The 115,343-nt window shown below is 61.1% G+C and carries 105 protein-coding genes and 1 pseudogene (1 of these 106 running past the window's edge); 48 read left to right on the top strand and 58 right to left on the bottom strand.

What is annotated here, in order from left to right; translation table 11 throughout:
- The 4 genes from ptsP to ABR989_RS02025 all read right to left on the bottom strand — a co-directional run.
- On the bottom strand, positions 1–1,388 hold the 5' portion of the coding sequence (ptsP, locus tag ABR989_RS02040) for a phosphoenolpyruvate--protein phosphotransferase (protein WP_428125406.1). The gene continues 988 nt to the left of window position 1, outside the view; the window shows 1,388 of its 2,376 coding nt (coding positions 1–1,388); it begins with the start codon at positions 1,386–1,388; the stop codon falls past the left edge of the window.
- A 71-nt stretch (positions 1,389–1,459) separates the two neighbouring features.
- Positions 1,460–2,545, bottom strand: a complete 1,086-nt coding sequence (locus tag ABR989_RS02035; RefSeq protein WP_428125405.1) for a GSU2403 family nucleotidyltransferase fold protein — start codon at positions 2,543–2,545, stop codon at positions 1,460–1,462.
- Between the two features lie 167 nt (positions 2,546–2,712).
- Positions 2,713–3,453 (bottom strand): CehA/McbA family metallohydrolase, encoded by a 741-nt coding sequence (locus tag ABR989_RS02030; RefSeq protein ID WP_428125404.1) that lies wholly within the window; start codon positions 3,451–3,453, stop codon positions 2,713–2,715.
- Positions 3,454–3,469: 16 nt separating this feature from the next.
- Positions 3,470–3,937, bottom strand: coding sequence for a peptidylprolyl isomerase (locus ABR989_RS02025; protein WP_428125403.1), 468 nt, complete (start codon positions 3,935–3,937; stop codon positions 3,470–3,472).
- 306 nt (positions 3,938–4,243) lie between these two features.
- Here ABR989_RS02025 and ABR989_RS02020 point away from each other — a divergent pair, with 306 nt between their 5' ends.
- The gene (locus ABR989_RS02020; RefSeq protein ID WP_428125402.1) at positions 4,244–5,488 is read left to right on the top strand and encodes an alpha-L-fucosidase; all 1,245 of its coding nucleotides are present in this window, start codon (positions 4,244–4,246) and stop codon (positions 5,486–5,488) included.
- Between the two features lie 10 nt (positions 5,489–5,498).
- Here the strand turns inward: ABR989_RS02020 and ABR989_RS02015 are convergent, their stop codons facing one another.
- Positions 5,499–7,007 (bottom strand): FHA domain-containing protein, encoded by a 1,509-nt coding sequence (locus ABR989_RS02015; protein ID WP_428125401.1) that lies wholly within the window; start codon positions 7,005–7,007, stop codon positions 5,499–5,501.
- Between the two features lie 8 nt (positions 7,008–7,015).
- Positions 7,016–8,050, bottom strand: a complete 1,035-nt coding sequence (locus tag ABR989_RS02010; RefSeq protein WP_428125400.1) for a histone deacetylase family protein — start codon at positions 8,048–8,050, stop codon at positions 7,016–7,018.
- A gap of 124 nt (positions 8,051–8,174) precedes the next feature.
- Here ABR989_RS02010 and ABR989_RS02005 point away from each other — a divergent pair, with 124 nt between their 5' ends.
- A complete protein-coding gene (locus ABR989_RS02005) occupies positions 8,175–8,411 on the top strand; it encodes a Sec-independent protein translocase subunit TatA/TatB (protein ID WP_428125399.1) in 237 nt (78 codons plus the stop codon).
- A gap of 16 nt (positions 8,412–8,427) precedes the next feature.
- Positions 8,428–9,246 (top strand): twin-arginine translocase subunit TatC, encoded by an 819-nt coding sequence (tatC, locus tag ABR989_RS02000; RefSeq protein ID WP_428125398.1) that lies wholly within the window; start codon positions 8,428–8,430, stop codon positions 9,244–9,246.
- A gap of 610 nt (positions 9,247–9,856) precedes the next feature.
- Here tatC and ABR989_RS01995 read toward each other — a convergent pair.
- Positions 9,857–10,090 (bottom strand): hypothetical protein, encoded by a 234-nt coding sequence (locus tag ABR989_RS01995; RefSeq protein ID WP_428125397.1) that lies wholly within the window; start codon positions 10,088–10,090, stop codon positions 9,857–9,859.
- Positions 10,091–10,265: 175 nt separating this feature from the next.
- Between ABR989_RS01995 and ABR989_RS01990 the strand changes: the two genes are divergently transcribed.
- The 3 genes from ABR989_RS01990 (at position 10,266) to ABR989_RS01980 (ending at position 13,797) form a co-directional block, all read left to right on the top strand.
- Positions 10,266–12,665, top strand: a complete 2,400-nt coding sequence (locus ABR989_RS01990; RefSeq protein ID WP_428125396.1) for a glycoside hydrolase family 15 protein — start codon at positions 10,266–10,268, stop codon at positions 12,663–12,665.
- Positions 12,666–12,678: 13 nt separating this feature from the next.
- Positions 12,679–13,485 carry an endonuclease/exonuclease/phosphatase family protein gene (locus ABR989_RS01985; RefSeq protein WP_428125395.1) on the top strand — a complete coding sequence of 269 codons (807 nt, stop codon included), beginning with the start codon at positions 12,679–12,681 and terminating at the stop codon, positions 13,483–13,485.
- 87 nt (positions 13,486–13,572) lie between these two features.
- Positions 13,573–13,797 (top strand): hypothetical protein, encoded by a 225-nt coding sequence (locus tag ABR989_RS01980; protein ID WP_428125394.1) that lies wholly within the window; start codon positions 13,573–13,575, stop codon positions 13,795–13,797.
- Positions 13,798–13,882: 85 nt separating this feature from the next.
- Here ABR989_RS01980 and ABR989_RS01975 read toward each other — a convergent pair whose 3' ends face one another.
- A complete protein-coding gene (locus ABR989_RS01975) occupies positions 13,883–14,113 on the bottom strand; it encodes a DUF4911 domain-containing protein (RefSeq protein WP_428125393.1) in 231 nt (76 codons plus the stop codon).
- A gap of 60 nt (positions 14,114–14,173) precedes the next feature.
- Between ABR989_RS01975 and ABR989_RS01970 the strand changes: the two genes are divergently transcribed.
- Together ABR989_RS01970 and ABR989_RS01965 are read left to right on the top strand one after the other, a co-directional pair.
- Positions 14,174–15,058: an ArsA family ATPase gene (locus tag ABR989_RS01970; protein ID WP_428125392.1), complete on the top strand. Its 885-nt coding sequence runs from the start codon at positions 14,174–14,176 to the stop codon at positions 15,056–15,058.
- Entirely contained in the window at positions 15,055–16,218 is a 1,164-nt protein-coding gene (locus ABR989_RS01965) for an ArsA family ATPase (RefSeq protein ID WP_428125391.1), read from the top strand. The genes ABR989_RS01970 and ABR989_RS01965 overlap by 4 nt, the downstream gene beginning before the upstream one ends.
- On the opposite strand, the gene ABR989_RS01960 is transcribed toward ABR989_RS01965, so the two are convergent.
- Positions 16,219–16,563: a hypothetical protein gene (locus tag ABR989_RS01960; RefSeq protein ID WP_428125390.1), complete on the bottom strand. Its 345-nt coding sequence runs from the start codon at positions 16,561–16,563 to the stop codon at positions 16,219–16,221. It abuts the gene before it with no gap.
- A 40-nt stretch (positions 16,564–16,603) separates the two neighbouring features.
- On the opposite strand from ABR989_RS01960, the gene ABR989_RS01955 reads away from it, so the two are divergent.
- Positions 16,604–16,891: a hypothetical protein gene (locus ABR989_RS01955; protein WP_428125389.1), complete on the top strand. Its 288-nt coding sequence runs from the start codon at positions 16,604–16,606 to the stop codon at positions 16,889–16,891.
- Here ABR989_RS01955 and ABR989_RS01950 read toward each other — a convergent pair.
- The gene (locus ABR989_RS01950) at positions 16,872–18,020 is read right to left on the bottom strand and encodes an alpha/beta hydrolase (RefSeq protein WP_428125388.1); all 1,149 of its coding nucleotides are present in this window, start codon (positions 18,018–18,020) and stop codon (positions 16,872–16,874) included. The two genes, ABR989_RS01955 and ABR989_RS01950, sit on opposite strands and share 20 nt — an antisense overlap.
- A 141-nt stretch (positions 18,021–18,161) precedes the next feature.
- Between ABR989_RS01950 and ABR989_RS01945 the strand changes: the two genes are divergently transcribed.
- From ABR989_RS01945 to ABR989_RS01925, 5 genes are all read left to right on the top strand, one after another.
- On the top strand, positions 18,162–19,082 hold the full coding sequence (locus ABR989_RS01945; protein WP_428125387.1) for a TIGR03560 family F420-dependent LLM class oxidoreductase: 921 nt from the start codon (positions 18,162–18,164) through the stop codon (positions 19,080–19,082).
- Entirely contained in the window at positions 19,075–19,815 is a 741-nt protein-coding gene (locus ABR989_RS01940) for an MlaD family protein (protein ID WP_428125386.1), read from the top strand. The genes ABR989_RS01945 and ABR989_RS01940 overlap by 8 nt, the downstream gene beginning before the upstream one ends.
- Positions 19,816–19,837: 22 nt before the next feature.
- On the top strand, positions 19,838–20,842 hold the full coding sequence (locus ABR989_RS01935; protein ID WP_428125385.1) for a phosphotransferase family protein: 1,005 nt from the start codon (positions 19,838–19,840) through the stop codon (positions 20,840–20,842).
- 9 nt (positions 20,843–20,851) lie between these two features.
- Complete coding sequence (locus tag ABR989_RS01930) at positions 20,852–21,304, top strand: hypothetical protein (RefSeq protein WP_428125384.1); 453 nt, start codon at positions 20,852–20,854, stop codon at positions 21,302–21,304.
- Between the two features lie 782 nt (positions 21,305–22,086).
- Complete coding sequence (locus tag ABR989_RS01925) at positions 22,087–23,631, top strand: acetolactate synthase large subunit (RefSeq protein ID WP_428125383.1); 1,545 nt, start codon at positions 22,087–22,089, stop codon at positions 23,629–23,631.
- 16 nt (positions 23,632–23,647) lie between these two features.
- Here ABR989_RS01925 and ABR989_RS01920 read toward each other — a convergent pair whose 3' ends face one another.
- Positions 23,648–24,271, bottom strand: a complete 624-nt coding sequence (locus tag ABR989_RS01920; protein WP_428125382.1) for an HAD family hydrolase — start codon at positions 24,269–24,271, stop codon at positions 23,648–23,650.
- 64 nt (positions 24,272–24,335) lie between these two features.
- Positions 24,336–24,836, bottom strand: a complete 501-nt coding sequence (locus tag ABR989_RS01915) for a winged helix-turn-helix transcriptional regulator (protein ID WP_428125381.1) — start codon at positions 24,834–24,836, stop codon at positions 24,336–24,338.
- A 390-nt stretch (positions 24,837–25,226) separates the two neighbouring features.
- On the opposite strand from ABR989_RS01915, the gene ABR989_RS01910 reads away from it, so the two are divergent.
- The 5 genes from ABR989_RS01910 to ABR989_RS01890 all read left to right on the top strand — a co-directional run bounded on the left by ABR989_RS01910 (position 25,227) and on the right by ABR989_RS01890 (position 29,725).
- Positions 25,227–26,258, top strand: coding sequence for a methyltransferase (locus tag ABR989_RS01910; RefSeq protein ID WP_428125380.1), 1,032 nt, complete (start codon positions 25,227–25,229; stop codon positions 26,256–26,258).
- Positions 26,255–26,863 carry a hypothetical protein gene (locus ABR989_RS01905; RefSeq protein WP_428125379.1) on the top strand — a complete coding sequence of 203 codons (609 nt, stop codon included), beginning with the start codon at positions 26,255–26,257 and terminating at the stop codon, positions 26,861–26,863. Before ABR989_RS01910 ends, ABR989_RS01905 begins: the two co-directional genes overlap by 4 nt.
- Positions 26,860–27,828, top strand: coding sequence for an MBL fold metallo-hydrolase (locus ABR989_RS01900; RefSeq protein ID WP_428125378.1), 969 nt, complete (start codon positions 26,860–26,862; stop codon positions 27,826–27,828). Before ABR989_RS01905 ends, ABR989_RS01900 begins: the two co-directional genes overlap by 4 nt.
- A 103-nt stretch (positions 27,829–27,931) precedes the next feature.
- Positions 27,932–28,825 (top strand): DNA adenine methylase, encoded by an 894-nt coding sequence (locus ABR989_RS01895; protein WP_428125377.1) that lies wholly within the window; start codon positions 27,932–27,934, stop codon positions 28,823–28,825.
- 18 nt (positions 28,826–28,843) lie between these two features.
- Positions 28,844–29,725 (top strand): DUF7226 domain-containing protein, encoded by an 882-nt coding sequence (locus ABR989_RS01890; protein ID WP_428125376.1) that lies wholly within the window; start codon positions 28,844–28,846, stop codon positions 29,723–29,725.
- Positions 29,726–29,752: 27 nt separating this feature from the next.
- On the opposite strand, the gene ABR989_RS01885 is transcribed toward ABR989_RS01890, so the two are convergent.
- The 10 genes from ABR989_RS01885 to pheA all read right to left on the bottom strand — a co-directional run bounded on the left by ABR989_RS01885 (position 29,753) and on the right by pheA (position 39,805).
- Entirely contained in the window at positions 29,753–31,351 is a 1,599-nt protein-coding gene (locus ABR989_RS01885) for a VWA domain-containing protein (protein ID WP_428125375.1), read from the bottom strand.
- 11 nt (positions 31,352–31,362) lie between these two features.
- Positions 31,363–32,772: a magnesium chelatase ATPase subunit I gene (locus ABR989_RS01880; RefSeq protein WP_428125373.1), complete on the bottom strand. Its 1,410-nt coding sequence runs from the start codon at positions 32,770–32,772 to the stop codon at positions 31,363–31,365.
- 29 nt (positions 32,773–32,801) lie between these two features.
- Positions 32,802–33,365, bottom strand: a complete 564-nt coding sequence (locus tag ABR989_RS01875) for an HIT family protein (protein ID WP_428125372.1) — start codon at positions 33,363–33,365, stop codon at positions 32,802–32,804.
- On the bottom strand, positions 33,340–33,636 hold the full coding sequence (locus tag ABR989_RS01870) for an integration host factor subunit beta (RefSeq protein ID WP_428125371.1): 297 nt from the start codon (positions 33,634–33,636) through the stop codon (positions 33,340–33,342). Before ABR989_RS01870 ends, ABR989_RS01875 begins: the two co-directional genes overlap by 26 nt.
- 48 nt (positions 33,637–33,684) lie before the next feature.
- On the bottom strand, positions 33,685–35,370 hold the full coding sequence (locus ABR989_RS01865) for a 30S ribosomal protein S1 (protein ID WP_428125370.1): 1,686 nt from the start codon (positions 35,368–35,370) through the stop codon (positions 33,685–33,687).
- Positions 35,371–35,476: 106 nt separating this feature from the next.
- Complete coding sequence (gene cmk / locus ABR989_RS01860) at positions 35,477–36,175, bottom strand: (d)CMP kinase (RefSeq protein ID WP_428125369.1); 699 nt, start codon at positions 36,173–36,175, stop codon at positions 35,477–35,479.
- On the bottom strand, positions 36,172–37,035 hold the full coding sequence (locus ABR989_RS01855) for a prephenate dehydrogenase (RefSeq protein WP_428125368.1): 864 nt from the start codon (positions 37,033–37,035) through the stop codon (positions 36,172–36,174). The genes cmk and ABR989_RS01855 overlap by 4 nt, the downstream gene beginning before the upstream one ends.
- Positions 37,035–37,496: a DUF1648 domain-containing protein gene (locus ABR989_RS01850; protein ID WP_428125367.1), complete on the bottom strand. Its 462-nt coding sequence runs from the start codon at positions 37,494–37,496 to the stop codon at positions 37,035–37,037. The genes ABR989_RS01855 and ABR989_RS01850 overlap by 1 nt, the downstream gene beginning before the upstream one ends.
- Positions 37,493–38,599 (bottom strand): histidinol-phosphate transaminase, encoded by a 1,107-nt coding sequence (hisC, locus tag ABR989_RS01845; protein ID WP_428125366.1) that lies wholly within the window; start codon positions 38,597–38,599, stop codon positions 37,493–37,495. Before hisC ends, ABR989_RS01850 begins: the two co-directional genes overlap by 4 nt.
- Positions 38,600–38,665: 66 nt before the next feature.
- On the bottom strand, positions 38,666–39,805 hold the full coding sequence (gene pheA / locus ABR989_RS01840) for a prephenate dehydratase (protein ID WP_428125365.1): 1,140 nt from the start codon (positions 39,803–39,805) through the stop codon (positions 38,666–38,668).
- 234 nt (positions 39,806–40,039) lie between these two features.
- On the opposite strand from pheA, the gene ABR989_RS01835 reads away from it, so the two are divergent.
- A complete protein-coding gene (locus ABR989_RS01835; protein ID WP_428125364.1) occupies positions 40,040–40,447 on the top strand; it encodes a toll/interleukin-1 receptor domain-containing protein in 408 nt (135 codons plus the stop codon).
- Here ABR989_RS01835 and ABR989_RS01830 read toward each other — a convergent pair.
- Complete coding sequence (locus ABR989_RS01830) at positions 40,371–41,228, bottom strand: prephenate dehydratase (RefSeq protein WP_428125363.1); 858 nt, start codon at positions 41,226–41,228, stop codon at positions 40,371–40,373. The genes ABR989_RS01835 and ABR989_RS01830 overlap by 77 nt on opposite strands.
- Positions 41,203–41,517 (bottom strand): hypothetical protein, encoded by a 315-nt coding sequence (locus ABR989_RS01825; protein ID WP_428125361.1) that lies wholly within the window; start codon positions 41,515–41,517, stop codon positions 41,203–41,205. The genes ABR989_RS01830 and ABR989_RS01825 overlap by 26 nt, the downstream gene beginning before the upstream one ends.
- Positions 41,518–42,281: 764 nt before the next feature.
- Here ABR989_RS01825 and ABR989_RS01820 point away from each other — a divergent pair.
- The gene (locus ABR989_RS01820) at positions 42,282–43,508 is read left to right on the top strand and encodes a hypothetical protein (RefSeq protein WP_428125360.1); all 1,227 of its coding nucleotides are present in this window, start codon (positions 42,282–42,284) and stop codon (positions 43,506–43,508) included.
- Between the two features lie 129 nt (positions 43,509–43,637).
- Positions 43,638–45,107: a catalase gene (locus ABR989_RS01815; protein WP_428125359.1), complete on the top strand. Its 1,470-nt coding sequence runs from the start codon at positions 43,638–43,640 to the stop codon at positions 45,105–45,107.
- A gap of 74 nt (positions 45,108–45,181) precedes the next feature.
- Here the strand turns inward: ABR989_RS01815 and ABR989_RS01810 are convergent, their stop codons facing one another.
- The 4 genes from ABR989_RS01810 to mutL all read right to left on the bottom strand — a co-directional run bounded on the left by ABR989_RS01810 (position 45,182) and on the right by mutL (position 49,480).
- Positions 45,182–45,610: a VOC family protein gene (locus ABR989_RS01810; RefSeq protein WP_428125358.1), complete on the bottom strand. Its 429-nt coding sequence runs from the start codon at positions 45,608–45,610 to the stop codon at positions 45,182–45,184.
- A gap of 73 nt (positions 45,611–45,683) precedes the next feature.
- Complete coding sequence (locus tag ABR989_RS01805) at positions 45,684–46,610, bottom strand: acetyl-CoA carboxylase carboxyltransferase subunit alpha (RefSeq protein WP_428125357.1); 927 nt, start codon at positions 46,608–46,610, stop codon at positions 45,684–45,686.
- Positions 46,611–46,616: 6 nt separating this feature from the next.
- Complete coding sequence (gene miaA, locus ABR989_RS01800; RefSeq protein WP_428125356.1) at positions 46,617–47,603, bottom strand: tRNA (adenosine(37)-N6)-dimethylallyltransferase MiaA; 987 nt, start codon at positions 47,601–47,603, stop codon at positions 46,617–46,619.
- Positions 47,600–49,480, bottom strand: coding sequence for a DNA mismatch repair endonuclease MutL (gene mutL, locus ABR989_RS01795; protein ID WP_428125355.1), 1,881 nt, complete (start codon positions 49,478–49,480; stop codon positions 47,600–47,602). Before mutL ends, miaA begins: the two co-directional genes overlap by 4 nt.
- A gap of 205 nt (positions 49,481–49,685) precedes the next feature.
- On the opposite strand from mutL, the gene ABR989_RS01790 reads away from it, so the two are divergent.
- The 4 genes from ABR989_RS01790 to ABR989_RS01775 are packed head-to-tail and all read left to right on the top strand — an operon-like array spanning position 49,686 to position 53,033.
- Entirely contained in the window at positions 49,686–50,921 is a 1,236-nt protein-coding gene (locus ABR989_RS01790; protein ID WP_428125354.1) for a hypothetical protein, read from the top strand.
- Between the two features lie 30 nt (positions 50,922–50,951).
- Positions 50,952–51,140 (top strand): 50S ribosomal protein L28, encoded by a 189-nt coding sequence (rpmB, locus tag ABR989_RS01785; RefSeq protein ID WP_428125353.1) that lies wholly within the window; start codon positions 50,952–50,954, stop codon positions 51,138–51,140.
- 51 nt (positions 51,141–51,191) lie between these two features.
- Positions 51,192–51,791 (top strand): hypothetical protein, encoded by a 600-nt coding sequence (locus ABR989_RS01780; protein WP_428125352.1) that lies wholly within the window; start codon positions 51,192–51,194, stop codon positions 51,789–51,791.
- A 45-nt stretch (positions 51,792–51,836) separates the two neighbouring features.
- Positions 51,837–53,033, top strand: a complete 1,197-nt coding sequence (locus ABR989_RS01775) for a lipid-transfer protein (RefSeq protein ID WP_428125351.1) — start codon at positions 51,837–51,839, stop codon at positions 53,031–53,033.
- A 142-nt stretch (positions 53,034–53,175) separates the two neighbouring features.
- On the opposite strand, the gene ABR989_RS01770 is transcribed toward ABR989_RS01775, so the two are convergent.
- The gene (locus tag ABR989_RS01770; protein ID WP_428125349.1) at positions 53,176–55,008 is read right to left on the bottom strand and encodes a hypothetical protein; all 1,833 of its coding nucleotides are present in this window, start codon (positions 55,006–55,008) and stop codon (positions 53,176–53,178) included.
- A 397-nt stretch (positions 55,009–55,405) separates the two neighbouring features.
- Between ABR989_RS01770 and gspD the strand changes: the two genes are divergently transcribed.
- Complete coding sequence (gene gspD / locus ABR989_RS01765; RefSeq protein WP_428125348.1) at positions 55,406–58,108, top strand: type II secretion system secretin GspD; 2,703 nt, start codon at positions 55,406–55,408, stop codon at positions 58,106–58,108.
- Positions 58,109–58,606: 498 nt separating this feature from the next.
- On the opposite strand, the gene ABR989_RS01760 is transcribed toward gspD, so the two are convergent.
- On the bottom strand, positions 58,607–60,397 hold the full coding sequence (locus ABR989_RS01760) for a hypothetical protein (protein WP_428125346.1): 1,791 nt from the start codon (positions 60,395–60,397) through the stop codon (positions 58,607–58,609).
- Positions 60,398–60,534: 137 nt separating this feature from the next.
- On the bottom strand, positions 60,535–62,043 hold the full coding sequence (locus tag ABR989_RS01755) for a hypothetical protein (protein WP_428125345.1): 1,509 nt from the start codon (positions 62,041–62,043) through the stop codon (positions 60,535–60,537).
- A 489-nt stretch (positions 62,044–62,532) separates the two neighbouring features.
- Here ABR989_RS01755 and ABR989_RS01750 point away from each other — a divergent pair, with 489 nt between their 5' ends.
- From ABR989_RS01750 to ABR989_RS01735, 4 genes are all read left to right on the top strand, one after another.
- Entirely contained in the window at positions 62,533–62,670 is a 138-nt protein-coding gene (locus ABR989_RS01750; RefSeq protein WP_423947155.1) for a hypothetical protein, read from the top strand.
- Between the two features lie 75 nt (positions 62,671–62,745).
- The gene (locus ABR989_RS01745) at positions 62,746–64,059 is read left to right on the top strand and encodes a hypothetical protein (RefSeq protein WP_428125343.1); all 1,314 of its coding nucleotides are present in this window, start codon (positions 62,746–62,748) and stop codon (positions 64,057–64,059) included.
- Positions 64,060–64,167: 108 nt separating this feature from the next.
- Complete coding sequence (efp, locus tag ABR989_RS01740) at positions 64,168–64,731, top strand: elongation factor P (protein WP_428125342.1); 564 nt, start codon at positions 64,168–64,170, stop codon at positions 64,729–64,731.
- 17 nt (positions 64,732–64,748) lie between these two features.
- On the top strand, positions 64,749–65,912 hold the full coding sequence (locus ABR989_RS01735; RefSeq protein WP_428125341.1) for a methyltransferase domain-containing protein: 1,164 nt from the start codon (positions 64,749–64,751) through the stop codon (positions 65,910–65,912).
- Positions 65,913–65,917: 5 nt separating this feature from the next.
- Here the strand turns inward: ABR989_RS01735 and ABR989_RS01730 are convergent, their stop codons facing one another.
- Positions 65,918–67,261: a TolB family protein gene (locus ABR989_RS01730; RefSeq protein ID WP_428125339.1), complete on the bottom strand. Its 1,344-nt coding sequence runs from the start codon at positions 67,259–67,261 to the stop codon at positions 65,918–65,920.
- 134 nt (positions 67,262–67,395) lie between these two features.
- Between ABR989_RS01730 and ABR989_RS01725 the strand changes: the two genes are divergently transcribed.
- The 6 genes from ABR989_RS01725 to ABR989_RS01700 all read left to right on the top strand — a co-directional run bounded on the left by ABR989_RS01725 (position 67,396) and on the right by ABR989_RS01700 (position 72,783).
- Positions 67,396–67,830, top strand: coding sequence for a hypothetical protein (locus ABR989_RS01725; RefSeq protein ID WP_428125338.1), 435 nt, complete (start codon positions 67,396–67,398; stop codon positions 67,828–67,830).
- A gap of 95 nt (positions 67,831–67,925) precedes the next feature.
- The gene (locus ABR989_RS01720) at positions 67,926–68,537 is read left to right on the top strand and encodes a QcrA and Rieske domain-containing protein (RefSeq protein ID WP_428125336.1); all 612 of its coding nucleotides are present in this window, start codon (positions 67,926–67,928) and stop codon (positions 68,535–68,537) included.
- A gap of 97 nt (positions 68,538–68,634) precedes the next feature.
- Positions 68,635–69,438: an alpha/beta fold hydrolase gene (locus tag ABR989_RS01715; RefSeq protein ID WP_428125335.1), complete on the top strand. Its 804-nt coding sequence runs from the start codon at positions 68,635–68,637 to the stop codon at positions 69,436–69,438.
- A 197-nt stretch (positions 69,439–69,635) separates the two neighbouring features.
- Positions 69,636–71,096, top strand: coding sequence for a phospholipid carrier-dependent glycosyltransferase (locus ABR989_RS01710; protein WP_428125334.1), 1,461 nt, complete (start codon positions 69,636–69,638; stop codon positions 71,094–71,096).
- A 16-nt stretch (positions 71,097–71,112) separates the two neighbouring features.
- Complete coding sequence (locus tag ABR989_RS01705; protein WP_428125332.1) at positions 71,113–71,811, top strand: hypothetical protein; 699 nt, start codon at positions 71,113–71,115, stop codon at positions 71,809–71,811.
- 39 nt (positions 71,812–71,850) lie between these two features.
- Entirely contained in the window at positions 71,851–72,783 is a 933-nt protein-coding gene (locus ABR989_RS01700) for a DUF5671 domain-containing protein (RefSeq protein ID WP_428125331.1), read from the top strand.
- A 72-nt stretch (positions 72,784–72,855) separates the two neighbouring features.
- On the opposite strand, the gene ABR989_RS01695 is transcribed toward ABR989_RS01700, so the two are convergent.
- The 4 genes from ABR989_RS01695 to ABR989_RS01680 form a co-directional block, all read right to left on the bottom strand.
- Positions 72,856–72,987 (bottom strand): hypothetical protein, encoded by a 132-nt coding sequence (locus tag ABR989_RS01695; RefSeq protein WP_428125330.1) that lies wholly within the window; start codon positions 72,985–72,987, stop codon positions 72,856–72,858.
- 257 nt (positions 72,988–73,244) lie between these two features.
- Positions 73,245–73,586 (bottom strand): hypothetical protein, encoded by a 342-nt coding sequence (locus ABR989_RS01690; protein ID WP_428125329.1) that lies wholly within the window; start codon positions 73,584–73,586, stop codon positions 73,245–73,247.
- Between the two features lie 62 nt (positions 73,587–73,648).
- Complete coding sequence (locus ABR989_RS01685) at positions 73,649–74,875, bottom strand: thiolase family protein (protein ID WP_428125328.1); 1,227 nt, start codon at positions 74,873–74,875, stop codon at positions 73,649–73,651.
- A gap of 107 nt (positions 74,876–74,982) precedes the next feature.
- Positions 74,983–76,323 carry an acyl-CoA dehydrogenase family protein gene (locus ABR989_RS01680; RefSeq protein ID WP_428125327.1) on the bottom strand — a complete coding sequence of 447 codons (1,341 nt, stop codon included), beginning with the start codon at positions 76,321–76,323 and terminating at the stop codon, positions 74,983–74,985.
- A gap of 138 nt (positions 76,324–76,461) precedes the next feature.
- Here ABR989_RS01680 and ABR989_RS01675 point away from each other — a divergent pair, with 138 nt between their 5' ends.
- From ABR989_RS01675 to ABR989_RS01625, 11 genes and pseudogenes are all read left to right on the top strand, one after another.
- On the top strand, positions 76,462–76,872 hold the full coding sequence (locus ABR989_RS01675; protein WP_428125325.1) for a GFA family protein: 411 nt from the start codon (positions 76,462–76,464) through the stop codon (positions 76,870–76,872).
- An 82-nt stretch (positions 76,873–76,954) separates the two neighbouring features.
- Positions 76,955–77,668, top strand: a complete 714-nt coding sequence (locus ABR989_RS01670) for an SDR family NAD(P)-dependent oxidoreductase (protein ID WP_428125324.1) — start codon at positions 76,955–76,957, stop codon at positions 77,666–77,668.
- 270 nt (positions 77,669–77,938) lie between these two features.
- On the top strand, positions 77,939–79,405 hold the full coding sequence (locus tag ABR989_RS01665) for a DUF1254 domain-containing protein (RefSeq protein ID WP_428125557.1): 1,467 nt from the start codon (positions 77,939–77,941) through the stop codon (positions 79,403–79,405).
- 47 nt (positions 79,406–79,452) lie between these two features.
- Entirely contained in the window at positions 79,453–80,040 is a 588-nt protein-coding gene (locus ABR989_RS01660) for a hypothetical protein (protein ID WP_428125323.1), read from the top strand.
- A gap of 66 nt (positions 80,041–80,106) precedes the next feature.
- Positions 80,107–80,277, top strand: a pseudogene (locus tag ABR989_RS01655) (GmrSD restriction endonuclease domain-containing protein); the annotation flags it as partial.
- Between the two features lie 123 nt (positions 80,278–80,400).
- Positions 80,401–82,164: a thiamine pyrophosphate-binding protein gene (locus tag ABR989_RS01650; RefSeq protein ID WP_428125322.1), complete on the top strand. Its 1,764-nt coding sequence runs from the start codon at positions 80,401–80,403 to the stop codon at positions 82,162–82,164.
- Positions 82,165–82,305: 141 nt separating this feature from the next.
- Positions 82,306–82,725 carry a DUF2784 domain-containing protein gene (locus ABR989_RS01645; RefSeq protein ID WP_428125321.1) on the top strand — a complete coding sequence of 140 codons (420 nt, stop codon included), beginning with the start codon at positions 82,306–82,308 and terminating at the stop codon, positions 82,723–82,725.
- Between the two features lie 182 nt (positions 82,726–82,907).
- Positions 82,908–84,047 (top strand): ABC transporter permease, encoded by a 1,140-nt coding sequence (locus tag ABR989_RS01640; RefSeq protein WP_428125320.1) that lies wholly within the window; start codon positions 82,908–82,910, stop codon positions 84,045–84,047.
- 1 nt (position 84,048) lies between these two features.
- Entirely contained in the window at positions 84,049–84,747 is a 699-nt protein-coding gene (locus ABR989_RS01635) for an ABC transporter ATP-binding protein (protein ID WP_428125319.1), read from the top strand.
- Positions 84,744–85,829: an HlyD family secretion protein gene (locus tag ABR989_RS01630; protein ID WP_428125318.1), complete on the top strand. Its 1,086-nt coding sequence runs from the start codon at positions 84,744–84,746 to the stop codon at positions 85,827–85,829. Before ABR989_RS01635 ends, ABR989_RS01630 begins: the two co-directional genes overlap by 4 nt.
- Positions 85,807–87,390, top strand: coding sequence for an efflux transporter outer membrane subunit (locus tag ABR989_RS01625; protein WP_428125317.1), 1,584 nt, complete (start codon positions 85,807–85,809; stop codon positions 87,388–87,390). The genes ABR989_RS01630 and ABR989_RS01625 overlap by 23 nt, the downstream gene beginning before the upstream one ends.
- On the opposite strand, the gene ABR989_RS01620 is transcribed toward ABR989_RS01625, so the two are convergent.
- From ABR989_RS01620 to ABR989_RS01515, 22 genes are all read right to left on the bottom strand, one after another.
- Positions 87,344–90,151 carry a glycoside hydrolase family 38 N-terminal domain-containing protein gene (locus ABR989_RS01620; RefSeq protein ID WP_428125315.1) on the bottom strand — a complete coding sequence of 936 codons (2,808 nt, stop codon included), beginning with the start codon at positions 90,149–90,151 and terminating at the stop codon, positions 87,344–87,346. The genes ABR989_RS01625 and ABR989_RS01620 overlap by 47 nt on opposite strands.
- Positions 90,152–90,168: 17 nt before the next feature.
- Positions 90,169–91,128, bottom strand: a complete 960-nt coding sequence (locus ABR989_RS01615; RefSeq protein WP_428125313.1) for an ROK family protein — start codon at positions 91,126–91,128, stop codon at positions 90,169–90,171.
- Positions 91,129–91,215: 87 nt separating this feature from the next.
- Positions 91,216–92,409: a radical SAM protein gene (locus ABR989_RS01610; protein WP_428125312.1), complete on the bottom strand. Its 1,194-nt coding sequence runs from the start codon at positions 92,407–92,409 to the stop codon at positions 91,216–91,218.
- A 46-nt stretch (positions 92,410–92,455) separates the two neighbouring features.
- Complete coding sequence (locus tag ABR989_RS01605; protein ID WP_428125311.1) at positions 92,456–92,899, bottom strand: nitrate reductase associated protein; 444 nt, start codon at positions 92,897–92,899, stop codon at positions 92,456–92,458.
- Between the two features lie 19 nt (positions 92,900–92,918).
- Complete coding sequence (locus ABR989_RS01600) at positions 92,919–94,235, bottom strand: DUF1329 domain-containing protein (protein WP_428125310.1); 1,317 nt, start codon at positions 94,233–94,235, stop codon at positions 92,919–92,921.
- Positions 94,236–94,258: 23 nt separating this feature from the next.
- The gene (gene moaA, locus ABR989_RS01595) at positions 94,259–95,281 is read right to left on the bottom strand and encodes a GTP 3',8-cyclase MoaA (RefSeq protein ID WP_428125556.1); all 1,023 of its coding nucleotides are present in this window, start codon (positions 95,279–95,281) and stop codon (positions 94,259–94,261) included.
- Positions 95,282–95,358: 77 nt separating this feature from the next.
- Positions 95,359–95,901, bottom strand: coding sequence for a hypothetical protein (locus ABR989_RS01590; RefSeq protein ID WP_428125308.1), 543 nt, complete (start codon positions 95,899–95,901; stop codon positions 95,359–95,361).
- Positions 95,898–97,001 (bottom strand): U32 family peptidase, encoded by a 1,104-nt coding sequence (locus ABR989_RS01585; protein ID WP_428125307.1) that lies wholly within the window; start codon positions 96,999–97,001, stop codon positions 95,898–95,900. Before ABR989_RS01585 ends, ABR989_RS01590 begins: the two co-directional genes overlap by 4 nt.
- Positions 97,002–97,012: 11 nt before the next feature.
- The gene (locus ABR989_RS01580; protein ID WP_428125306.1) at positions 97,013–98,305 is read right to left on the bottom strand and encodes a phenylacetate--CoA ligase family protein; all 1,293 of its coding nucleotides are present in this window, start codon (positions 98,303–98,305) and stop codon (positions 97,013–97,015) included.
- 6 nt (positions 98,306–98,311) lie between these two features.
- Positions 98,312–99,004 carry a hypothetical protein gene (locus ABR989_RS01575; protein ID WP_428125305.1) on the bottom strand — a complete coding sequence of 231 codons (693 nt, stop codon included), beginning with the start codon at positions 99,002–99,004 and terminating at the stop codon, positions 98,312–98,314.
- Positions 98,994–100,232 (bottom strand): AMP-binding protein, encoded by a 1,239-nt coding sequence (locus ABR989_RS01570; protein WP_428125304.1) that lies wholly within the window; start codon positions 100,230–100,232, stop codon positions 98,994–98,996. The genes ABR989_RS01575 and ABR989_RS01570 overlap by 11 nt, the downstream gene beginning before the upstream one ends.
- Positions 100,233–100,234: 2 nt before the next feature.
- On the bottom strand, positions 100,235–103,090 hold the full coding sequence (locus ABR989_RS01565) for a molybdopterin-dependent oxidoreductase (protein WP_428125303.1): 2,856 nt from the start codon (positions 103,088–103,090) through the stop codon (positions 100,235–100,237).
- 17 nt (positions 103,091–103,107) lie between these two features.
- Positions 103,108–105,966, bottom strand: coding sequence for a molybdopterin-dependent oxidoreductase (locus ABR989_RS01560; RefSeq protein ID WP_428125302.1), 2,859 nt, complete (start codon positions 105,964–105,966; stop codon positions 103,108–103,110).
- A complete protein-coding gene (locus ABR989_RS01555; RefSeq protein WP_428125300.1) occupies positions 105,963–107,066 on the bottom strand; it encodes a 4Fe-4S dicluster domain-containing protein in 1,104 nt (367 codons plus the stop codon). Before ABR989_RS01555 ends, ABR989_RS01560 begins: the two co-directional genes overlap by 4 nt.
- A gap of 704 nt (positions 107,067–107,770) precedes the next feature.
- On the bottom strand, positions 107,771–108,244 hold the full coding sequence (locus ABR989_RS01550; protein ID WP_428125299.1) for an SCP2 sterol-binding domain-containing protein: 474 nt from the start codon (positions 108,242–108,244) through the stop codon (positions 107,771–107,773).
- Between the two features lie 30 nt (positions 108,245–108,274).
- Positions 108,275–109,888 (bottom strand): phytoene desaturase family protein, encoded by a 1,614-nt coding sequence (locus ABR989_RS01545; protein WP_428125298.1) that lies wholly within the window; start codon positions 109,886–109,888, stop codon positions 108,275–108,277.
- Between the two features lie 9 nt (positions 109,889–109,897).
- Complete coding sequence (locus ABR989_RS01540; protein ID WP_428125297.1) at positions 109,898–110,305, bottom strand: SCP2 sterol-binding domain-containing protein; 408 nt, start codon at positions 110,303–110,305, stop codon at positions 109,898–109,900.
- On the bottom strand, positions 110,302–111,894 hold the full coding sequence (locus ABR989_RS01535; RefSeq protein ID WP_428125296.1) for a phytoene desaturase family protein: 1,593 nt from the start codon (positions 111,892–111,894) through the stop codon (positions 110,302–110,304). The genes ABR989_RS01540 and ABR989_RS01535 overlap by 4 nt, the downstream gene beginning before the upstream one ends.
- 172 nt (positions 111,895–112,066) lie before the next feature.
- A complete protein-coding gene (locus tag ABR989_RS01530; protein ID WP_428125295.1) occupies positions 112,067–112,744 on the bottom strand; it encodes a TetR/AcrR family transcriptional regulator in 678 nt (225 codons plus the stop codon).
- A gap of 518 nt (positions 112,745–113,262) precedes the next feature.
- The gene (locus ABR989_RS01525) at positions 113,263–113,724 is read right to left on the bottom strand and encodes a hypothetical protein (RefSeq protein WP_428125293.1); all 462 of its coding nucleotides are present in this window, start codon (positions 113,722–113,724) and stop codon (positions 113,263–113,265) included.
- A gap of 215 nt (positions 113,725–113,939) precedes the next feature.
- Positions 113,940–114,656, bottom strand: a complete 717-nt coding sequence (locus ABR989_RS01520; protein WP_428125292.1) for a PTS sugar transporter subunit IIA — start codon at positions 114,654–114,656, stop codon at positions 113,940–113,942.
- Between the two features lie 291 nt (positions 114,657–114,947).
- Entirely contained in the window at positions 114,948–115,169 is a 222-nt protein-coding gene (locus ABR989_RS01515) for a hypothetical protein (protein ID WP_428125290.1), read from the bottom strand.
- Positions 115,170–115,343: the final 174 nt, after the last annotated feature.

The following is a 115,343-nucleotide window of genomic DNA, read 5'->3' as shown; positions in this document are numbered from 1 at the left end:
ATAAGCTCGCGCTTGAATGCCTCGTAGCGCTTGGACAGGCTCACGTAGTCGCGCTCGATCTCGGCGGCGGGATTGACGTAAACGACGCCCGAGTTGCCGTCGAGCACGAGCTGATCGCCCTCGATGACCGATTCCATCAGATGTTCGACGCCGACTACGGTCGGGATTTCGAACGCCCGCGCCAGGATCGCCGCGTGCGAGGTGACGCCGCCCGATTGCAGCGCAATCCCCGCCAGATTGTCGTGGCTGACCAGCATCAGCTGCGAGAGCGTAAGCTCCTCGGCGACTATAATCGTAGGCTTGGTGAAGGGAGCCCTCTTTTCCTCCTGGCGCAGATGACGCAACACGCGATGGCCGACGTCGCGGAAGTCGGTCGCGCGCTCGCGCAAATAATTGTCTGCGACCGCAAGCATCGAGGTGCTGAGTTCCTCGATGACCCGGAACAGCGCGCTCTCGGCGGTGTAGCCGTCGGCAATTGCACCGCGGATGCGGCCGACGAACTCCTCGTCTTCGAGAATCATGCGATGGCCGTCGAAGATCTTGAGGTCCGACTCGGGCATCAGCGGCGCCATCCGTATCCGCAGCGTCGCCAGCTCGGCCAGCGAACGGGCCAGAGCGTCCTCGAAGCGCTTGACCTCGGCCTTGGGGTCGCGGGACTTCTGGTTACGATCGACGCTGCTTAGAAGTGTGCCGACGACGTGCGCGTTTCCCTGCGCAAATCCGGGTGACGCGGAAAGCCCTGCCAGCCGGGGGCGGCGAATCTTCGCCGGCGGGGCGTGGCGCGTCTTGCCACCGACTTTTTCGTAGTCCTTGAGCTGGCGGTTGGCCTCGATCATCCGGCGCCGATATTCGAGCCGCTCTTTTTCCTTGGTGACGAGCGATTCGCGCAGCCTGAAATGAGAAAGAATTTGCGCGACCTGGTTGGCGGCGGTGTTGAGCAGGCGGATTTCGCTCTTGTTGAATTTGCGCCGCTCGAGCGTCTGCGCGACCAGCACTCCGAGCGGCTTCTTGCGGCCGTCGCGAACCGGCACGCCCAGAAAAGTATGGAAGCGCTCCTCGCCGGTCTCGGGAAAGTACTTGTAGCGCGGATGGCTGATCGCGTCGGGCACGCAAACCGGTTCGTCTTTCTCCAGCACCAGCCCGACCAGTCCCTCGCTGAGGCGCATCGAAACCTTGCCGACCGATTCGCGATCGAGTCCCACCGTGGCGCGCAGCACGATTCGCTCGCGCTGCGGATCGAACAGGTAGAGCGAACAGACCTCGGCCTCCATGCCGGTGGCGATCGCCAGGGCAACCCGGTCCAGGGTCTCGCGAAGATCCTCGGAATGTTCGCCGCCGATCGAGGAGAGTTGCTCGATCAGGGCGAGGCGATCCTTGTTGGCACTCATCGGTAAAGTCTCAGCGGCGGCAACGAAATTTTATCGGATCGATCGCGTGGCGAACAATGCCGCCGAGCGATCTAATCCGCATGATCCTCGCCCTCCGGATCTTCGAAGCCCGGCGGAAGCGCCGTCGGCTCGCCTCGCGTCTTCGAGCTTCGCTCACCGAGCCGCTCGACCAAGCCCGCAATCATCGCGGTAAGCGCGGCCGGAAGCGCTTTTATCGCGGGATCATCGAACCTCAAGTTGAAGTAGTCGAGCGATAGTTGTGCAACTGCCTCTGCCTGGCGGAAATCGCGCTTGCGCTTGATTGGATCTCGCGTCGGCTGGAGCGAGACCCACAGCTTGTGCAATGCGAACACGCGCGGCTCAGGGACCACAAACCTGACCGGGAAGCCATTGTCGGCGATCACGATTTGGGTCATTCGCGGCGCCGCGCCAAGCCATTCGAGGCCGTGCAGGGGTTCCGCAATCAGATCCAGTCCGCTGCCAATGCTGCTGAGGCCGCCAGGGGAATCGATTGGCGCCCGGATCAAGTCGACCATGAAGCCCTTCGCGTTGACAGCGCGAAATGACCTTTTCCGTTGAGGCTTGAAGGTTCTGTCCACGCGCTGAAGGATTCCGAGGAGGCCTGAACTTCGTATCGAGCCGGCCAGTTCGATTTCAACCTTGGTGTTCAGCAGCGTGTCGAGATCTTCGGTTTGCAGAAGTCCGGCTTTGAGCTGTACGCCCGCCGCCATTTCGTAGGCATAGATCGCATGACTGCCGAGAATAATCAGATGGCTGCCCAGCAGCCCGCCGGCATCGAGCGACCTTACTATGTCGGCCGCAATCCGCGGAACTCGATTCACTCCCGCGGCGACGCAGAACCTGGCCTGGCGCGCGACTTCTTGATTGATCGATCGAATCCGCTCGTCGAGGTCGCGTTTAGTTTCGGTAAATTCGCGGTAAGCTTCCTCGGTCTTGGGCGAACGCGGGCCCAGAGAGCGATTGCCGCCATGGCGGTCAATCGTGCGCACGAGGTAGTCGCGGCCGGCAACTTTCTTCCAGTGCAATCCGCCGCGAAGTGCTTGGCGCTCGGCTTGAAGTTCGAGCAAATGTTCGTAAAGCTGCGCTGCATCCACCGCGATTCTGCGCTGCTCGATAGTGAGTTCTCTTAGCCTCAAGACATTTTCCTTTCAAATTGCTTGAATAGCGTTTTGAAAGGAAATTGTAGCATGAGCAAGGGCTTTATCCATAGCTTAGGTCGCAGTCGTAGGCTAATTTTCCTTTCAAATCTGGCAAAGCCGCAAAAGAAAGGAAAACGCTTCGACCTCGGAGCTTGCTTGCCGCGCTAGCCGGGGTTCGCCGACAGCTCGAAAGGCGCAAGCGCGCTCTTCAGCAGGCCGCGGCCCGCGCGGCATCGCCGGGATTGGATCGCATCGATAAGCTCGCGCTCGTCCTTGATTGGCCCGTCGAGCAGCGTCGTCACGCATCCCACCGAGCCCGCCGAATGCGAGTCCGAGCCCGCCACCTCCGCCAACCCAAGATGACGCGCGACCTTGAGCGCGAACACATTCTCGTCCTCGCCGCACGCGCCGTTGAGCACTTCGATCGCATCGACCATCTCGAAAATTTTGAGTTCGGCCGCGCGGTCCGGATAAGTCGGATCGATCAGTTCTGAGTCCGGGTTGATGAACGAAAAGCGCGGGTCGAGTTTGTAGCGGAACGGATGATTCGCGATCAGTATCCCGCCTTCGAGGTCCGCCACGCGCCGCAGTTCGGCGAGCTTGTAGATTCCTCCGACGTACCGCTCGAGCCCGAACGCGCCGACATGCCCCATGTCGGTCGTGACTTCCATCCCGCGGATAAAAATTACGCCAGAGTCGGCCGCCAGCGCCGCGATCTCGCGGGAATCCCACATGTTGTCGTGCTCGGTGATGCAGACCGCGCCGATTCCGATCGCACGCGCGCGATCGACCAGGTCTTTCGGCGCCAGGTTCGAATCCGCACTGCCGCGATTGGTGTGGAGATGCAGGTCAACGGTGAAGTAGGGCCCCGCCCGATCGGGGTGCCCGCTTCGTGAATCCGCCATGTGCGACGCGCCGCGGCTACTTGGGCGGCTCCTTCGCGAGCGTGATTTTCTTCATGTGGTCACCCTTCTGAATCTGATCGACCACGTCCATGCCCTTAATCACGCCGCCGAAGATGGTGTATTGGCCGTCGAGTCCCGGCTGCGGCTCCAGGCAGATGTAGAACTGGCTGCCGCTGGACGCGCGTTGCGGATTAACTTCGTCGCCCGTGCGCGCGGTGGCCAGGCTGCCGCGCAGGTGATGCTCATTCTTGTTGATTTCGCCCGGCACGGTGTAGCCCGGGCCACCGGCTCCCGTCCCGTCAGGATCTCCCCCCTGCACCACGAAGTCCGGAACAACGCGGTGCCAGGTCAGGCCGTTGTAAAAGCCCTTGTTCACCAGCGTCTCGAAATTCGCGACCGTCTTGGGTGCGACGGCGGGGTAGAGCTCGACGATTATGGCGCCGTGCTCGGTCTCGATGGTTGCGTAATGACCTGTGTTTCTCACTGGGAGTCCATCCGTTGCGCCTTTGCAAGCCGAGGCAAGCACCAGCACCGCCACGACGGCAAGACACGACAATCTAAAGGAGTTGCGTTTCATTTTATCCACTCGCATTCGCACGAACGATCAACCAACCGTCCATGCATAAGGTTATTCCAACAGTCCTACATGGAAGTATTCGAGGCGTCGCCAATCCGCAAGTGCCGATGCGACCCAATCCAGCCGTCGATCATCCAGCCGGACGAAGGCCACGGCGCCGCTGCCCGGCTCGGGATGGACACGCGCATCCGAGGAAGGCGACAATGCGCGCCTATGGAATCGTGGTTTAACAAGGCAAGATTCGGAATGTTCATCCATTGGGCGCCTTGCAGCCAGCGCGGGCTCGAGCTGTCGTGGCCGCTGGTCGGGGGCGTCGGCGCGCTGCCCGACTCGCAGAGCGTCGCGGTGGACGAATATCACTCAACCGCCAGGACTTTTAATCCGACAAAATGGGATGCGCGCGCGCTGGCGCGGATGGCAAAACGCGCCGGGATGCAATACGCAGTCCTGACCAGTAAGCATCACGACGGCTTCTCGATGTTCCATACGGCGCATTCTGACTATTCAATTGAGTATTCGCCATTCAAGCGCGATATAGTTCGTGAATATACGGATGCGTTCCGCGCCGAGGGCCTGAAGCTGGGACTGTATTACTCACTCATCGACTGGCATCATCCCGACTATCCGGCATTCGTCGAGTCGGACAAGCCTTACAAGTGGGGCAACTGGCGCCGCTCGACGCCTGAACAGTGGGATCGATTTATAAAATTCATGTTCTCCCAGATGCGCGAGCTGCTGACCAACTACGGCAAGATCGATCTGCTCTGGTTCGACGGCGGATGGGAACGCACGCCCGAGGAATGGAAGTCGCGCGAGTTCCTCGAGATGATCCGCTCGCTCCAGCCCGAGGTCGTCATCAATGATCGCATCCCGGGTTACGGCGACTATCAGACCCTCGAACAGGCCGTCCCGCCCAAGCCGCCAGATGGCCCGTGGGAAACCTGCCTGACGATTAACAACAGCTGGGGGTACAATCCGTCGGACAAGGACTTCAAATCGATCCGGTCGCTGATCCATACTCTGTGCGAAGTGGCCGGCAAGGGTGGAAATCTGCTGCTCAACGTGAGCCCGATGGGCGACGGCGCTATCCCACCCGAACACGTCGAGCGGCTCGAAGCGATTGGCAACTGGATGGACCGCAACGATGAGGCGATCGTCGGCACTGACCCTGGACTCGAGGCGTGGCAGTTCTACGGACCGTCAACGCGCCGCGGCAATCGGGTCTATCTGCACGTGCTGATGAAGCCGTACGAGTCCGTCTCGGTGCGCGGCGTCAAGGTGCGCCACATCGGCGACGTGCGTCCGCTGGCAAGTACGATTTCGCTCAAGGTGCGCAAGCGAATCTCTGCGGCCGATACGCTGTTCAACCGTGACCCGGTCGGCGAGCTCGTGATTGCGACGCCCGACAGCGCGCTCGATTCGATAGCGACGATCATCGCGGTCGATTTCCAGCGCTAGCCGATCCGCATCATGGACCGGTGGAGAAAGTCCAGTCGTACTGCTTTCCGTTCGCGCTCATCGACACCGCGTACTTCGCGCCCTTGGCCAGCGGCGCGCGCGGAATCACCACGAGCGTGCCGTAAGACTTCAGAACGTTTCGCCCCAGCTCTTGTGAGTATCCATCGGGATTCGAGTAGCTAGTCGAATCAAACCCGCATGCTTCGACTGCGGTGCGGCTGCCGTCGGCATTCTCTCGCGCGATTGAGTATTCGCCGAGATGAGTATCCAGCCAGGCGCCGAGCTGGAGTGTAATAGCCAGTCCGCTCGGTGGCTTGTAGCCGGGACAGTTGCTGCGCGGATCGGGCCATTCGTTGCCGAACGACCTTATCGTGACGGTCGCGCCGTCGGGAGGAAACTCGATCGGCCCGCTGTCCGCAACGCCCGCCGGCAATTTCCGCTGCGAGCCGTTCAATAAGTTGAGGCCCGCGGCGCATGCTCCCGACTCGCAGTAGATTCCGAACCCTGCGCTGGTCAGTCGCGGATTGAGTATCGGCATGCGATGGAACGGTATCGACATCCATCCGTCGATCGACCACGCCGGCGAGCCCGGTGTTCGCTGCGCCGACCATTCGTCCGGGTCGGACAAACCAGGCCGGTCGATCGCGTCGGCAGGCCGTTCCGGCATGAACCACACATCCATGTCGCTGGCCTTGGCCGCCTCGAGCCCTTCGGGCGTAAAGTTTGGGCTTCCCGGATCTTCCGTATGCATCTCGGCGCCGAGGCCGCGATGCGCGATCTCATCACGGTAGTTCTTGACGACGTAAATCGTATGCGCGCGATCGCCCTTGCTCAGCGCCGGATCCTCGACTATCGCCGGCAGCTTCACCATCGCGCGGTAGTAGTTCACTCGCCTTAGCCATTCGGGCTGGACTGCTGCTGGAATCGCCGGCGGCGCTGATGCTCGGCCTTCTGATGCCGCCGCATTGGCCGCTGCCGACTGAGTATTCGTCGCCGAAGGCGCGGCGCTGGACCGGCGTGACGAAACCCATGCGGCGATCGCCGACGCAGCGGGTCCGATCTCGCTTCGGTAACGAACTCCCGCGACGGAGAAAACTCCGAATGCGAAAAAAACCGCCAGCCCCCGTCCCAGCCGGCTCGGGGCGCGCGCCGCCCGCGTCGGCGCCGGCATCGGATCGCCCGCAGCGACGAAAGCAAAACGCGCAGAGCCGAATTTGATCTCGTCGCCGCGCTTCAGCGCGATCGGTTCGCGCACTCGGCCACCGTTGACAAACGTGCCGTTAGTCGAGCCGAGGTCCGCCAGCTCGAAGCTGCCCGGCTTGCGCGTTACCGTGGCATGACGGCGCGATACCGTCGCGTCGTCGAGCACTACGTCGTTCGACGGATGGCTGCCAATGGCTACTGTCTGCTTGTCTAGTGGGTATTCACGCGAATCGGAACTGCCTATTGAGACGAGACGACTGCGCGCGCTCCCGTTCTCACCCGGGACGTTGCCCGCAGAGCGTTGCTCCGGCAGCATCGATCGCCCTAGCCCAGATTCCAGAAGCGCCCGACGTTTTGCGCCGCCCGCTCGATCATCGGCATCGCCCGGTCGCCGCCATCATCCGCACGAATCGGCTCATCCGCGTCGCGTCCGAATTCGTCGATCACCGCGCGTCCCGACTCCGCGATTGCTTCGAGGTCGTAGCCGCCTTCGAGCGCCGCAACCATCTTGCCGCCGCAGCATTCCGCGGCCAGCCGCTTCATCCGCCGCGCCATCGCTGCAAATCCCGCCTCCGTCACGCGCATCTGCGCGAGCGGATCGCGGAAATGCGCGTCGAAGCCGCATGAGACGAGTATGAACTCGGGCTTGAAATGGCGGCCGATCGGCATGATCAGGCGATCGAACACGCGGATATACTCGGCGTCGCCGAATTCCGCCGGCATCGGCGCATTCACCGTGAATCCCAGTCCGGCGCCGTACCCGATCTCGTGGAGCGAGCCGGTGCCGGGGTATTGCGGGTACTGATGCGTCGATACGTAAAGCACTTCGGGCGATTCGTAAAATATATCCTGCGAGCCGTTGCCATGATGGACGTCCCAATCGACAATCATCACCCGCTTGAGGCCGCGTGTTTCGATTAGCCACTTCGCCACGATTGCAACATTGTTGAAGAAGCAGAATCCCATCGCGCGATTAGGCAGTGCGTGATGCCCCGGGGGCCGGACAATGGCAAATCCATTATCTATTGCTCCGTCCATCACGGCCTCGACTGCCGTAAGCACGCCGCCTGCGGCCAGTACCGCGGTCTCGTACGAAGCGCGCGAGCTATGCGTATCCGGATCGAAATCGAACCGATCCATCGACGCTGATCGCGCGACCGTCGCGATATACTCAGGGACATGACAGCTCGCGATTTCCTCGTGCGTCGCTTCGCGCGGCGCCATGAATCTCAGATCCGGCCGCGTGAGCGACTCCGCCATCTCGATCATGACCTCGGCGCGCTCCGGACGCTCGGGATGCGCCCGGCCGGCGAAGTGCTTCAGGTAGCGGCGATCCGCAACGACCCCGGTTTTAAGCATCGTTGACACCCCGGTCGGGTATGATGATTAACTGGCATGGAGCAGGCCAAGTTGCGCGGAATTTTCCCGCACCGCGCAAAGTCATCGAATTGCACTGGCCGGTGTGCCGGACGGTCATCGAAGTTTGGACCTTTTTGAAATAGTTTTGATCCTCGCGATCGCGCTGATTGTCGTCGGCCCCGAACGCCTGCCCGAGGTTATGCGCACGGTGGGAAAAGTCTTGCGCGAGCTGCGTCTGGCGAGCAATACCGTCCTCCGCGAACTGACCGACGTGCTCGACGAGCCGCCCAAGGTGCCACCGCCCGCGCCCATCGCGCCCAAGTCCGGGCCGCCTCCCGTAAAGCCGCCCGAGAATACATAGCCGGTCATCCCGCACCGTGCCTAGCGAGGATATCACACCGCCCGCGCCCATCGAGGAGACGCCGGAACAGGCGCGGATGTCGCTCATCGAGCATCTGCAGGAACTCCGCACCCGCCTGATTCGCGCCTTCATCGCCATCGGCGTCGGTTTCATCCTCGCGTACGCGATCAGAAATCCGCTGTTCCGCTTGCTGACCTGGCCGATTCGCGCGGTCTCGGGCGGCAAGGTGCTGCTGATCGGCACCGGCGTCGGCGAGGCGTTCTACACCGAGATCAAGGTCGCGCTCATCGCCGGTCTGTTCATCGCCAGCCCCGCGGTATTTTACGAGATCTGGAAATTTATCGCGCCGGGTTTGTACGAAACCGAACGCAGGATGGCCAAGCCGTTCGTCTTCTTTGCGACGATGTTTTTCGTGCTCGGCGGATATTTCTGCTGGGCTGTTGTCTTCAGAGTCGGCTACGCATTTTTCCTGGCTCAATACGCGAACATCGGAGTCACCCCGACCATCCGCATCAGCGAGTACCTGGCGTTCTCATCCAAGCTGCTGCTCGCGTTCGCGCTCACGTTCGAGATGCCGATTTTCGCGTTCTTTTTCACCAAGCTCGGGATGATCGACTACAAGATGATGTTCAGCTACTGGCGCTATGCGATCGTCGCCATCTTCATTGTCTCCGCGGCTCTGACTCCGCCCGACATGATCTCGATGTTCCTGCTCGCGATTCCGCTGGTGCTGCTCTACGCGATCAGCGTCGGCGTCGCCTGGATGTTTCGTCTTAAGCCCGCGGAAAAACCGGCCGTGACAACAACGAAACCTGAACAACCCGAAACCGTCTGACTCCCAATCAGCCTGACCCCTTAATCAGCAGGTCCGGAGTTCGAGTCTCCAACGGCCCACCACTTCAAGGCGTACGGGCAGAATGAGAATCTGAATCTGGCCGGTTTCCGGCGTAGCCCTGAATCGCCTCTTAGGCAACGCCTAGGCAACCGGGCGGCCTTTGTCGCCCCTGAAATGCCGCCGCTTTCAGAGTTTGGCGCCCGTGCGCGATCGCCGATTCCCGATGCGTCGCGCCATGCGCCGCCGCGCAAGGGGACGTGGATGCGCAAAAGATGGTCGATAAACTGTCAGGGTCCGGCCGGTGAGTATGGACGTGGCGAGCGGAAAGCTTGCGCGCCGCAGGCCGAGTCCGCGCGTTTCGCAAACCCTAAATGCCCGGTGCTACCGTTCGGCAGCGTGTCTGCCGCAATTCGATCGCGGGTTTAGGCTCGCCCGCGCCCTCGCCCAAATGGAGCGTGATGCTGAGCCCTTTTCCCTGCGGGGCCATCTCCGCCTGCCGCCCCCATCGCTCCGGGAATCGTCTCGCCAGCATATCGCGTGATGCTCGCCAGTCGCGTTCCGCCGCGTCGGACCAAATCCGGACTAGTAACATCAAATCTTTTCATAGCTGCTATCTTTCGTTCCGCCAGCCATTCCGTTCGGCCTCGGCGATGAGCCCCGACAGCTTCTTGCCGAGCGCTTGCGCGACAACGGAGCGCGTCTTAATACTGCGCTGCCGTCGGAGCGCCCACTGGCCACCCGTGCCCACGGGCGTCGCAACAACAAGCGAAAAATCCGCGCAAGACATCTTTTTCTCTGTCAGCGCTTGAGAGCGAAAGACCGTCTGCGGGATTTCGCGATTCACACTGCGCCGTCGCCGCCGCGACCAGTGAAAAACCCCGCGCGTAGCGGTCCTCATCATTTTCGCGAAAACCGCTCTTGCCCAACGCCGCGGTCACCCCACCCGTACCCACGGGTGGCTGGCTTGGGCTGGACTCGGGAGATACATTTCTCCTCTAAGCGAATCGAACCGAGGTCCTATGGCAATAATTCTGAAATCTCCGGTCGCCACCGGCGCACCCGGAATCCCGCCGCGATGGACCCGCAGCGCCAAGGATACGGTCTGCACCGCCTACTCCTCCGCGAGCCATCTATGGTTCACCACCTCCGTCGGCGTCGTCAACGAGATTTATTTCCCCACCATCGATCAGCCGCAGGTCCGCGACCTCCAGTTCCTGATCACCGACGGCGAGACCTTCTTCCACGAAGAACGCCGCCATCTCAATTCCACCACCGAGTACCTCGACGCCGCCGGCCTCGGCGTGCGAATCGTCGGCCATTCGCCCGACGGCCGCTATCATCTCTTCAAGGAAGTCATCACCGATCCGCATCAGTCGACCCTGCTCATCAACACCCGCCTCGAGGGCGACCCGGAGCTGCTCAAAAAACTCCACCTTTACGTCCTGCTCGCGCCGCATCTGGGTGTCGGCGGATGGGGCAACAACGGCCACAAAGCTGAAATCGCCGGGCATGAGTTCCTGGCTGCGAACAAGGACGATGTCTGGCTGGCTTTGGGAGCCACAGTGCCATTTCTCAGAACTTCATGCGGATACGTCGGAAATACCGACGGATGGCGGGACATCAGCACCAACTTCAAAATGGATTATCAGTTCGCCGCCGCGCCCGACGGTAATATCGCGCTCACCGCCGAGATCGATTTGCGCAAGGGCTACTCTTTCACCCTCGGCCTCGGCTTCGGCCGCAAGCTCAATCGCGCGGCGACTACTCTCTATCAGTCGCTCGCCGAACCCTTCCCCGAGCATCGCGCCCGCTTCCTCGAACAATGGGATCGCGCGTCGCGCCATTCCCTTCCGCTCGGGCAATTCTCCGGCGACGGCGGCGCGCTCTATCGCCGCAGCCGCGACCTTCTTCTCGCCCATGAAGACAAAAGCTATCCCGGCGCGCTCATCGCTTCGCTCAGCATCCCCTGGGGCGAGGCCAGGGGCGACGAGGACCTTGGCGGCTACCATCTGGTCTGGACCCGCGACATGGTCCACAGCGTGACCGGATTGGCCGCTACCGGCGCCTTCAGCACCGCGCTGCGCGCCTTGATCTATCTCGCATGTGCGCAGCGGCCCGACGGTGGCTTTCCGCAGAACTTCTGGGTCGACGGGAAGCCCTACTGGAACGGGATTCAGCTCGACGAAGTTTCGTTTCCGATCATGCTCGCGTGGCGGATGCACAAGTTTGGCGCGCTCAGGGATTTCGATCCGTATCCGATGGTGCTGCGGGCGGCCCGCTTTCTAATCGACAACGGATGCGCCACTCCGCAGGAGCGATGGGAGGAAAATGCCGGTTACTCGCCCTCGACGCTCGCCGCAAATGTAGCGGCGCTGATCTGCGCGGCCTGTTTCGCCCGCGATCGCGGCGACTTGGCGACGGCGCAATTCCTCGAGGAATACGCAGACTTCCTCGAGGCGCACATCGAAACCTGGACCGTCACCAACCAGGGCTTCCTCGTCCCCGGCGTCAAGCGGCACTACGTCAGGATCAATCCCATCGACATCGGCGATCCCGACGCCGACGAAAGCATCGAGGGCAAGCGCGTCTTCATCCACAATCGCGCACCCGGCGCGCAGGCTGAATTCCCCGTCGCGGAAATCGTTGACGGCGGATTTCTCGAGCTGGTCCGCTACGGCATTCGCAAAGCCGGCGATCCGCTGATCGAGGATTCGGTCCGCGTCATCGACGCCGTCCTGAAGACCGACTTCCCTGCGGGTCCGTGCTGGCGGCGCTATACGCATGACGGCTATGGACAGCTTGATGACGGCGGCCCGTTTCTCGGATGGGGCCGCGGACGGCCGTGGCCGCTGCTGACAGGTGAGCGCGGGCATTACGAACTCGCGGCGGGCCGTGACCCGCTTCCCTATCTGAGGGCGATGGAACGGTTTTCGAATTCGACGCAGTTGCTGCCCGAGCAGATCTGGGATCAACCCGACATCCCGCGCGAGCTGCTCAGGTATGGCTACCAGACCGGCAGCGCGACTCCCCTGATGTGGGCGCATGCCGAGTACATCAAGCTGCTGCGCTCGGCCTCGGACGCGCGGGTCTTCGACATGATCGACGAGGTCAAAGACCGCTACATGAAGCTCGGACGAAAGCCGAGCCGCCTTCGCGTCTGGAAATCCAACCGCCGCGTCAAGTCGGTTTCACCCGGCGACCGCCTGCGCATCCAGGCCACTCGGCCGTTCACGCTTCATTGGTCCAGCGACGGATGGCGGCACTTCAATGATACCGGGTCGATTTCAACGCCGATCGGCTTCGATTACGTTGACATCGACATCGGCGCAGACGACCGCGCCCCCGTTCGCTTTACGTTCAACTGGCGCGAGGCGCGCAATTGGGAAGGCCGCGACTACGCCGTCGCAATCGCGAAATAGCGTCTTGATCGCCATGCACGAAATCCGCCTCAACGTTCTGTCATGGAACCTGCACGCAATGACGTGGCCGTTATCCAAAGATCCCGGCGGCCGGATGGATCGGGTCAGCGCGAAAATGCGCGAACTGTCGCCGGAAATCGCGCTATTTCAGGAAGTCTGGTTCGGCTCGCAGGTCGATCGTCTCACCCGGGCGCTGCAACCCGATTGGATTCCAATCTGCATCAAGCGCCGGTGCGTCGGCCCCAAGGGCGGACTGCTCGCATTTGTCAGCGCCGCCGCGGGATGGCGCGCGCGCACAGCGCCGGAGTTTCACCCCTTCGCCGCGAGCGCGCCGGCATGGAGAGTGTGGGAGGGCGATGGACTTGGCGGGAAGGGCGTTCTGACCGTGGAGCTTGAGCGCGGCGAACAGCGCATCTGCGCTGTCAATACTCACCTCCAGGCGCAATATCGGGGGATCGACCATGCCGAAGTTCGCGAAGCGCAGCTCATCGAGCTTCGCAAGATCGTGTCGCATTCCCATCCATCGCTGCCCGCGATAGTTGCGGGAGATCTCAACACAGACTCGCGCGAGCCTCTCTATTCACACGTCGCTGCCCTCGGGACGGATCTGACTGCTGAGGCGCGCGAGCTGTGCAACCGCGGAACGACCGCGGACCCCCTTGACGGCCGCCCCGAATGGATTGACTACATCGTCGCAGCCAACTCACACCAGTGGACGGTTTTGGCCAACCTCGAGCTCATCGCGAATCAGCGGCCCGACGTCCCCTATTCCGACCACAGCGGTCTTTTCTGCACCCTCAGCCTGGCGCGGCGCCAATAGTGCGGAGCCGGCCCCTTCGCATGAACGATCGTTCAGCCTTCGTAACCCGCCCATCTCCCGATCCGTATTCAGATCAGGAGGACGCATATGAAACTCTACACAACCACGATAGCCGCGCTGTTTGGACTCCTCATGATGGCGATGCCGAGCGTTGCCGGCGCAGATGTCGTCGCTTGGCGTCCGCAGAATTTGCAACCGATGGTGATCCAGGAGACCGTCGCGCCTATGCCACTTACGACCGTGGCCTACTATCGGCCGTGGGTATGCACTGATCGCCACTTCCGCCGTCATCATCCGTGGCTCTGCCGGTAACCCGGCCACGCGATGGACGGGCGTCCGGCAAAACAGCGGCGCGGGCGGTGTCTCAACGGCATCCGCCCGTCTTCTCCTTACCCCGCTACGCGAGCCGCTCGATCTCGAACTGCGCCGCGAGCGACGTCATCATCGCCTCGACTTCGTCGCGCGAATCCGCCGAAAAGTAAATCCGCAGATGGTGCCGCGTGGGATCTTCGGTCCGCAGCGTTGCGATATTGTCGTAGGACTCGACGATCGACTTGATCAGCACGATCTGCTCAGGCGGTATCGCAATCAGCATCGAATCGATCGCCGGTGGTTTATTTTCGCTCAAACCCAACTCTCTTCCCGCGCAAGGTTTACTGCGCCCTCCGCGACCCTTACATTCTAGCCGATGACGCTGCCGCGGGTCTTGTTCGTAACCGGCAAAGGCGGCACCGGCAAGAGCACGGTCGCTGCCGCCCTTGCGATCGCGCTGTCGCACCGGCGTCCGACCACGCTCGCCGATCTCGACCGTCGCCTGTCGGCGGCCGCGGCGCTCGGCGCGATACCGGAAGTTTCGACCGCCGTCAAAATCACCGGCTCGCTCGACGTCATCACGCTCACGCCGCGCGCCGAGCTCGAAGCCTTCATCGAGCGCATCGTCCCCATTCGCGCCATCTCGCGCCGGATGCTGCGCAGCCGAACCTTCGGCTACGTAACCGCCGCGCTGCCGGGTCTCGAGGCTTTCCTGCTGCTGGAACGTCTCCGGATAATGGCGGGAGACGCGGCGCTCGAGGATCGTTATCTCGTGATCGACGCGCCCGCCTCGGGCAGCGCCGTCGAACTGCTCTCTGTCTCGTCGGGCATGAAGGGAATCGCGCCCGCCGGCACGCTGAACCGGCTTGCCGATTCAGTCCACAGATTCCTCGCCGACGCGACACGATTCGGCGCGATCGTCACATTGACGCCGGAGGACCTTGCGGTTCGCGAGGCGCTGGAAACCGCCGTGACGATGCGCGAGCGGCTCGGCATCGTCACTGTCGCAGCGATAATGAACTGCGTTCCCGATCTGCTCTTCGATGCTTCCGAACTCGCCGCGCTGGGTCCCTTCGGCGGCCACGCCCGCTTGGCCGTGCGCCGGAACGCCGCGCACGAACAGGCGGCTCTGGTCGCCCCGCGGTTCGCCGCCGCCGGCATCCCGACCTTCAGCCTCCCGATGATGTTCACGCCGGCCATGGGACCCGGTGAAGTCGAGAAACTTGGCCGCGTGCTGGATGCGGAGCTGCTCGACCGATGAAACCCAAGGCCGTACCGCTCAAGCCGTCTGCGCGTCTTAAGCAGCCCACCCATCCCGACTCGTTCGACTTGCGCTCGCCGAGCCTCGTGATCTGCCTGGGGGCCGGCGGCGTCGGCAAGACTACCATCAGCGCCGCGCTCGCCGTGCGCGCCGCCATCATCGGACGCGCCGTGGATGTGATGACCGTCGATCCCGCACCGCGCCTGCTCGACGCGCTCGGCCTTGGAGCGGATTCATCCGAGCCGGTCGAGGTCCAGCTCGAGGGCATTCGTCATGCACGCCGTGGCGGCGGGTCCGGCCGCGCGAGGCTGCGCGCGTTGCGCCTGGATCCAAAACGCACCTTCGATTCGATCGTCGCGCGTTACGCGCTGTCGGACGCGGCGCGCGACGCGATTCTTGAAAATCGAATCTATCGCAATCTCTCGGGCGCGCTTGCAGGAGTGGCGGACTACATGGCGATGGAAAAGCTGCTCGAACTGGCAGCCAATCCCTTAACCGACCTGCTGGTGCTCGACACTCCCCCCGCGGCCGAGGCGATCGACTTTCTGGACGCGCCACGGCGCCTGCTCGAACTGCTCAACTCGCGCGCCATCAGTCTGCTCGGTGCGCCCGGCGGATTGTTCAGGAGCCGGTTGCGGATGGTGGATATTGCCGCGCGCGCCGTGCTCGCGGCGTTCGATCGCGTGACCGGCCTGAATCTGCTGAGCGACGTCCAGTCCTTCGTTCGCAGTTTCGACGGCATGTACGAAGGCTTTTCCGCTCGTGCCGCGCGCGCCCAGGACAAGCTGCGCGCGCCGGACACGGCAATCGTGATCGTCACGACCGCGGAGTCGAGCCGAATCGCGCAGGCGCGCGAATTTATCGGCGCGCTCGAGCGCGCCGGCTTGCGCGTCGCCGCGATGGTCGTGAATCGTGTGATCGCGGAGCTGCCTGACGCCGCGGAACTATCGACGGCCCGGATCGCGCCGTCGCTCAAAAGAAAATTGAAGCGCAATCTCGCCGACTATGCCGCGCTTAAGACGCGCGAGGAGGTTTCGCTGAGCGTTCTGCGCAATTCGCTCCCCGGCGGTGCGGTGCTGATGGTTGCGCCTGACCTCGGCCGCGAGCCGCGCACCATCGCGGACCTCGCCGAGATCGGCAGTAGCTTGCGCGCCGGCTGATCAGCCGGGCTTCTTTGCGCGTCGAACCGCGGGTTTCGCTTTCGCGGGTTCGTCATGATCGAGAACGCGATCGAGCTTGATACTGAGGTTCAGCAGTTGCGAGCTCAGATGATCGAGCCGCGCTTTCAGGTCGCGAACGTCCCGCTTGGAAGGAATATTGACGAAGTCGAGCACCTGCTCGACGTTGCGGTCGAATGACTGCTTGTTCGCCATGAAGCGTTCACCCGCCCGCCCGAAACTGGATCGCATCCTGTCGTTTGACATGATCTCGTTGAAAAAGCCGGTGATGCCTTCTTCGCTCATCTGCCGAAGCTTGCTCATCAGGTTGTCGTCGCGGTGTGCCATGATTTTCAACTATATATAGAGTGTCGAGCCGCGCAAACCGATGAGCATTATCGCCAGCCTGCTAAGCATCGCGTCCGGATTCGCCCTGATGGGGTACCGCGAGCCGCCCGCGAATCTGATTGCAACCTCGATCGTCATCGATCTCTCGCTCGCCCCCTTAACCGCGATTATCGCATCGCGCCACGGCCGCTCGACCATTCGATGGGCCGTCGCCGGACTCGCGCTCGGCGCATGGGCGCTCGCCGCGGTTATGATTATTCCGCCGCGCCGCACCGCTCCACCGCGCCCCGACGCCCCTCAGTATCCGCCTACTTCTGATGCTGCTTGATCCACGCCGCGGCCGGCGCGAAGACTTTGCTCTCCGACTTCGTTCCGGCCAACACGTCAAGGTGGCCCCAACTATCAAGCTTTGTAAACGAGGGGTCGGGCGCGCCGGTCGATTTCGCCGCCTCTTCAACTTGACCGGGCCATTGGATCCCGAAGTTGGTGCTGGCGAACGCGATCACGGGAATTTTCGACGCCTTGAGCGCCGCGAGCAGTTCCGGGGAGAATGGATTCTCGCCGTCCTGTACCGCCGGCCAGTAGCGATCGTAGCCAATCAGCAGTTTTGCCAGCGCGACGGCGTCGGAAAAGCCGCCCTGCGGATTCGCGAGTCCGCCGTTGCCGCCGAAAAACCCGCCCGCGCCGTACACGACGTGTTCCAGGTTTTCGCGCGCAGTCTTGAACTTGGGAATCGGCGCAGGCTGATCGGGATTGTCAATCACCATCTGCATAAGCGTGTGCCGTTTGTCGTACGTCAGATGTTCGCCGCCGATGTCGTCAGCATAGTGGCCGGCCGGCGCCGGACGCATCGGATGGCGCGGGATGAATCCGTCGAGCGCAATGATTCCCGCGACACGCTCGGGATGCCTGGCGGCGTAAAGATACGCGAACTCGACGCCGCGGCTGAAGCCGGCGACGAACAGTTTGTCGCGGCCGGTTTTTTCGCTGACGAATTTCGCGGCGGCATCGATGTCCGATTCGAAAAGATCATTGGTCCAATTCGCCAGCTCGGAAAGATCGCTCTGGGGCGTCTGCGGCGGAATAAAATGCGTGCGATAGTCCATCGACCACACGTCCACGCCGTGCCCGGCCAGATAGACCTGGAACGAGTAGCGTGGATCCTCGAGCGCCACTTCGCCATTCATGTTGGTGCCGGGCAGATAGAGCACGACCGCATCGGGATGCGCCGGCGGATTCGGCCCCTTTGCGACGCGATGCAGCGCGATTTTATCGAACGGCGATTTGCCCACCGTCGATCCGAATTTCCATTCGTAAATTCCCGGCGCGCCTTTGAGTTCGCGGGCCGCGCCGACGGCGCTGAATTCGGTTTCGCCGGCTGACGGGACCGCGCCCAGCGCGACGAAAAAAAGCAGAACCGCCAACAAGCTAATGGCAATGCGCCGTCGAATCTTCATGGGCCTAATCCTCTCCACGATTTCGCGTCTTCGCACAAGTCCGCACCCGCGCCGGCTCATCGCTGGTTGACCCTTCGCGGTCCGCCGTGCGAAACAAAGTCGGCAGGTTCTCACGCCATTCACGCATGGGAGTAAATTTCAATGAGCAAGAAAGTGCAATTCGCCCTGTTCTCTCCGCAAGCCGGACAATCGTGGCATCAGCTCGAAGAGCGGGCGCATCGATGTGAGAAGCTGGGCTACCATTCGATCTGGCTGGTCGATCACATGTGGACGCGCGGGATGCCCGATCTCGACCATCATGAATGCCTGGCGTTGATGGCGGGGCTGTCGGCGAAGACCGAGAAAATCCGCATCGGCACGCTCGTGATATGCAACTCGTACCGCAATCCGGCGCTGCTGGCGAAGACGCTTGCGACGATCGATCATATCAGCAACGGCCGTCTCGAAATCGGCTACGGCGCGGGCTGGATGGACGAGGAGTACAAGGCTTACGGCTACCAGTTCCCCTCGATGGGCACGCGGCTCAAGATGTTCGAGGAAGGCCTGCACATCATGAAGGCGATGTTCACCGAGAAGCGCGCGACGTTTAAGGGGCGCCATTACTCGATAGAAGAAGCGAGCTGCAATCCCAAGCCCGTGCAGCAACCGCATCCTCCGATTACGATCGGCGGCAGCGGCGAAAAGATCATGTTGAAGCTGGTCGCCAGGTTCGCCGACCGATGGAATTGTCCGGCCGGCTATGAAAGCTTCGAGCACAAGTTCAACGTGCTCAAGCAGCACTGCAAAGACGTCGGGCGCGACGTAAACGCCATCGACGTGTCCGAGCAGTTGCTGGTGTGCATCGGCAAGACGGACGAGGAAGTCGAGCAGAAGTGGAAGATGGCGCAGATGCTCAAGCCGTTCATCACCACCGGAATCAAAGGCACGCCGAAGCAACTGGTCGAGGAACTCAGAAAACGCGTGGCGATGGGAATCACGACGTTTATGATTTTCTTCAGCGACTTCGCGCCACCGCCGACCCTCGAGTTGTTCGCGAACGAAGTGATGCCGGCATTTGCGTAAGACGATCGAAATTTGCACGCCCGCATCCCGGCGAATATCGACAGGCGGCGCGTTCATTCTTGGCCTGCTGGTCGCGGGATGCGCCGGTCAGCCGTCGTATTATTCGACGCAGCTTGACACCAGCGGCGGGCTGGGTCCGGGCGACCCGATAACTCACGCGTCGGCGACGATAGGGCACGTGACGGGAGTCTCGCCGATAAGCCACGGCGATTCGGAGATCGCGTTTGAAGTCGATGGGTCTCACGCCGCCGAAATGCACTATGATTCTATAATGACGCTGAACAGCCTCGGCGCGACGCCGTCGCTCGACGTGATGAACGTGGATGCGATGAGCCATAGCGCACCGTCGGGCACGCGGCTGGACGGCGCGTCGAGCATGAACGAGACGCAACTGTTTATCATGGCGCGCGGGCCCGGGAGTTACGCTCAGGCGCTGGGACGGGTCGTCGGTGGATCGACGGCGCCGCCGCCTTCGCCCGCGACCGTGCAGATGACGCAACTGCTGGCGCAAATTTCGCAGCAGACACTGGCGACCGCGGTTGCAATCTCGCCGCCAACTCGCGATCAGCTCGAGCAGGCCAGGCGCGAGGCGCTCGGCGTCGAAAGACAATTGATGCGCAACGGCAAGGTCGAGCAGGCGGAACGGCTGCGCGCACAGATGGGCAGCATGATGGGTGGAATCACGGCGCCGGTAAACCCGACGGCGCTTCCGGCGACCTCGCCGAATCCGTAGGGCAAGATGGAAGGTCACTAAATTGGATCAGCATCGACTGACCGAATATCTCAAACAGCGAATGCCGCATGCGCGCGAGCATCGCGTGGTGGGGCTCAAACGACTATCCGGCGGTTCGTCGCGCGAGACGTATGCCTTTGATCTGGAATGGAGCGAAGGCGGCGAGACGCGCACGCGCCCATTGATCGGGCGGCGCGATCCGACCGGCGGGTTGCTCAAAACCGAGCGCGAGCGCGAGTTCAAAGTAATCGCCGCGATGCATCGCGCGGGCCTCAAGGTTCCCGAACCCCTGTTCCTGGAGCTCGACGCCGGCGTGATGGATCGCCCGTTTTTCATCATGGATCGCGCGCCGGGGCGCACGGGCATGGGGGCGTTTCCGGCCGTAGAAGCCGAATCAACGCGTGCGAAGGTCGCAGATGACTTCCTGAGCGAGCTGGCGCGATTGCAGTCGCTCGACTACCGCGAATGCGGGCTCGACATTCTTGGGCCTCCGAAAAATCCCGAGGAGCCCGCCCGCGTTCAGGCAGCGCATTGGAGCGAAGTGTATGAACGCGATCGGATGGGCGAACACTATCCGATTCTCAGCGCGGCGCTCGCATGGCTCAAAGCCAACCCGGTCGTGACCGACCGCGTGGTGATCGTTCACGGCGATTATCGTTCTGGAAATTATCTTTACGACGACAACGGAATCATCGCGATGCTCGATTGGGAGCTGGCGCATCTGGGCGACCCGATGGAGGATCTCGGATGGGCGTCGATGATGTTCTGGGGGCGCGACGAACTGGCCGGCGGCCTGATGGAACGCGAAGCGTTCTACAGCACGTACGAGCAGAAGACCGGTCATCGCGTCGATCGGAAACGGCTGTTTTTCTACCAGGTGCTCGGCAACGCGAAGATGGCGGTGATTTGTCTGAGCGGAATCCGCGCTTTCGTCGAGGGACACACGTCCGACTCCGTGATGCCGTTTCTTGAACTGCTGCTGCCGCGGTTGTTCGAGGACCTGGCCAACCAACTTCGATTGGTCTGAGGTGGTTAGATGCTACGGCCAACGTTGAATGAAGTGATCAGCGGAATGCAGCGCACGATCATGGAGGCGCTGCTGCCTGAACTTACATCGCCCTACGCGCAAGGCCAGGCGATGTCGGCGATTCTGGTGCTCGCGCATACAGCCGCGGCGATCGAGTCGGCGCCCGCATACGACGCCGCCGAAATAAAAGACCTGCGCGCCACATTTGCCGCGCTCAAGCGGCTGGGCGACAAGCACATCTCGAAAAAAAGCGGGCTTCGCGGCGCGCTCGCTGGCGCGATTCGCGCCAGCGCGAAAAATCCGCCCGATCGGCGCGCGATGGAAGCCGCGATGGCCGCATTTGCCACCGCCGTCGCTCTTGGCGACGCCGACGAGGGCGTCACTCGACACGTCCGCGGCTACATCCGGCGCAACCTCGAGCGCTCGCGCAATCTGCTCGGCAATTCGTTGCCGACCGCCTGATTCATCAGCAGCCCGCCAATTCCGGCCGGTGCTGAAATTCTGTCGCTATCTTACGCAATAAGACGTTACCTCCGGCTCCATCGCCAGTTACCCCCAACTCGTCTAGGCCAAGACTGCTTGTTCATCAAATCAATTAGGGTAGATTAGTATGCATAAAGCTAAACTAAGCGTATGAAACATTACACTAGCTAAACATGCAGAAAAACCAATACTAAATGGCTTTGTGGCAAGCCTGCAATTTTTGTGTCGCAAGCTTGCTACAAAGAGGCAGGGGCTATATAGTCTAACCGTTGATGCAAAACTACAATAACTTCAGTGGCGGCAGAACAAAAGGATAAAACCATGAGCGTCATCACCATTGCCACGCCTGGAATGCCCGGTGGCCCATGCCGCGCGTCCTGCAATCATAGCAAGTGCCACACGTTGCGAGCGATGTCGGAGGAGCGATGCGCTCACTGCGGCGTCCGTTTTGGTTTCGGCGCCAAAATAACCGGCGAGCCTCCGATGCATCTAAGATGCGCGCAGACCATTGCCGCGCGAAGTGGAGCACCGGCAACGCATCCGATCAATGATCCCGCAGCGGGCCATCAGCCCACGGGCCATCGCGGCGACAGGCGCTAGCGCCGTCTCGTTTATATTTTTGATTTGACGCCGGCACGCTGATCGGGCGCGATCGGTGACCTGCGCTTGACACCTTTGTGTCGCGCGCGTTACCGCTCGTTTGACGCGCACGATTTCATGAAGATCGAGCGTCGCCCCGTCGCGCAGCCGAGGATTGGATCATGAATGGAGCTGAGAGCCTGATTCGCACCGCGATCGCAGCAGGGGTCGAAGTGTGTTTTGCAAATCCGGGGACAACCGAAATGCCGCTGGTGGCGGCGCTCGACTCCGCCGACGGGCTGCGGCCGATTCTCGGATTGTTCGAGGGCGTTTGCACCGGCGCCGCCGACGGCTACGGACGGATGGCGGAGAAGCCTGCCTTGACGCTGCTTCATCTTGGGCCCGGTTTCGCCAACGGCATCGCGAATCTCCACAACGCGCGGCGCGCCCGCTCGCCGATCGTGAATTTGATCGGCGACCATGCGACGTGGCACGTCGGCGCCGACGCACCGCTCACTTCCGACATCATTTCGCTCGCGACTCCCGTTTCGGGATGGATACGAAGCGTCCGCAATTCAGCATCACTCGCGGACGCGACCGCGGATGCGATTGCGGCGGCCGGCCGCGCGCCGGGGCAAATCGCGACGTTGATCATCCCGTCGGATTGCCAGTGGGGTCCCGCCGAGAGCCACGCTGCGCCAATCGAGCCGCCGGCGCCGCCGGCGGTGTCCTCTGATGCGGTCAAGCGGGCGGCCGAATCGATGCGCAAGGGCGATCGAGTCGCGCTTTTTCTCGGCGGCATCGCGCTTCGAGCACGCGGCCTGAAGGCGGCGGCGCGCATCGCCGCGAAATCGGGATGTCATCTGATCTGCGAAACTTTTCCCGCTCGACTCGAACGCGGCGCCGGTACCCCAACCGTAGATCGCCTGCCCTACTTTCCTGAACAAGCGATCGAGATGTTGAAGGCGTTCGACTCGATTGTCATCGCCGGCGCGAAAAAGCCCGTCGCGTTTTTTGGCTACCCCGATTTCCCAAGCCAGTTGATTCCTGAAGGCATCGACGCCGCGATTCTGGCCGAGCCGACCGATGACGTCCCGGCCGCTCTGGAAGCGCTCGCAAGCGAAATCGGGGCGCCGGTTTCGGCCGCGACGCCGGCGAGAATATCGCGCCCCGAACGTCCCGTCGGAAAACTCGACGCGATGACCGCGGGCGCCGCGATTGCGGCGGTGATGCCCGAGGGTGCGATCGTGATGGACGAAGCTGCCACCACCGGCCTGCTATTCCTGGCCGCGTCGGCGGCTGCGCCGCCGCATACATATCTTTCGCTCACGGGCGGCGCGATCGGGCAAGGATTGCCGTGCGCAACCGGCGCGGCCGTCGCGTGTCCCGATCGGCGCGTGATCGCTTTTCAGGCCGATGGCAGCGCGATGTACACGCTGCAGGCGCTGTGGACGCAGGCCCGCGAATCACTCAACGTCACGACGGTGCTGTGCAACAACCGCAGCTACCGAATTCTGCAGATTGAACTTGCGCGCGCGGGCGTGACCAGCCCCGGCCGTAAAGCGCGCTCGCTCACCGAGCTTTCCAATCCCGATATCGACTGGACCAGTCTGGCGCGGGGAATGGGTGTGGCGGGCGTGCGCGTCGATACGGCGGAGGCGCTCACGCGTGAACTGGAACGCTCGCTTGCGACGCCGGGTCCGACTCTGATCGAGATGATTCTCTAGACCAGCGCCCTACTCCTCACTCGCGTCCCAATAGTTCGAGAGCTTTCCCCAGGTCGGCAATCGTCGCAATCAGGCGATGATGCTCGATGCGGCTGCCGACGCCGATAAAATGCATGCCCGCGCTCTCGGCCGCCTCGCGATCTATCCCGCTGTCGCCCACGTACACGGCCCGCGTCGCATCGACACCCGCGCGTTGCAGGCACAGGCGCAGGATGTCGGGCGCTGGCTTGGGGCGAACCTTGTCGAGTGCGCTGGCAACCGCGTCGAATACACCGCCAAGACCAAGATGCTCGACCAACGCGGGCACCGTCGCCGATCGATTGGTCGCCAGCCCGAGCTTGTAGCGCCGCTTGAGGTCGAGCATGAACGGGCGCAACTCAATCGGTGGCCGCAGCATCTTGAAAAACGGCGTCTGATCCATATTGCGGGTCAAATCGTGCATCCTGCCAAGCTTGGCCGCGTCGCCACGCGCGCGCGCCGCAAACACCTCGCTCGCGGCGAACGAAATCGCCTCGATTTCCTCATCACGGTCCATTGGTACTTCGCCGACCCTCGCGAAAATCCAGTTGTAGTAGGCAACGTTCGATTCTTCGGAATCGAACAGCACGCCGTCCGCGTCGAACATCACCAATTCAATCATGTTGAACGAATATTGTGCGCGGCTGATGCGCGCGGCGCTAGACCGCCAAGCGCGCGAGTGACAGTCAGCGCACGGCGCGCTTGCGATCGGCCCGCTCGGCCCGCCGCGCGTGCGCAGGCGCCGGTCGGCGCGGAACCGCTACGACTTCGCGCGCCGCGAGATGCCCCCCGCAATGAGAACAGACCATGTCCGGCGCCATCTTCGCGCCGCAGACGCGATGTATCAGCGTCATCGGCGGCCCTGATTCGTCACTGAGCCACGTGTCGCCCCATCGCATCATTGCGATCAACACGGGATAGAGTTCGAGTCCCTTCCTGGTCAGCCGATACTCGACCCGGCCGTTGTCGCCCTCACTGCGCGTGCGATCGAGGATTCCGTCTCGCACCAGGTCACGCAGCCTCGAGCTTAAGATGTTGCGCGCGATTCCGGTCCCCTGCTGAAACTCGTCAAACCGATGGCGTCCGAGAAACGCCTCGCGCACTATCAGCATCGTCCACCGCTCGCCGATCACCGCCAGCGTTCGCGCCACCGAGCAGTTCATCTCCTTGACCGAATCCCATCGCATGGGCGTCTTGTCACTCCCCTCCCCGAGTTGAATTTCGTGTGCCGCGACGTTCCCCAACTCCGCTGCTTGGCGAAATCATCGTTGCACTTTGAAACTTACTTTGCCACCGGCCGCCAGGGCATTTGCCGATTCCGATCCGGCGCTCGCCCGCGTATCCAGGAAGCAAGGGATCGCGACTGACTGACGCAAGAATTGTTCGCGTTGACATCCGGTGGATGGCGCGATAGCTGGAAATTGAAGCGCGACGCGGCCCGGCGACCGATCGCGTCGCGCTCGGTGAAAGGAATGGCGCCTGCGAATGCCGGTGGTTCAAGTTCTGAGTTCAACGATGGATGCCACGCGTAACAACGTTACGCAAGACTTCCTGCGCTGAAAGGCGGGCGCGCAGCGATGGATTTCGCCGAACTCGCCGCGCTGGCCTCAGGTCACGCCGAAGCGCGCGCCATCCAGACCGCGCTCAAGCTGGGAATTTTCGACATCCTCGAGTCCGCGCCGCTCGACGACGCCGCTCTCGCCGCCGCCATCTCCGCCAATCGCCGCGCGACGGCTCTGATAGCCAACGCGATGGTGGCGCTCGGCTTGCTCGCCAAACGCGCCAATCGCTACGCGCTCACTGATACGTCGCGGCGCTACCTGCTCCGCTCATCCGCCGAATACCTTGGCGGCTTGATCCTGTTCGACGAAGCGATCTTTGAAACTTGGACGCATCTCGAACAAACCATTCGCACCGGCGTTCCCGCGCGCCCGACTGACATGTTTCAAAGCCGTCCCGAGGAGACCGAACGATTCATCCGCGCCATGGATAGCCTCACTCGCGCCCGCGGCGATCCGGCTTATGTCGCCGATCGGGTCGATCTCAGCCGCGTCTCGATGGTCGCCGACATCGGCGGCGGGCCGGGGACGTACGCCGCGGCGATGCTGCACCGATGGCCCCATCTGCGCGCTGCGATTTACGATCTGCCTGCCACTCTCGAAGTTGCGCGCAGAATCCTCGCCGAGCGCGAGCCCGCGGCGTTGGCGCGAATCGATATGGTCCGCGTCGATTACCTGTATGATGAGATTCCGGGCCCATGCGGAGCCCTGTTCATGTCGAATATAATTCACAATGAAGATGAAATGGCCAACGCTCAACTGTTCCGCAAATGCTTTCGCGCGCTCGAACCGGGCGGCATGATGATCATCAAGGATCACATCATGAATGCCGACCTCACCGAGCCGAGGGCGGGCGCGATTTTCGCCCTATACCTGTTGCTGGCCACGCGCGGGCGCGATTATTCATTCGAAGAAGTCTCCCGATGGCTCGGCGACGCCGGCTTCGTCGATATCAACCACCAGGCGCTGCCAAGCCCTCCGTTCACCTCTTCGATGGTGATCGCGCGCAAGCCGCGAACCATTGAAAAAGTTGGGAAAGCGAAAAAGTGAGCAACTTCATCGTGCGCAGGATCGCGTCCATCGCGATCGTAATCGCGCTCGCGGCTGCGTGCTCGGGATGCGCGGCGGGCGCCGCCAGCATGGTGAGCACGGTTGTCCCGATGGTCGCCGCCGGCAGTGCCCAGGTCATCGGCTCCCAGGTTGCGATGAGAGAGTCCGGCGGCACCGGAGCTTCCAAAGACGACAACGCCGACAAATGCGATCAACTGCTGCGCGTTCCGCCCGGCGTCGAGGAAGTCCGCAAGAACAAAGACGGGTTCATCGAGTCACGCCAGTGGAAGGTTTCTGAAAACTCCGGCGGTACGGCCTGGATGTTCGTTCGCACCAAAGAAGCGCCCAAGGACGGCTGGCAGCCCAAACCCGACATCGCCAAGCTGCTCTTCAATCCGCCGCTCTATCAGGTGCTCGAGCCCGACAAGCCGGAATATCTCGCCTACGCTCCCGCCGACGTTGTTAACGTTTCCGACAGCGAGCAGTTTGACTCGATGACCGGGGCGTTCGGCTCCGGCATCGGAACGTTCAAGTGGCGCGATCGTTCCTACAGTTACGTGCTGGTCAAGGAACTTCCCTGCTTCAAACCAGCGCCGGAGAAGTGAATTCGATTTCGTTCCATCCGTCGCGCCCGATGCGATCCCGGCTACGAGTGATCGCCGCCGTTGCCCTGTTTTCGCTGGCGCTGTTTGCCGCGAGGTCGTACTCTCTGGACATGAACGCCGCGCCCGGCCATTCGCATCCGCGTCTCGAGCCCGCGTCGTGGCGCGACAACTCGCTCACGATCGCAAACCTTGGCCACGCCGCCCTGCTCATGAATTTTTTCGGCACGCGCGTACTTTCCGACCCAACCCTGTTCTCGCGCGTCGGCATGTCGATCGACTCGATCCTCACGATCGGACCAAAACGATTCGTCGATCCTCCGTTGACTCCCGCGCAATTGCAGCACATCGACCTCATTCTGATCACGCACGCACACATGGATCATCTCGACCTGCCGTCGCTCGAGGCTCTGCCCAAGAGCGCGGTCGTGGTCGCATGCGATCAGTGCGCGAAGCTGATCGCGCCGCTCGGCTTCAACGATGTCCGCGAACTCAAGTGGGGCGAGACGACCATTGTCAAAGGACTCACCATCCGCGCGATGGGCGCGCGGCACTGGGGTCGGCGATGGCCTCCGTTCGGCGAAGGCTACGGCTTCAACAGTTACGTGCTGGAAAAAAACGGCCGCCGGATGCTGCTCGCCTGCGACAGCGCCCAGACCGATCTCTTCGCGAGCCTCGCATCGACGCCGCCCGACGTGGCGGCCTTCTCGATCGGCGCCTACGACCCGTGGATCTACAATCATGCAAACCCCGAACAGGTCTGGGCGATGTTCCAGCAGACGCGCGCCCGCTACCTCATTCCCATTCACTGGGGCACGTTCAGGCTGTCGAAGGAGCCGATGCAAGAACCGCTGCAACGACTAATCGCCGCCGCCGGCAGCCAGCAGGATCGAATCGTGATACGTCAAATCGGCGCAACCTGGACTATGCCCGCCTCGATCGAGATGCATCGGGCGGCCGGCCGCTGAAGGATTGTTCATAGCCGAGTGCGGCGGGACTATTCAAGAATAAAACTGTGTGTTAGCTTTTTAACTGCGAACGGTTCATGGCTGATAGCGGGGAGGAAGGTCGTTGATTGCGAAGCCTGAACTGGCGCCCTTTGCGTCCGATCTCGATGAGGGTGCTCCATTCCTCAAATGGGCAGGAGGCAAGACGCAACTCCTGTCTCAACTTGAGAGATTCCTGCCTGACGACTTCAACGCCTACGCAGAGCCGTTCGTCGGAAGCGGCGCACTCTTCTTTCATCTCCGTAGGACGCGCGGTTTTTTCCCCGCCATTCTCGCTGATTCCAACCCGGAACTAGTGAATGCCTATATCATCGTGCGAGATAAGTTGGAGCAACTGCTCCCGTTACTACAGGAGCACCAGCAATCGCACGGAAAGGAGCACTATTACCACGTTCGGCAACAGAAGCCCGGGGAATTGGGAGATGTCGAACGCGCTGCCCGTCTGATTTATCTCAACAAAACGTGTTTCAATGGCTTGTATCGGGTTAATTCGGAAGGTCAGTTCAACGTCCCGATCGGTTCGTATGTAAAGCCCCGGATCTTTGACGAAGAGAGCCTTCGCGCTGCGAGCGATTCGCTGCAACAGACAACTTTTCTTCAGTGCGACTTTGCTGAAATCGAAAGCCATGTCTCGTCGGCCGATTTTGTCTATTTCGATCCTCCGTATTACCCAGTGTCCGGAACTGCCAGCTTTACCGGCTACGCCATGCGCAATCCTATGTCTCAGCGCACCAGAGGAAATGTCTTTGGAGTAGATGATCAGCAGAGGCTCTCGGTCACCTTCGCGAAACTTGCCGCCAGAGGAAGCTCCGTGATGCTGAGCAACAGCGATACGCGTCGAATCCGCGTGCTGTATCGAGACTTCCAAATCGAAAAAGTCAAAGCGCGCCGCGCCATAAATTGCAACGGTGCGAAGAGAGGGGTCGTAGACGAAGTTGTAATCCTCAGCAAACAATAGCCAATAGGATCCAACCGTATGAAGATTTCATCGCTTGACGTGCCGCAGGCCGACACCCTTGATCTGGTCGTCAAGCTCCTCGCAGTACTGTGGAATGACGAATCGCAGAACAAAGAGAAAATTGCGAAAGAGTTAGGAATTGTCCGGCGCCAAGTCGATTACTACGAGCATGCCGCAAGAATACTCGGTCTAGCTGTGATAGGCGGTGGAACAGTCCAGTTTACAGACGCGGGAAAGGCCTTGATGGAAGCGACCCGTGTGCAGGACCGCAGACGACTCCTGAAAGAGGCTGTGTTGAACACGCCAATCATTAGGTCGCTATTGCGTGATCGACGCCCTGAGGAACTTAGCCAAGTGGTTGTATCGCAATTTCTGCGAGAGAAGTCGACGTCATCTGGAGCGACCATTCCGCGAAGAGCTCGGACGATACGTACTTGGATAAGAGATGTTTCAGATTTTGATCCACTGGATCCGTCATCTCTCGCTAGAAAGGCCGCTGCAGATGCAAATGAAGAATACGCGGCTTATCGCGGACGAGAGGAAGGACCCATACATAGAGGCCTCAAAATGGCCATCTCTCAAGATCCATTGCGTCACTTGGGCGAACGCTTGACCCTGATTCAGGTCGAGTATCCTTTTCCGACCAATGATAGAGCGGACGTTTTGTTTCTAGATGAGAAGAAACGATTCTATGTCGTGGAAGTAGAGGTCGACGTTGGACCCCACGATTTGCCAGGCCTTCTTCAGGCTGTCAAATACAAACATATGCTAGCTGTAATTCATGGCCTGTCGGCGGACGCGGTAAGAGGCGTGCTGGTTGCACGCAATATCGACCCAGCCATCGAGTTGCGCGCCAACCTCTATGATATCGAATGTAAGCGCGTTCCCACCATCATCTAAGCGAATCGGCACTCTCACCACCTATCGTCAGACACGCTTGCGCTTCTTGGCAAGATAATCGACCAGCATGTATTCGCCGAGACGGTCGGGACGGGTGAACAGCGCGCGGCCTCGATTGATCTGCGTCATCTTGTCCACGAATGCGCGCAGACTCGGCGAATCGTCAAGCATGAACGTGTTGATCGTGATTCCCTGGCGCGTGATCCGCTCGACTTCCTTCAGCGTCTCCTGCGCGGCGCGCATGCTGATGCCGCCGAACGACAGCGGCCATTCGCAGTACAGCCGCTTGTTCAGGAAGTACGCGGTCGGCTGCCCGTCGGTGATCACGATGATGTGCTGATTGCGTGACGGATGGCGCCCCAGCAAATCCGAAGCGAGCCGCAACCCGTCCTGCAGGTTGGTGAACGGATCGCCCATGTTCCACGACGCTTCGGCCAGATCCTTGAGCTTCAACTCAACCGCGCGCGTATAAAAACCGACGATCGCAAAAAAGTCGCGCGGGAACTTCGAACGAATCAGCGTCTCCATCGCCATCGCGACTTTCTTCGCCGCCGCAAATCGCCCTTCCCAGCTCATCGACCACGACATGTCCAGACACAGCACCGTCGACGAGGAACTGGCGTAATCGCTTTCGTAAATCTCGAAATCTTCCGGCCGCAGCTCCAGCGGAACGCCCGCCTTGCGCGCCAGCGCATGCTTCAGCGTCGCGACCAGGTTCAGATTCAGCGGATCGCCGAACGCGTACGGCTTGGTCTGCTCCGGACGCATCTCGGTGACGCCGCGATGGTCGGTCAGGTGGCCGCCCGAACGGTCCTTCAACAGGTTCTGGTAAATGTCGCGCAGCGCCAGTTGCCCGATTCGCCGCACGCCCCTGGGCGAGAGCTGGAAATGATCGCCCTTCGGCGCCATGTAGCCCGACTGCGTCAGCAGCACCATCACCTGCCTGAGATTTTGAAAATCTTTGCCGGCCTGCTGGCCTAAAATCTGCTGCAGGTCTTCCATCGAGATCGTGTCGAAGTTGCCCGACATCAGGTCCTGTTCGAGCTGGCGCATCCGCTCCATTTCGCGCATCAACCGGAGCGCGTCGTCATAGCCGAGACTCTTCGGACCGTGGAACATGTGCTGATTGCGATCGCGGAAATTCTCGAGGTCGCGGATATTTTCATATTCCTCGAGCAGCGCGTCGAAGTCCGCCTTCGCCTGCGCGTCCTCGAATTCGTGGCTCTCCAGCTTGCGCATCGCCTCCGACAGCCGCCGCGGCATGCGCGACAACTCGCGCTGTTTTTCCTCGACGCCGGGCTTTTGCCCTTTGAGCGATTCCAGCTTGGCCCGCTCGCGATTCAAAATGTCCTCGAGCTTCTGCTCCATCTCGGAGAGCGCGTTCTTCAGGTTGAAGTCGCGATAGCGCTGGCGCATCTCCTGCCGCAGTTGCTCGATAAACTCCTCCAGCCCCATCACCCGCACGCCGTCAAATTCCATTCCCTGCCGCATCATCCAGTCCATCGCCTGGCGCACGTCGTCGGTGAACGACAGATACTCCGCCAGCTTCTCGAACACCTTGTCGGCGTCGAGCTTGAGCCGCTGCGTCCCGTCCCACTGCGTGTAGCGGGTGCTGACCGTGCTCAATTCCCTGCGCGTCATGCGTGATAGGCGAAGCGCCCGCCCTGGCGATCCTTGTTGAGCTTCTGATGCAGATGCAGGCCCTCGAAAATAAACTCGCTCGCCGCCGCCATCAGCCCCGGCGTCTCGAACGGTCCCAGCAGCGCGATCACTTCGCGCAGTCCCGTCACTTCGCGCAGCGGCTCCATGTATTCCGACGACGGCGCGCTGTCCGAAACCTCGACCCCCCAGCCCTGCTCGAAGTAGCTCGAGACCTTCTTCAAGTCGTCGAGCTTCAAATACCTGTCGAAAACCTTCAGCACCGCGCGGTTGATCAGCCGCTCGATCAAATCGTCTTCCTTCTTGTCTTCGCCGACGTACTCGAGCTCGATCTTCCCGGCTGTCGACGCGTACAGCGAATGCAAATCCGAAATCCGCGGCACGATCTCGTTCTCCGCGTTTCGCACCGCGCGCTTCTCCGCGTTGGAAATCGCCGATTCGAAATTGTTGATCGTAACGCGCACCGACACCCCCGACGATTGGTTGATCTCGTTCGACGCCCTCGCCTCGAACGTAATCTGCGCCAGGATGTCCTTCATGAACTGCGGAATCCGCACCTCCACGCCCGTGCGCGGCAGATGCGCCGCTTCCTGCTCCATGATCGCTATCTCGTGCTCGATCGTCTTCGGATAATGGGTGCGAATCTGGACGTCGAAACGATCCTTGAGCGGCGTGATAATTCGCCCGCGCGATGTGTAGTCCTCCGGATTCGCGCTCGCCACGAACACCACATCGACCGCCAGCCGAATCTTGTAGCCCTTGATCTGGACGTCCTTCTCTTCCATCAGGTTGAACAGTCCGACTTGCACTTTCTCAGTCAGGTCGGGCAGCTCGTTGATGGCGAAGATGCCGCGATTGGTGCGCGGGATCAGTCCGTAATGGATCGTTTCCTCGTCGGCCAGGTAGCGCCCCTCGGCCACTTTGATCGGATCGATCTCTCCGATTAGGTCCGCCACCGAAACGTCGGGCGTCGCGAGCTTCTCCGCGTATCGGCTGTCGCGTCCGATCCATCCAATCTCGAGCGCGTCGCCTTTTTCTTCCTTCAGCTTCACGCATCGGCGGCATATCGGCGAATACGGATCGTCGCTGATTTCGCATCCCGCGACCACCGGCACATATTCGTCCAGCAATCCGACCAGCGATCTTATTATTCGCGACTTCGCCTGCCCGCGCTCGCCGAGAAAAATCATATGATGTCCCGCGAGCACGCCGTTCTCGATCTCCGGAATTACCGTCTCTTCATAGCCCACGATCCCCGGCAGGATTTGCTCCTTGCTGCGCAGCCGCTCGAGCAAATTCTTGCGCATCTCCATCCGCACCGGCATGGTCTGGTAGCCCGCGCTCTTGAGTTCGCCCAGCGTCCGGATTTTCAGCAGTCTTTCATTCATCGCGAATCCCGCAGGTTGATTACTGGGTCTTAAGATAATTCAGCGCCGAGATTTTTGAAAATCGGGCGCAATTGTCCATAACCGTCTTCCAAACTCTGTGATAGCACACGCGTCGAGGCAAGCACCGGCATAAAATTGTTGTCGCCGGCCCAGCGCGGAACGATATGCCAATGCATGTGCTCGGCGAATCCCGCCCCCGCGGCCAGGCCCAGGTTGGCGCCGACGTTAAACCCCGCCGGATGCAGACTCGCGCGCATCGCCTTTATCGACGCCGCAACCGCGTCGCCAAGCGCCGCTCGATCCGCTCGCGCCAGCAACTCCGGCGACGCGACATGGCTTCGCGGCGCCACCATGATATGTCCGTTGTTGTAGGGATATTTGTTGAGCATCACGAGCACGTCGCGATTCTCGAACAGAACCAGGCGTTCTCGTCGTTCAGCCTCGGACAGCTTGCCGAAACAGAAGATGCACGCCTGGTGGTCGGAGCGGATGCTGCGCAGATACTCGTACCGCCACGGCGCCCACAGCCGCAGACCTGCCGCGGAAGCCTCCGCCGCGTCGCGCCGCTTAGCGACCCGCTTCTTCGGCGCCATTAACTTCGATTCGGAGTTCCTTGCCCGCCCGGAAGAACGGAATCTGCTTGGCGTCAACTCTGACCAACTGTCCGGTCTTGGGATTGCGGCCTTGCCGCGCGCGACGCTGCTTCACCGCGAAACTGCCGAAGCCGCGGATTTCGATCCGCTCGCCGCGCGTCAGCGAGTTGGCCATCGCGTCGAACATCGCATTCACGATCGTCTCTGACTCGCGATGCGTAAACTTCTGCCGGCGCGCCAGTAGTTCCTGGATGATTTCCCGCTTGGTCATCGATCTCGCCGCCGTCCGCGCCACGCTCTGATCGAAGCCGCTCCCCGCCTAGCTGTTTTTGCCGCCGCGCGCCGCGCGCCGTTCGCCGTCATCGCGATCGAGCTTGAGCTCCTCGTTCAGGATATCTTCCATCGAGAACCGCGCCGCCTCATGCTCGCGCTTGAGGTAGGCCTGCATTTCCTCGCGCTCTTCGTGCTGCTTGAGCGCCTTGATAGACAGCCCTATCCGGCGCTCCTTCGGGTCGACTTGCACGACCAGCGCCTCCAGCTCGTCATCGACCTTGTACAGCGACGACGGCTTGTCCACTCGCTCGTTGCTGAGCTGCGAGATATGGATCAGCCCTTCGATTCCTTCCTCGATCTCCACGAACACGCCGAAGTCCGCCACCGAACTGACCTTGCCATGAATTCGCGTGTTCAGCGGGTAACGCTCCGCCACCGTATCCCACGGGTCGGTCGAAAGCTGCTTGACGCCCAGGCTCACGCGCTCGTTCTCGACGTCGATTCCGAGCACCGTCGCCTCCAGCTCGTCGCCCTTCTTGCACACTTCGCTCGGATGCCGAATCTTCTTGGTCCACGACAAGTCCGAAATGTGCACGAGCCCGTCGATCCCCGGCTCGATCTCGACGAACACTCCAAAGTCCGTGATCGACTTGACCTTGCCCTTGACCCGGCTGCCAATCGGATGCTTCTGCCCGAGTTCTTCCCACGGATTCGCCTCGGTCTGCTTGAGTCCGAGCGAAATTCTTCGATTCGCCTCGTCAACCCCGAGCACCTGCACTTCCACTAGGTCGCCTGAATTCACGACCTTCGACGGATGAACCGCACGCTTGCTCCAGCTCATCTCCGAGACGTGGATCAAACCCTCGACGCCCTTTTCGATCTCCACGAACGCGCCGTAGTCGGTCACGCTGACGACCTTGCCCTTGATTCGCGTGCCCGGCGGATACGCTTCCGCCACCTTGGTCCACGGGTCGGGCATGATCTGCTTCATTCCCAGCGACACCCGCTCGCGTTCGGCGTCGTATTTCAGTACGACGACCTTGACCTTGTCCCCGACCTTCAATACTTCCGACGGATGCTGCAATCGGCCCCATGCCATGTCCGTGATATGCAGCAGCCCGTCGATTCCGCCCAAGTCGATGAACGCGCCGTAGTCGGTAATATTCTTCACGGTGCCTTCGAGGATCACGCCCTCTTCGAGCACCTTGAGCGTCTGTTCCTTGAGCGATGCGCGCTCGCGCTCGAGCACGCTGCGCCGCGAGACCACCACGTTGCCGCGCGCGCGATTGAACTTCAGGATTCGGAAGCGGCCGCGCTGTCCCACGTATCTGTCCAGATTGCGCGCCGGACGAATATCGACATGCGATCCCGGCAGGAACGCCGGCACCCCGATATCGACTTTCAGTCCGCCTTTGACTTTGCCGAGCACCACGCCCTCGACCGGCGTCTCCGACTGAAACGCCTTGTCGAGTTCGCGCCAGACTTTGAACTTCTCGGCCTTCGCGTGCGAAAGCATCACCGTGCCGTTTTCGGTCTCGGCGCCTTCGAAATACACGTCAACCTCGTCGCCCTCCCTGACCGTCGGATGGCCCTCATGGTCAAGGAATTCGGCGAGGGGGACCTGCCCTTCGCACTTGTAGTTGATGTCGATGATGACGCTGTCGCGCGTGATCAGAAGCACTCTTCCAACCAGCACATCGCCGGGACGGGGAGCCTTTAAACTCTCTTCCATCAACGACTCAAAGTCATTTTCTCCTCCGCTCATCTGTTCAGGCAACGCTTTCTCCATTTAGTGGGACCTTCCGGGACTTCGGGGCTGTGCAATCCTTACAACCGGGCTACGCTCGTTTCAAGTCCTTGCCGGCGTTGATTCGAGCGTTAATCTGCGCCTTCATCGCCGCGACCACCGCGTCGATTGAAAGTTTCGTTGAATCGATCAGCATCGCATCGTCCGCGCGCTTGAGCGGCGCCAGCTCGCGCCCGCGGTCGCGGCGGTCGCGCTCGAGCAGCTGTTCGAGCACTTCAGGCTCCGTGATCGACGCGCCCTTGCCCTTGAGTTCTTCAAATCTGCGATGCGCTCGCGTCTTCACGTCCGCATCGAGAAAGAACTTGAACTCGGCGTCGGGAAAGATCGCCGTGCCGATATCGCGTCCTTCCATCACCACTGCCCCGTCCGCACCCGCCGCGCGCTGCAACTCGCGCATCCGCGCGCGCACCGCGCCGAGCGCCGAGAACCGCGACGCCAGGTCGCCGATTTCCGGCTCGCCTACCGACGCGCTCACGTCGCGGCCGTTGAGCATTATCTTGTCGCCATCGAACTTGATCTTTATCGCCACCAGCACCGGCCTGAGAAGCGCTTCGACGTTTGCGTCGTCCGGGCCGACTCCCGCCGCGCGCGCCGCTAAAGCGACCGCGCGATACATCGCGCCCGTGTTCAGGTACGAGAACCCAAGCTCGCGCGCGAGCGCGCGCGCCGCCACGGATTTTCCCGCTCCGACCGGCCCGTCGATCGCAATTATTGGCCGCTTCGGATTCACCTGATCTCTTCCCGCATCGCCCTGCCGCGATTGAAAATCTTCTCGACTCCTTCCATGTCGCCGGCCTCGACCAGAGCCTCAAACTCCGCGAACGTCCCGCCGTAGAGTTTCAGCGCCGCCGCGATCGCCTCGCGATTCGTCACAAAAATGTCGCGCCATACTTCCCACGACGACCCCGCCAGCCGCGTCGTATCGCGCAGTCCCCCCGCGCCGTATTCCGCCGCCAGCTTGTCCCCGACCTTCTCGCCCGCCAGCGAGGCCGCCAGCACGCTCGATACTATCTGCGGCAGATGACTCGAGCGCGCAAGGATCTCGTCGTGCGTCCGAGCGTCCATCATCTCGACGCACGCGCCGGTCTCGTCCCATAGCTGCTCGATTTTTTCGATCGCCGCGGGCGTGCTCTTCGCCGACGGCGTGATTATCACGCGCCGGTCCCTGAACAGTGCCGGGTCCGCCGCCGCCGCGCCCGTCGTTTCCTTGCCGGCCACCGGATGCGCCGCGACGAGCGATCTCTTTCCCGTGATCAGCGGCTCCAGCTCGCGCACCACGTATCCCTTCACGCTGCCGACGTCGGTCACCACCGCGTCCGGCGCCGTGTGTTCGATCATTTTTTCCAGCGTCGATCGCATCGTCAGTATCGGCACCGCCAGCACGATCAGGTCCGCACCGCGCGCCGCCTCGACCGGGTCCCTGCTCGCGACGTCGATCATCCCGCGCTCGACCGCAACGTCCAGGTTCGCCTGCGTCCGTCCCAGCCCGACCACTTTGCCCACCAGGCCCGCGTGCCGCGCGATCGACGCGAGCGAGCCTCCAATCAGGCCCACTCCGCACACGGTCATTTGCCGAAATAGCTGCGCCATCACGCTTGGACTCCGCCGCCCGGCGGCGCCGTCTTCGACATTTTGAGCCGGCTCAATTGCACCAGCAGGTTGGCGCTCGCGATCATCATAAGTGCGAGCACGGGAAGCATTACGTAATTCATGTTGAGATTCGCGCCGCGAGCATCGGCGACGATCACGCCGAAGGCTCCCGCCATCACGATCACATACGCGAGCCTGAACCACGATAGCGCACTCATCACCCGCCCTTCGAATTGCCCGGGCCGGACCACCGCCGTCAGCCCGATAAGCGCGTACCCCGCCAGCGCGACGATCGGCGTCAGCAGCAGCCCGACGAATTTCGACCCGTAGCCGTCGATCTGCCCCGCGAGGCTCCAGTGGATCGGAATCCGCGCCGGCGCCGTCGGCCACGACCATATCGCGGCCGCGAACATGGCGACAATCAACGCACGCGCGATCCAGTCTGGATTTAGATTCTTCACGACTGCCCGCCCATCACTTCGCCGAGCGCCGCCACCAGCCGCCGATTCTCCTCCGGCAGCCCAACGCTGATTCGCACGTGGCGCGGATACCCGTAACCATTCATCGCGCGCACGATCACGCCCTTGCGCAGCAGCTTTTCGTACACTGCGCGCCCGTCTCCCACCTCGACCAGGAAGAAATTCGCGTGACTCGGCACGAACGGCGCCTTGAGCCGCCGAAACTCGCCCTCCAGGTAATCCATCCCCTCCGCGTTGACTTGCAGCGTTCTGGCGATATGCGCCCGGTCGTCCATCCCCGCGATCGCCGCCACCTGCGCAAGCGACGTCACGTTGAACGGCTGGCGCACGTTATGCAACATCTGGATCATGTCGGGCCGCGCCACCGCGTATCCGACCCGGATTCCCGCCAGCCCGAAAATTTTCGAGAACGTCCGGAGCGTGATTATCAGCCGGTGATCGTCGTGGTTCTCCATCGAGTCGGGATAATGCGGGTCGCGCACGAATTCGAAGTACGCCTCGTCGGCGACGATCACCACGTTTTCCGGAACGCGCTCCAAAAACCGCTTCCATTCCGCGCGCCGGTAAATCGTGCCGGTCGGATTGTTCGGATTGCCGAGAAAAACTATTCGCGTGTTGCCGTCGATCGCCGCCGCCATCGCCTCGAGGTCGTGCGAGAATCCGTCGATGGTCCTGGCCACGCGATGCGCCCCGCCGGCGGCCGCCGTCGCCAGCGGATAAATAGCGAACGAATGCTCCGAGTAAACCGAGTTCAGTCCCGGCCGCAGATAAAGAAACGCGAGCAGGTTGAGCACCTCGACCGATCCCGACGCCGCGAATACCCGCTCCACTCCAATCTTGTGATACGCCGCGATTTTGCGCCGCAGCTCGTAGCTCGCGCCGTCGGGATAGCGATTCAGCTCCGGCAGCGCCGCCTTGATCGCCTCTATCGCGCGCGGCGACGGCCCCAGCGGATTCTCGTTCGACGCCAGCTTTACCGGATCGTCGATTCCGAGTTCGCGTTGCAGCTCCTCAATCGGCTTGCCCGGCTCGTAAGGAGCAAGCGCGGCGACCGATGGATGTACGAGATCTTGAGCTTTTATCAAAGTAGGTGAACGGCGGTGAAAAGATTGGAAAGTGAAAAAGTAAAAGCGCTTTCCCGGCTGCCCGGCTCAGGCAGCGGCCGACCTGCCTTCAGGATACGATCCTAAGACCTTCAAGAATAGGGCCTTGCGCTCCAGCGACTTGATCGCGCGGGCCAGCTTGGGGTCGTCACGATGCCCCATGACGTCAACGAAGAACAGGTACTCCCACGGCCGCGCCCGGATCGGACGCGATTCGATCTTCGATATATTGATCGCGTTGCGCGCAAACAGGTTCAGCGCCTGGTTGAGCGTGCCCACCCGGTCCGCAACCGCGAACAGCAGCGTCGTCTTGTCCGCACGCCCCGGCCCCGACCGCTCCACCGGCCGCGTCCCCATCACGATAAATCGCGTCATGTTGGTCGCAAGGTCCTGCACGTTCGACGCAATCGTCCTGAGCCCGTACGCCTCGCCCGCCGCCGCCGACGCGATCGCCGCGAGCGACCCGTCAGCCGCCGCGCGCTGGGCCGCCAGCCCGTTCGACGCGACCGCCTCGGTCTCGCAATTGGGGAAATTCGCGCTCAGGTAGCCGCGGCACTGCGCGAGCAACTGCTGATGCGCAATTATCCTGGTTACTGCTTCGCGCTTGCCGCTGAGCGACATTATTGAGGGCCGCACCGGCAGCAGGATTTCGCCGATTATCACCAGCGCCGTGTCGATCAGCAGATCGAGCGTCAGCGTCACCGATCCTTCGGTCGAGTTCTCCACCGGCACCACGCCGAAATCCGCGCGTCCGTTCTCGATCGCCTGGAACACCGCCGCGAACGACTCCAGCGGCATCAGCTCCACGCTCGATCCAAACCGCATCCGCGCCGCCTCGTGCGAGTAGGTATGCTCCGGGCCGAGGAAGGCCACCCGCGGCTCGTGCTCGAGCGCGCGGCAGGCCGAAATTATCTCGACATAAATTCGCTTGACCTGCTCGTCGGTGAGCGGCCCCTGGTTTTCGGCGATCATCTTTTCGATAATCGCGAGCTCGCGCACCGGCTGATAAACCTCGCCGCCGTTATTGTGCTTGAGCCGGCCGATCTCCACCGCGAGGCTGGCCCGCAACGACACCAGCCGCAGGATCTTGAGGTTTATCTCGTCCATCCGCGCGCGCAGAGTCTCTATGGACGGCGGCTCCGCGGCGGCGCCGGCCGCGGTCGGCTTCCTGGCTGTCCGTGACGACATCGAACCAGAATGGCTACCCTACTGCCCGCCCCTTTTCAACGCACAGGGGTGACCCCTGCACCCAGTGTTAAGGCCGCCCGCCGTTGGCGGGCGCGGCCCCTGCCAACGGCTTAATACTGCGCTGCCGTCGCCACGGCCAGGGGTCACCCCTGCCGCGCGATTCAGGATTCCGCGTCCGCATTCTTTACCTGCCTCGCCCTGACAGGGAGAGGCCGACGCCGCCCGGGGGGTTCCATGGCCGATCATCCTATCTTCATCTCATACGCGCGCAAGACGAGCCGAGTCTATGCCGAGGCGTTGCACGGGGAACTCTACGGGGCCGGTGTGCCAGCCTTTTTGGATCTGAATGACATTGAACCCCTCGATCAATTTCCCACCGAAATTGCCGAGGCGCTGCTAGCCGCGAATGTTGTGGTCGTCTTTGCCGACGAGACCTATTTCACGCGGCGCTACTGTGTGAGCGAATTCGATGCGGCACTGGCTCCCCGCGCGCTCGTTCGCGGCAACGCCCCGCCCGAAGAGGAGGACAAAGCGCTTTTGCACCTCGTGATAGCGCTACCAGAAATTATGACGTGTAGCTGGGATGAATCGGATATGTCCCGACAACCCGGATATACCGTGATACCTTGCCAGCGGAAGTAAGTGCCCGTTTTATAGTCGGATCGTTCACGGTGCCCGCAATGTCCACAAAAAAAACATACGTGTTCGGATGCCCGGCAACTGGACGAGACACGATCCTTGTGAGGTTGACGCCCGCCTTGGAGAACGGTTCTAAAAACGCGACCAGGCTACCAGGGGCGTTGCGCAGTGATGCAACAATACTTGTTTTTTTGCACAATCGCGGATCGACTGTCTTATGCCCCAACGAGAAGAATTGAGTGACGTTAGGTACATCTTCGGTTACTGGAAAATGCAGGATATCCAAATTGTACACATGCGCAGCATCGCGCGTCCCGAGGGCGGCGGCATTATTCTCGGATGAGGCAAGCTTTGCGGCTTCTGCTGTGCTTTTTGTTTCTCGACGCTCCACATCCGGGAAGTTTTCCTTGATCCATCCGTCGCAGTGATGAAAAGGCGCGAAGTGAGAATACAAAACCCGAACGCTCTCTCGTTTGTGGCCGAGCAGGGCAAGCCTGACCTTAATCGACAACTCCTCCTGAATGGACAGAGTGCACGACCGATCTATGAGGTGATCAACGGTCTCGTAAATCGTTCCTCCGGAAGAGTTCTCAATGGGGACAATTCCCTTTCGCCCAGGATCAGCTTGGACGTATCGGAACACATCATCGATCGAGTTTTGAGGAATCAGGGTCCGTCCTCGGTAACGTTTTTCGGCCACCAAATGAGCGAACGTCCCTTGAGGACCAAGATAGGCGATTTCAGTTGTGAGCATAATTTTATGACGTAAGGGTTGAAGGTCCATACCCTCCGTTGGCGTTGCTGAAATAATTCTGCGGGCATCCGCAGCAGGCCTGCATCGCCTGCTCGGTATTGAAGACGTAGATCATCGCGCAAGTTTCGCCCGCTATCGCGTAGGGGGCCGTGGCCGTTGGATCTCCCTCGAGGGGAGCAATGATATTGACGTAGGCCTGTCCGCCGGTGGTGTTGGCGTTGCTGAAATAATTCTGCAACTCCGTCCCGGCCTCTTCGGACTCTGCCGCCGCCATGCCTGACCACGCGAACGTCGCGATGGCTGCGGCCAGCAGAATCATCGTGCTTGTGCTCAGAACTCTCTTACCTAAAACCGCAGGGGCGCGTACACGCTCCATGATGGAATTTCCTTCCTAGTCTGGCTGAAAGCGGCGTAACCGTTAGTACCCGTCACCGGCGTTATAGTGACGTTGGCGCAACATATCATAAATACCGTTGGCGGTGTCAAGCCAACCCAATCTCTGATTTTAGCGGTTTCCAAGCGTGCCTGCCACCCAGCGTGCCAGCGCTGGCACAACCCTACCAGAATGGTAGCAGGATCGACACAGGCAGTAGTCTAACGGGCATTAGACACATTCTCTCCTCGACGTAGCGCTGGTGGATTTTGGCCCAGTCTGTGACATCACGTAAGGCTGAACTGCTCGGCCCTGAACTTTGCTGGCTATTCTGTGAATTCTTGCCTCGCCCTGACAGCGAGAGGCCGACGCGAGTCGTCGAGCGTCGGGTGAGGGTCCGAATTCCAAGTTCCTCTCGCGTCCCATCCCTCCTCGCCGTCATCCCGCGCGAAGCCGAGGACCCCCACTTTTTACCTCTCCCGTAACTGAACGGGCGAGGTATCTCGGACGGAGAACAACCTCTTCCCCCTTACCCTTCTAACAGGGCGAAGCCCGCATCTTCACTTTTCACTTTTCACTTTTCACTGGGTGCAGGGCTCACCCGCGCCCGCGGCAGGGGCCGCGCGCGACAACGGAGCGCGGTCTTAACATTGGGCGCAGGGGTCACCCCTGCCTTGACTCGTAGTTGCCGATTGCAAACTATCTGATGCATGAAACGTTATTCCCCAGCTCTTCTCCTTGTACTTGTGATGATCCCGGCGGCGGGATGCAACGGCAGCGGAGGATCGCAGGCAACGCCGGCAACGGCACCGGGAATCGTTCACTTTGTCCCCAATTCGCATGCGTTCTGGAGCAACCCCTCCAACTGGACGACCAGCTTCGGCCCCGCCTACGCCGACATCACTCTGGCGTCGAGCAATTTCGTGCCGTGCAGAGGGGGACCCTTCGCGCTCTGCTATTACTCGGGACCAAGCTCCGGTTCCGAAGACCTGTCCTGCACATTGACCGCCGACGGCAACTACGCCAACTGCCAATGCTTCGACATTCCCTACGGCGTGTACTTCGTGGACATCAACGCCATCCTGAACCACGCGGTATATGAGAACACCATCGCTCAATGCGGCGCCGACGGCAGCCTCTGCGCGACGCTCAACTCGGCCCCGGTATGCGCGAACGTCAATCAGGGGAATTTGATTCCCGGGTCGAGCATATACTCCACCTTCAGCTTCGATTGTGTCCCCGAGAACGGAATCGGCCAGACCAATTGCTCGAATGCGCCGTACGCCGGATGCATGACGGCGCCGTGTTTCACAACTGGCCAGGCGGGGATTGTCAAATGCTCTTGTCCGGTCTTCAACGGTCCTTATCAGGTCGGCCAGAATGACCAGGCGTGCACGCTCGGCGATGACCTCGTATGGTCGGCCGCTTATGCGCCCGCCGCGACGCCAACGGCCACGCCCGTCACGCCCGCCCTCGCCGCGGATGCGCGCGATGCTGCTCCTGCCGCCGTTCCCAGTCCGGGAGCATGCCTGCCGGACGCGCCCGGCGGACTCGGATGCCCGCTGTATGTGCCCGGCGTCACGATACTGCCGCCCGACAGCGGCGTTGACTGCGCCAAGGTCTGCGACGAGTACCACAGTTGCCTGCAACCGAAAGGGGCTCAGGCGGGTTTCACCTGCGACGCCACGCTATGCACTGACGAATGCAACGACAGGGACTTGGTGAGCACCGCATGCTCGGGGCTGGCGGGATGCGACATTTCGGAAATAGTCAAAGCCGAAACTGCCGCTCAATGTAGTTGCTGCGCGAGCCAGCTATGCGAATGCGACCCGAGCGCGAAGACCAATAAGGCGATCTTTGCACTGGACCAACAGCAGCGCGATCGCGGCATCAAGCCCCAATGCGACATCAACGGAACCCTCTGCGGCTCCCAGTAGCTCGCGCCGTTTCTGAGTCGATGCGGCCCCGCCTTGAGCGCGTTGCTTCACGGCGCGATATGAGAGAATCTAATACCTGATGCACCGATATATTAGCCGGAACATGTTAAAGACAGAAAAGGACAAACAATGCCGACGAATTCGCGCAACCTGCTGACGACCGAAAGCGGCGCTCCTGTAGCCGACAATCAAAATTCACGAACCGCGGGCTCGGGCGGTCCTGTCCTGCTGGAAGACAATCAACTGATCGAAAAGCTCGCCCACTTCGACCGCGAACGCATCCCCGAACGCGTGGTCCACGCCAAGGGTTCGGGGGCTCACGGTTATTTCGAGGTCACCGCGGACGTATCGCGATGGACCAAGGCGAAATTTCTCCAGCCCGCGGGCAAACGCACCGAGGTCTTCATCCGCCTCTCGACCGTGGCCGGCGAGAAGGGCTCGGCCGATACGGCGCGCGATCCGCGCGGCTTCGCGATCAAGTTTTACACCGAGGAGGGCAACTATGACCTCGTCGGCAACAACACGCCGGTCTTTTTCCTTCGCGATCCGCTCAAGTTCCCCGACTTCATCCACTCCCAGAAGCGCGACCCATACACCAACATCCAAGAGCCGGATAACGTCTGGGATTTCTTCTCGCTCAGCCCCGAGGCCACGCATCAATTCACATGGCTGTTCGGCGACCGTGGCATCCCGGCCAGCTATCGGCACATGGACGGCTTCAGCTCGCACACCTACCAGTGGATGAATTCGCGGGGCGAGCTCTTCTGGGTCAAGTATCATTTCAAGACCGACCAGGGCATAAAGTGCCTGACCTCCGAGGAGGCCGCGCGCATCGCCGGCCAGGACGCCGACCACCATCAGCGCGATCTGCTCAGAGCGATCGAACGCGGCGAGTATCCGTCATGGACGCTCAAGATGCAGATCATGCCGGTCGCGGACGCCGCCGCTTATCGCTTCAATCCGTTCGACCTGACCAAGGTCTGGCCGTACAAGGACTACCCGTTGATTCCGGTAGGTAAGATGGTCCTCAATCGAAATCCCGAGAACTATTTCGCCGAGGTGGAACAGGCGGCGTTCAATCCGGCCAATTTCGTGCCGGGCATCGGACCTTCGCCGGACAAGATGCTGCAGGGACGTCTTTTCGCGTACGGCGATACCCATCGTTATCGCCTGGGCGCCAACCACACGCAGTTGCCGATCAACTGTCCGCACGCGGCCAAGGCGGCTAACTACTTGCGCGACGGCTCGATGCGGTTTGACGGCAACAGTGGGCGCGCGAAAAATTACGAGCCGAACAGCTTCGACGGCCCCGTGCAAAGTAACCAGCCGCTTTGGGCGCCGATCGAGGTGAATGGCTTCACGGGCGCGCAGGCGCAGGAGCGTCATCGGGAGGACAACGACTTCGTCCAGGCGGGCGCGCTCTACCGCGTGATGGACGAGGCGGCGAAGGAGCGGCTGGCCGCAAATATCGCGGCGGGGCTAGCCCAGGTAAGCCGCGACGGCATCATCGAACGGTCGATCGGCTATTTTCGCAGCGCAGACCCCGACTACGGCGAGCGAGTGGCAAAGGCCGTGCGCGAACGCCGCGCCCGCCGCTAACGCGCGCGACGCTGGCGCGTTCTTTGTGTCATAAATGGACCCTTCCCGCGTGTCTGTAACACCGAGGGAAGGAGTTAGCGGCTAGGTTGCCACGGATCGTAGCTTCCAAAACTCCAGATATGGCCCTCCAAATCACGGCAGGTATAGCCTCTGCCGCCATAGTCCTCATCCTGGACATCTCTCAGCATCGTGGCGCCAGCGGCCTTGGCCCGCGCGTAATGCGCGTCGCAATCGGGGACGACGACGTAAGCGCATTGCGTCTCGGCGCCTCCGATTTCGTCCGGATGTTTCATCAGGCGGCCGAACGTGCCGCCCCCGACCGACGACAGCATGATCATTCCATTGTCAAAGGTAAGCTGGGCGTGATCGATCCTGCCGTCTTGTCCGGGTACGACGAGATGTTTCTCAAACCCGAACGCCTTGCACAGCCATTCGATGGCCGCCGGCGCATTTCGATACCGCATTGCCGGAATGATTCTCGCGTGCTTGCTCTGCGTGTCCATGCTCGACCTCCCGCGATTCGATTCAGACGCAGCCTGCATCTTTTCTTAGCATTGGGTGCAGGGGTCACCCCTGCTAATCGATCGAACGATCGCTCTCCGCGCTCACGCGTGTCAGATACCGCGATCCCATCGCGGCGAACTTCCGCTCGCGCGCTTTGCGCAACTCCCCCGGCTTCAGCTTGACCAGGCGCTCCAGATGCCGCGCGAGCGCCGCACCGACCAGATGCGCCGCTTCGGCGGGCGCGGTATGAGCTCCGCCGGCGGGCTCCGGCACAATCTCGTCGATCAATCCCAGCTCCAGCAAATCGGGCGCCGACAACTTCAACGCCGCGGCCGCCGCCGCAACATTCTCCTCGCCCCCCGCACGCCACAAAATCGCCGCGCATCCTTCCGGCGTGATCACCGAGTAGCACGCGTTCTCCTGCATCAGCACCACGTTGGCCACTCCGAGCGCCAGCGCGCCTCCCGAGCCGCCCTCGCCTATCACGCACGCGACGGTGGGGACAGTCAGCCGCGCCATCAGATCGAGGTTGCGCGCGATCGCCTCGATCTGCCCGCGCTCCTCCGCGCCAACCCCGGACTCACCGCCCTGCGTGTCGATCAGCGTGATTATCGGCAGCCCAAACCGCTCTGCCAGCTCATAAACTCGCGCCGCCTTGCGATAGCCCTCGGGCAGCGGCTTGCCGAAATTGCGCTTGATTCTCTCGGTGGTCGAGCGGCCCCGCTGATGACCCACGACGGCGACCGCCCGGCGTCCGAAATAGGCGAGCCCCGCCACGATCGCAGCGTCGTCGGCGAAGCGCCGGTCCCCGTGTATCTCGATAAAGTCGCGCATCAGCAAGTCGATGTAATCGAGCGTCTGCGGCCGACTGGGATGCCGCGCCAGGCGCACCCGCTCGATCGCGCTCGGCGGCTCCGGCCCCGGCGGCTGGGCTGTCGCGATGTCAATCGCGCGACTTTTCGCGCCGCGCGCCTTATGTCCGTTCGAATTGCCTTTCAATCTGGTTCACGCCTGCTCATGCAAAGAAAAAAATTTCTCGAACAATGCAAAAGCATCCTGAGCGCGGCGCTCCGGGTCAAGCCACACGATCTCCGGCTCGCGGCGAAACCATGTGATTTGGCGCTTGGCCAGCCGCCGCGATTCCTGCTTGGCCAGAGCTATCGCATCGGCCAGCGCGATCTCGCCGCGCAGATGCGACGCGATCTGCTTGTACCCAATCGTACTCAGCGGCGGCTTTTCCGGCGAGTATCCCGCCTCGATCAGCGCGCGCACTTCCCCGACCAGCCCGGCCGCGATCATCGCGTCGAAGCGCCGGTCGATCGCCTCGTAGAGCTTTTTACGTTCGACTTCGACTCCCACCGTCAAAGTGTCGTAGCCATTGTCGGCGAACCGATGGCGCCGCTGATGCGCCGAAATGTTTTCGCCGGTTAATTCAAAGACTTCGATAGCGCGCACGATTCTGTACAGGTCGTTGACGCCGATTCGATTCGCCGCCTCGGGATCGATCTCGCGCAACTGCCGATGCAGATGCGCGATGCCGCGCTGTGCCGCGATTTTCGCCAATCGGTCTCGAATTTCCGCCGACGCGGCCGGCCCGCGAAAGATTCCGCCGCGGATCACGCGCAAATAAAGCCCGCTGCCGCCGACCACCAGTGGATTTCGCCCCCGCGCCGCGATCTCCTCGATAGCCGCGCGCGCAATTTGCGCGAACTCCGCCACGTCGAGCGACTCGTCGGGACTGCGCACGTCTATAAGATGATGCGGCACGCGCCGGCGGTCCTCCGCCGGCGGCTTCGCCGTGCCGAGATCCATCCCGCGATAAAACTGCCGCGAGTCGGCGTTGATTATTTCGCAGTTCGAGCGCTCCGCCACTTCCATCGCCAGCGCGCTCTTGCCCGCTCCGGTCGGCCCGACAATAAAGCCGACCGGTATCCGCGCCGGATGCGTCCGCGCTGCGACTCCCGCCGCCGTTGTTTCCGGCAAGACACTCATCGGCGAAACATTCGTTCGATTTGTCCGCGCCCGAACTGAATATGCACCGGGCGCCCGTGCGGGCAGTTGGTCTTGAACTCGGTGCGATCCAGTTCCGCCAGCAGCGAATGGATTTCCGCCAGCTCGAGCACTCGCCCGACTCGAACCGAGCCGTGACACGCGAGTTGCTTGAGCCAATTCTCGAACGCGGCCTCGCCGCCGCCGCGAAAGCCGCCATCGCCCATACTCTCAATCATGTCGGCAAGCAGTTTCGCGCCGCCTTCCGGCCCGAACACCGCCGGCGCACCCTTGAGCAGCAGCGTCGTCGGCCCGAACGGCTCGACATCGAAGCCCATCGCGCGAAGCTCGCTTAACGCGCCATGAACCTGCGACGCGCGCGCGGGATTCAGCTCGACCGACACCGGCGCGAGCATCGCCTGCGTGCGAATTCCACCGTCGCGGAGTTCGCGGCGCAGCTTTTCGAATGTAACGCGCTCGTGCGCCGCGTGCTGATCGATCAGGAGCAACCCCTCCTCGGTCTCGAGCGCGATGTACCCCGCGAAGATTTGTCCGATCACCCTGAGTTTCGAGTACATCGGGATTGGCGCCGGTGGATGCGGCGCCACCGCCGCGTCGCCGCCGCGCGCATCGCGATCGTAGGCGAGGCTGAGCGGGCGCTGAAACGCCGCCTGATTGGGCGCATCGGGCACCAGCCGCAGCGGCGCGTCGCCGCGCGGATTCGGAACCGAATCGCCGGAGGCGGCGGCCGATTGGCCCGCGCGAGCATCGTCGCCCATCGACGCCGTCGTGATGAGTCCCATCGCGGCGTCATCGGTGGAAGGCGTCGGCGCTTCGGAGGCCGCCGCCGACGTGTCAACTAAAGTTGCGACGGGCGCATTTTCGGTCTGATCCGCCAATCGGTCGCGGATCGCGTGATAAACGACGTCGAAAACCGCGCCGCCATTGCGAAATCGCACCTCGGTCTTCATCGGATGCACGTTCACGTCAACATCTTCGTGCCGCATATCGACGAACAGCAACGCCGCCGGATGGCGACCGCGCGGGATCAGCGTCTGGTAGGCTTGCTCGATTGCGTGAATCAACATTCGATCGCGAACCGAGCGGCCGTTGACGAAGGTGAAGATCATCCGGCCGGTGGCAAACGACTCCTGGCTGGTTGCAGCAAGTCCTTGCGCGCGAATCCCGGGGCGATCGAGGTCGAACGCAAGCATCCGGGACGCGATCTTGGGACCGAACACCTGGCGGAATCGTTCGAGCGCCGAGTTGGCGCGCGGCAAATCGAAGATCGCGCGACCGTCGGCGGTCAGGCGAAACGCGATGTGATGACTGGCAAGCGCGATGCGCTGAAAGGCCTCGGCGATGGCGCCCTGCTCGGTCGCCAGTGTCTTCAAGAACTTGCGCCGCGCCGGGGTGTTGAAGAATAGCTGGCGGACTTCGATTCGGGTTCCCGCCGCCATCGCGCACGTCCGCGTATCCTCGATGTTGCCGGCCTCGGCTGCGACCTCGACGCCGTGATCGTCGGCGGCGCGACGCGTTTGCATCCGAAGATGCGACACGCTGGCGATCGAGGCGAGCGCCTCGCCGCGAAACCCGAGCGTGCGAATCGCGCTCAAGTCGGCGGCGCTTCGAATCTTGGAAGTTGCATGACGCCGGAGCGAAAGGATCGCATCGGCGCGCGTCATGCCGGAGCCGTCGTCGGCGACCGCGATCAGCGCCGAGCCGCCGCCCAGGATCTCGACACTTACCGAGCGAGCGCCCGCGTCGAGGGAGTTCTCGATCAGCTCCTTGACGGCAGAGGCCGGCCGCTCGACGACTTCGCCCGCCGCAATCTGGCTGGCGACTTGCTCGGGCAATATGTGAACTATGTGCTCGGGCATCGGGGTCCGCGGCGCCGGAGCCCGTTCAAAGAAATCTCCGGCGCAACCTAACTAGACATTACTAGACATTGCAGCTTTCGGACCGGATACTCAAGCAACTCGCCGATCCGGCGTCAAAACCGGGGGATGGCTATTGCACGGGTTGAAGATCGCGGCGGGTTTTGAAAAGCTTTCGGCCCGGCGAACTCGCCTGAGCACTCCAGCGATGAGAAAAATTACGGCAATGCTGGTCGGCGCGGCAATCATCGTGGCCGCAGCCGCGGAAGTCGCGATTGCGGCGCCGATAAAGATCGGGGTCGGCGTGAATGGACCGATCTCGCCCCAGACCGAGGCCGATATCGACAGCATTGTCGGCGCGCTGCCGAACGTGAAGGTGGCGCCGATTCAGCCGCCTGGCGGGATCGATGCCTGCGTCAAGCGATTCGTCGCAGGCGAGGCGGACGATCGGATCGACGCGGTGATGGTGGTAAGCCTGCCGACCGAGTCCTTTCAATCGCAGCGCGACTCGAACGAAGCGCGATTCACCGGCGCTTACGAAATCTGGACGCTCAATCTTTCCACACTGGCGGAGGACCGCCATCGCTTCACCTTCACCGACAGCGAGCCGGTGATAGGCGGCGCCGCCGCTATTCTCGCGATACCGGCGCAGTTGTTCGCCGAGCGCGCCACCGGCAAGAAACTCATTTCGAGTGATCAGTGGCAGGCGTTCGAGGCGGTGGAGACGCGCGTCGAGGCGAAGCTGGTCGCGGCGACCAAGCTCTATCTGCAGACCGCGTCGATCCGCGACACCGGTCCGCTCAATCCGCTCGACACGGCGAAAAATCTGCTCGATCGCGGCGACGGCGAGGACGCGATGCTGGTCTTCAAATCGGCGGGAATCAACAACCCCGAAGTTCAGCGGATGATCGCGAACGCGCAGGGCCAGTTGCGGCGCAGTGCGGCCAATGCGCTGCTGGGACGAACGCTCGGAGCGATGGCGGGCGGAAACGCAGGCGAGGCGCGCATCATGCTGGCCGACTATGAGAAGGCGCCGTCGGCCGAGAACTCGCGCGCGGATTCGATTCGGCGGGTGCTTGCGGGTGTGCCCGATCGTCACGCCGAATCGATTTACGACGGCGTCATCAGGAGCGACGTGCCCGCGCTCGATCATGCGGCGTTCGTCGCGATGATCAAGCAGCTCTTCAGCGAGCAGACCGGCTCGATTCCCAACGAAGTGATCGTCAGCGCCAGGGACGTGACGGTCGAGGACAAGGGCGCGCCACAGGGGCTCAAGAACCAGCTCGACAGCTATGCGGGCGCACTCGGGCGCAGCGCGTGGTTGATGAGCCTCAAGTGCGGATGCGACGCGGGCGCGGTGCTGACGGGAGAAGCGGTCGGCGAGGCGCTGCTCAAGGCGAAGTATTCACCCTCTTTCACGCGGCCGCAGGTCGGGCTACCCTAGCAGGATTATACAGGTTCGAACGGAAGACTCATGAGACATTGCGCATACTGCAAGAAGCAGCCGTCAGTCGGCAACAACGTCAGCCACGCCAACAACAAGACCAAGCGGCGCTGGAATCCCAACCTGCAGGAAGTGCGCGCCGAGATTAACGGCAACGTGCGCCGAATCCTGGCCTGCACGCGATGTATCCGCGCCGGCAAGGTCAAGAAAAGCGCCTAGCAGCAGCGGCCACAATTCATCCGGCGCAAGACACATTGCCATGGAGTCGTTGTGAAGAACATTTCCAATCGCAGGTCGGGCCGCAAGCTTCATTTAGCGGCGGCAGCTCTATCGGTTGCAGTCGCCGCGGGTATCGCGGCGGGAGCGAGGATTGCGGGCGCGGCGAACATTAGCGGCTTGATGTCGTACCGAAACGGCAAACCAGCAGAGCAACGCTGGCTTCATTATGAGAACCGCGTCACCAGCGATATCTACATCGCGCCGACCAAGCCCGACGGCTCATTCACGGCGGATCTGCCGCCGGGACTTTACGATCTGCGAGCCGAACGTGGAGTCATTCTGGCCAGCAAGATTCGCGTCGATGCCCAAGACGTCAACATCGGTCACGTCGTCGAGCCGGCGCCGCTGGACATGCGCCGCCCGTTCGAGAATGAAGGTGTGGCGGAGGCGCTCGTCGTGAGCCCGGCGCCAGCGACTGCGAACCTGAGCGGACGTCCTCTCGAGGCGATGAAATACGGGCACGAAGCAGTCGCTGCTTTCCCCAAGCCGGTCGGGACGCCGGCGCCTCAATCCACTCCCTTTGGCGAGGCCACGCCCGTAGCGGCGGCGGCGCCTTCGGCGATGGAAATACCTGCTAATGGCGGACACTGAAGAAATCATGCCGCCGCGCAAGTGCGGCCGTCAAGGAGAGTAAAAATGGGACGGAAGGTATATGTCGTAGGCGTCGGGATGACCAAGTTCGAGAAGCCGGGTTCGCGGGCTTGGGATTATCCCGACATGGCGAAGGAGTCCGGCACCAAGGCTCTGCAGGACGCCGGGATCGCCTACGAAAACGTCGAGCAGGCGGTGGTCGGCTACTGCTACGGAGAATCGACTTGCGGCGAGCGCGCGCTCTACGGACTCGGGATGACCGGTATCCCGATCTACAACGTCAACAACAACTGCTCGACCGGATCGACCGCGCTGTTCATGGCCAAGCAATTCATCGAGGGCGGCATCGCGGACTGCGTGATGGCGCTCGGCTTCGAGAAGATGGAGAAGGGCTCGCTCGGCGCCAAGTACATGGACCGCGTCAATCCGATGGACAAGCACGTCCAGCTAATGGCCGACCTGCGCGGCTTCGCGCCGGCGCCGCCGGCGGCGCAGATGTTCGGCAATGCCGGACGCGAGCACATGGAGCGCTACGGCACGACCGCGTTGCAGTTCGCAAAAATCGGATGGAAGAACCATAAGCATTCGGTGAACAACCCTTACTCGCAGTTTCAGGATGAGTATTCACTCGAAGGAATCCTCAGCGCGCCGATGGTGTATGAGCCGCTCACCAAGCTTCAGTGCTGCCCGACCTCCGACGGCTCGGGCGCAACAATTCTGGCTAGCGCCGACTTCGTCAAGAAGCATGGCCTCGAGAACAAGGCCGTCGAGATTCTCGGTATGGCGATGGCGACCGACTTTGCCAGCACGTTTTCCGAGCGTAGTTGCATCAAGATGGTCGGCTCTGACCTGTCGAAGGCTGCCGCGCATAAGGTCTATGAGCAAAGCGGTCTAGGGCCCGAGAACGTCGACGTGGTCGAACTCCACGACTGCTTCTCGTGCAACGAACTGATCACTTATGAGGCGCTAGGGCTATGCCCCGAGGGCAAAGGCGGTGAATTTGTCGACGCAGGCGCCAATACTTACGGCGGCAAAGTGGTCGTGAATCCATCCGGCGGGCTGATTTCGAAGGGCCATCCCTTGGGCGCAACTGGCCTGGCGCAGTGCGCGGAACTCAACTGGCAATTGCGGGGCGAAGCGGGCAAGCGGCAGGTATCGGGCGCCAAGGTCGCCCTCCAGCACAATCTCGGGCTTGGCGGAGCCGCGGTCGTCACGATGTATCGCCGCGCAAATTTGGCCTGAGTTTCGCGGCGACGACGGTAGGAAGCTTCCTACCGTTCGCTCAGCAGCAGCGTCCGGCAGCGCACCGTAACTGCCACGTCGGATCATAATGTCGCGAAACAACGAAAAATGAAGCAAGCGCAAACTCTCGGCTTCGCCGGATTCAGGCAGTCGTGAGTTGCCGATCTGAAATCGTCGGAGGCGCACTCATGTCGGTTACGCCGAGCCAGAAGCGGCGAAGCGTTATCCGATGACTCACCGTGAACGACTCGAGCGCCGCCAGTTGCGTGGTAGACAGCGTCTCCTGCGCAATAACGATTTCGTCGAACGGCGTTCGCGCCATGATCGCGCCTAGATTATCGAGCGACCCCAGCACCGGATAGCCGTGGAATAGCTTGCCGTGCTTGAAACTGTCGTCATCCAATAGTCCCAGCAGTTCCGCACTGGCTCCGATCGTCGAGTGCAGGTGTTGAACCGCCGCCGCGCCACGCGCATCTGCCCCTACGATCACCAGGCGCCTTGCCGAATGCGCCAGCCACCGCCCGATTCGCTGGAAAACATGGAATGACCAGCGCGTTGCGACCAGGAAATTGAACAGCAAAAGCACGAAGACCACCACCGTCGCGCGCGAAATTGTAATCGGCAGTATCGCCGACGCCAGCTTCACAGCGAGCCCCGCCATCATCGCCGCCAAAGCGAAGCGCACACCCTCCGCCAGTCCCGTGTAGCGCCATATCCCGCGATAAACGCCTGCCACCAGGAACGCGCCGCAACCAAGCATCACAACCCACGGCAGGCCGATCAGCATTTGGTCCACCTGCGCGATGCTCAAATCGAAGTCGAATCGCACCATCATCGCGCCAAAATAGGCCGCCGCTACCAGAGCCACATCCAGAATTAACTCGACGAATCGACGCTTGTACCCGAAGCTCAGGATGACGCGCGCGATCGCGGACAGGTCTTCGATTTGACCCGGAGACTTCCCGTCGAACGATCGATCCATCAGGAACAATGCCACCAGCGCAAAGAACAGCGCCATGAACGGAAGCAGCAACACTGCGTCGTAACCCGGGACTATGGTCAGCGCGATCGTGCAACCGCCCGCTATCGCCTGCAGGCCGATCAACGTCGCTGCCGCGCTCCGGGTCGACATGCCCAGCCGCGTCAGCCGATGATGCGAATGGTCCAGGCCGCGCTTCGATATCGGATTTCCCGTCGCCAGCCTCGTCACCGTCACCGTCACGATGTCGAGCAGCGGAACCATGAGCGCCAGCAATGGCATCGCCAGCCGCGCCGGCAGAGAACCCTCGCCATGGTGACTGGCTTGAATCGACAGCACTCCCAGCACGAGGCCGACCGCGAGCGCGCCTTCGTCACCCATGAAAATCGACGCGGGCGGAAAGTTGAAAACCATGAATCCCGCCAGCGCACCGGCCAGCGCCAGCCCCACGAGCATCGTTCCTTCGTGCTGATGCAACCCCGCGACGGTCGCGATACTCAACGCCGCGACAATTCCGACTCCCGCCGCAAGGCCGTCGATCCCGTCGATTAAGTTGAACGCGTTGGTCGCCGTGATCAGCCAGAAAATCGTGAGCGCGATGTTGAGCGGCTGGTAGGGAAGGATGTCGAGCTGGGGCCCCCACCCTCCGAGGATACAGATCGCAGCCAGTTCCAATATCAGTTTATTCCGCGGCCTCAGATCGACGATGTCATCGAGCAATCCAACCAGGCACATCGCGACCGCAAACCCCGCGAGCCAGGGCAGACTATGGTACGGCAATCCTGACAGGACGCCGACGAATCCGATCGCCGCTATTAGGCCTGCCATCACGGCCAGACCTCCCAGCAACGACGTCGGCTTGGCATGCGGGCGGTCGTTCGAAGGTTGTGCAACGATCCCGAAGCGAACGCCTGCCGCTTTTGCCACCGGCATCATCGCCACCGCGACGATAAACGCAGACAACGGCGTGAGCGCTATTTGAAACCCGCTCGTCAATCTTGCACTCTACGTCCACTTCTTTGCTCTCTGCCTGCCATCTGCATTTCGCTGATAATCATGGCGAGCCTGAGCAATTCTGAACCTCGGTCAGGCGAACATGGCAGAAGATCGAAGCCTATGTCAAGATGTGCTATGTTGATTTATTTGGCGTGTAGACCTGTCCAGTAGCGAGCGCTCAATCTCAGCGCGCTGCATGCCGGTTTTCAATCACGACGGCCAGGCTGGTATCGCCGAATCCCGAAGGTCACCGCCAACGGCGTGAGCTTCTCGAATACGAACGGTGATCGTCATAGTCGCCGAGGGCTGAGGGATTTGCAACGATTGTGGGTTGCGTTGCGCAGCGGTGGTGAAATATGCTGACGGCGTTTTGAGACGAAATGCGGAGGATGCTCGCATGAACCGTTTTTTGGTCGGGGCGTTTACCGCCGCGATGCTGGTTGGCGTAGGCAACCTTCGCAGCTGGGCGTTGGGGGCCGAGAGCACGGGGCTGCCCGCCCAGAATACAATTACAATGAACTTCCAGAACGTGGATATTCCGGTTCTGGCCAAGTTCATCAGCGAGATCACCGGCCGCAACTTCATCATCGACGAATCGGTGCGCGGCAAGGTCACCATCATCTCGCCGAGCAAGGTCACTGCCGAACAGGCCTACTCGATCTTTCAATCGGTTCTCCAGGTAAAAGGCTTCACCACGGTTCAGGCCGGCAAGATCATCAAGATTGTGCCCGCGCGCAACGTGCGCTCCTCCGCGGCGCTCACCGAATCGCAAATTCCCGCCGAGACCAAGGGCGACGAGTACGTCACCCGGATGGTGCGGCTTAAGAATATCGACGCCGCTTCCATCATCGGCGTGATCCAGCCGATGGTCTCGCACGACGGGCTGATCGCCGCGTTTCCCCTGGACAACACCATCATCGTCACCGACGACGCCTACAACGTCGGGCGACTGCTCCAGATAATCGGCAGCCTCGACGTGCGCGGCGAACAGCAGACCATTGTCGTCATTCCGCTCAAGCTGGCGTTTGCCACCGAGCTTGCGCCCGAGATCGATGCGCTGATGACGGCCAAGATGCAAGGCGCCAGCGCAAGCTCCCAGATGCCGCGGCCGCAAATGGGGGTCGCGCCTTCGGCCACCGGCGGCGCGGGGACGGGTTACAAGGTCATTCCCGACGAGCGCACCAATTGCCTTATCGTCATGGCGCCGCCGCTTCAGATGCGCGAGATTCAGGAAATAGTCGCCAAGCTCGACGTTAACCCGCCGCTGACCACCTCGCGAATCCACGTCTATCGGCTCAAGAACGCGCAGGCGCTCGAGATGGTCCAGGTGCTCAACAACCTGCTCAACGGCGGCGGCGGCCCGAGCACCCTGTCGCCCACCACCGGCAAGGGATCGCTCGGCCGCGCGAGCTTCAACTCTAATGGCGGCAGTTCGGGCTTTGGCGGGATGAGCGGCTCCGGTGGCATGGGCGGCTCCGGCGGGATGGGCGGGATGTCCAGTAGCGCCAGCTTCGGTGGTTCCAGCGGCGGCGGCAGCTTCGGCGGCACCAACGGCTCCGGTGGCTTCGGCGGCGGCAGTGGCGGCGGCGGCGGGATGAGCCGCGGCGGCTCGACCGGCGGCAGCAGCGGGTCGGCGTCGGCCAGCTCGGCCGGCAAGAGCATCGATTTCTCTTATCCGGTAAATATCACCGCCGATCCCGCGACCAACGCGATGGTTATCAGCGCGTCGCCGCAGGATTGGCAGACCCTCAGGCAGATTATCGACGACCTCGACACCCCGCGCGTCCAGATTTTCGTGCAGGCCGTCATCGTCGAGGTTTCCGCCGAGCGCCAGCGCCAGATGGGCGTCCAGTTCAACGCCGCCCAGAATGTCGGAAGCTCGGTGGCCATCGGCTCGCTTGATTTCGGACAGCTCCAGAATACGCTCGCCGACCCGCTGTCAATCACCGGCCTGGGCCTCGGCCTCGCGTCGAAAGCCCAGTGTTCGATTTCTGCCGCGGCGCTGTCCGCGGTTAGCGCCGCGACGTCGACCACCACCACCAGCACCACCACGTCCGGCAACCTGAGCATCCCCTGCGATGTCGCGCTCATCATGGCGCTTGAGACCGACACTCACGCCGACGTGCTCTCCGCGCCGACGCTGCTCACCGCCGACAATGAAGAAGCGATGATCGTGATCGGCGAGAACCTGCCCTTCGTCGGCTCGGCCTCCGCCAACTCCGGATTGCCCGGGCAAATCTTCAACTCGGTCGAGCGCCAGAACGTCGGCATCACGCTCGACATCGTGCCGCAGGTCTCCGAGGGCGACTACGTCAAGCTCGACCTGTATGAGGAAGTTTCCAACGTCGTCAACGGCACCGCGAACAACACGCTCGGTCCGACCACGACCATCCGCTCCGCCTCGACCAGCGTCATGATCCAGAACCATCGCACCGCGGTTATCGGCGGCCTGCTCGCCAGCCAGGATACGCTGGATAATCAGGGCGTTCCGTTCATCTCCGACATCCCGGTGCTCGGCAACCTGTTCAGCAACAAGAGCACCGACAAGCAGAAGGACAACCTAATCGTCTTCCTGACCCCTCATATCGTTCGCAACAAGAGCCAGTTGCGCGAACTCGCCCTCGAGGAACGCCAGCAGTTCGTCAACTCGCTCGGCCGCAAGGAAATTCACGGGATGCCCGCCTCGCAGATTCAACAAATCTACAAGCCGAGCTTCTCGATTCCGGTTTCTCCCGCCGACGACCTCAACGCGCCCTACGGTGCTGCTGCGTCTCCTCCGGGTCCCGAAAATCCGGGCGCCGCAATGGAATCCGCGCCCTCCAGTGGCGAAACTCCATTCAATACCACCGAGATCGGTCCGACCTCGATGAACAAGACCACCACCACCGGCTACTCGACTGCGACTTCGGCGGCCATGACCAGCGCCCCGCCCTACTCGCCGGCGTCCGCACGATTCGTTACCACCGGGCCTGCCGCCCCGCTCGATCCCGGCGCCGGCAAAGTCTCCGCAGCACCTGCGGCCGGCGGCGCCGGCTTCGCCGCCTCGTCAAGCGCGCTCGACACATCCAAGGCCAGCGTCGCCGCAGGCATTACCCCATAACGGAGTCTGACCTTCGCGGCGGGCGCGCGATTCTGACTGATCGAATAGAGCTGGAAGGGCAATTTATACCACCCGTGGTGGTTTTAGGACAGCTCCACCACCATGGATAGTTTCGTTCCGTCAAAAATTATTTCAGCCGGAAGCGGGGGGCGGCCGATTTCGGGCGAGCCCGGCGAGTATGGCGCATCCTGACGGTTGTCCATACCGTACGCATAGCACGCCAAATCCGCCGGGGGTCAGGCTGAAATAGGTCATCCCCAAGCCGACCTGAAACGCGGTTACCCGCTCGAAGAGGGGCTTGCGAGGTCGCTGCAATCCAATCGGTGCCAAGCCGCCATTCTCACCTTCGCCCGCTGCGCGGAGCCCTCGTGCTGCTGCGCGACGCCGCGCTGTCGACGAAACAGCGGAAAAGGCAGCCGTGCCCGTGAGACTCGCTGTCTCACGGGCACGTCCTGACTGACTAGTTCAAGTTGCGGTCTTGCAGGGACCCGGCATGCCTCAGGGCAACGGCGACAGGTCGAACTGACAGCCGATGTTGTCAGCTGCTGTGGGCGATCCGGTCGCCGTTTGGGTGCCAGTCACGGTCCCGATATCCGGTATTGCGAGAGTCCCGAAACCGGGTAACGGTCCTACGCCGGTTGGCCCCACACCAGAGTTGAAGTTATACGACACGTTGGTCGGAGCTAACGCGTCATGTGCGGCAATTACCCAAACTGCAACGTTGAGATCGTTGGCCTTGCCCGTCGTGAAACCGGGTGCCGAGATCGTCGCGCTGGTGGCCGTGGCGGTGCAATTCGCCGTGGTGCTTTCGAATGGAGTAGCGCCTATATATTCGAAGTTCTCCATTTGCGCGGCGGCCCGGAACGTATCGCTGAAGTCCCAAGTGTAATTACCTAGTCCACCGACATCGCCGGCCACAGCAAGTTTCCAATATATCTGGACCTGAAGATCGGTTCCGGAAGTCGAAGTGTTCTGGGAGAGCAGGTTCCAGGTGGCAGGCGCCGTGATCACGCCGGTCGACGCGTTCCCGTGAGTCGGCGCCGTCTCAATCGCGATTATCGCGACCAACAGGTCGTTTAGAGCGGTCCCCGGTGGAGTGTTATTGACTATAGAAGCAGCGCCACCGGGATCAGTCGCGTCAGTTGACGGGCTGCCCGGGAGCGGCGTCGGAGTCGCCGTAGGAGTCGCCGTAGCGGTTGCGGTTGCGGTCGCCGTCGCGGTCGCCGTTGCGGTCGGGGTTGCGGTTGCCGTGGCGGTCGCGGTCGCCGTTGCGGTCGGGGTTGCGGTTGCCGTGGCGGTTGCGGTCGCCGTCGCGGTTGGGGTCGCCGTCGCGGTTGCAGTTGGCGTCGCGGTCGCGGTTGCGGTTGCCGTGGCGGTGGCGGTCGCGGTCGGGGTTGCCGTCGCGGTTGCCGTCTTCGTTGCAGTCGCGGTTGCGGTTGCCGTCGCGGTTGCGGTTGCCGTCGCGGTTGCGGTTGCAGTCGCGGTTGCCGTCGCGGTCGGGGTTGCGGTCGCGGTTGCGGTCTTCGTTGCAGTCGCGGTTGCAGTCGCGGTTGCGGTCGCGGTCGCGGTTGCGGTTGCGGTTGCGGTCGCGGTTGGCGACGCGGTTGCAGTCGGGGTCGCGGTCGCGGTCGGGGGCGGAGGGACGCACGCGCATGTACCCTGGGTGCTACCCAACGCAACGATATCGGCGCACGTTTCCGGCAGTCCGTCATGGAGTTCCGCCGCATTCGGAACATCGGCCTGGAACGCATCTTCGGTGACCTGGGTATTCTGTATGTGAGTTGCCCAAGCCACCAGTTCGCTATTGGGGGTCAGTATGAAGCCGCTGCCCGCCGCGGTTGGATCGCAGCAGATGCTGGTGTTGGAGTCGCAACCTGCATATGCGGGCTGCGTATCCCCGAATGGAACTGGAAAGGCATTTGGCAAGGTTGACAGAATACGGATCGAGCCGTCATGGATGAGGCCCGATGTCACCGCGTTCACCGCCACTTGGGTTGAGACGTTCATGGTCAACAGACCATCAGCGGTCACCGGGCATCCGCAGCAGGCCTGCATCGATTGCTCGGTATTGAAGACGTAGATCATCGCGCAAGTTTCGCCCTCTACCGCGGCGGGGGTGGTGGCCGTTGGATCTCCCTCGAGAGGAGCCGTGATATTGAGGTAGGCTTGTCCGCCAGTGGTGTTGGCGTTGCTGAAATAATTCTGCAACTCCGTCCCGAACTCTTCGGGCTCTGCCGCCGCCATCCCTGACCACGCGAACGTCGCGAGGGCCACGGCCAGCAGAATCATCGTGCTTGTGCTCAGGACTCTCTTGCCTAAAAGCGTAAAGGCCCGTACACCCTTCATGGTCGAATTCCCTCTCCTGCCTCGCTGAAAGCCGCGTGACCGTTAGTATCCCACCTAAGCGTAGAGAGACCCGGCATGCCTCAAGGCAACGGCGACAGGTCGAACTGACAGCCGAGGTTGTCAGCTGCTGTGGGCGATCCGGTCGCCGTTTGGATGCCAGTCACGGTCCCGCTGGTCGGCATTGCGAGAGTCCCGAAACCGGGTAACGGTCCTACGCCGGTTGGCCCCACACCAGAGTTGAAGTTATACGACAGGTTGGTCGGAGCTATCGCGTCATGTGCGGCAATTACCCAAACTGCAACGTTGAGATCGTTGGCCTTGCCCGTCGTGAGACTGGGCGCCGAGATCGTCGCGCTGGTGGCGGTGGCTGTGCATTTCGCCGTGCCGCTTTCGAATGGAGTAGCGCCTATATATTCGAAGTTCTCCATTTGCGCGGCGGCCCGGAACGTATCGCTGAAGTTCCAAGTGTAATTACCTAGTCCACCGACATCGCCGGCCACAGCAAGTTTCCAATACATCTGGACCTGGAGATCGGTTCCGGAAGTCGTAGCGTTCTGGGAGAGCAGGTTCCAGGTGGCGGGCGGCGTGATTACGCCGGTCGACGCGTTCCCGTGAGTCGGCGCCGTCTCAATCGCGATTATCGCGACCAACAGGTCGTTTAGAGCGGTCCCCGGTGGAGTGTTATTTACTATAGAAGCAGCGCCACCGGGATCAGACGCGTCAGTTGACGGGCTGCCCGGGAGCGGGGTTGGCGTCGCCGTAGGAGTCGCCGTAGCGGTTGCCGTCGCGGTTGCGGTTGGCGTCGCCGTCGCGGTTGCGGTTGCCGTGGCGGTTGCGGTCGCCGTGGCGGTTGGGGTTGCCGTCTTGGTTGGGGTTGCCGTCGCGCTTGCGGTTGGGGTTGCGGTTGCCGTTGGGGTCGGGGTCGGGCTCGGGGTCGGGAGTGCGCAGTAGCACGTACCCTGGCTGCTACCCAACGCAACGATATCGGCGCACGTTTCCGGCAGTCCGGCATGGAGTTCGGCCGCACTCGGAACATCGGCCTGGAACGCGTCTTCGGTGATCTGGGTAACCTGTATGTGACTTGCCCAAGCCACCAGTTCGTTAACGGGGCTCAGTATGAAGCCGGTGGCCGCCGCGGTTGGATCGCAGCAGACGCTGGTGTTGGAGTCGCAACCTGCATATCCGGGCTGCGTATCCCCGAATGGAGCTGGAACGGCATTTGGCAAGGTCGATATAATACGGATCGAGCCGTCATGGATGAGGCCCGATGTCACCGCATTCACCGCCACTTCGGTTGAGATGTTGAGGGTCAACAGACCATCAGCGGTCACCGGGCATCCGCAGCAGGCCTGCAGAGATTGCTCGGTATTGAAGACGTAGATCATCGCGCAAAGTTCGCCCTCTACCGCGTAGGGGGCTGTGGCCGTTGGATCTCCCTCGATGGGAGCCGTGATATTGAGGTAGGCCTGTCCGCCACTGGTGTTGGCGTTGCTGAAATAATTCTGCAACTCCTCTCCGTACTCTTCGGGCTCTGCCGCCGCCATCCCTGACCACGCGAACGTCGCGATGGCCACGGCCAGCAGAATCATCGTGCTTGTGCTCAGAACTCTCTTAAATAAAAGCGCAAAGGCCGGTACACGCTTCATGGTCGAATTTCCTCCACTGCCTCGCTCAAAGCGGCGTAATCGTTAGTACCCCTCACCGACGTTCTGGCGGCGTTGGCGCAACATATCATAAATACCGATGGCTCTGTCAAGCCAATCGCGTCCACATTTGAAAAATAATCGAACATCCGCAGGGGATTTTCCCTAGTGTCCTGAGTTTGAATGTTCGATGAAAAACAAAGCCTTGCGATTCCTCCATTTCTGCAAAAACTTATGCTGCGAATCTCTAACTCAGGACACCAGGGAACCTCTGCACAAGACAAGCCGGTCGATACCTGTCGGCGCCGCAGGCCGAGGACGCGACCTACGACAGCGAATCGATGCGCCGGTTCGCGCGGGTGGAGCTGGGCGACGACGGGTAGGTTTCAGAGTGCGAATTTGAATATAATCCGGGGCATCCGGAGGAACGAAACTATGGGCGCATTTATCCTCGGTTTGATTGTCGGCGCCGGCGGCGCTCTGGTGCTCTTCATCTACGACGAGGGCGATATATTCTTGAAGCTCTCACGACAGATAAAGCAAACGGCAGAGCGCTACCGGCAATCGCCGTAGCCGCACGGGCCAAGCTGGGTGATGGTTTTCGTTGCGCATAAGAGCGGCGCGCGCATCGGGTCCGTATCAGGGAGGATGTGGACGACGATTGCGGTGCTCGTTTTCGTTTTCGTTGCCGTTGCGATGGGGATCGGGCCGCGGCATTGCCTGGCCGACGACGTGCAAGCACAAGCGCTGGAGCTGAGCGACCATGCGTTCGCGATGCTCGATGCAATAAATGCGGTGTCGGCGTCCACCAAGGCCGGTCCGATCCTGGCTCCGGCCGCCAGCCTGGCCGGCGATGCTCAAACGCTATCGACCGCTCTGGGCGCGCATGACAACGCCGCTGCGAGCATCGCGATGGCGGCAATACTGAGCGATCGCGACAAAATAGAAGCCGCCGCGAAGATTGCCGGAGGACAGTATCCGAAGCAGTGGACGTTCATCAGGGAAAAGATCGCGGCGCTCGAAAAGCAAGTGCCCGCATCGAGGGGATCGGGATCGATCGCGCGGAGCGACGCGCCTGTGTCACATGCTTCGGGCTCGCCGCCGCCGGCCGGGGAAAAGATGCCGGACGCGCCGAAGATTGCGATCGCATCGCGGGTCTTCAAGGCCGGAGCGGTGCGAGTGAAAGGCTACCTGGAAGGCACCGACCTCAAGTCGGCGGGAATTTACGACGGCGACACGAAGAGCAGAGATATCGACGTCGCCAGTGTGCCCGGCGAGCAGCGACTCAACTTCGAGTTCTCGATCGAGCAGCCTTCTCCGACGCAGTCGATTCGCGTGACCGACTCTTACGGGCGCGAAGCACAGGCGATGGTTGCGCCGGACCCGGCGGGAGTCGGCGCGATGCGCGGGAGCGAGGAGCTGATCGAAGTCGATCCGGGTGCGGCGGCCTCGCCGGGCGAGGCGGGTCCATTGGCAGAAAGTCCGCCGGCGGCGGCGGGTCCCGCGGTGCGTAACAACACGGCCGAGATTGCGCGCCCCGGCGATGCGCTCTCGCCGTCGCAGCGTCATATAAACAGCGCCTCGTCGCTGGGGGCATTGACCAACGTGCGGATCAACGTGATCGATACCGGAGCGGTGATGTCCGCGCCGGGGATGGTGGAAGTAGCCGGGCAGATCGCGGGGCGGGGGGTGCGGCGCGCCGGCGTTTACGTCAATGGCCGGCTGGCCAGGCCGATAGCGATAAGCGCCAGCGGCAACAGCGTCTTCGACCTGACTTTTCCGATGCCGGCGGGCAGCACAGCGACGATTCGCGCGTACGGCAACGGCAACGATTTCGTGGAAGTGTCGGTGGATGCGGCAGGTGCAGGCGCGGGGATGACGGAGTATCGCAATTCTGCGATGTACCCGCCGTACGGAGCCTACCCACCGAATATCCCGTGGTACGATAGACTCTTCCACTAGTGTTTTAGTGCGCGACGCGCTCGATGGTTGCGGCGAACTTGCCGCGCGCGGCGGGCTCGCATAGAATGTCCCTTTTAACCATCGTTCTTTATCGAGAGTGTCCACACAATGCTGATTCAAGCGACGCAACTGCGCCCGGGTATGATTGTCGAGTACAACAATGACCTGTACCGGATCATGACGATCACGCACATCACGCCGGGCAACTGGCGCGGGATGGTGCAGACCAAGCTGCGCAACGTGAAGACCGGCTCGCAAACCGAGAACCGTTTCCGCTCGGAAGATCGCGTCGAGCGGGTCATCCTGAGCCAGAACAAGATGCAGTTCCTCTACCAGGACGGCGACGATTTCCATTTCATGAACACCGAGAACTACGAGCAGATCACGATTCCGAAGGAGCTAATCGAGGACGTGGTGGGATTTCTGACGCCGAACCTCGAGGTCGAAGTCGAGTTCTATGAAACGACGCCGCTCAACGTCCGGCTTCCGAAAACGGTCGCGCTCAAGGTGGTGCGGACCGATCCGGGAATGAAGACGGCGGCGGTGAGCAATACGCTCAAACCAGCTACGCTCGAGACCGGAATGACAATCCAGGTGCCGCATTTCGTCGCCGAGGGCGACACGATCACGATCAACACCGAAACCGGCGAGTACCTGTCACGCTCGAAGTAGCGCGCGCGAGCCGAAAGTTGATTAACGCGCGCCAGACGGATCGACGTGCCGGGCGCGATCGCAAGGCCGCGCCGGAGCGCGCGCAGCCGCATCCGATACGGTTCGGGCCGAACCTCTACGTCGCGCATACGCAGCCGGGATTCGAGGGGATCGCGGCTGGGGAAATAGCCGGACGAATCCAGGGTGCCCGCGAGATCGCGCGGCGAGTGGCGCCCGATCGCGCCGGGATGGCGATTTTTTTTGCGCCGGCCGCCGATAAACTGGGCGTGATCCGGACGGCTGAGGACCTGTTCGGGCTGGCCGGTTACCGGGCCGGCGTTGGGCCGGAGAGCGCGGCGCTGGACAAAATTCGCGGCGCGGCGCGCGAAGCGCCGCTGGTCGAGGCCGCGCTGCAGGCGCGGGTCAAGGTCTCGCCGGGGACGCGCGCGGGCCGCAGGCTCAAGTTCCGCGTGATCGCCAGGATGGCGGGTGAGCACGAATTTCGGCGTGTCGATTTTCAACGCGCGGTCGAGCGCGGGATTCTCGAGCGGGGCGATCACACCTGGCGGCTGGAAGAAGAGGACGCGGACGTCGAGTTCTGGGCGACCATGATCGACGCGGAGTTTTTTCTGACGGTGAGGCTCAGCGACGAGCGGATGCGGCATCGCGAATACAAGGCGGCGCATCGCCCGGCGTCGCTGCGCGCGTCGAGTGCGGCGGCGCTGGGATGGCTGTCGGAGCCGTGCGAGGACGACGTCGTGCTCGATCCATTTTGCGGCGCGGGAACGATTCTGATCGAGCGGGCGCATCTGGGGCGCTACGCGATGCTGCTGGGCAGCGATCGCGATCATGCGGCGCTCGCGGCGGCGCGGATCAATGTCGGCGCACGTTACAAGCCAATCCAGCTCGAGAACTGGGACGCGGGTGCAATCCCGCTCGGCGACGCGAGCGTGAATAAAATCGTCACCAACCTGCCGTGGGGACTGCGCTATGGATCGCACGGCGAAAATCGAAAACTCTATCCGCTGTGGATCCGGGAGTTCACGCGCGTGCTCAAGAGCGGCGGCGTGATGGTGATGCTGACGGCGGAGTGGCGACTGATGCGCGAGCTCGAGCACATCCGCAAGATCGCACCGAGCCGGATTATCCGCGTGTCGGTGCTCGGCAGGCCGGCGGCAATTTACGTGTGCCGCAAGGAATAGACGCGCTACCTGGCCGGGGAAAAGAAGGCGAGAACCGCGTTTGAGACCGCGTGGGGCTCGCTGCCGTCGATGGGCACAATATACGCCATCGGCGGCGGCGCAAATCCCAGTGCCTGCTCCGGCGATCCGGTCAATCGCACGCCCGCATAGATAAATGACGATGAATCGGGCGACCAGATGGTGTGCGATACGGCGAGTTGGTCGAAGAAACGGTATGCGGTCGATTCGTCGGGCGTCGCGAGAAAGTTGCCGAGCGCTTTTTCGGCGCCGGTCTTAACGTCGACGACAGACCAAGTGTAGTACGGTTTCTCTTCGGGGACGCCGATGTACGCGAGATGCCGCGAGTCGGGCGCGAAGAAAAATGCGACGACGTCGCTTTTGGTCAACCATTTCGAATTCGCGCTGGCGACGTCGACCAGCTTGATCCCGTGATAGGTGGGATTCTGCGGCATTATCGCCGTCGAGTAGGCCAGATGCGCCGAGTCGGGCGCCCACACGAAGCTGTTCTCGCCGACCGGCAAACTCACGACGGAGCGCGGATGACCGGCGTCGGCGTCGGCCACCACTATGTTCGATTCGGCGTGGTAGTTCGCGATGTAGGCGAGATGCCTGCCGTCAGGCGACCAGGCCGGCGTCTTGAACGGCGTGCGTCCGCTCGAGAGCACCTTGACGATGTTCTGGCTGGTGGGCGTCACGCTCATCAGCGAAACCTGTTCGGTGCGATCCGAGTCCAGGGCGAGCGTATGCAACGCAACCTCGTCGGGCCGCGCGCCCCAATCGAAGTACAAAGGCATCCCGGTGGTGACGATTCTAACCGGCCTCGATTCCTTGACCTCGGCCAACACCAGGCTGAGTCCGCGCGGCTCACCGAGCAGAAATGAAAGATGCTGCGCGTCGGGCAGCCAGGCCAGGTACACGATGCGCTCGGCGCGGCTTGCAAAGATTTGCGTCGGCTGGCTCCGCGCGAGATCGTAAACCCATACCGCGAACGAATTGTCAGCTTGCTTGTGAGTCTCGGACGAATATGCCAGGCGCTTGCCGTCGGGCGAGAACGTCGGCCATCCGTACTCGGTAGTGCTGGCGGGGCCCGCGTCAAGGACAGAGTCGGCGACCGGCACGATCGCGTCGTCGCGCCGGACGTGAATCGCGGCTGCCTTGCACGTGATGCATTTCGGCTCCGAACATTTGGTATCGCAGTAGTAGATGTTGGAATCAGTGCCTACGAAAGTGATCGCACCCGGCGGGGGCGCGCCGTGGGCCATCGTCGCGAGGGCGAATTGAAAAATGACAGCCGCGGCTGCGGGATTCCGCAAGCATGCACGGACGGAGCGCATTACTGATGCCGTCATCGCGTTTAGAATTGCGCCTGGGGAGGCGCCAAGGCAAGAACGATCCTGCGCGGGAACCCGTCTGCAGCCGGGCGCGGCGGCAAGCGATCGCGACGTGTTGACACGATGGCGGGCAATCGCGCAAAGTTGATGACATGCGACGAGTTGCAATTGTTTTCTGCGCCGCGCTTTTTGTTGTGCTGCCCACAATTTCGCACGCGCAGTACAACGACACCGATCAACAGAATCCCAAGGAATATCACGACGAGGATTCGCAGCTGCTCGCGATCTTCGCCGACCTGCTCTATCCCATTGGCTTCGCGGCGGAATGGCTCGTGGCGCGTCCAGTACACTACCTGGTCACCGACAGTCCGGCAGCGCCGGTTTTCCGGCCGGTGGGCGGCAATGACACCACGCCACCGCCGCCGATTCCCATCATTCCGGACAACACGATGGAGGCGGCGACGGTGTCCACGACACCGCAGGATTGGTCTCCAACCAGGTTGCCGGTCACGACGAATGCGACCGTGGTTAAGCAGGCAGCGCCGTCATCCGCGGCGTCTTCGAGCAGTCAGCCGGCGCTTCACTGAATTTTCGCGTCTCGCTGTGAAACATCGTCATTGACGTAATCTTGCGGAGCGTTCAGGGGTTATATCCGTCCTTGCCGGGAGGTAGCGTCACTTAGATGGCGGTTGCACTCAAAGAGAAGGCTCCGACCGATCCCGCCGAATTGAAGAAGCGGCGCGAGGGCGAGCAGGCGAAAGAACGGACGAAGCGCGACAAGGAAAAATCCGAGCTGGGCACATTGTGGAGCCGGCGCGATTTTCTGGGCGTGCTCGGATGGGCGGGGTTCGGTGCATTCTCGCTGATCGGTCTGCTCGCGGCGATTCGCTCGGCGTTTCCGCGCGTGCTCTTTCTGCCGCCATCGAAATTCAAGGCCGGCTTGCCGGACGATTACGTGGTTGGCGAAGTGAGCGAAAAGTACAAGCAGGACTTCCGCACCTGGATCATTCGCACCAAGGCGGGTTTCTACGCGATCTTCGCCAAATGCACCCATCTGGGATGCACGCCGCGATGGTTGAATACCGAGCAGAAGTTCAAATGTCCGTGCCACGGCACGGGCTTCTATATCAGCGGACTCAACTTCGAAGGGCCGGCGCCGCGCCCGATGGATCGATTCAAGATCTACGTTGGCGACGACGGACAGCTGGTGGTCGATAAGTCGGTCGTGTACACGATGGAACCCGACGTCGATCCGAATGAGCAGTATCCCGAGAGCATCTTGAAGCTCGCCTGACAGAGACTTAGAATTGCGAGGCGGCGGACGCAGCTCGGTAAAGAGCCGCGTCCGTTTTTTATTTTTTTATTTTTCCACTGGGAGTAAATTTTTCGCGATGCCAATAATCAAAGCCGGTAACATCAACCTCAACTACGAAACTTACGGCGACGGCGAGCCGTTGCTGCTGATCATGGGATTTGGGATGTCGGGCGCCGCGTGGATTCCGTCGTTGCCGTTCTTCAGCGGTTTCAAGTGCATCTATTTTGACAATCGCGGAACAGGACTCAGCGACAAGCCCGAGGGTATCTACACCGTCGAGGGCATGGCCGATGACGCGAGCAACCTGATCCGGGCGCTCGGAATCGCAAAAGCAAAAGTATTCGGAGTCTCGATGGGCGGGATGATCGCGCAGGAGCTCACGCTCAGGCATCCCGAGCAGGTCGCCAAGGTCGTGCTTGGATGCACGATGGCGGGAGGGCCAACCGCGAAGATGGCGGCGCCGGAGATCCTCGACAGGTTAATGACGGGGAGCAAGATCATGGCGAGCGACCCCGAAAAGGGGTTCGACATCCTGCTGCCAGCGCTTATGCCGGTGGAATTCGCCGCCGAGCATCCCGAGATCAAAGCGATGATGGTCGCGGGCGCGAAGATGATGCCATCCACGCCGGCGGAGACCGCGGACCGCGCGATCGCGGGAATCTTGCAGTTCAACGCGTACGATCGGCTGCCGCAGATCAAGTGCCCGGTGCTGATCGTTCACGGCGACAAGGACGTGCTGGTGCTGCCGGAGAACGCCAAGCTCATCAAGAGCAGAATCCCGCAGGCCGAGTTGTACATGATTGGGGGCGCGGGGCACGCATTTCAGGTGGCAGATCCAGTCGGGATTCACCAGAAAATCGTCGATTGGCTGAGGAACTGAGCTTATTGAAACAGGTTCAGGCTGAATCCCGCAGGGGGCATTGGATAATCCGCACTCAGCGGCCCCTTGCGCCAATTGGGCGGCAACGGGAACGAGTGATCGTGTGTGGGCTCGCAAAGGCAAGACGGGACGCCGATGACAATCGTCAAGCACCCCTTACCGGCGGAAGCGAAAGCAGCCCGGATCTGTGACAGTCGATGATCGATAGTTCGCCACCGCCGCGATGGCGGCGCCGCGATTCCGCAGCGATCGGCGCGCTGTTAATAGCCGCATTGGCCACGCGCTTGTGGCATTTCTGGCTGCCCCCGGTCCTGATCTTCGACGAGAAGGACATCGTCGAACAAGCGCGTAACTATCTTTTAGGGTTGCCCTTCAAGGCTGTTCATCCACCTCTTTCAAGCCTCCTGGTAGCGTCGAGCATGAAAGTTTTGGGAGTTAACGCGGTGGCTTGGCGTTTGCCCAGCGTGCTGTTCGGGACCGCGCTGGTGGGCATAACTTACTTGCTCGGTCGTCGCATCTGCGGATCCCGAATCGCAGCTGGGTTGGCAGCGGGCTTCGTGATCTGTGATGGCCTGTTCATCGTGGACTCGCGGACCGCGCTCTGGGAAATCTTCTATCTCACTTTCGCAGCCTGCGCGTACCTGGCGCTGTTCACCTTCATGCAGAGCCGCAGCAAATCGATTCAGCGCCGAGCGCTCGCCCTGATGGGGGTTGCGCTCGGGCTTGGCCTTGCTTCCAAGCTGCTGATCCCGGCGGTCACTTTTGCGCTGGTGATGGCCTTCGTGTTTGGCGCGCTGCTTAGCGAAAGTTGGTCGTCACCTCGTACACAAACGCCGGCGAAAGCCCAGGGCTCCGTGCTCATACTCGATCTTGCAAGCGCGCTGGCGCTGGTGGGTGGATTGAGCGCGTTAGTCTATTTCGTGGTCTTCATCCCGAACTACTGGTTCGGCTGGTGGCGCGGCGTCGGCGATCAGTTGGCTTACTACCATCAAGAATTTCGTTATCAGATATGGCTCCAAACCAGTGGCCACCCTTATGCTTCCCGGTGGTGGAGCTGGCCGCTCATGCTTCGCTCCATCCTGTATTGGAGAGACGACCGCTTTTTCCCCGACAGTCCCGTGCTCGCGATACGGGCGCTTGGCAACCCCGTGATCTGGTGGGGGGTGCTGGTGTCGGTTCCGCTGGCAGCGCTCAAAGCTATCGCGCGGCGTGACGCAGCAATGGCCTTCGTCGTGGTTGGATACGCGGGATACCTCGCAATGTGGATTCCCATCAGTCGCTACCAGTTTGTCTACTACTATATGCCCTCGCTGTATCTGGGTTTTTTCGCATTGGCCTCGACAGTCGTGGAATGTGCGGGTGGCGAACCAGGCAGCTGGGAGCCGGTCGCGCTCCTCACCCCTGTGATAGCGGCGTTGGTGCTCGGCGCGGGCGCGCCTTACGGTCTGGGGATCGCGGCTGCGCTGGCGGGCGCGTACCTCGGCTTGCGCTATTACAGCCCGCGCCATGCCGGAATGTTCGTCTCCATCGTGTTTGTTACCACCGTCTTCGCCCTGTCTGTTTATTTCTTTCCGCTCTGGACCGGCGCGCCGCTGTCACCGGCCGGCTTCCAGCAGCGCATGTGGCTGCATGGCCCAGGGTTGGCCAATTGGATCTGAACCGGGCGGTTTCTCAGTGAAGCTTAAATCCTCCCTGAAAAGCTCGAGCATTCTGCTGGTGGCGCTGCTGCTTTGCACCGGAGCGGGGACGGCAGACGAAAATCTTCTGCGCAACGGCGAGTTGCGGGAAGGTACGCTCAATAGTCCCGCTTACTGGCGAGCCCAGAGCCTGCGACATGACTCGAAGACGTTTGCCTGGTCCCACCGTCAGGATGCTCCCGGCGAGTTGCAGATCACCGGGGCCAAGGCCGATATGGCCGTCTGGAGTCAGACTGTAGATCTAGCGCCGGGTTGGTACCGTCTCTCCGGCGAGCTGCGTGCGGAGAACATCGATCCCCACGGCGACGTGCTGATCGGAATCTCCGCCGGCGGAGACACCTTGAGCCTGCCGATCAAGGTGACCAGTTCCTCGGATTGGAACAGCGGAGTTTTGTACTTTAAGATCGGGATCCCCCGCGAGCTCCAGATCAGGTGTATGGTGGGCGCATCGCCCGGCACTGTGCGCTTTCGCCGCATTCTCCTGACCAAGGCTTCGGCGCCGCCCCGCGAAGCCGCTCAGATTGATATCGAAGCGATATCAGTACAGGGTGACCAAATTGCGTGGGAGGATCGTCCGCCCCGCGGCAACCCCTGGACGGTGCCGGCCACGATTTTGCTGCTGGCGGCTATTACTCTCTGGGGTTGGTTGGGTTTCAAGCGAAACCAAGCCGGCTGAAGGTCGGCCTGCGGCAGGGTCTGCGATGAGGGGACAAATATGAACGATGAGGCAGCGAAGAGTTCGCCTTGGGACGTGTTCATCCATTTGCTTGCGGTGATCGCTCTATACATCAGTGTCTCTGGCGCGATCACCCTGCTTTTTCAGTTCATCGATCTTGCGCTGCCCGATCCTCTCGACCGCGGAACCGACGTCCTCGACAACATCCGCTATGGCGTGTCGATGGTGATCGTATTTTTCCCGGCGTATTGGTGGGCGTGGCGCGCTATCGAAATCGATCTCGCGTCGAACCCGAAGAAACGGCGATTGTGGGTACGCACCTGCCCCATCTACCTCACGCTCTTTCTCGCTGGATTGCTGGCGCTGGGAGATTTGGTTTGCCTGTTATATTACCTGATGAGCGGCGACCTGACGTCGCGATTTCTGTTGAAAGTTATCGCAGTTCTGGTCGTCGCGGGCGGAGTACTGGTCTTTTACCGCAACGCGCTTGGCCGTGAACCTGGTCCTCTGCCGGCCGCCATGCGTGCATTTGCGTACGCCGCGGCTGCGTTGGCGGGTGCGTTGGTAATAGGAGGATTTATCGCTGCGGGGCCGCCGATGCGTGCTCGCCTCGTTCGCCTGGACCAGCAACGACTACAAGATCTCGACGCTGTGCAAGCGAAAATCGTCCAGTACTGGCAGGCCAAGAGCGAGCTCCCAGCTTCGCTCGATCAGTTGAAAGACGATATCGAGGGATATTCTCCGCAACGGGATCCGGTTAGTGGCGACTCATACGGTTATCAAAGGACCGGGCCAACGTCATTCGAACTCTGTGCGAATTTCGCGCTCAAGGACTCGGATGTAGAACACAACCTGCCGCCATTTCCTATGATGGGTACAAGCACCGCATGGAATCATGAGGCCGGGCACTACTGCTTTCCGCGAACGGTCGACCCCGCGCTACACCCTGCAAGGAAATTCCGATCGTCTTGAGCGAGGCCGGGTCGATTGAGACGGATCGACCGGGCTGGCGTGCGGTCCGCTGAGTGAGCGTTTTCGCCTGCTCTATTTCCCGGTTCCTTTGAGCTGAATGACCCGCGGGTTGTTGCTCATGCAACTCGGACTCGGGTTGCCGCCGTCAGTCTCGTTGTCGCCGCAATCGTGCAGGCGGCGATCGGATTTAATGCTGGTGCTCATATGCCCGGTGCTCTTCGGGCGTCTCGTGCTGAACCCATTCCGGGTGGTGCTGATGAACCCATTCATGGCGGTTACTGATCCACCAGGATCGATCATGCCAGACGTGATATTCGTCGTAATCGCCTACCACCACCGGCCCTCTCGGAGGCCCGTAATAACCAGGTCGGGAATAAAAGCAGGCCTGGAACGTGAGCGTCCCGAACAGCAGCATCGCTACCAGGATCACAAATGATCTACTTTTCATTTTCATATGGTTCCTAGACCTGAATCAGTACACCGTTGTGGATTAAAAAACTCAGCACATTGGCGCCAAGGCGATGTGACTCCTGGTCCGGGTTGTGTTCGCGAAACTCACGAATCTTTTTGGCGTAATGGGCGCGCCATTTTGCGCTGATTATTCGCTCACCATCTGACTTCCGAACCCGAAAGCATCGCCCGATAATCGTATCGGGATCCTCGCCCACGAATTCGCAGAATCGCGCGAGCGCTTGCAGCTTGTCGGGCTCTTCGGCAATCGGGTCGCCGCCCCACTGATCGCTTAGATCGCGCCGCCACGTCCTGACTGACTGGTACCCTTCGATCGTCTGCTCGGTCATCATCTCTATTCCGGAAGATCATTCCTGCGCCACGTCAACTCTTCTGGTATTCCATCGCGCTTCTGCTACTTCGAGAAAATGTGAACCGCCATCGCCGCGGCATCGCGTCCCAGAAAGCCGCCGCCGTTTTCAGTGAGTCCTACGCGCGCGCCATTCACTTGGCGGGCACCGCATCGGCCGCGCAGCTGATCGACGATTTCCACGATCTGTGCGATTCCAGTGGCGCCAATCGGATGGCCCTTCGAGAGCAGCCCCCCGCTGGGATTGACGACGTGGGCTCCGCCGAGATCCATGGCGCCGCTCGCGAGGAACTTGGGACCCTCGCCCCGGGCGCAGAGTCCAAGTTCCTCACATGAGATGAGTTCCGCCGGCGCAGCGGCGTCGTGGACCTCGAGCACGTCGATGTCTGACGGCCCGACGCCGGCGATTTCGTAAGCGCGCTTGGCCACGCGCTCGAGCGCGGTGGGTTCGTCGGCTGCGCGATCGCGCCCCGAAAAGACTACTGAGGCGCGCACCTCGACCGGCGTTGCGATACCCAATCGGCGCGCATGCTTCTCCGACATGAGCACTGCCGCGGCTGCACCGTCTCCGATCGGCGAACACATCAATACGGTCAAGGGCGGCGAGACCTCGCGCGCGGCCAGGACCTGCTCGCGCGTGACGCGATCGTGGAACTGCGCCTTGGGATTCAGGGCGCCAAAGGCGTGACTCTTCACAGCGATATCGGCAAAGGTGTCAGCAGTCGCACCGCTGATCTTCATGTATTCGCGCGTGGAGGCCGCGTAGATATCCATAAAGAACGATTTCTTTTCGCCTCCACCCTCGATTTCCGGTTTTGCGTCGCCGGAGCCCATCCGAGCCTTGAGTTCGCGAAATTGCTCCAGATCCACGGCGGTGCCGATCGCCCTGAAGGTGACACCCTTATCGGGATGGGTCATCTTCTCCGCGCCGACAGCGAGCGTGACGTCGTAGAGTCCCGATTGAATCGCCATCCACGCGAGATGGAATGCGGACGAAGCGGAGGCACACGCGTTTTCCACGTTGAACAGTGGAACACCAAGGATTCCGGTGTTCCGAAGCGCGACTTGTCCACGGATCATTTCCTGGCCGGTGATCAATCCGGCAATCGCATTGGAAAAGAAAACCGCCTCGATATCCTTCGGCGCGATGCCCGCGTCCTTGAGGGCATCGCCCACCGCTTCTTCGGCCAGCGAGCGGACGCCGCGATCTGAATACTTGCCGAAGCGCGTCATCCCGACGCCCGCTACTGTCACACGTTCTCTGTTTGGCATTTTCGATTCTCCTTGTCATGCGCGGGCGATGTTGATTCCCGCTTTCTCTCGATCGATCGGTCCCTGAAGACGCACCATGTTGATTACTATGCGATCCTGACGCGGCGCTACTGCGCCATCGCAGGTCCCGTCACGCCGTTGCGATTCAGAATGTGGCGCGCACCCGCGAGGCTCAGGACATCGTTGGTGCCGTCCTCAATCAACGAGGCGCGTGCGTCGCGGAAGAGTTTTTCGATTCCGTACTCCTTGCTGAGGCCGTTGCCGCCGAATACCTGGAGTGCGTCGCTCGTGACCTCGAACGATGCCTGCGTGCAGAACGTCTTGGCCGCGATCGCGTGCTCCAGTGATGGCGCCGTCGAGGTTTGGTTGTAGATCATCACGGCCCGTGACAGCGCCCGGCATGCCTCAACCTTGGTGAACATCTCGAACAGGCGCTTCTGGACGAGTTGATGCTCGCAGATCAGCTGCCCGCCCTGGACGCGCTGCTTCGAGTAGTCGAGCGCTTCCTCGTAAGCGGCGCGTGCCACGCCGGTGAACGCGGCCGCCATCGCCGAGTTGGCAAATGTGAGAGTCCGTTCGAGTTCGAGCTCGTAGCCCTCGCTCTTTGTCAGCATCCATTTGCGCGGAATCCTCACATTGTCGAAATAAATTTCACCCTGATTGAGCGCGCGTTGGCCGAGCTTGTTGAGCGGCTTACCCTTTGACACGCCCGGCAGGTTGAGCGGGACGAAAGCGATACCTCCGCCAGCCATGCCGGACTTGGGCTCGGTCGTCAGATAAAGCGCCGCGTGGGTCGCGATCGTCCCGTTCGAGACCCACGCCGCCTTCTGTCCATTGATCACATATGAGTCGCCATCGGCGCGCGCGACGACCTGACCGGTCACGCGGGGATTGTGGAACTGGGGCGTGCCCGGCACCAGTTCATCGGAGCCGTGCTGAGGCTCAGTGATCGCCCAGCATCCGATGAGACTACCGTCGCGATCGGCGATATAGGGCTTAACGAACTTTTCGTAAAGCTCTGGATTGCCGCTCGCGGCGGCGGCAGAAAACGGGAAACCCGTGGCCAGAAGGCCTATGGCCAGATCAACCGCGCCCCAGGACATCTCCTCGATCAGCACATGCATTCCGAGCCCACGCAGCCCCATACCGCCGATTTCCGTGGGAAGGCCGGCGACGTGGTATCCCAACTGGTATGCCTGTTTGAAGACCCTTCGTAGGGGCGAATCGAGCGCGATCACGTCGCGCGGATCGGTCATCCGGTCGAGCCCCACCGCAGCCGGGCGAAGGACGTCCTTGGCGAAGCGATGAACACTTTCTTTGATGGAGTCGATATCTTTAGGGAATTGGCCGTTTAGCTCGCGGTAGATGTCCATTCCTGGCTCCTCGACGGTCGTGCTGAATGGGATGGGGAAGGCGTAGCATAGGTTGTGCCCGAAATGAACGATCATTCAGTGCGGAGTTTTCATTCTTTGAGATGTATCCAATCGCCGCAATGATTCTTTTCGGGACAACTCGAGTGGCGCGGCGTGTCTAGGCGAATACGCGTCGCGGGTCTATAAGCTAAATAAACTTAGGGAGGAACCCACATGGCGACACTGTTATCCGGCGGATGTATGTGCGGTGCGGTCCGCTACGACATCTCGGCCAAACCGATGATGTCCGCGCTCTGCTACTGCAGGGACTGCCAGCGCTCGACCGGCAGCGCGTTTGCCTCGGTTCTGATCGTTCCCAAGGCCGGCTTCAAGCTGACCAAGGGTGAGATCAAGCACTTCGAGGTCACTGCCGACAGCGGAGGGAAGGCAAGCCGCGGGTTCTGCGCCAATTGCGGCTCGCCGATTCTCTCGCTCGTGTCCGGCATGCCGGACGTGGTCGTGGTCAAGGCCGGCAGCCTGGACGATCCCTCGAAGTTCGCGCCCGGCGCCAATGTCTACATGTCGAGCGCCCAGCCGTGGGCACCGGTGGGACCAGGGCCAAAGTTCGCGAAGATGCCGGGCTGATCCTATTCCGTTTCCGGCTAGCAATAGACTCGAAGGTTGGGGCTGTGTATTGCTGCAAGGTGCCGAAGCGAGAAACAAGAATATGGCTAAATCCGGTAATCGTGAAGTTGCAGTCGTGACGGGTGTCGGGCCGGGAACCGGCGCCGCGATCGCACGGCGTTTCGCGCTCGGCGGATATTCGGTCGCGATGCTGGCGCGCAATCGTGAGCGGCTATCCGAACTCGAGCGGGAAACCGCGGACACTCGCGGTTATCCGTGCGATGTCGCGGACGAGGTTCAGATCGATTCGGCCCTCGCCGCCATACGATCCGATCTCGGCGTCCCTTCGGTACTGATTCACAACGCGGTGGGCGGCGCGTTCGGAAATTTCCTGCAAATCGATCCGCAGGTTCTCGAGCGCAACTTCCAAGTCAACACGATGGGCCTGCTCCACTTGGCCCGCCGGCTCGCGCCCGCGATGATCGAGGCGGGCAAGGGCGTGATTATCGCAACCGGCAATACATCGGCGCTGCGCGGGAAGGCGAATTTCGCGGGCTTCGCTCCGACCAAAGCGGCGCAGCGGATTCTCGCCGAGTCTATAGCGCGCGAGCTCGGTCCGAAAGGGATTCACGTGGCCTACGTGTTGATCGACGCGGTGATCGATCTGGCCTGGACCCGAGAAATGAAGCCCGACGCGCCCGATGAATTCTTCATCAAGCCTGCGGCGATCGCGGAGGAGATCTGGCACCTTGCGCATCAAGATCGATCGGCCTGGTCTTTCAACGTTGAAGTAAGGCCGTTCGGTGAAACCTGGTGATTCGCTTCCGTCGAGCGCCGACGACGGAACAGTTTTCCGGCAGGTGAGTCATGAGCGATCTGCGGATTTTTTCCTATCTTCCGAATCCGCGAGTCTGGAAAGTGACCATCGCCGGCCGGCTGTGCGGCGTCGAAGTCGAGGTGCGAGGCGCATCAGGATCCCAGCGCTTGGACCCAAGAGATCGACCCTCGGCCTTTCAAGGAAAAATTCTGAAGCGAGGTTCATGAAAGCAATCCAGTTCAAATGGGCACGAGCGAAGGAAAGCAAACGATGAAAGGAACTCGACGAAGATTCGTACCCTTGGTTGCGGCCTTCGCTGTCACAGCACTCCTCTCGGCAGGCTCAGTAACCAGGAGCGACACCATATCGCAGGCAGAGAAGATGGAGAACAAGAGTCCCGGCATTGCCGAGACGAAAACCATCGCGGAGGAGGGGCTCATCTACGGCCTGCCCATCGTGATGAACTATGCGGTCATGTATGAGTTCTTCGTGGACCGGAACTCCGGCCAGTGGAAGGCCCCGTTCAACGAGATCCGCAACGAACACCGGGTCTTTACCTACAAGGATACCACCGTAATCTCGCCCAACAGCGACACGCCATATTCGGTGCTGGGGATCGATCTGCGGGCTGAACCCTTGGTGATCTCCGTTCCGGCGGTCGAGAAAGCACGTTACTACTCAGTGCAGCTTTGCGATTCGAATACGTTTAACTACGGCTACATCGGCAGCCGCGCCACCGGCAATGAGGCGGGCGACTACATGGTGGTCGGCCCTGATTGGCATGGCGAGACGCCCGCGGGCATCAAGAAGGTATTCCACTCGTCCACCCAGCTTTCGTTGGCGATCTTTCGAACGCAGCTCTTCAATCCGGAGGACATGCCCAACGTCGTGAAAGTCCAGTCCGGATACAAAGCGCGAGTGCTTTCAGCATATCTCCACCGGCCGGCACCCCCCGCCGCCCCGGAGATCAACTTCCCCAAGGTCAACGACGATCTGGTGAAAAAGAATTTCTTCGAGTATCTCGACTTTGCCCTGCAGTTCGCGCCGGCCGGTCCGGAGGAAAAGGCCATCCGCGCCAAGCTTGCACGGATCGGCATTGGTCCCGGCAAGACGTTCGATTTCAAAGACCTCTCCTTGGAGCACAAAGTCGAAGTCGGGCTGGGTATGAAAGAGGGTGAAAAGAAGGTCGAGAAGAAAGCCGCCACGTTGGGCAAGGACATCAACAGCTGGCGGGTCGGTTCCTCATTTGGCGACCGGGATTTTTACCACGGCGACTGGCTGCTGCGTGCCGCCGCCGCGAAGGCGGGCATTTACGGCAACAGCGCGGCTGAAGCCGTCTATCCCTTGGCGCGTAACGACGGCGCCGGCGAACCCCTCGACGGAGCTAAGCACGACTACACGCTGACCTTCGCAGCGGGCCAGCTCCCGCCCGTGAACGCTTTCTGGTCCGTCACCATGTACGACGGTAAGACGCAGTTGCTGATCAAGAACCCGATCAACCGGTACCTCATCAACTCGCCGATGATGCCGGGTTTGAAAAAGAAGGCGGACGGATCGCTGACGATCTACATCCAGAAGGATTCGCCAGGCGGCGCTAAGGAATTGAACTGGCTCCCGGCACCGGACGGTCCGATCTATTTGGCGATGCGTCTGTACTGGCCGACGACGGAGCCACCTTCGATTCTGCCGCCGGGAGAAGGCACCTGGAAACCGCCCGGTATCGTGGCGGTGAAATGACTTGCGCCTGAAGCGCACCGAGACAAACACCACAGGCGGAAGGTGCAATGCGAGACGTCCATGAATTGAGCGCTGAGGAAGTGCTGGAGCTGTTCAAGACGCTTGAATGCCCAACGCTTGGTGAGATGAACGGCGAGTACCGGGGCGAACAGCTCAGACAGCCCGGCATCTTTTCCACGGTGACCAGCACGCTCTTTACCAACAATCCCCTGTTGTTTGGGAAGTGGCTGTCCAAGTCGCTCCGCCCGGTCGATGATGGCTGCGGCCGTGGCTACAACTCGCTGATGCACTTCGGCCGTGTGACGCGACAGGGTTCAATGCGGACGCTCATTGCCCCATCTCGATTCGATGGTCGACCGGCGTATCAACTGGTCTATCGGGCCTATCACTCGATCTGCGGATTCGTGCACATGGTGGACGAGGTCCGGCGATTAGACGCGGGAAGGTATATCGGCATCGGAACGGTGGGATTCACCGATGCGCAGCGCCGCGTTCCGCTTCCCTTCCTGCTCACGGGACCCATAGGGCCCTACGGCCGCGACATGGGAAGAGAGAGAGTGGGATTTGACGTTGTCAGCGATTTGCCAGCGCTGGCCGGCTCCGCGCGGCCACTCGGTGCCGGCAGCCATCCCTGACCGGCCACGGCACGGGTCCGAACATCGCGTTGAAGCGGTTCGAGAACAAGGTGGCAGCGATCACCGGCTCCGGGATCGGCGCGGCCTATTTGCAACCGGCTGGGTGATATGGTCCTTTTGCAGGCAAAGAAGAACTCTACCATCGCTAACGGAGCTTTCGCTGATAAGAAAAAAGTTCTGGCCACATCGGCTTTCCTGTTCACGTCGGCTGTCGGAAAATGCACGAAGTGGGGGACCACGGAAATTCAGGTTAAAAGGAACTTGCACGGTACTGGTCTGTGTGAAAGCGCAGAGCGCGCTTCAAATCGCGCGACGATCGACGGCGCGCCTGCACGCCGCTGCGCAGAGGGAGATTCAGCGATGGCAAAAATTGACGGCGGCGAGATGCTGGTAAGGACGCTCGAGCAAGAGGGCGTACGCGAGATTTTCACCCTCCACGGCGGCCATCTTGATGCGATTTACGCGGCCTGCCGCGCACACGGCTTGCGCGTGATCGATACTCGTCACGAGCAGGCAGCGGCGCATATGGCTGACGGATGGGCGCGCACGACGGGGCGTCCGGGCGTCGCGATCGTGACTGCGGGGCCGGGAGTCACAGACGCGGTCACTGGAGTCGCCAACGCTTTCATGGACTCGATTCCGATGATTTTGATCGGCGGGCGAAGCCCGCTCGCCGACGATGACAAGCTGCCGCTGCAAGCGCTCGATCAGATGGGCATCCTGCGGCCAATCACCAAGTGGGCGCGCAGTGTCACGCATACCGAGCGGATTCCAGAATACTTGGCGGCCGCTTTCCGCCACGCGGTTTCAGGCCGCCCCGGGCCGGTCTTCCTGGAGCTGCCGATTGACGTGCTCTTCGCACGCGTTGATGAGGAACGAGTCGAGTTTCCCAAAGATTATCGGTGCAAAGAGCCGGCGGGTCCGGGCAGAGCTGCGCTCGCGCAGGCGCTCAACTGGCTTCGCGAGGCCAAACGCCCTGCGATCCTTGCCGGCGGCGGAGTATGGTTCGCGCAGGCGGCGGCAGAGCTGACGCGCTTTGCCGAGCTTACCAACACCCCGGTAATGACCAACGCCAAGGCGCGCGGCTCGATCTCCGAGGAGCATCCGCTATGCTTTGGAGGCTTCGGCGCGATTCATCCTGCGATCCATACGAACAGCGGCGGCAGCGCCGACCTCGTAATCCTGCTTGGTACGCGGATCGGGTTGTTCACAGGCGGGCGCAACTCGGTGATTCCCGGCAACGCACGCGTAATCCAGGTCGATATCGAGCCCGAAGAGATCGGGCGCAACCGGAATATTGAACTCGGCATTGTTTCCGATTGTGGCGAATTCATCCGCCAGGCCTGCGAAGCGGCGAAGAACGAAAAATTCGACCCTCACGCGGAATGGCTGGAGCGGTTGAGCTCGATCCGCAACGCAATGCGCCATCGCTTCGACGATGCGCTCAAAGACGGGCCCGGCCCGATTCATCCGGCGCGGATGGTGCACGATATCGCCAAGACCCTGAGTCCCGACGCGATCGTGGTCGCCGACGGTGGCGAGACCGCCGCCTGGATGTCGAACGCGTGGACGGCACGCCACCCGGGACGATTCCTGACGCATGGTTATCTCGGATGCCTGGGAACCGGCCTGCCGTTCGCGCTCGCGTGCAAGGCGGCGCACCCCGACAAGCAGGTTTTCTGCATCGTCGGCGACGGATCGGCGGGGCTCAATTTCTCGGAATTCCATACCGCGGCGAAGAACAACCTACCCATCACGGTCGTGATCAATAACGACCAGCAATGGGGGATGTCAAAGCATGGGCAGGAGCTGATGTGGGGCAAAGGCCGCAGCATGGCTACCGAACTCGGCATGGTGCATTACGAGCGCGCCGCCGAGGGTCTCGGCGCACAGGGTGAACTTGTCGAGCGCGCGGCGGATATCGCGCCTGCGCTCAAGCGGGCGCTCGCTTCGGGACGGCCGGCTTGCATCAACATCGTCACGGACCGCGACGTGATCGAGCCGGGCACTCTCGCGATGTACAGCGCCGGCCTAGCTGGTCCCGCGAAGGAGAAACCGAGGCCCGATGCCGGCAGCGAAAGCGAAACTACGCTGCCCTATTACGGCAAGCGCAAGCTGGATTGAAGAGATTGCGGCGCGTGCCCGTGATCGGGCCAGGCGCCCGATTGCCGTTAGGCTTCGGCCCGCATCGACGAGGCTGACCTATCCGTCACCCTTCGCCAACGCTCGCGGCGGTGCGATGATGAAATCATGGTGAGATGGCGCGTGCTCGCCGACGCGGTTGTGACGATCCATGCGGCTTATGTCGTGTTTGTCGTTTTCGGCTTGGCCGCAATCCTCATTGGTGTTGTGCTTGAGTGGGAATGGGTGAGGGGATTCTGTTTTCGCCTCTCGCACCTTGTGGCGATTGCATTGGTTTGCCTCGAAGCGATTTTGGGTGTGATGTGTCCGTTGACCACGCTTGAGGACTGGTTGCGTGCGAGAGCAGGACAGGCGCGCTACCCAGGCGACTTTATCGGTTACTGGACGCACCGCCTGATCTTCTACAACGCACCACCGTGGATATTCACTGCGCTTTACGCCACCTTCACAATCCTGGTGGCGGCGACCTTCTGGCTTGCGCCGCCCAAATGGCCGCGCCGCAGCGCGCACTCGGGGCGGCGCCTGACGAGCCACAACGGTTGAACTAGGCCATCGCCGCCTTCGCCTTGGGATCGGGTTCGATTTCTTAAATCCGATCACGACCTTTAGCGGCCTAGTTGCGAACGCGGCGTCTTTATCCGAGAATGGGACGTGGATCTGTTCCTAACCTTGCATCCACGACGGCACGTCTTCCGAGCGTACGATCCGGCGCGAAGGTATCCCCAATGAAGCAAATTCTGATCCTGGCCTACAAGCTTTTGGTCAACGACAAAGGCAAATATTTCGCCCTGCTGGTGGGAACCACCTTCTCGGTATTCCTGATCGTCCAGATGACCTCATCCTTCGCGGGCATCCTGACCAAGGCGTCGGCCACGGTGATTAACATTGGCGCGAGCATCTGGGTCATGGACCCCGCGGCCACAAATAGCGTCCTTAGCAACGTTCCGATGCCGGATTACGTCCTGGACGCGGTGCGCAGCATCAATGGGGTCAAATACGCGGTTCCTCTCTACTCCGGTACGGCGCTGGTGAAACTGCGCGACGGCACCTACCAGGCGGTCAGTGTGATCGGGCTTGACGATAGCAGTCTGGTTGGCAGGCCGAAACTGCTGGAGGGGGACATCGATGACATCTTTGCGGAGAACGGCTTCATCGTGGTCAAGGACGAGGAGTTTCCCAAGCTTGAAAATCCGAAGATCGGAACAGACTTTGAACTGAATGACTATCGCGGCGTCATCGTTGGCATCGCCACGGTCCCGACCGGGGCCCTGTACGGTACTCCGACGCTGTATACCACCTACTACAGGGCGATTACGTACATTCCGTCGATGCGGTTTACCATCTCATACGTTCTGGTGCAGCCAAAGGCCGACTCCGATATCCCGTATATTAAGCAACAGGTTACGCGGCTAGGATACCTCGCGCTGACAAACCACGAGTACCAGAATGCGATTTCGAGTTACCTTGAATACAAGACTAGCATCGGCACCAATACGCTGCTGATGACAATAATCAGCTTCCTCGTAGGACTCTCGATCTGCGGTCAGACCTTCTATACCTTCATTATCGAAAACCTTGAGCACTTCGGTGCGCTCAAAGCCATGGGAGCGAAGGGACGCGAGTTGGTCTACGTGATCCTTTTCCAGGCGGGGTTTACCGCGCTCGTCGGCTACGGTCTCGGGGTCGGTCTGTCTACGCTTCTTATAACTGCGGCGAAGCTGAGACTCCCGGAATATACCTCCCGTCTAACCTACACCAACCTTAGTCTGGCTTTCCTGATGGTCCTGATAATCGCAAGCATCTCCGGTTACGCGGGAGTACGCCGTGTGCTGAGAATCGAACCGTTCGAGATCTTCCGAGGTTGAAATGCCGAAGGCGGCAATCGCGGCCGACAAGCTCAACAGATGGTTCGGCGTAGGCGAAGCTAGAACCTACGCGGTAAAGGAAGTGAGCTTCGAGGCGAATTGGGGCGAGATGCTCTACATAGTGGGGCCTTCGGGCAGCGGCAAAACCACTCTGCTCAGCATGATCTCCGGAATTCTCCGGCCGAACTCTGGTTCGGTCGCAATCGACGGCCGGGATCTGTGGAGTCAGTCGGACGACGAGATTGCCGACTTTCGGTTGAACACCATCGGCTTCGTGTTTCAGGACTATCATCTCTTTCCCCGCCTTACGACCGCCGAGAACGTAGCGATTCCCCTCATTCTGCAGAAACGAAACTGGGGCGAAGCGCTTAGCGCCGCTACTCAATGTCTGAAGATCGTCGACCTGGCCGACAAGGCGCAACTTCCGCCGACCAAGCTCAGTGGCGGCGAACAACAGCGCGTTGCAATCGCGCGCGCCATCGTTCATCAACCCCGGATCCTTGTATTCGACGAGCCCACCGCCTCGCTCGATGGCGAGACGGGGCGTAAGATCGTGTCCTTCGTTAAGGCGGAAATCCTGACCTCGAAGCGCTGCATTATCATGGTCACGCACGACAGCAGAATCTTTGAGTACAGCAACAGGATCATGGAGATGGAGGACGGACGGATAACCGGCTTCCAGCAGGGGCAGACCGTATGAGGCCCAGGATAGAGCTAGTGCTCGCCTTTCTCGGACTGACAGCCGGCTTGATCGTAGCCTGGTTCTACGGGATCCATGTCGTGTCACAACCCCCGGCGTTTAGTCCAGCGGCAAACCCATATGCAAAAGGTATCTACGCGGAAGGCATCGTCGAGAGTTACCAGAACAACGGCGAAAACATTAACATCTATCCGGAGGTGCCCGGCAGGATCGTGGATATCCCAATCCACGAGGGGCAGTTGGTTCATAAAGGCACGATTCTGCTACGGATGGACGATTCAGTTCAGAGGGGGACGGCGGAGCAGCAGAAATCCCAGGCGGAAGCCGCGCAAGCCATGCTCGAGGAACTGCGGGCCGAACCTCGTAAGGAGACTTTCGAAGTCTCCGAGGCTCAGCTGACCTACGCCCGCGCACAGCTAAAGAACACGCAGGACGAACTCCAGAAGCAGGAGGCGTCTTATCAGCTGGATCCCAAATCTGTGAGTAAGTACACGCTCGACGATGCAATAAACGCCGTGAAGGTCGCTGCGGCAAACCTCAGGGTCGTGGAAAAGCAGTACGAACTCACCAAGGCCGGGGCGTGGATATACGACATCAGAAATCAGGAAAAAACCTACGAGGCAGACGAAAAAGCATACCTCTCTTCGAGTGCCCTGCTTGCGAAGTACACAATCACGGCGCCGGCTGACGGTACGATTCTCGCGATTCAGGCGGCGGTCGGAAGCTACGTCACCCCGCAGGGCACTTACGACACGTACACGCAGGGCTCTGACCCGATGATCGTGATGGGAGCGTCGGAAACGTACGTCAGCGTACGCTGTTATATCGACGAAATACTTATACACAGGCTGGCCCCGGGACCTCAGATGCAGGCGCGTATGTTCATTCGAGGCACGAACACCAGCGTTCCACTTGAATTTGTAAGAATACAGCCTTACGTCTCTCCAAAAATCGAACTATCCGACGAGCGGCTCGAAAGGGTCGATGTTCGAGTGTTACCGGTCATCTTCCGGTTCGCGAAGCCCAAGAATCTCGCAGTGTATCCGGGTCAGTTAGTGGATGTTTTCGTTGCCGAGAAATAGCCGCGCAAGTGCTCACCGGCGCCTGGCATCCGGTCGCTTACCGAAGGGGCTCTGCGTCTTTCTTTCGTGTTGTCTTACTGCGTGCGCGGTGGGACCGGACTTTGTCCGTCCCACAGCACCGGTGACTCAGCGCTACACATACGAGAAAGAGCCTGCGCAAACGATTGTTGCGGAGGGTGGCGCTCAGCGTTTCGAACAGAGCGCGAAGATCGCGGCAGATTGGTGGCGACTATTTAGCTGCTCCAAGCTGGACGCGGTGGTCATGCAGTCCGTCGCTAACAATCCCACGCTGCAAGCCGCCCAAGCCAGCCTGCGGCAAAGCGAGGACAACCTTCGTGCCGGCTATGGAATCTTCTACCCTCAACTCAGCGCCAGCTTCCAACCGACGCGCCAGCGGTTCTCACCGGCCCGCTTCGGGCAAGGTACAGGACCCAGCACCTTTAACCTTTATACCTTCACGACGACCGTCAGCTATGTACTCGACGTATTCGGCGGTGAACGACGCACTGTAGAGGGTTTGGGCGCACAAGCGGACGTTCAATACTATAACGCTCAGGGAACCTATCTCACGTTGTCGGGCAACATTGTCAACGCGATGGTGGCGGAGGCGGCGTACCAAGCTGAGATCAAGGCGACCGAACAGATGGTCGGGTTCCTGGAGGAGCAGACCAGCATCATCGGCGCGCAAGCGAGCACAGGCATCGTTCCCTACTCAAATTTACTCAGTATCCAAAGTCAACTGGCCGCAACTGAGGCAACGCTGCCGCCTCTTCGCCAGCAATTGGCCCACACCAGGCACTTGCTCGCGACGTTGGCAGGTCAGGCACCTGCGGATTGGGCGCCGCCACGAGTCACGCTTTCCGAACTCAAGCTCCCTGACGAGCTGCCGGTGAGCCTGCCGTCCGATTTGGTGCGTCAACGTCCGGATGTCCTGGTGGCCGAAGCCCAGCTACATAGCGCCAGCGCCCAGATCGGGGTAGCAACCGCGGCTATGTTACCGAACTTCAATCTGAACGCCGACTACGGTTTGAACAGCACCAAGCTAGCCACTCTATTCGCGAGTAGCGCTGCCTTCTGGACCATGGGGGCCTCCCTTGCTACCCCGGTGATCCAGGGACCCACGCTGTGGTTCCAACGAAAGGCGGCAATCGATGCCTATCAGCAGTCTCTGGCAAACTATCGGCAGACCGTCCTAGCAGCACTTGCCCAGGTTGCGGACGCACTGGATGCGTTGCAGCATGACGCCGAAACTCTCCGTACACAATCGCTGGCACTCAACAGCGCAGCCGAGGCGCTTCATCTTATACAGGCAAACTATCAGGCCGGCACTGTCAACTACCTGCAATTCCTAATCGCTGACTATCAGTATCAGCAGGCGGATCTTGGCTATATCCAGGCGATGGGACAACGTCTTCAGGATACCGCCGCGCTTTTCATCGCTCTGGGCGGAGGATGGTGGAGTGCTCCGGAAAGTACCATAGACAATTCATCAGCCGAGAACGCCGGCAGGAGCCTTAATACGCAAGCGAGCTCGCAAAGGGTCGGAGCGAATCCACCATAGGCCAACGAACTTCGAACGTCACGATCTGAAAGGGGCGCAGATCCAACTCGACAGACCCGTCGCGGCGCCGCGTGAGCTTGACGCCTTTCAAAGGCCGGCCAGCGAGATCAATCAATCGAGCTCTCCGGCCGTGGCCGAAGTTGAATCGCGCGATCTCCGATGCCTCAGAAGCGCTAAAAGCGCGTACGATGCAGGCACCCACGCGTTCCGTTGCGCGCGCGGTGGAAAACACTACTCGGGGATTGTCGCAGGCGCAAAGTCGACTCTCAGACACATCTATCGCGGAGCAAGCCTGGAAAACGCGCGGCGGATACGCATACGCCTGGCTTAACTGAACGACGCCGGAGTCTGCATACGAACCGCGCCAGGTCGTGATGGCCAGTTGAAAAAGATGCTGGCCGATTTCCTGGGCGTCGGGCGTCTCGAACTCCGGACCCGCATCACCACGGCGCATCTTCAGGTCTCCGCGCGAAAGCCATCCTATGCATCGCAAAAGCGTCAACAGGATTGTCGTACCGCCGGCATCTCGCCTGGCCTCGGTCTCGTAGATTCCACGGCTCATCATGGCCGCCGAAAACTCCGCTGATTCCACCGCGGTGAACGTCCGATGCGGCGCGGTCGGATAGATATCTTCCGTGATTCCCGCCGGCTCGGTTGGATCGAGCGGGCGGCGGACGATTCCGAAATTCGTATCGGAGAGCGATTCCGTGGCCGCAATCGGGGTGGATAGCGCGACGCGGATGCGATGGTCGCGCGCGCGATTATCTATCGCTGCCTCAAAATCCACACGCTCGAGTCCCGCATAGATGGTAGCCGTCAGTTGTATCGGAACCTCGACGGTCTGCGGTGCGCGCGCCGTGCGATCCACCGCGAGCGCGCACGGGAGACTGTAAACCAATGAGAGGGCCAGGCGGCTTCTCACGGTTCCGCGCTCGATCAGGCTGGCGGCGATCGATACAGGCCGCGAGATCGGCGCCGAATCGGCCACCGGGTCGAAGTTGTATTCGTCGCCGCGATCGCCGTCATCTTCGAAATAAATTTCAAGGCCCTTGTTGTTTTTCAGATCGTCGATTTTCAGGCCGCGCGGCGACGGGCTGAGCCTGAAGTATTCGTTCTCGATCGATTCGATCCCAGCCGCATTTGTCGGCGTATTAGCAGCGAGTTCGTCCGAGCGAACAAGCCGATAAAGGCTGAAGCCGGCCTGCGTGAGTGCGTCGTCGACGAAAGTGATTTGCGCCCGCGCAGCCTCCGTAGCCAGGATCCGAATGATCGCTTCGTCAGGCAGCTCAAGAATTCGCCGACGAAAGCTCTCCGGATCCAGGTCGCCCGCCGGGCTGCGGCTGACGAACACGCGGAGATCGAATCGGTTGTCCCCAACGCCTTCGAGTTCGAACCGGTTCACATACTGGTCCATCACCTGAGCGCCGGTGATCAAGCCTTTGAGGTCGGCCGCCTTCAACTCGATTTCGAATGGCCGCGCCGGCCGCGCGACATCGATCGCGACGGGAATCCGGCGCCCGTCGCTACCCAGCGCGACGTAGCTTGCGTGGGGATCCCCGACTTCGGTTTCACCCGTGATGAGCGCACGGCGAGCGAACGTCGGATTGAACACCGCGATCGCGGCTTCGCCGCCGCTTCGTGCTGAAAGCACGGCATCCGAGGCGCGGCGCGCCACGATCTCGCCGATCATTGCGGCCTGATCGAAGCGGTAGCGCATGTCCTGATGGACTTGGTCGATCGAGCATCCGCAGATCGAGTCGTGCGGATGGTTCTGAATCTGCATGCGCCAGGCAACCTCGAGCAGCGCGGTCAGGTCGTCGGCCTGATTCAAAGGAAAAGCGAGCGCGGCAAGCGGATCGGCAATCCGCTCGAGCAGGTATGCGTTCTGGAAGTCACGCTGCTTTATCCAGGCTCGTGCCGAGGTGACGCCGGGTATGAGATTCGAGCGGGCAGGAGATCGCAATTCTCCGCGGACGCGAGGCGTGCCGTCCCGGGGGAGCTCGGAAAGCCGCTTGGCGTAATCGTCGAGCGTGCCGACTTCAGCAGTGAATGGCGCGCGTCCGGCTGCTTCCTTAAGGCGCTCGAATACCAGTGGATCGGGTTCTGCGTGATCGTTGCCGTTCATCACCAGGATCGGAGCGCCGGCAGAGAACTCGCGTTCCCGCGCGGCGATCTCGTTCCCTCGCGCGATCATTGCGTCAGCCGAGTCGGTCGGCAGGCTGGCGCCGTTGGAATAGCCGAACGGCAGAAAGATCGTGAACAGCGAGCTGCCGTCGAGCGCTTCCCAGATGAATCGATTGCGGTTCACTTCTCGTCCCACGCCGCGGAAAACGACCGCCGCCTCGAGCCCGAAACCCGACAGAATCTGCGGAAGCTGCGCGGCGTGACCGAATTGATCGGGCAAATAGCCGGTTTGCGCGGACTTCCCGAATCGCCGCGCGATACGGCTGCCGATCTCAAGATTGCGAATCAGCGCCTCGCCGCTGGCAAGAAAGCTGTCCGCGAGCAGGTACCATGGACCGATTTGGAGCTTGCCGGCTTTCACCAGCTTCGCGATTCGGCGCGCACTGTCGGGCCGTACTTCGAGGTAATCCTCGAGCACTATCGTCTGGCCGTCGAAGTGAAAGCATGGGATCGCCCCGCTTTCGAGAAGCCCAAGCATCTTGTCGGTCATCGTCAGCAGCCGCGCACGCATCCGCTGAAACGTCTGATACCACTCGCGATCCCAGTGCGTGTGAATGACGAAATAAAGATGATCCATGAACCGCGCCTCGCCGGTTAGAGTCCCTTCGCGACGCATAGCGCCGCAACATCGCCGATACGCTCGCCCAACGCTGCCGGCACCACCTGGCAAGACCCCGCTGCCGCGGGCAAGGCTTCACGCGCCATCACCGCGCGTGCGGGTCCGAGTATCATCTCGCCCGTACGCATCGCCAGCCCACCGATCACAATCCGTTCCGGATTGAGGATGTCTACCAGAATCGCCAGAACCTGGCCGAGCCGCTCGCCCGTGGAACCAACGATTCGCCTCGCAACCATATCGCCGCGCTTCGCAGCCGCGCAAACGTCGCGAGCCGTGAGCGTCCCGCGATGGGCCGTCAGAATAGTACTGCACCCGCGCATCCGCGCGTCTTCGACGGCTCGCATCGCGACCTGCTCGATCCCGCCGCCGCTTACCCATCCCTCGGCTGAACCGCGCTTGTTATGGCCGACAGGGCCGCCGCGGGTGAGCCGCACATGCCCAATCTCTCCGGCGAGATCGTCAGTGCCGCGGTAAAGTCGCCCATCAACGATGATTCCTGCGCCAAGTCCCGTGCCCATCGTGAGGAAGACCATGTTGTCGAATCCATGCCCCGCGCCGTAGCGATGTTCGGCGACGGCGCCGGCGTTTGCGTCATTCTCGACGTTGCAGCGAACGCCGAATTGCCGTTCGAGGATTGCTTTGACTGGAACATCCACCCACGTGGCAAGATTGGGCGGCGAATGAATAATCCCGCGCAATCGATCAAGCGGGCCGCCACAGCTTATGCCCATACCGCGGATTACCGAACTCGGAAGCCCGCGCCTCTTCAGGATGGCGCCGATTCCCCTGCCGATCAGGTCGAGCGCGCGGTTGGGCCCTTTGGAGGGCAGGGTAGCAAACTGGAGACGCTCGCTAACATCCGGCAGCCGCTCCGAGACGACGATCGCCGTCTTTGTGCCACCGATATCGATACCGATCCAGACTTTTACGGGCACGCGAACTCGCCCTCGACCATTTTAGCAGCGGGCAAGCTGTATCAAACGACCACCATTTTCACCAGCCGCTGCTGCAAGCAGGTGGGTCTACTTTCCCGCAGCCACTGCTGATTCGGGCAATTCTTCCAATTTGGTCGATTCGTGGCGCGTAAGAATATTGTAATAGGGGTCGCGCAGCGCAGCAGTGAAGCCGGCGGCTTCGATGCATTTCACCACGTCACGGAGCAGTGCCTCGGTTGGGTCGGGCAAATCCTTGCCGGCCGCCGTGATGCAAGCGTTAATCGCATTGATCGACCCGGTGCCGCAGAGATCGTTTGCTCCTGAACGTAGCGCCCGACTCGCGACCTCGAAGCCCATCGTGCGCCAGACCGCGCGGTGATTTTCGATGTTGTCGAGTGCAAGTCGCGCGACCGCCACGTCGCGTAAGTACTCATTCACGACCGCATCATTATCGGCAGGAGGAGTGCTCCCGTTCAGGCGAGTATGCTCGAGGCGTGCAGGCCATATCTTGTACGCCGAAAAGCCGCAACCGTAACGCTCTAATCCGCGATCCTGTTGATCGCGTAGCGCGATCAGATGCTGAACGCGTTGTTCCAGCGTCTCGCCGAATCCGATGACCATCCCTACCCACGGGTTGTGGAGGCCGGCCTTCATCGCCGAGTCGATGATTCGCAACCAGTCTCCGGTCTTCATCCGCGTCGGCGCGGTGCGTTCGCGCACTTCGTCGACCAGGATCTCGGCCGCGGCGCCGGGCATGCCATCCAGTCCGGCATCCTTCAGCTCGCAGAGAATATCCCACGCATCGCGGCCGGTCAGCTTCTCCAGACCGAGAATCTCCTCGGGGCTGAATGCGTCAATGTGGATTTCCGGATAGCGCGATTTGAGAAACCGCAGCAGATCCAAATACCACTGAAACGGCAAGTCGGGATTGATGCCGCCCTCAAGCAGAGCATCGCGACCCCCGATTCGCCTGAGCTCGTCCATCTGATCCGCGATTTCGTCGAGCGTGAGTGTGAAGGCGCCCTCCTGGTGCCTGGCGCGATAGAACGCGCAAAATCTGCACGCGACGACGCAGATGTTCGTGTAATCGATATTCCCGCCGATGGAATAGGTCGCCAGCTCCGGGTTGCTACGGCGCAGGCGTAATTCGTGAGCCGCCGCCGCCAGATCGTTGGTGGGCAAGTCGTAGAGGCGGCGTATCTCGCCGGCGCTGAGCCGATGTCCGGCAATCGCGCGATCGAGCAGCTTGAAGGAAGCATCTTCGTGAGTTGATTGAATCATCGTAGTTCTCCAGTTTATCGTTGCGCGCCAACGGGAATATCTATGGTCACCGCTTGTCCGCGAACTCGGACCATGCGCTCATAAACTTATCGGCTCCGCCGCGCGCCATCTTTGCCAGCGCGAAGCGTTCATCGGGATCGAGAAGCGACCAGCGCTTCTCCGGCAGTCCAAGCTCGGCGATCAGCCGCGCAACATCCGGCGGCACTTGGCCGGCGTCGGGCGCATCGTCGTGCGCGGCGGGCTTCATGGTTCCGACGTCGGTTCCGGCGCGTCTCTTTACCGCCTCGCGCAGAAAGGCCGCCAGAACGTCGCGTTCCTCCGGGGAGCCGGCCGGGAAGTGGCAGATCACCAGGCGCTCGACCCGCGAGAGCGCCTGCCATTCTTTCAAATGGAGCTTCACACCGGCCAAGTCCAGTTTGCGCCGTACCGACAGCGGGATAAACTCGAGCGTCTCGTACAGCTCCTTTTCGAAGTCGAAGCGCCTGAACATCGGGCTCCCCTCGCGCAGATTACGGTGCAGCCTCAGTGAGTGCCTTGACGGTGAAGAAATTCTTGTCCACCGCACCCATGTTGATGTACCAGGACTCGCGCTCGGTGGTGTCCTGCGCGGGGAGGTAACACATCGTGGCGAATCCGGCGTTTAGATCATCGATGCTCGCGCCGACCTGGAATACGCGTTTGAATGGGTAAATCGCGATGCGCGCGTCCGGTACGGCGCGGTCGCGATATGCCATCCAGGTTATATAGTTCTTCCAGAGTTCACCGGCGCGATTATAGAAGTCCTGGTACATTATGCATTGAGCCTCGGCATCCAGGTACATGACATGGCGTCCGAACAGCTCGCCGGGAACCCGGTCCATCCGTGCGCGCCCCTCTACGATGTACATCCGGCGCGATTCCCAACGCTCGGGACATGCGCTGGCGCCGCCGTCGGTCGGGCAGGTGACTTCCGGCACGTGAGCCACGGCTATGGAAGCAAGCATGGATTTCTCGCCCAGGAGGCGCCAGTTGTAGTTTTCATTCTTGGCGGCAAACCCCTGAAAATTGTCGAGTGACCACGTAATCGCGCCGGCCGAGGATCCCAGGAACGCCTCGCCAAGCCTCCGCACTCGCCGACTCCCGGGGCTCCAGCCCCAGGTGTCGTCACCCTTGAGAGGATCGGCATATCGATAGCGGACGAAGCCACGGCCACGGTCCTCTTCCGGCGCCAGAAATGGATAGAAGCCGACCAGCAAAAGCCGCCCGCTGCTCAGGAAATCGGGGTCGGTGGGTATGGGCTCGACCTCGGTGCGGCCGACGAGGTTGTAACTGGCCAGATGGCCGAACTCGTAGTAGTCGATTGGAACGTACGGCCGATTCAACCCCTCGTACTCGCTGATGCAGCTGAAGTCGCGCGCATCATAATCGTCGGTGGAAGTGGGCCGAAACGTGTCGTTCCACATCAGCTTCGTTCCGGCAGTGGGATCGTTCGGATCGATGAACGGGAAGGGCAGTCCCGCTACGTATCCCACCAGGCTCCTATGGTCATTGGAAAGCCGGACCTGCGAGGAATATTTCTCGGTGGCCTCGCGATACGGCGGCGGCCATTCGATGCGTTCGCTTGGCACGATCTGCATGCTCATCCCGCGGGTTATCCTGAGATAAACTCCGGGCGACACCAGCTCCTTTGCTTTGTACGCGTTGCGGTCGGTGATGACGTCCCCGGGCCGCACCTGGGCCACGGCAGAGTTCGGCGCGGTAAGTTGGGCCAAGAGAGCCACCAGCGCGATCGCAATCAGTCGAACGAGCGTGTGCGGTGCGTCATTCGGTCTGTTGATTCTGTTCATAGGGTATCCGCTCCATACTGTATTCAGCCCCCGAGCACGTGCATTCCTACATTTCCGCGATCCGTTGACGCGGAACGGTCGACGAAACCGGGGGACTTATTCCGGATCGCCGCTTCCATCCGCGATTCAAGCAAATCCGGATTGACCGTGGGGCGCAACGCGCTCTTGAGATCGACGCCCGTGGGCGAGAACAGGCAAGCGAACAGCCTTCCATCCGCCGTGAGCCGGATGCGATCGCATCGCGCGCAGAACGGATTGGAGATTGTCGAAATTACACCGAGGCGGAAGTGTCCGTTCAAGAGATAGTAGCTTGCCGGTTCGTCAGTGCGCGCAAGCGGCTTGACCTCGAAATCCCGCGCCAGGAGCGCGACGATCTCGCGCTCCGTGAAGACCTTATCGGGACTCCAAAGACCGCGACTGTCGAGCGGCATGAACTCGATAAAGCGCAGAGGGATGTCGGCGCGATATGCCCAGGCAGCGAGCGCCGGAATTTCGGTGTCGTTGGTCCCGCGCATCACCACGGCGTTGAGTTTCAGCGGTAGTCCGGCCTCGCGCGCACTGTCGATTCCACGCAGAACCTCGCGCAGGTCGCCGCCGCCGGTGATTTGGTGAAATCGGGCGGGGGACAGCGAGTCGAGGCTGACGTTGGCGCCGTCGAGGCCTGACTCCGCGAGTTCGCGCGCATACCGCGCCAGCAGGGCGCCGTTGGTCGAGAGCGAGACGCGCCGAAGACGCCCGGCTCGGAGGCTCTGGAGCATGGACACGAATCGGGGAGCACCGCTGCGAAGGAGAGGCTCGCCACCGGTCAGGCGTATCTGCTCGACTCCGAAGCGAGCTACGAAAACGGCAGCCAGATGATGTAGTTCTTCGAGGCTGAGGACGACATCCCTGGGACCCCAGACCGGACACTCCGGCATGCAGTAGACGCAACGGAAATTGCAGCGATCGGTCAGCGAGATGCGCAGTTTCTTCATGGTGCGCCCGAATCGGTCGCGTAGGTGCGAGATCTCAGTTCGGACGGTTGCGCTTTCGTTATCTGGTTGCACGGATCGTCTATCCAATGCGCCGCGCGAACGGCGCGCCGATCAAGAGAGCTGCGGTTTGTGGCTTCGCTGTCACCATCTCAGAAAGGATAACCTCCGAAGCGCAGAAACCCGCCAACGACGATCGCGAGGCACGACGCGTATACGTTGTAGCGCGCCAGAGTCTTCATCCAGCCCGCATAGTTGATGGCGTCGGTACGGGAGCCCTCGACCTGCTGACGGGTGGCATCGTAGGGAAGTTTCACCACGACGCGCGGGCGCAGGTAGAAGGTCAGGATTGCGGCGGTGATTATCAAGGTGAACCAGATCGTCATCATCGTCGCCAGGGCGGCGCCGTAACCGGTGATGTAGAAGGACGGGTCGAACAACGACGAAAAATTGCCCAATCGCCACAGCAGCAGGGGTCCGCTCAGCGCGGAACCCATCAGGGCGATCCAGTTCAGCCAAGCGAAGTCAGTGCCGAGCTTGTCACCGAGCCGCGCGGCTTGGCCGGGCGGAATCAGATCGAGACGCGGGGTCAAAAGGAAATCGAGAAACACATTGGAGCCAACAAACACGGCCGCAAAAAGCATATGAAACGCGGCCAGAATTTGTAGGTCGAGAGAACCAGCTGCTTCTTTCACCTGCCACTCCGATAACTTCCGACTCGAATGGTTTGCACGTCGTCCGCGAGTGCCTGCGCGCATTCCGTTGGCCTGCCGCTCACGTGGACGGCGCGCCGCGCCCACTGGCCGCAATAGTCACACTGGTTGCAATCGAGCAAACAATGGTCGTCCTGGAAGAAGCGCAGGAACCCGTCGAGCTCCGCACTGTCGATTCGGACGGCCAACGGCTCGGGCGCCTCGCCGAAGAGCTTGTAAGGCGGCTGGATGCCGACGAGGAGGCGGGCGATGTCCTCGCAGTGCCTGGAGTAGTACGCATTGGCGACCATGGCGATCCAATCGGTGTGCGAGCTTGGTCCCTCTTCCATCTTTTCACGGCCGGCGATCTTGAACAGGTCGAACCCCAAGTCTTCGTAGACGGCGAGATCCTCGGGTCGGACCCATGGTGAGCGAAGATGCTCGGCGGCGTCGTTGAGCTTGAGCAGCGAGCAGCGGTAGTAACAGTAGTCCACGTAGTATCGGCTGGTGATGCTTTCCCCCGAATGGGAAATCATATTGGAGTGATACTGGCGGATAGGACAGCTCAGCAGGCACCCCTCGTTGACCACCAGCGAGAGACGGCAGCCGACCGCCTTGCGTATGGCCTCGAGACGGCGGAAGTCGCGATTAACCTGGGGATCGAGATGAATCACGGTGGCGCCCAAGTCTTCGAAGAATTTCGCCTTGCGGGCGTCATTGACCGATGCGAGCACCGAAATGTGCAGCTCGAGAGCGGGAAAATTCTCGCGCATCAGCTCCATCACGAACGGATTGGCCGTGACTACCGCCGCAGCCCCGATATCGACCAGCCATTGGAGACGCTGCAGCAGCTGACCACGGCCTTCTTCCGAGTATTCCTTGTTTCCCAGACAGGTGGCATTCATGACGTAGACGAGACGAATGCCGTGCTGCGAGGCTTGTGTAACATGAAGCGCTATATCGTCTTCGCTCGCGTCGGACAGCATCTGTGACGAGCGCAGCGTAGCCTCGCTCGGCAGGCTTCCGTAAATGTAATCGGGCTTGAACGGCGCAATTTGCGCGATGAGTTCGGGATCCCAATTGGTCGGCAGCATCAGTTTCATCGTTGCCTCCATCAGCTCCCAGGGAGCCGTACCTCGCGACCGTCGAGCACCTGGCGGAAACCCCAGTTGACCCTGAGGTCGCCGAGCCAGACGATATCAGCGGTGGCGACCCCGAGTTGCTCGCGCAGGCGCGCTTGCAGTTTCGCCGGGTCGTGCGCATCACCTTCGACGGCGACCGTCAGCACGCCGGCGCGCGTGTTCGCCTCGCGAACCAGCAACACGTTGCGGCCCACCAGAGCGGGGTCTTCCTCGATGCACATCCGGACGTCGTACGCGGTGATTAGGCGGTCACCGACCAGCACGCTGCTCTCGGGACGTCCGTAAATCTTCAGTCTGCGAAAACCACACCCGCACGGGCATTCGCCGGGCGCGAATGCGGCAACGTCACCAGTGTCGTAGCGCACGAAGATGCTCCCGGCAGTGGTGAGCTTGGTGACGATCAGACGTCCGCGGAAACCGGGCGCGACGTGAATGCCGGCATCGTCGACAACTTCGAGGTAGCAGACGTCCTCGTGCACGTGGGGAGCGGTATGCCATCGGCATTCGTCGGTCGCAGCTCCTTCCTGCGTTCCACCGCGTTCGAAGACATCCTCGACCTGGAGGCGGTCGCGTAGGAACTCGCGCATGCGCGGCGTGAGCGGCAACCCCACGACGACGACCGAGCGTACTCCTTTGAAAAGCTTGTGCGGCCGAGTCGCGTCGCCGGGGCTCCGTCGAACCAGGGAGAGCAGGAACGGCGCGGTGGTCGTGATGAATTCCGGTCGCTCCGAGGCCAGCGTATGAAGGAAGGAGTCGGTGTACTCGGTTCCCATGCTTCCCCAGAAAAATGCGCAGCGCCCGCCCAAGCGTGCGATCGCGTGCGCCTCGCAGGCTGCCAGACGGTGCCATACCGGGCTCATCAACAGCGCAGTCATCCCGGGCTGGAATCCCGCCCAACGAAAGCCGCGCATCGTCGGCCGTATGTATGCTTCCTCTTCCTCCGCGCTCAGCCATACGAGCAGCGGAGCTCCTGAAGTGCCGCGCGTACTGAATGCGACGGAGCCCTGATGCGGATTCGTCCAACAGTTGCCCGCTTGTACAAGGTCATCCTTTGAAATCGTTGGAAACCGCGCGAAATCTTCGATCGAACCAAGCAGCCCCGGTTCGACGCCAGCCCTGTCCCACAGTTGGCGGTAGAATGGAACCTCGCGGTAAGCGTAGATTGCGACCTCGCGCAGACGGTCGGTCTGCCAGGCAGTCAATTGCGCGCCCGAAAGAGTCTCGATGGCCTCGCTTCGTGCGCAGCTCGAAGTAGTGTCACGCATCGCCGATCAAATACCTCGTCCGCGAGGTGACCATCCGATACACCAGTCGCCGATGCCCGCGGCACAGTGCGAAGGCGGAAACAGTTCGCCGCGCGGCAGGTCGTAGGCCGGCGCGGCCAGCCGGAGGTTGCGAACGATCCGTCCGTCAACTTCGTAGACCCCTTGGCGGAGGTGGAAGCAGTCGCACTTTACGCACTGGGGTGCGAGCAGAAGGGTGCTTTCGACGTGCATAAGATGGCGCCACGAATCCGGGCGGGCCGCATTAAAGGCGGGAGGCTCGTCGCCGAACACCACAATTGTCTTCATCGTGCGCCGTGCGAGCGCCGCAAATTCCCTTTTGCGCAACTCCGCGGAAAGCAGCTCGATCACATCTTCTCTGATCACGAGCGCATCGACTGTCAGTTGCGACAACAGGGCGGGCGTGAGCGTCACCCGCTCCGCGGAAGCGTCGAGGCAAATGAAGCGGCCACCGATACGTTCGGCGACACCGCGTTGAAGGCCCGGCATCAGCAGACTCGAGCCGAGAAAGGATATGGGACTGCTGCCGAAGTCCTGAACCGCGATCGTTGCGCCGTCCGGGATGCCCATCATCCGGTAACACCAGGTGAGATGTTCCGCCCAGATGTCGAGGTCTCCTTCGCCGAAGGCAAGACGACCGCCGGGAAGGTCGAACAACAGATATGCATTTTCAGTTGGCACTGGCGGCTCCCTGGCCGGCGAACGGGGGACCCTGGAGGGCAACCACGCCAACATGATCCATCGCCGCGACCTGGTGCGTTCTCACCGCAGTGCCGACTTTGACACCGACGTTGCGGGCCGGCTCGACGTAGCCGACCATCGCGGATAGCGCCTCGACGCCGACCTCCGCCTGATCGAGCATCTCCCACGGGACGATGGAAACCTTGCCGCTATTTGGTTCGATCGGAATCAGAGAGACATTGACGAGCGGAAATCCGTGTCCATGCGGCGGAATCCAGGTGGGATGAGCGGCGACCAGAGGGCCGACCTCGGGCAGCCCCCAGAGCGGAAAGATCGGGCGGCCACAGAACGACTCCATCCGGCGGCGCCATCGCGGGGCGAAAGATCCAGTGGATACGAAGACATGAGCAGACTGACTCATCATCGGCGGCATCCGACTCAGACCCTCCGCCAACATTGCGTCGGCTTGGCTTCGTTGAATAATCATATAGGCGCCATTGGTGAGGTCGGCCAACTCGCCGGTGTCGAACTGTTCGAGGCTGGCAAATACCACCGGCTTACCCTGTGAAATGGCCAGCAAAATACCTGTCAGCATCTCCCAAGATCCGATCCCAGGCTCGGTGCATACAAACGGGATCTCGCGCAGCCGAGGAATGAATGCCGCCATCGAGGCGGCCATCGCCGACAGAGAGAAATGCGAATGCGCGATCAGTCCACGGCCGCTCGCAAGCAGTATCGCGGGCTCCGTCGCGCGTATCGCCGTACCCGCTTCGCTGAATGTCCCTTGCAGCTCGCTCCTCGCGACCATTTTGACGCCCGCAGCCTGCGCAGGGCCGGTGCCATCTGAGGTGATGAGGGCAGACGCCTTTGCCTCGGCAAGCCGGGCCGCGAGCTGCTCGGCGGAGTCTGCGGGGTCTGCGAGCAAGATGCGGCGCCCGGCGAACAAACCGGCAAGGCACAGGAGCAGACTCTCGAGCGGATCAGGATCGGAGATCGCGATGGTGCCGGTGAGGCCAGCGGTCTGGATACCGCCGGCCAGACTCAGGCTTTGCTCGAGTAGTTCACCGTAACTGATGCGGACATTTTTGTCCGCGACCGCGATTCGGTCCTTCATCGTCGCGAATCGCTGCCGGAACAGACGGCCGAGCGGCTGCTGCGCTACCGGAACTCGACGCGGGATGCCTGGAGGCCAGTACCAGGATGGCAACGCACCGCCGACCTTGGACATGACTATCCCTGAAACTCAGCCTTCTCGTAATCGATATTGGTCTGCCTGTCGCTCTGTGATGGCGCCCAGCTAAACAGCGTGTACTCAAAATGCCGATAGCCACCGGCAAAGTGGAGCCCTTTGGGCGGGCCAGGCATCAGGCCGTCTGCGGGCATGCCGTTGGGATGCTGATAGGGCTCCCAGGCATGGTACATGACCATCTGATCGGGTCGCACGCAGGCGGACAGCTTCGCTCTGACCAGAAATGAGCCATAGTCGTTGTACACGTGAATGAAGTCGCCGTCCTCGATGCCCTTTTTGCGCGCGACAGTGTTATTGACGAACGCGAAAGGCTCGCCGCGATGCAGCTTCATCATTTCCAGCGAGGTATGCCAATTGGCGTGGATGCTCCATCGGACGTGGCCGCCGGTAATTCTCATCGGTTGATGACCACCGATGTCGGGAGGCCGCTTACAGCGGACCAGGGCCTCGTCGGCTTCGACGAAGTACGGGTGATCGATGTAGAACGCGATGCGCCGGGTGGTAGTGGCGTAGGGGACCTTCAGTTCCACCTGGTCTCTCATCGGAACATGGACATGGCGCGGGACCATATCCGAGCTCTGGCATACCATACCGTGCCAGGGCGGGCGGCCGCTGAGCCAAGCCTTGCCGTTCTTGCGCATGTTGGCGAGGTCAACGTCTTCACCGTCAAGGCTGGTGAGCCATCCCATCTCGCCGAGGGAATGCAGGCACTCGTCAACCATGCGCTCTTCGTCGGCGTTGGTCTCGCCATAGCGGTCGCCGTAGGTCGCCCGCCAGTACAGGTCGTCAACGATGACCTCACGGTTTTCGCCGGCTTGGTACTTTTCGATGCCGCGGGCCTTGAGGTGCTTCGCGATGCTGCCCAACACGCCCAGCGCAATCTGACGATCCGATCGGGACTCTCCCTGCATCGGCACCGACTGATCGGTGAAGCATAGGAGGCGCGTGCCGGGCGTCGAGTACTTTACATCCGCATACTCATAGTAAGAGGCAGCCGGCAATACATAGTCCGCATAGAGACCGGTCGTGCTCCAGCGGGGATCGAATACGACGATCGTTTCGAGCTTCGGCCATAGGGTCTTTATATAGGTATTCATGCCGCCGCGATGACGGCGCAGGGGATTCGATCCTGATACGAACATGGCGCGCGGTGTGACTTTCTGGTCGAATCCATCCCACCAGCCCTTGGCGACTGCGTCTTCGGCGTAGTCACTGATCTTCTTGTCCGTATATGGATCGTGCAGATGCTTGTCCCAGACTTCCTTGTATCCGGCGTGGCGATACCAGAGAAAAACCCCGGGCGTGAGCGTGCCCGACATCTTCATGGCCTCATGGGTCGCGCCGTTGGCGACCTCGACCGGCGGCATCGTGGGGTCCATCTTAAAGCGCATCTTGTAATCGTCATGCATCATCTGGGACAAGGTCGCGGCCGCGGCGATCGGGTTCTCCGATTCAATCACCTGCTTGGGCATCCCGGCGACTGCCGCCATCGAGGCCGAGATCTCCGTTCCCGGCGACCAGCCCTGGGTGCCGGTGCCCGGTTTGCCGACGTTGCCGGTCAGCGCAAGGATGTAGCAATACGAGCGCTCGAGCAGATCACCGTGATAGAGCTTGCCTTGAACGAAGTTGATATAGCCGAAAATCTTGCGGGGCGGCCGGCATAGCTCGGCTATCTGGTGGAGGGTGTCGGGGTGAACACCGGACATCTCCTGGACCTTGTCCGGCGTGTAGCCGTCAAGCCGTTGCTTGAGCAGGTTGAAAACGGATCGGACCTCGATGCTGGTTCCGTCTTTCAGGCGCACGCTGGTGCGGGTGTCGAGGGCATAGTCGGCGGCCATTTCGAGCGTGCCCTTGGGCATCTGCACAGGCTTTCCGGTGGCGCTGTCGATTGCGTAAAACTGTTCAGGGTCTCCGCCCTCGCGCAGGTGGGACTCTGACAGGAACCGGCCGTCATCTGAACGAACCAGGATTGGCGCATCGGTCTGTTCCTTGACGAAGTGCTCATCGATCCATCCGTTGTCGATCAGAATCTTTGCCACCCCGAGCCACAGCGCGGGATCCGCCGACCAGTCGATGTTTACCCAGATGTCGGCGAACTGGCATGAAGGATTCTTGTCCGGTGCGACGGCGATTATCTTGGCGCCGCGATAGCGGGCTTCAAGGAGGTAGTGAATGTCGGGGATGTTCGCGTACACCGGGTTGGACATCAGGATGATGGTGTCGGCCAGGAACCAGTTCTCGATGCCGGGCTCGTGATGCATCTCGCCAAAGGTCAGCCACTGGCCGACCTTGAAGTCACCGCTCACGAAGTCGAGATCCAGGCTCACTCCACCGAGCAACGAAGTCATGCCGGTGGTCGAGCCCTCGGCGGCTCCGCGAAACACTCCGATGCCATTGGCGCAGTGGTCGTCCATCAGCGCCTTGGGTCCGTACTTCTGGATGACATCAGCGATCTTCTCGCCGATTTCCTCGAAGGCCTGGTCCCAGGAAATTTTTTCCCATTTTCCGCTGCCGCGCTCGCCCGCCCGCTTCATCGGGTGCAAGACCCTGTCGGGTCCGTACATCGAGCGTGAATGTTGATAGCCCTTCTGGCATCCGCGCGGATTGTAGTCGGGCACCTTCGAGTCGGGGTCGTCGAACTCGGGATAGGTGCATGAGATCTCCTCGCGAACCACCTTGCCGTCCTTCGCGTAGACCCGGAACGGGCAACTGCCCGGGTAGCAGTTGACTCTATGGGTACCCCACTTGCAGCTGTCCCATTCGAAATATTCGCGCTGCTCCTGCACGGAATCCCGTCTCGACGTGGAGTTCTGAGGCTTATCCGATTCGTTTGCCATTTTCACGGCCTCCGCGACTACGCTTGGAGTTGCGCCTTTTCGAAGTCAATGTTGGTCTGCCGGTCCGACTGCGAAGGAGCCCAGTTCCACAGGGTGTATTCGTAATGGCGGTAGCCGCCTGCGAAGTGCAGGCCCTTGGGCGGGCCGGGCAGCAAGCCATCGTAGGGCATCCAGTTTGGATACTGATACGGCTCCCACGCGTGGTAGATCACGAGCTGGTCGGGCCGCGTACAGGAACTGAGCTTCGCCCGGGTTATGAAAGAGCCGTAGTCATTGTATACGTGGATATAATCATGATCCGCGATGCCCTTTTGCTTCGCGACCGTGTCGTTGATGAAAGCAAAGGGCTCACCGCGATGCAGCTTCAGCATCTCGTAGGACACTACCCAGTTCGAGTGAACACTCCATCGTAGGTGTCCGCTGGTAAGCCGCAAGGGTTGTGCGCCGCCGATGTTGGGTGGCTGCTTGTAACGGACGAGGTGCTCGTCGGCCTCGATGAACCACGGATGGTCGAGGTACAGCTCCATTCGCCGCGTAGTGGTCGCGTATGGCACCTTTTGCTCGAGCTGATCGCGGAAGGGCCAGAAAACATTGCCCGGAACGATGTCCGCGTTCTGGACCACGGTCGCGTGCCAGGCGGGGCGACCGCTCAGCCACGCTTTCCCGTTCTTGCGCAGGTTGGCGAGCGTGAGCTCCTCACCGTCGAGGCTTTCGAACCACCCCATCTTTCCGAGCGCGTTATAGGTGTCGTTTACCAGCCGTTCCTCGTCTGCGTTCTCTTCGCCGTAGCGTCCTCCGAAGGTGGCACGCCAGTAGAGCTCCTTGACGACGATCTCCCGTTCATCGGACTTGTACTTTTCCACGCCTCGCTTCTGTAGATGCTCCTGAATGCGTTTCAGGAGGGCGAGCGTGATCTGACGGTCGGATCTGGACTCGCCGAGCATCTCCACGGTCTGGTCCGTGAATGTGCTGAAGCGGGTCGCCGGCGTCGAGTACTTGGCGTCGGCATACTCATAGAACGATGCGGCCGGCAGCACGTAGTCGGCGTAGAGTCCGGTGGTGCTCCAGCGCGGATCCAACACCACGATTAGCTCGAGCTTCGGCCAAAAGGTCTTCAGGTAGGTGTTCATGCCGCCGCGGTGACGGCGGAGCGGATTCGATCCTGATACCAGCAGCCCCTTTGGACAGACGTCCTTGTCGGGGTGTACGAACCCCTTCCACCAGCCGTTGGCGAGCGATTCCTCGGCGTATTGGCTGATTTTCTTGGGCGCGTTTGGGTCGTCGAGGAACTTGTCCCAAACCTCCTTGTACCCGGCGTGGTGGTACCAGAGCCAAACCGGCGGCGAGAGTGTGCCGCCCATCCTGAGACCTTCACGGAGCGCACCCAAAGAAGCCTCGACCGGAGGCATCGTCGGGTCCATTTTGAAATATGTCTTATAGTCCTCCGGTATCTTCTGCGACATATTCATCGCGTGAAGCAATGGATCGCCGGTCTCGAGCACCTCATTGGGCATCCCGCCGACGACGGCGGCGCCGCCGATATACTCGGCTCCGGCCGACCATCCCCGCGATCCCGTGCCGGCCTTGCCGACGTTTCCGGTGAGCGCGAGCATGTAGCAGTAGGAGCGCTCGAGCAGATCGCCATGGTAGAGCTTGCCGGCGTTCCAGTTGACGAAGACGAACACCTTGCGCGGCGGCTTGACCAGTTCGGCCAACTGGGCGAGCTGATCGGGGTGGATACCCGATATCTCGTGCACCTTTTCCGGCGTGTATTCAGCGATTCGTTTCTTGAGCAGCTCGTAGACCGTTGTGACCTCGATCTGCTTCTTGTCCTTGAGGGTAACTTTCCATTTGCCCTCGAGCGCGTAGTCGAACGGCATCGCAAGCGTGCCTTTGGGCAGCGGCTCGGGCTTGCCGGTGGCGCTGTTGATTGCGAAGTGCTGCTCCCCGTCGGCGCCCTCGGTCAAGTCGGCCGCGCGCAGGAACCGTTGATCGTCCATGCGGACCAGCACCGGGAGATCGGTCTGTTCCTTCATGAACTCGAGGTCCACCCATCCCTTATCGATCAGGATTTTGCAGACGCCGAGCCACAGTGCCGGGTCGGCCGACCAGTTGACCGGCAGCCACATGTCAGCGAACTGGGCAGTGGCGTTCTTGTCGGGCGCGATCGCGACCACTTTCGCACCGCGATAGCGCGCCTCGAGAATATAATGGATGTCGGGAATGTTCCCGTACGCCGGATTCGAAAGAGCGATGACCGTATCCGCGAGGAACCAGGTCTCGATTCCCGGAGCGTGCTGGAATTGCCCGAAGGTCAGGTACTGGCCGGGGTTGAAATCACCGATGAGAAAGTTGAGATCGGAGCTGACTCCCCCCAAGCGCGACACGAAGCCGGTCGATGCACCCTCGCCGCCGCCGCGCAACACGCCGGCGCCATTGGTTCCATGGTCGTCGGAGATCGCCTGCGGCCCGTATTTCTGGATTATGTCGACGAGCTTGACGGCGATTTCATCGTAGGCCTGCTCCCAGCTAATCCGTTCCCACTTGCCGCTGCCCCGCTCGCCCGCACGCTTCATCGGGTATAACAGCCGGTCGGGGCCATACATCGCTTTCGAGTGCTGGTAGCCCTTCTGACATCCGCGCGGATTGTAGTCGGGCACCTTGTAGTCGGGATCGGAGAACTCCGGGTAGGTGCACGAGATCTCCTCGCGAATCACCTTGCCGTCCTGCGCGTAGACGCGGAACGGGCAACTGCCGGGATAGCAGTTGACGCGATGCGTTCCCCATCGGCACTTATCCCATTGCCAATACTTCTGATTGGCTTCGGCGGCCGTTTGGTTGGCCGCAGGATTTTCTTCGTCCTTGCGCTTGCTCATGACTGGTGCCCCTTGCCGGCCTCGCCCCCCTGCTTGCCGGCCTCGACCCCCTGCTCGATCGGATCAACGGGAGCCAGGACATTGAACGGGGTGAAGGCGTCCGACCATTTGTAGATGATGAGCAGATCCATCAATTCGGAATGTTCCCCGCGCGCGGCGCGCGCGCGATGCTCCTTGAGCGTAACCATCGCCTGGTCAAGACCGGGTCCGAAGTACTTGCGAAGCAGGTCCACCGGTATATCGGCTTGATTGGTCGGCTTATTCCCGGCTGCGAAACTCGTCGGCCGGATGAACGGCGGTATGTAGTAAACATTGGGACCGGTGTTGTAGTCGGGACGCAGTGGCAGCGCGACTTTGTATTCGTTGACGAGCTTGGCGACGAAGCTCTCCTTGTCGTCCAGATAGCCGAAGTACATCCCACGCGCGGGGCAGCTCTTCGCGCATACCGGAGCGTAATTGTTCTCCACCCGGCCGGCGCAGAAGTCGCACATCTCGTAGGTGCCTGCCACGATGTTCTCCATCGGAATCTTGTAGGGACATTCTGCTGCACACAGGCCGCATTCGTCGCACGAACTCGGATCGATGACGACGATCCCGTCCTCCTCGCGCTTGTGCAACGAGTTCTTGTGCCCGTTCCCCTGGCTCGACGGCATGCCGCCGCCTTTGGCGAAGTGATCCTGGCAGACGGCGATGCAAGGAGCATCCGTGCAGTGATTGCAGAGCCGGGGCATATAGAAAAAGTACCCGTTCGGCCACTCGCCGCCGCCCTGATCTTCTTCCCAGATGGGTCCCCACTTCGGCGGCTCTCCGGTTTCCTTGGTCACCGGATGCAGGTATTTGGCGCCGACCGGAGACGTGTAGACCTCTTCCCAGTTGAAGTTCCACGTTCCGCCGTAGTCCCGCACCCGGTCCGGAACCTTACGGCCCAGTTCCATCCACCCCTTGGGCCACCCCTCGCCGGGCTTGGTTTCGCACCATATGTAGCGGAGCATCTCGGTGCCGGGATGGTTCAGACGATGAGTGCTGCAGGCGACGGTGCAAGTCTGACACCCGATACATTTATCGAGATTGATCACCATAGCGAGTTGTCTTTGGCTCATGGCACTGCCTCTCTAATCTTTCATGCTGACGTAAATGAAGCCCCGGTCCCTCGTTCGAAGGCGCTGGCCTTCGATTCGAACGCATCCCGTCGCACCAAGGCGCGTGACCGCGCCCGAGCGTGACGCCCCTCAAGAAGGCGTCTCAGCTTGTATTGGGCTTGAGCATTTCACCTCACCGGTCATTCGGAATTCCCAAGAACGCGGTTGCGTTTTAGTATGCACTGCTCGTGCCATACGGCGCCGGCACGGGTAGCTGCTGAATTCAATTTCTTCGCTATTTGTGGCGCTTATGGCTACAGCCGCAATGGTGCCATCCGCACCATTTTTTTTCTGAAGTATGGGTTCATGCGCCGGCGGAGGGCACGCGTCGCATCGGAACGCGGTGCACGCAGGTCGGGGATCGGACCACTCTCATCGGTTCCCTAACACTCGTTAGGCTCAGGGAGGATCGAGATAGGTTAGGTGTCAGATGCGCAACTTCGGTGTCAAATGTGCGACTTGTGATAACCGGCGTGCCGGCGGTGACTGGAGCAAGCCGCAGGGCTACACCTTCAAAGACTGACCAATTACATGAGCGTAAGTCAGTGGGCCTAATAAAGTTCATCGCAATGAACCTAACAACTGTTAGGCTACGCGTTTCTCCGGCGCGATTGCGAAAGCCGCGGCATACCTCTGCCGCGGATTCTAGTCGCAGATACCTGAATCTAGTGTTTAACCGGGCCGGGAGCCCCGCCCGCGGAGCCGGGCTTGCCCTTGGGCCAAATCGTTTCGACTTCGCGCGCGAACGCGCCGTAGATCTCGTTTACCAACTCGGCATGCCTGATTAGGATTCGCATGTCTCCGGTGATTTTGATCCTGCCCTTCAGTCCCGCGTCGATGAGGTCCATCTGCTCCGCCGCGACCGCTTCGAATACCGATGCGGGAAGCTCGAAGATGAACTCGAAATCCTTGCGCGGCGCTGGCACGTCGACTTGCCGATACTCGAGACATTTGCCGTCCGTGAACAACACCACGAAGTTGCGCAACTCGCCGACCGGAAGATAGAGCGAGCCCGCATCGCCGACAATCTTCGCCAGCACGTGGAAGGTGCCACGCGGGGATTTTTTTTCGACTTCCGGATTTTCGTTGAGGAGCTTCTTGATCGCCTCGTACCATTCGGTCGTGTAAATCGCAGGCATGATAATCCTCTCGCCGCCGATCCGGTTCTCTTAATAGAGCCGATTTTCCTGCTGCCACAGCTTGGGCAGGCCGTAATCGTGTGCAATGACCTTGTATGCGTTGTAGCCGCCGGCCGCGCTGATTCCTCCGCCGCCCGCCGACGCGCCGCACATGTAGAGCCCTTCCATCTCGCTCCGATAGATGTGCGCCCGCGGCAGCCCGAAACTCATGTGGCCGGGTCGTCCGTGCGAGAAATCTCCCTCGGGCATCGCGATCCGCTTTTCCATGTCGAGCGACACGTAAAGCTTGTCAGCGATTACATTCTTGCGCGTCATGTTGGGAGCGTAGGTGCTCCAAAGCTCCAGGAATTTTCCGTTGTAGTCGCGCCGGACGTTGTCCCATTCCTCCGGGCTGAGGCACGAAGCGCGCGGGAAAAAGAACCATCCGTTCATCGTGTGCATTCCCGCAGGCGCCTGGCTGGGATCCCACAGCGAATTGACCCAGGTGCCGGCGCCGGGAAGGTCGGGAATCTGGCCGCCGTAGGCCTGCAGGATGTAGTCGGAAACCTGGTGGGCATCTTCGAATCCGACGATGGTGTAGAAGCACTTGTTGATGTCGGCGTTGTGCCGCGCCGACTTGTAATCGGGCGGCGTGTGCAATGCGAACGACGGCGTGCCGAGCACGTGCTCAGGTCCAAACCGCCAATTCACCATCCGCTCTTTTCTGAAATCACTGAGCTTGTCCCATCCGATGAGATCGACGAAGGTGGTTTTCGGATCGGCGTTGGAGGCGACCAGTTTGCGCGCCTCGATCGTGTGCCCGTCCTTGAGCCGCACGCCGGTTGCGCGTCCGCCTGAATTCAGAATCTCGACGACCGGGCTGTTGTAACGAAGGTCCGCGCCCGCCGCCAGCGCCGCGCTCGCCATCGCATGCGCGAGCGTATGCGTCCCGCCGATCGACATATAGTGATTCGCGCACAGCCAGATCACGCACATCACGAATCCGAAGCCGTCGCCGGCGTGCAGGTTCGCGCCCCATTCCACGCACTGGCGATACATGGTCGCGCGCAGCTCGCTCGACTCGAAAACCTCATCGATGAGCACTTTCGGGCACTTGTTCATCTCTTGCGGCTTGAACCCGAGGTCGATCCAAAGCTGCAGCAGCCGGCCCATGATGGCTTCGCTGCGCCCCCCCTCGCTCTGCACCTCGGACGAGGGCGGGCTGTAGAGCATCGCCGAGATGTAATTGTTGGCCGCCAGCACCTTGCCGCGGATCGCAGCGAAAGCATCGGCGTCGCGGCGCGAGTAGTAGGCGATACTCGCATGAGTCCGGTCCGCGAGTTCGGGCCGGTAGATGACTAGAGGCGGCCTGCCATCGGCAAAGGTAATTCCGACCTGCGCATCCGGCTTGATCACCCGGGCCCCGAAGCTGGGCAGGTCGAAGTCGCGATAGAAGGGCATCATCTCGATGAACTCCATGTACTGGGCATGGAGGTTGTGCCAGAAGCCTGGAACGGTCGCCTCATCGGTGTGCGCGCCGCCGCCTTCGTCGTGGCGCCGCTCGAATATCCCGACTTTCAAGCCTGCCCGCGCGAGATAGGCGCCCAGGCACAGACCGTTGTGGCCGGCTCCGATAATTACCGCGTCATAAGATGCGTCTGGCATGCGGCCCTCCTAATGGTTGCCCTCAGGGGCGAGCTTCATCAGTCGATGAACCCGAAATGGAAAAAAAAGATTGCCGATCCGCGAGGTTACTTTCAGCCGTCCTCGAAGATGCTCGATCAGCGGATTGCTGCGGCCCTGCAGCAGCTTGGTCAGCGACTGGTACGAACCCGCGATCGTGGCGTCGAGCGGCCCCGCGCTGCCGTCGCTTATCGCGATCTCATCGCCCCGAAAATCCACCGTCACCGACGCATCGTAATCAGTCGCGGTCAATCCAAGCCGGCCACGCAAACGCGACGCGCGTACTCGCCGCCGCGTCGAATCTGCCAGTTGCTGCTCGAGGAACTGCTGCACGATCGAGGCGAGCCCGCTCGTCGCGTCGTCATTGAGTCGCACCGGGATATCTGCAATAGCGGTCATTTCCACCAGCGCTCGACGTGCTGATCCTGCGCGATAATCTCCAGTGCGTTGTAAGCCGGCGCGAAGGTCACGAACCCGTGCGGATGCTGCGTGGCGCCGCACATGTACAGATTCCCGATCGGAGTCCGATACTCTGAAAGAATCGGGCCGGGACGATTGTCCAGCATGTTGCCGAGATCGATCAGCCCGCCGATCCAGTCGGCCTGAACCATGTTCGGGATCCGCCGCGTGATGTCGAGCGGCGAATAGGTCGCCCAGTCCAGAAACGTGCTGTCGCTCAGGTTGGGCGCCGCCGCTTTCCACACGTCGATGCATCGCTGGCCGTATTCGCGGGAGATATTGTCCCACGTGGTCGGACCGCCGTTGGCGAGATCGTACGCCGCCATCTGCCGGAGCAGGCCCGTGTAGAAGCCGTCGGGCGCGTCAGTCGGATCGTAGAGCGAATTGACCGCGGCATTGGGCCGTGGATTCAAAAGTTTGCCGGCGCGCACGTCGCGCCAATCGTCATTGAACTGCTTCTGATTTTCGTAACCGAGATTGACCACCCAGGCCTTATTGACATCGGGATCGAATGACGCGGCGCGATACTCGGGAAGCTTCGTCATCGCAAGATGGACGCTGAAGAACGTCGAATCCATGTGCGGAAAGTGCTCGACTTCGGTGGTCAGCGCAGCCGACAGATTCTCGCGCCCGACCATACGCAGGAAAGTCTGCTCGAGGCTGATCGAGCTGGCGACCAGATGCTTCGCGCGCACTTCGCTGCCGTCTTCGAGGCGGACGCCGACTGCTTTTCCGTTCTCGACGATAATCTTCTCGACGCCATGATTCAGGAAAACGCGCCCGCCGGCTTGCGCCAGCGCTTCCCATAATGAATGGGCAAGCGCGTGCGAACCGCCGATGCAGATGTGCCAGTTGTCGATCTTGCTCAGCAGCAACGGGAACGAAACCGCCAGCCCTCTGCGATCGGTCGCATAGCCCGCCAGCGACGCGTGAAATGACAGATGAGCCTTGACTCGATCGTTCTCGAAATGGTGGTCGAGGAATTCGTTGATCGTCTGATGGCGCAAATGAACGCTCAGGTACTTGCTCTTTTCCTCGACGCCCCAGGCCACCAGCGCCTTGGTGATCTCCTTCATCGAGGTCGGCGGCGAATACATCAGCGTCCGCAAAATCAGGTCGCGGTAGCCGCGCGCTTCTTCGTAAACGGCGTGGAAGGTCTCGGCGTCCTTGGGCGAAAAACGCGCAATCGACTCGCAGGTCTTGTTCAGGTCGGTATGCACCACCAGCGCCGAGCCGTCGCCGAACACGCTCGCCATCTGCACCAGCGGCTGCACGTAGCGCAATCCGTGCCGCGTGATGAGCTCAAGGTCGTCGTACACCGGGCAGATGCCGACCAGGGTGTGATAATTCGCGTGAACGTTGTGCAGGAAGCCGGGCCGCGTCAGTTCCTCGGTGCACAGTCCGCCGCCTTCTTCGGTGCGCTTCTCGAAAACGCCAACGCTCCATCCGGCTTTCGCCAGGTAGGCGGCCAGCGCCATCCCGTTGTGACCCGCACCGATTATGATGGCGTCGTAAGTTGCATCAGGCATAGCGATCCCCTCCCAATCGATTCACGGCAATCTGCCCCGCTGTGGCCGCATACGTAAACGCACCTTGCGTGCCATTTGACTTCGCCCGCTTGCTGACGTTTCCGAAGGGGTAGGGGCGGCACCCGATCGTGCAGCACAGCGAGTCACAAGCACTACCCATACTACCGGTCGCCTAATCGGCGCCGCGCGGAAAGGATCCGCCCGTTGTGCCCGACCGTCCGGGGCTCGGCTGAGGCGCAAGCACGCCGCGCAGAAACAGATCCGCAATTCCGGAAATGATCGTTTCTTCCGCCAGCGGATGCGCCTGACTGCCGCCCATCACCTCCTCGGTCAGGATGAACATCAAAACCATCCCGATTAGGCAACGCGCCGCGACGAACTCGTCGATCGGGCGCAATTCACCGGCCTTGACCCTGTCACGCAATTGGCCCGCCAGAAGCTCGTTACCCTCGATCAAGACGTGCTCCAGCAAAGTGCGGCCATTCGAGCTACGCAGAGCCAACTGCCACAGAATGTTCGGCGTCCGTGCGGCCTTCACCCTGAATGCGTCCAACATCCCCGACACCGCCCGAGCGAGAATGTCGCGCAGCGGGGCTCCGGCGAACTGTTCCAACAGCCTCCTCTCGTCGGGCAGCAGGGTGAACCGCTGCACTAATTCGTCGATGATGGCGTCCTTGTTCTCGAAGTAGAGATAAAAGGTACCCTTTCCCAGCCCGGCCTCAGACGTAATATCGCTGACGGTGGCTTCGTCAATACCCTTTCGGACGAAGACCTTGAGCGCCGCGTGGGCCAGTTGCTCACGCCGACTCTCCAAGTGGCTTTCCCGATTCGAGGCTGAAATCAGCGGCATTGGATTATAATGACTGATGCGTCGGTCATTGTCAAGGGTGGAGCGCGTGACCATTGCGCACTTTGCGTTCCGGTGCTTCGCCTGGACAAACAATCGAAGCGCGGCGCGCGGATTCGGGTTGGTCGTGTGCCACCGGATTCTTTCGCACATCCTCGTTCAGCCGTTCCCAGCGATGACCCCTTTGTGATCGGGCGCGCCGCCGTATTCACGCCGGTAGCTAATTGCGTGCCACCGCGCCAATTAGAGTCTGGCGACGGCGGATTTAGCATCGCCAGCACGATTTTCCGCAGTAAAGTCCGGTTCGCCGGTGGCAGATTCTGCGATCAGCCGGCACGCTTTATGGTGTATCCGACCGCGTCACCCGCGGATGCGGATGATTCCAATTGATGCTGCGGGACGCGTGTTCCCCGTTGCGACGGGGACGCAGTGTTAAGATTGAGACTGGCCCGTCGTGCCAACGACCGCTGCGCAGATTTTTCGATTGAGACCCGTTGCGACGGGGGCGCAGTGTTAAGACATCATTCAATCGCGACCGCCGTCGCATCCTTCCTTGGATTTGAGGCTTTTGAGGCTTTGATCTTTTTCCTCGCCCGAGACTTCTTGACTGCGGTACGCAGTGGCACTCGAGCATCCGCAGTCATTGTATCCACATGCTGCATGCCGTCGAGTCCGACCCCATTTTCCTCAGGTTTGGCGAAAATCGCGCTCGGAACAAAATTCGGTCGATCCTCACTTTTCAGGCCGATGTCGCGGAGTTCAAGATAACGCATTCGGGTGGTGCTGATGCCGACAAAGGCTGGCCCATCGAGGCCGTTTTTTCCAGCCGACCGACACTCGAAGCGGGTATTGATTATCGGAAAGGGCTTTCGGGCAGCGATGGACAGCACGGAACCGGGCCACCACCTGCCCTTGCCCACACGGACGATCCAGACCCAGACAGGAGTACCCGGACTAAGTTCGCAGATCCGATGAACTTCCATTTGGCAGTCTTCCCTCCACTCAGTTCTTGACGTCTAATGACTTTCAGCCAGGAGCGGAAATTTCTGAAATACGGAGCCGCCGCTGCGCAGATTTTTCGCTTGAGACTGGCCCGTCGTGCCAACGACCGCCCCGCGCGTAGCGGTGACTGAATGCCCCCCGTCGCAACGGGGAATCGTATGTAGAAATTCGCCGCGTACCACTAGGAGTTTCATCATCACGGGATTTTTCTCGGGGTCTCGCTTGTCGCCGAGATCCCCAAATCGCGCTCGGCATCAGAGAGGGCCGCGAAGATTGAGTCTGCCGTGACGGCGGCCATTAAGGTTCGCAGCGTTTCAGGCCGTGAACACATCTGCGGGAGCTTTGCCAGCCAGGGAAGGTGCAGTTCGTGATACTTGAGGCCGAGTACAAAAAACAGATGGGTGGGCTTACTGTCGAGAGCGTCGAAATCGACGCCGCCACGTGATCGGCCCAGGACCATGAACGGTTTGACTATGTGCTCGGGATGGCGATTGAGCGTGTGCAGGAAAGCGAGTCCGTTGCCGATCGCGCTCGGCATGATATTCTCGCGCTCGATAAGAGCGCCGACAAACCAGGTCTTGTCCCTCACCAGATTCAGCCGGCCGGCCAGATTCGCCAGCTCCTCGATCACTCCGGTTTTGGTGTTGGCCTCCAGGTCGGGAATTATGTGGCTTGGCTGAAAGCAACTCGCGAGATTTAGCATTCTGCGCGCCGCCGCAGGCGCGCCTCTGGAAACGTCAACGCTCCGTGGCGTGACTCCCAGCATTTGATCGTCGAGCCAGGCGTCCAGCATCGCCTTGCGGAACCGCCATTGATTACCGATTTTGACTCCGGGTAACTCCCCCTCGGATACCAATTTGAGCACCGTTCGCTCGTTGAGGTTCAGATAAGCGGCGAGTTGGCGAACCGTCATCAACTTGTCCGCCGATTCGCGCGAGCTTTCCGTCGTACTACGGAGAATGTTCGACACTCGCGTAAAAATACCTAAAACTCCGCCCTAATACAACCGATTACCCCGCCTCCATGATCGATCAAGCATGCGCGCTACTACTGGTTGCTGCTGGCGGAGAGCCACCACACGCGCGCGATGTGAGGCGAAGGCGCGCCGAGGAAGCGCGCGGGTGGATCTTCGACGATGGCGGCGGGGGACCGTTCAGCTGGGCGCGCGATCCCGATCAAGACTCTAGCCCAATCGGGTGATGATCTAATTTGGCGGAAAGTGAATTCCCTTTTCCTCAATCGCATCAAAGACCGTTTTCAGAGTTGTCAAAGCAGATGCGAATTGGATCCCGAGATTAAATGCGGTCGTCACGACTCCGCCGCTGTCCAGCAGCACATTGAAGGCTTGCATAGCCTTCGTCTGATTGAGTGCCTTGAAGGCTTTCTGAAGGCCATCGAGAGTATCTATCGCTTCTTGTTTTGTCATTGTTATGTGACTCCCTTATGCACACGCCGATCGTGCCCGGCGGCGAGGCGTTGCGGACTGTTCCCCGTCAGCACAAGTTGGACAGTTTGCAGCGATTGAGGAAGAGAGGGTTTTTGGCTCATCTTAACCCCAAAAGGAGCGGAGATGAGATCGAAAGCAGATACGCATTCGGAG

This window comes from Binatus soli (SeqCode), assembly GCF_050015535.1.
Classification (GTDB): Bacteria; Desulfobacterota; Binatia; order Binatales; family Binataceae; genus Binatus; species Binatus soli.
The sequence above is the reverse complement of the archived record's forward strand: the minus strand, read 5'-3'. Positions and strand labels throughout refer to the sequence as shown.

Coding starts and splice junctions, on each gene's coding strand:
- ABR989_RS02030 (WP_428125404.1), bottom strand. CDS start 3,453: ATGGCGGATTCACGAAGCGGGCACCCCGATCGGGCGGGGCCCTACTTC.
- ABR989_RS02020 (WP_428125402.1), top strand. CDS start 4,244: ATGGAATCGTGGTTTAACAAGGCAAGATTCGGAATGTTCATCCATTGG.
- ABR989_RS02015 (WP_428125401.1), bottom strand. CDS start 7,007: ATGCTGCCGGAGCAACGCTCTGCGGGCAACGTCCCGGGTGAGAACGGG.
- ABR989_RS02010 (WP_428125400.1), bottom strand. CDS start 8,050: ATGCTTAAAACCGGGGTCGTTGCGGATCGCCGCTACCTGAAGCACTTC.
- ABR989_RS01990 (WP_428125396.1), top strand. CDS start 10,266: ATGGCAATAATTCTGAAATCTCCGGTCGCCACCGGCGCACCCGGAATC.
- ABR989_RS01985 (WP_428125395.1), top strand. CDS start 12,679: ATGCACGAAATCCGCCTCAACGTTCTGTCATGGAACCTGCACGCAATG.
- ABR989_RS01980 (WP_428125394.1), top strand. CDS start 13,573: ATGAAACTCTACACAACCACGATAGCCGCGCTGTTTGGACTCCTCATG.
- ABR989_RS01970 (WP_428125392.1), top strand. CDS start 14,174: ATGACGCTGCCGCGGGTCTTGTTCGTAACCGGCAAAGGCGGCACCGGC.
- ABR989_RS01965 (WP_428125391.1), top strand. CDS start 15,055: ATGAAACCCAAGGCCGTACCGCTCAAGCCGTCTGCGCGTCTTAAGCAG.
- ABR989_RS01960 (WP_428125390.1), bottom strand. CDS start 16,563: ATGGCACACCGCGACGACAACCTGATGAGCAAGCTTCGGCAGATGAGC.
- ABR989_RS01955 (WP_428125389.1), top strand. CDS start 16,604: ATGAGCATTATCGCCAGCCTGCTAAGCATCGCGTCCGGATTCGCCCTG.
- ABR989_RS01950 (WP_428125388.1), bottom strand. CDS start 18,020: ATGAAGATTCGACGGCGCATTGCCATTAGCTTGTTGGCGGTTCTGCTT.
- ABR989_RS01945 (WP_428125387.1), top strand. CDS start 18,162: ATGAGCAAGAAAGTGCAATTCGCCCTGTTCTCTCCGCAAGCCGGACAA.
- ABR989_RS01930 (WP_428125384.1), top strand. CDS start 20,852: ATGCTACGGCCAACGTTGAATGAAGTGATCAGCGGAATGCAGCGCACG.
- ABR989_RS01925 (WP_428125383.1), top strand. CDS start 22,087: ATGAATGGAGCTGAGAGCCTGATTCGCACCGCGATCGCAGCAGGGGTC.
- ABR989_RS01920 (WP_428125382.1), bottom strand. CDS start 24,271: ATGATTGAATTGGTGATGTTCGACGCGGACGGCGTGCTGTTCGATTCC.
- ABR989_RS01915 (WP_428125381.1), bottom strand. CDS start 24,836: ATGCGATGGGATTCGGTCAAGGAGATGAACTGCTCGGTGGCGCGAACG.
- ABR989_RS01910 (WP_428125380.1), top strand. CDS start 25,227: ATGGATTTCGCCGAACTCGCCGCGCTGGCCTCAGGTCACGCCGAAGCG.
- ABR989_RS01890 (WP_428125376.1), top strand. CDS start 28,844: ATGAAGATTTCATCGCTTGACGTGCCGCAGGCCGACACCCTTGATCTG.
- ABR989_RS01880 (WP_428125373.1), bottom strand. CDS start 32,772: ATGAATGAAAGACTGCTGAAAATCCGGACGCTGGGCGAACTCAAGAGC.
- ABR989_RS01875 (WP_428125372.1), bottom strand. CDS start 33,365: ATGGCGCCGAAGAAGCGGGTCGCTAAGCGGCGCGACGCGGCGGAGGCT.
- ABR989_RS01870 (WP_428125371.1), bottom strand. CDS start 33,636: ATGACCAAGCGGGAAATCATCCAGGAACTACTGGCGCGCCGGCAGAAG.
- ABR989_RS01865 (WP_428125370.1), bottom strand. CDS start 35,370: ATGGAAGAGAGTTTAAAGGCTCCCCGTCCCGGCGATGTGCTGGTTGGA.
- ABR989_RS01855 (WP_428125368.1), bottom strand. CDS start 37,035: ATGGCGCAGCTATTTCGGCAAATGACCGTGTGCGGAGTGGGCCTGATT.
- pheA (WP_428125365.1), bottom strand. CDS start 39,805: ATGTCGTCACGGACAGCCAGGAAGCCGACCGCGGCCGGCGCCGCCGCG.
- ABR989_RS01835 (WP_428125364.1), top strand. CDS start 40,040: ATGGCCGATCATCCTATCTTCATCTCATACGCGCGCAAGACGAGCCGA.
- ABR989_RS01830 (WP_428125363.1), bottom strand. CDS start 41,228: ATGGACCTTCAACCCTTACGTCATAAAATTATGCTCACAACTGAAATC.
- ABR989_RS01825 (WP_428125361.1), bottom strand. CDS start 41,517: ATGATTCTGCTGGCCGCAGCCATCGCGACGTTCGCGTGGTCAGGCATG.
- ABR989_RS01820 (WP_428125360.1), top strand. CDS start 42,282: ATGAAACGTTATTCCCCAGCTCTTCTCCTTGTACTTGTGATGATCCCG.
- ABR989_RS01815 (WP_428125359.1), top strand. CDS start 43,638: ATGCCGACGAATTCGCGCAACCTGCTGACGACCGAAAGCGGCGCTCCT.
- ABR989_RS01810 (WP_428125358.1), bottom strand. CDS start 45,610: ATGGACACGCAGAGCAAGCACGCGAGAATCATTCCGGCAATGCGGTAT.
- miaA (WP_428125356.1), bottom strand. CDS start 47,603: ATGAGTGTCTTGCCGGAAACAACGGCGGCGGGAGTCGCAGCGCGGACG.
- mutL (WP_428125355.1), bottom strand. CDS start 49,480: ATGCCCGAGCACATAGTTCACATATTGCCCGAGCAAGTCGCCAGCCAG.
- ABR989_RS01790 (WP_428125354.1), top strand. CDS start 49,686: ATGAGAAAAATTACGGCAATGCTGGTCGGCGCGGCAATCATCGTGGCC.
- rpmB (WP_428125353.1), top strand. CDS start 50,952: ATGAGACATTGCGCATACTGCAAGAAGCAGCCGTCAGTCGGCAACAAC.
- ABR989_RS01775 (WP_428125351.1), top strand. CDS start 51,837: ATGGGACGGAAGGTATATGTCGTAGGCGTCGGGATGACCAAGTTCGAG.
- gspD (WP_428125348.1), top strand. CDS start 55,406: ATGAACCGTTTTTTGGTCGGGGCGTTTACCGCCGCGATGCTGGTTGGC.
- ABR989_RS01760 (WP_428125346.1), bottom strand. CDS start 60,397: ATGATTCTGCTGGCCGTGGCCCTCGCGACGTTCGCGTGGTCAGGGATG.
- ABR989_RS01755 (WP_428125345.1), bottom strand. CDS start 62,043: ATGATTCTGCTGGCCGTGGCCATCGCGACGTTCGCGTGGTCAGGGATG.
- ABR989_RS01750 (WP_423947155.1), top strand. CDS start 62,533: ATGGGCGCATTTATCCTCGGTTTGATTGTCGGCGCCGGCGGCGCTCTG.
- ABR989_RS01745 (WP_428125343.1), top strand. CDS start 62,746: ATGTGGACGACGATTGCGGTGCTCGTTTTCGTTTTCGTTGCCGTTGCG.
- efp (WP_428125342.1), top strand. CDS start 64,168: ATGCTGATTCAAGCGACGCAACTGCGCCCGGGTATGATTGTCGAGTAC.
- ABR989_RS01730 (WP_428125339.1), bottom strand. CDS start 67,261: ATGACGGCATCAGTAATGCGCTCCGTCCGTGCATGCTTGCGGAATCCC.
- ABR989_RS01725 (WP_428125338.1), top strand. CDS start 67,396: ATGCGACGAGTTGCAATTGTTTTCTGCGCCGCGCTTTTTGTTGTGCTG.
- ABR989_RS01720 (WP_428125336.1), top strand. CDS start 67,926: ATGGCGGTTGCACTCAAAGAGAAGGCTCCGACCGATCCCGCCGAATTG.
- ABR989_RS01715 (WP_428125335.1), top strand. CDS start 68,635: ATGCCAATAATCAAAGCCGGTAACATCAACCTCAACTACGAAACTTAC.
- ABR989_RS01710 (WP_428125334.1), top strand. CDS start 69,636: ATGATCGATAGTTCGCCACCGCCGCGATGGCGGCGCCGCGATTCCGCA.
- ABR989_RS01700 (WP_428125331.1), top strand. CDS start 71,851: ATGAACGATGAGGCAGCGAAGAGTTCGCCTTGGGACGTGTTCATCCAT.
- ABR989_RS01695 (WP_428125330.1), bottom strand. CDS start 72,987: ATGAGCACCAGCATTAAATCCGATCGCCGCCTGCACGATTGCGGCGAC.
- ABR989_RS01690 (WP_428125329.1), bottom strand. CDS start 73,586: ATGATGACCGAGCAGACGATCGAAGGGTACCAGTCAGTCAGGACGTGG.
- ABR989_RS01685 (WP_428125328.1), bottom strand. CDS start 74,875: ATGCCAAACAGAGAACGTGTGACAGTAGCGGGCGTCGGGATGACGCGC.
- ABR989_RS01680 (WP_428125327.1), bottom strand. CDS start 76,323: ATGATCGTTCATTTCGGGCACAACCTATGCTACGCCTTCCCCATCCCA.
- ABR989_RS01675 (WP_428125325.1), top strand. CDS start 76,462: ATGGCGACACTGTTATCCGGCGGATGTATGTGCGGTGCGGTCCGCTAC.
- ABR989_RS01670 (WP_428125324.1), top strand. CDS start 76,955: ATGGCTAAATCCGGTAATCGTGAAGTTGCAGTCGTGACGGGTGTCGGG.
- ABR989_RS01665 (WP_428125557.1), top strand. CDS start 77,939: ATGAAAGGAACTCGACGAAGATTCGTACCCTTGGTTGCGGCCTTCGCT.
- ABR989_RS01660 (WP_428125323.1), top strand. CDS start 79,453: ATGCGAGACGTCCATGAATTGAGCGCTGAGGAAGTGCTGGAGCTGTTC.
- ABR989_RS01650 (WP_428125322.1), top strand. CDS start 80,401: ATGGCAAAAATTGACGGCGGCGAGATGCTGGTAAGGACGCTCGAGCAA.
- ABR989_RS01640 (WP_428125320.1), top strand. CDS start 82,908: ATGAAGCAAATTCTGATCCTGGCCTACAAGCTTTTGGTCAACGACAAA.
- ABR989_RS01635 (WP_428125319.1), top strand. CDS start 84,049: ATGCCGAAGGCGGCAATCGCGGCCGACAAGCTCAACAGATGGTTCGGC.
- ABR989_RS01630 (WP_428125318.1), top strand. CDS start 84,744: ATGAGGCCCAGGATAGAGCTAGTGCTCGCCTTTCTCGGACTGACAGCC.
- ABR989_RS01625 (WP_428125317.1), top strand. CDS start 85,807: ATGTTTTCGTTGCCGAGAAATAGCCGCGCAAGTGCTCACCGGCGCCTG.
- ABR989_RS01620 (WP_428125315.1), bottom strand. CDS start 90,151: ATGGATCATCTTTATTTCGTCATTCACACGCACTGGGATCGCGAGTGG.
- ABR989_RS01610 (WP_428125312.1), bottom strand. CDS start 92,409: ATGATTCAATCAACTCACGAAGATGCTTCCTTCAAGCTGCTCGATCGC.
- ABR989_RS01605 (WP_428125311.1), bottom strand. CDS start 92,899: ATGTTCAGGCGCTTCGACTTCGAAAAGGAGCTGTACGAGACGCTCGAG.
- ABR989_RS01600 (WP_428125310.1), bottom strand. CDS start 94,235: ATGAACAGAATCAACAGACCGAATGACGCACCGCACACGCTCGTTCGA.
- ABR989_RS01585 (WP_428125307.1), bottom strand. CDS start 97,001: ATGAAACTGATGCTGCCGACCAATTGGGATCCCGAACTCATCGCGCAA.
- ABR989_RS01580 (WP_428125306.1), bottom strand. CDS start 98,305: ATGCGTGACACTACTTCGAGCTGCGCACGAAGCGAGGCCATCGAGACT.
- ABR989_RS01570 (WP_428125304.1), bottom strand. CDS start 100,232: ATGTCCAAGGTCGGCGGTGCGTTGCCATCCTGGTACTGGCCTCCAGGC.
- ABR989_RS01565 (WP_428125303.1), bottom strand. CDS start 103,090: ATGGCAAACGAATCGGATAAGCCTCAGAACTCCACGTCGAGACGGGAT.
- ABR989_RS01560 (WP_428125302.1), bottom strand. CDS start 105,966: ATGAGCAAGCGCAAGGACGAAGAAAATCCTGCGGCCAACCAAACGGCC.
- ABR989_RS01555 (WP_428125300.1), bottom strand. CDS start 107,066: ATGAGCCAAAGACAACTCGCTATGGTGATCAATCTCGATAAATGTATC.
- ABR989_RS01550 (WP_428125299.1), bottom strand. CDS start 108,244: ATGCCTGCGATTTACACGACCGAATGGTACGAGGCGATCAAGAAGCTC.
- ABR989_RS01545 (WP_428125298.1), bottom strand. CDS start 109,888: ATGCCAGACGCATCTTATGACGCGGTAATTATCGGAGCCGGCCACAAC.
- ABR989_RS01540 (WP_428125297.1), bottom strand. CDS start 110,305: ATGACCGCTATTGCAGATATCCCGGTGCGACTCAATGACGACGCGACG.
- ABR989_RS01535 (WP_428125296.1), bottom strand. CDS start 111,894: ATGCCTGATGCAACTTACGACGCCATCATAATCGGTGCGGGTCACAAC.
- ABR989_RS01530 (WP_428125295.1), bottom strand. CDS start 112,744: ATGCCGCTGATTTCAGCCTCGAATCGGGAAAGCCACTTGGAGAGTCGG.
- ABR989_RS01525 (WP_428125293.1), bottom strand. CDS start 113,724: ATGGAAGTTCATCGGATCTGCGAACTTAGTCCGGGTACTCCTGTCTGG.
- ABR989_RS01520 (WP_428125292.1), bottom strand. CDS start 114,656: ATGACGGTTCGCCAACTCGCCGCTTATCTGAACCTCAACGAGCGAACG.
- ABR989_RS01515 (WP_428125290.1), bottom strand. CDS start 115,169: ATGACAAAACAAGAAGCGATAGATACTCTCGATGGCCTTCAGAAAGCC.